An 87,277-nucleotide genomic window follows, 5' to 3' on the forward strand; every position below is an offset into this window, starting at 1 on the left:
CTGCCTGATAATCGCCAGTGGCAAGAAACAAAGGCTGGTTGATGAGGATATTGTTTACCAGGCTCAGCAGGAACTGGAAATTTAACTTGCGGGTGGTGTTTAATATGCCGGGAAAAAGCCTGGAAGATTATTTTGCCAGTACGGGATTTTATGATTTGCTACCGGTTGCAAAAAGCATAATGCGTGAATTGGGCTTTGGCCAGGAGGAAGCGCTGGAGGCAATTTGCAAGGTAGCTGATAAAGCCAGGGTGTATCCACCTACGAAAAACCGGGCAGCTTGGTTTGCTGTTGTTTTTAAAGAAAAGTTGTATGAAGCACGGGCTGATATTTTGGCTTGCAAAAAGTACAAGCGTTCATTGCTTTGATTTTATTATCCGGGTACTGTCTTACGCACGGTTACCCGGCATTTTTATCCTTTACGTTTTATACCTAAGGGAATTTGAGAATTTTATTTGGTGTTACCAATTTAGTTTAAGAATTTGCGTTATTTGGTTGCCTGATTGGCCTATTTTAAAACGATAATTTTTCATGAGTTAATTTGAGAATCTACAATATTTTATTCATCGATGCGTCTGGAGAAGGAAACTATGAAAAGGACAAAAATCAGAACAAGCTCAGGGAACAGGATATCCAAAGGATCGTTGAGACGTATGAGAAATACGAAACAGTTGACAAGTATTCCTATGTGGCAACCATAGACGAGATTAAGGAAAACGATTACAACCTGAACATCCCGCGCTATGTAGACACCTTCGAGGAAGAGGAACTGGTTGACATGGATGCGGTGAAAGAAAACATTGCCAATATTAAACGCGAGCTTCAGGAAGTGGAGCGGCAGATGGAAAGGTATTTGGAGAAGCTGGGATTGTAAGGGGAGAATGATTTTGGATACTGCACGATTAAATCCGAATAGAAAAAATATTGCAGATATAAATGAAAAACAGGGAATCCCTCGTGGTTGGAAGCAAGTTAGATTTAAAGAATGCATTGAGATAGCAAACGGGCAAGTGGATCCAAAGGTTGAACCTTACTGCAACATGAAGCACATCGGGCTTGAAAATATTGAAAAATTCACAGGACGTTTGTTATTTACAAAGTTAGCCAAGGACGAAAATTTAACCAGCGGAAAATATTTTTTTAACAAAGGCGATGTTCTATATGGTAAGATTCGCCCTGAGCTGAGTAAAGTGTATCTTGCTGAGTTTGAAGGTATTTGCAGTGCAGATATTTACCCAATAAGACCCAAAAAAGATATTGTTGGAAATTATTTGAAATTTTTATTGTTAGATCATAGGTTTTTTCGGTATGCCGTATCTGTTTCTACCAGGACAGGGTTGCCCAAAATAAACAGGGATGATTTAGGTGGGTTTAAAATACATGTACCCCCGATACGAGAACAACAAAAAATTGCAAGCATCCTCTCTACCTGGGACAAAGCCATCGAGCTAAAAGAGAAATTAATTGAGCAGAAAAAAAAACGGAAAAAGGGCTTGATGCAAAGGTTGTTAACGGGTAAAGTCAGGTTACCGGGGTTCAAGGAGGAATGGATCAAACTAAAAGTAAAAGATCTAATACGAGAAGTTAATCATAGAACAACTCAAAATAACCAGTATGAAATATTATCGGTAACGAAAAATGGTATTGTGCCACAAAGGGAGCAATTCAATAAGCAGATCGCGAGTGGAAATAATACGGGTTATAAAATAGTACGGAGATACAATTTAGTATTTAGTACAATGAATCTTTGGATGGGGAGTTTAGATGTTCTGACTACTCATGATATTGGCATAGTGTCACCTGCTTACAAGGTTTTTAAATTTATTGAGCAAAATATAACTCCGTTATATAGTAAATATTTCATGATTTCAGATCATATGATTCGTGTTTATAAGATGAATTCCGAACAAGGAGCAAGCATTGTTCGCAGAAATCTTGATATTGATGGATTACTCAGTACTATAGTAAGTATACCTCCTTTAGAAGAACAACTAGAAATATCCAAGGTATTGCAGATTTCGGATAAAGAGTTGGCACTTTTGAACTCTCAACTCGAAGCCCTCAAACAACAAAAGAAAGGCCTCATGCAAATTTTGCTCACAGGAAAAGTCCGAGTGAAGTGTTGATGCTTCACTTTGCCAATTGGGAGGTGAAAATATGCCCAGAGCAAAGGATTATGATGAACGGAATATCAGCCAGCAGCCGGCCATTGAGGTGCTGAAGGCGCTGGGCTATCATTACCTGACTTCTGATCAGGCGGAAGCTATGCGGGGCAACCAGTATAATGTCATCCTGAAAGATGTGTTGGAGGAAAAGCTTCGGGAGCTTAATGATTATGAGTACAAAGGTACTACATACCGTTTCAGTGAGCAGAATATCCAGCAGGCGATCCGGGATTTGGATGAACCTCTGACGGACGGGCTGGTGAAAACCAACGAGAAGATTTATGAATCTTTAATGTTGGGGAGAAGCTACACCGAGAATTTGCCTGACGGTTCCAAGAAATCATTCACGCTCCAGTACATCAATTGGGAAAAGGTCGAGAACAACATCTTTCACGTGACGGAAGAAGTCGTTGTCGAGAAGATGGACGGTCAAGGCAACGCCCGCCCTGACATTGTGCTTTACGTGAACGGGATTCCTTTTGCCATGATTGAGTGCAAAAAAGCCTCCATCTCAATTGAGCAGGGCATTAGCCAGATGATCCGCAACCAGGGTAAGGATTACATCCCGCAGCTGTTCAAGTTTGTTCAAATTGTGATGGCGACCAACAAGAACGAAACCCAGTATGCAACATGCAACACACCAAAGAAGTATTGGGCGGTATGGAAAGAGGAAAATGAATACTGGTTGCAGGAACAAATCAGCAAAACGGTGCATCACCGCCTACCTACGAATCAGGATAAAAACATTATTTCCCTGTTTCACCCTGAAAGATTGCTGGAGCTGGCCCGTTATTTTGTGATCTTTGACAAAAACGAAAAAAAGATTGCCCGTTACCAGCAATATTTTGCTATCAAAGAAATCCTCAAAACCGTGGAAAAGACCGACCAAAATGGCAATCGCCAGGGCGGGGTCATCTGGCATACCCAGGGTTCGGGAAAATCGCTCACCATGATGATGCTGGCGAAATACCTGCTCACGGAAATGCAAAACATCAACCCAAAAGTCATTGTGGTGACCGACAGAAAAGAGCTGGACAAACAAATTCACCGCACCTTCAACCATACCAGGCTCAAAGCAAGCCGAGCCACATCGGGCAAGCATTTGGTTGAACTAATCAACGACAACAGGGCCGACATTGTGATGACCCTTGTTCACAAGTTTGATACAGCGGCGGTGAAACAAAAGCCGGTCCTTTCAAGAGATATTTTCCTCTTGGTGGACGAATCCCACCGGACGCAGTACGGGGAACTGCACAACAAAATGAAACAGGTCTTCCCCAATGGCTGCTACCTTGGTTTTACGGGAACGCCACTAATGAAAAAAGAAAAAAATACGATGGTTAAATTCGGCAAACTGATCCATACCTATACGATTGCCGACGGGGTTTGTGACAAGGCGATTGTTCCGCTTCTATATGAAGGCAAAATGGTCGAACAAACGGTGAACCGCAAAGCCGTCGACCACCGTTTGGAGATGATCACCCGTCACCTGAACGAAAAGCAAAAAGAAGAAGTAATGCGAAAGTGGAGCCGATTTGAACGCATTGCCTCCTCTGATCAGCGGATTAAAATGGTTGCTTTTGATATCAACGAGCATTTTCTGTACAATTACAAGACCAAAGGCTCTCATTTCAAAGCTATGCTGGCAACGAACAGCAAGAAAGAAGCCATCGGTTATTTTGAGGCGTTCGAAGAACTGGGCGACCTTAACTGCGCCGTGGTTATTTCTTCCCCTGATCAGCGGGAAGGGCATCATGCGGTGGACGAAAGCAACGATGATAAAGTCCAGCGGTTCTGGAAACGAATGATGGACAAATACGGGAATGAGGAAGCCTACGAAGAAGGGATCAAGGATGAGTTTATCAACGGCGACGACATTGACCTGCTCATTGTCGTCGATAAATTGCTGACTGGTTTTGACGCCCCAAGGGCGACGGTTTTGTATGTGGATAAACCAATGAAAGAACACACCCTTTTGCAAGCCATTGCCAGGGTGAACCGCCTGTACGAAGGCAAAGACTATGGTCTTATCATCGACTACAGAGGCTTGCTCGAAAAACTGGATGAAGCGCTGGAGATGTATTCGGGGGCTGGGCTGGAGAATTTCGACCCGAAGGACTTAAAAGGTACATTGTATGATGTGATCAGCATCATCGGAACGCTCAGGCATTATCATACGGAGCTTGTGAACATTTTCATACCCGTGAAAAATAAAAGGGACACCGAAGAATACGAAGTTCTTCTGGAAAACGAGGAGCCCAGAGAACGCTTTTACAACATGCTCAGCCAGTTTGGGCGTCATTTGGGAATCGCCCTGGAGTCAGAAAATGTGTACAGGGCTTTAGGGCCAGAGGAACTGAATCGATATAAGAAGGATTTTAAGTTTTACCAGGAACTTCGTAAAAGCGTCAAGCTCAGGTATAGTGACACGATTGACCACAGGGAGTACGAAGCTAAAATGCAGATGCTGATGGACAACTACATTTCGGCGGAAGAGGTCATTCGCATTACAAATCCCGTGGATATCATGAATGAGAAAGAATTTGCGGCAGAGTTAGAGCGTTTACAGTCGCCACGGGCAAAGGCGGATGCGATTCGTACTCGATTGTCCAAAAGAATTGAAACGAAATGGGATGAAAACCCGGCTTACTACAAAAAGTTTTCCGAACGGATTGAGGAAACTATACAAGCCTACAAGGACAAGCGGATCAGTGAGGGGGAATATCTTGAGCGGATGAAGGATATTTTGCGAGATTTTCGCTCAGGGTCTTCGGTTTTCACTTATCCCGATAATATTCGAAAGAATCCCAATGCCCAGGCCTTTTATGGAGTGACTCATGAAGTGATTCGGGAAGAGAGTGCATGTTATATAGTAAATGATGATATCATGGGTGAACTGGCACTAAAGGTCACAAAAATTATTGAGGACAATAGCAAAGTGGACTGGCATGACAATGCAGAGGTTCATAATCGCATTGCTCAGGAACTGGATGATTTGCTGTATGACTTTGCCAGGGAACACGGTTTGGAACTGGATTTTGATCAGATTGATAGAATCATTGAAAGCGTCAAGACGGTTGCTTTGAGACGATATTAAACGGGTGTGATGAGATGGAGATTTATCAGGTCGAGTTTGGAGGAAAGGTAATTCCGTTTGTATTAAAACGGAAACCCGTAAAAAATGTCAATCTTCACATCAAACCAGATATGACTGTTGTGGTTTCGGCAAACGGAAAAGTTCCACTTGATTTTATCCTGGGCTTTGTGAAACAGAAAGCGGCCTGGATCCTGAGAAACATTCAGTTCTTTGAAGAAGTCCAGTCGGAGGTTCATAGCGAAAAGAAATATGTGAGTGGTGAATCGTTTAAGTATCTTGGCAAACAGTATAGATTAAGGGTTGAGGAAAGTGAAACAGAGGGTGTAAAGTATTATCGCGGATTTATTTACATGTATGTAAAAGACAAACGGGATTTCAAAAGGAAAAAAAAGCTTTTTGAGGTGTGTCTGCGGAACAGGGCAGAGATTATTTTCAACGAATCCCTAGAAAAAATGTATGCCCTGGTTCAAAAGTACAACGTCAAAAAGCCAAAGCTGATGATTCGTACTATGAAGGCAAGATGGGGATCGTGCTTAAGGGATTCCGGTACCATATTGCTTAATTTTGAGTTAATCAAGGCTCCAAAATACTGTATCGATTATGTGGTCTTACATGAATTGCTCCATTTTTTGTATAAAAACCATGACCATCAATTTTATGACTTCCTTACCGTGTTGATGCCCGATTGGAAACAACGAAAAGCGATTCTTGATGAGGAAGTGGTTCGGGAAATGTAAGGGAAGAGGCGTCTCCTTTGGATAAATTTGCATAACCAGAGGCAAAAAGCAAGAAACCCGCAATCCCTTGTGCGCCAGGGGTTTGCGGGCTTCTTGATAAATCTTCTTGCTTTGGATAACACCCTTTCCCGGTTAAATTAGAACTTGCTCCGGGGTGTATAGTGAGTGTGTAACAGGTGATGTGATTTTTCCCCCAGAGGTTCGCCCAAAAACTCCTCGTAAATTGTTTTAATGTACGGGTTTTCATGGGATTTGCGGACCTTGAGGTTTGAATCCTCCTCGTAAAGGGCCTTGGCCCTTAGCCTGCGAATTTCATTATTGACGGGTATGGGTTGCCCGCCACCGCTGACGCAGCCACCGGGGCAGCACATAATTTCTATAAAGTGATAATCGGCGCTGCCATCTTTTATTCTCTCCAGTATTTTGCGGGCGTTGCCCAGCCCGTGGGCTACGGCCACCTTGACTTCGGCGAGCCCGGGAATATCCACTGCAGCTTCCTTGACCCCTTCCAGGCCCCTCACTTCATCGAAATCAACTTTTTCCAGGGTTTTACCAGTGACCACCTCGTATACCGTGCGCAGTGCGGCCTCCATCACGCCACCGGTGGCGCCGAAGATGGTTGCGGCACCGGAATACTCCCCGAGGGGATGGTCATAATAACCATCTTCCAGGGCGGCGAAATCTATGCCGGCCTGCCGGATCATTTTGGCCAGTTCTCTGGTGGTAATTACGTAATCCACGTCTTTAATGCCGTTATTGCTCATTTCCGGCCTGTTGCACTCGAATTTCTTGGCCGTGCAGGGCATTACGGAAACAACCACAATATTGGCCGGATCAATGCCCTCTTTCTCTGCATAATAACTCTTCACCAGTGCCCCCAGCATCTGGTGGGGTGATTTGCAGGTGGAAATGTGAGGCAACAAATCGGGGTAGAAGTGCTCCGCGAATTTGATCCAGCCCGGGCTGCAGCTGGTTATCATGGGCAGCACGCCGCCGTTTTTCAACCGGTGTAATAATTCATTGCCCTCCTCGATGATGGTTAAATCCGCGGCAAAGTTAGTGTCGAAAACACGGTTGAAACCCAGTTTCCTTACTGCCGTCAACATCTTGCCGGTGACCAGGGTACCGGGGGGGAAGCCGAACTCTTCGCCCAGGGCCGCCCTGACGGCCGGTGCATTTTGTACCACCACGAATTTATAGGGGTCGAAGATGGCCTTCCATACATCCTGGATGGATTCCTTTTCGTATATTGCACCCACGGGGCACGCCGTTATGCACTGGCCGCACATGGCGCAGGCCACATCGTTGAGGCTTTGCCCGTAAGCCGGTTCCACCCTGGTATTGAAACTTCTGTTCTGGGGAAAAATGGCGGATACCGTTTGAATCTCCTTGCATACCGTTACACAGCGCCGGCAGAGAACGCATTTGTTCTGGTCCCTGACAATGGCAGGAGAAAGGCTGTCCACAATCCCTTTACTCTGGGCTCCGGTATATTTGATTTCAGTGATCCCCATTTCCATGGCCAGTGCTTGCAATTCACACTTCTGGTTTCTGGGGCAGGTAAGGCAGTCATCCATGGGATGGTCCGATATGATCATCTCCAGGGAAAATTTGCGGGCTCTTTTCACCCTTTCGGTGTTGGTACGCACCACCAGACCTTCACTGGCCTTGAAGGTACAGGCGGGCTGCAGATTGCGGTTGCCCTCTATTTCCACCAGGCATATCCTGCAGGCGCCTATGGCCTGTACCTCCGGAAGGTGGCACAGGGTAGGGATGCGCACGTTGACTTTTTTAGCCGCTTCCAGTAATGTGGTACCTTCTTCAACCTGGACCTTTTGGCCGTCTATGGTAAGGGTAATCATTTGCACTCACCTTCCATCAATTAGAAATTTTCACACCGGCTTTTTTCGTCAGCCTTTTACAAACGTTGGCCCGGCAACGCTTATCCCGGATATGCTCCAGGTATTCATCCTCAAAATATTTTAAAGTGGTAAGAACGGGGTTGGGCGCGGTTTGCCCCAGCCCGCAAAGGGCAGTGTCCTTGATGTTGTAACATAATTCACGCAGCCGGTCGAGGTCTTCCTCTTTGCCCCGGCCCTGGGTGATGCGAATAAGTATTTCCAGAATGCGTTTAGTACCAATGCGGCAGGGGGGGCATTTACCGCAGGATTCGTTCTGGGTAAACTCCATGAAAAACCTGGCGAAGTCAACGATGCAGGTATCCTCGTCGGTAATAATTAACCCGCCGGAACCCACAATGGCCCCGATTTGGGCCAGTGACTCGTAATCCACCGGTATATTTATATATTTTTCCGGAATGCACCCGCCGGAAGGGCCTCCGGTTTGGGCCGCTTTGAACTTTTTATCCTTTTTCAACCCTCCGCCTATTTTATAGACCAGGTCATACAACGGAGTTCCCATGGGCACTTCAACCAGCCCGGTATTTTCTATGCTGCCGGCCAGGGCGAAAACCTTGGTGCCCTTGCTTTTTTCCGTGCCAAACCGGGCGAACCAGTCGGCCCCGTTTAAAATTATGGCCGGAATATTGGCATAGGTTTCCACGTTGTTAATCAGGGTGGGGCAGCCGAAAAGTCCCTCCACGGCGGGGAAAGGCGGCCTCGGCCTGGGTTCGCCCCTCTTGCCCTCGATGGACGCCAGCAGTGCCGTTTCCTCACCACATACAAAGGCGCCGGCCCCGATTTTTATATTTATGTCAAAGTCAAAACCGGACCCGAATATGTTTTTGCCCAGGTAATTGCGTTCCCTGGCCTGGTCAATGGCCCAGGTTAAGCGCTCGATGGCCAGGGGGTATTCAGCCCGGATATAGACGTAACCCTGGTTGGCGCCAATGGTGTACCCGGCAATGGCCATGGCCTCCAGTACGCTGTGGGGGTCACCTTCAATAACGCTCCGGTCCATGAAAGCCCCGGGGTCGCCTTCATCCGCGTTACACACGACATATTTGGGTGTTTTTGCGGCCTGGTGGGTGAATTTCCACTTGAGACCGGTGGGGAACCCGGCCCCCCCGCGTCCCCGCAAGCCCGAGTTAATCAGTGTTTCAATTACTTCTTCCGGGGACATGTTCAGTAGCACTTTTTCCAGTGCTTTGTAGCCGTCGCGTTCCAGGTAATCGTCAATGTTTTTGGGATCAATGAGACCGCAGTTTCTGAGCACGATTTTTTGTTGCAGTTTGAAGAAATCAATATCCTCCATTTTGGCAATGGCTTTGCCGGTGGCCGGGTCTTTATACATGAGCCGCTCCACCGGTTGACCCTGAACAAGGTGCTGCAGCACTATATCACCGGCATCTGCGGGGGTAAGCTTCATGTAAAGAATTCCTTCCGGGTTGACCAGAGCCAGGGGCCCCATGTTGCATGATCCCAGGCAACCCGTTTCAATTACCCTTACTTCTTCGCTTAAACCATGTTCTTTAATTTTCTCCACGATGGCGTTATAAACACCGGCACACCCGGAGGAAACACAACCGGCTCCGGCGCAAACCAAAACTTGCGCGCGCCATGATTTCATCGTAAATCACTCCCTTTACTCGTACTTGCTAAGAATTTCCTCAACCTTGTCAGGCTCTACCTTGGCGTATACATCATCATTCACCAGTACCGCGGGTGCAAGGCCGCATGCTCCAATGCAACGCACTTCATCGAGGGAAAATCTTCTGTCTTGCGTGGTGCCTCCCACATGAACCGCCAGCTTTTTCTCCAGGTGTTCAACTATCTTTTGCCCGCCCTTTACATAGCAGGCGGTGCCCAGGCAAACTTTAATACTGTGCCTTCCCTTGGGCACCATGGAGAAAAAGGAATAAAAGGATGCCACTCCGTGAATTTCATTGAGGGACATGCCCAGTCCATCGGACACCTTCTCCAGCGCTTGTCTGGGCAGGTAATCAAATAGTTTTTGTATCCGGTGCAATACCGTGATTAATTCTTTGGGGTTGCCCCGGTACTTTTCAATAACCTGGTCAACCAGCGGGTAAAGTTCTTCTTCATTGGGAGAGCTGCACATACATGCATGACTCATCTTCCATTCCTCCTCGTTTAATAAAATTGCTCCCGGAATTTTCCGGTTTGGAGGGCCCAAGCTTGGGCTTGGACCATAAAAACTCAACACCTCCCGTAGTACGGGGGTAGTATTCTTCAAATACCTGCATGCACCGGTTACATAAAACCAGCATGACTTGCCGTCGCGTCAATGCCTGTAACCTTACCTTTCCCGCGATAGTGCCATCGTTTGCTAACAAATTAAATGTTTACCAATAAAATTGTGCAAATATTCACAAACTATGGTAATATAAACCTTAAAATTATAACAAATAAATTATAGCAAATAAATTAACAAATGGTACTGGTGATATTTGCTTGATTCAGTTCAAAATCAAAGAAAGAATAGATTTTATGTTGTGCGGAGATTGGTGACTTAAGTAGTGCGGCGTTTTATACAGCTATATTACGAAAATACTGCAGAATTATTTTGTTAATACTATTAGTTTTGCTAATACAAATCATTATATTTAATTATACTTTATAACTATAATAAAAAAAGAAAATAAAAAAAGCAATAGGTTTTTTATAAATTTAATAAAATATCTCACAAAATGGTTGATTGTATTTGCTTTATCATGGGAGTCAGGTATCTTGTTTGCAAAATTTTTTGATAAAGCAGGATTTTTAACCGGACCGTCAAATCTACTAACAATATAAAACTTAATCATGTGCTCCGAGTTTTTCTGCCTAAAGCGGATTGGCCATGGCAGTTAAGCCGTTGGGTAAAATCGGAAACGAGTTTGCCTCCCGTGGTTGGAAAGGGGCTTGTTAAATCAGGTAGAGAATCTTTTAGGTGCATACTTTGCGCCGTGTTTTAGTGCCTGATAAATAATTTTGAGATTAACGCAAAAAGTCTCCGGCCATGGCTGGAGATTTTTTGTGTTTCCGGGTCACTTTTGTTCCAGTAACGGCGGCAGGTTCACCGGTTGCTGTGGCAAGGCAACAGACTGCGGAGCCATTAGACTAATGAAAAGGAGTGGTTGGATGGCGGAAATGGTCAACTTGACTATAAACGGTCAGCAAATCGAAGTCCCGGCAGGTACTACGGTATTAAATGCCGCCGAGCAAACGGGCATTCACATTCCCAGGCTTTGCTATGAACCGGATCTCAGTCCCTTTGGCGCGTGCCGTTTATGCGTGGTGGAAATCGAAGGTATGCGCAACCTGCCGGCCTCTTGTGTAACCACGGTAACCCCGGGTATGGTTGTGCAAACCCATTCGCCGGCAGTAATTGAGGCCAGGCGTACCATATTGGAATTATTGATCGCCAATCACCCCCAGGATTGCCTTACCTGCGAGAAAATGGGGGACTGCAAGCTGGCTCAATACTGTTATGAATACGGCGTCAAGACAACTCCCTTTGACGGGGAAAAACATGATTATGCCATTGAGGAAAGCAACCCCTTTATTGTTCGCGACCTGAACAAGTGTATTTTGTGCGGCAAGTGTATCCGGGCCTGTGCCGAGATAACCGGCAAGAATAACCTGGACTTTGCCTACCGTGGTTTTAATACCAAGGCCACCACATTTTATGATGTACCCTTTGTGGAATCGGATTGTGTTTTCTGCGGCAACTGTGTTTCGGTATGCCCCACCGGGGCACTGGCCGAAAAACAGATCAAGGGCAAGGCCAGAAACTGGGAATTGCAAAAGGTGAGGACCACCTGCCCATTTTGCGGTACGGGCTGCAGTTTCGACCTGTGTGTTCATGACGGTCGCGTGGTGGGGGTTAAATCAAGCCCGGACGGTACGGTAAACAGCCGTGCCCTGTGCATTAAAGGAAGGTTCGGCTGGGACTTTATTTATAGCGATCGCCGGCTCACTACCCCTTTAATTAAACGCAACGGTAATTTCGAGCCCGCTTCCTGGGACGAGGCGTTGGATTTGATTGCCGCCAGGCTAAGCGAAATAAAAAACAGGTATGGTGCCGATTCCTTTGCCGCCCTCAGTTCGGCCAGGTGCACCAATGAAGAGAATTACCTGGTGCAGAAATTTACCCGGGGGGTGATGGGCACAAATAACGTGGACCATTGTGCCCGTACCTGACACGCTCCCACGGTGGCCGGTCTGGCCACTTCTTTCGGCAGCGGCGCAATGACCAACTCAATTTCGGAAATTGAGCAGGCTGAACTGTTATTATTGATAGGTACCAATACCACCGAAGCACACCCGGTTATTGGTTATAAAATGAGGCAGGCAGCCCGCCGGGGGGCAAAACTGATTGTTGTGGACCCGCGGCGGATAGAACTGGCGGAGGAAGCTGATTACTGGCTGCGTATCCGGCCCGGTAATGATATTCCCTTCCTGAACGGGTTAATGCACATCATCATTAAAGAAGGGCTTTATGACCGGGCCTTTGTGGAAGAGCGAACCGAGAATTTTGAGGCGCTGAAGGAAACCGTTGAGAAATATACCCCGGAATACGTGTCCGGTTTGACCGGTATACCGGTGCAGGATTTGTATGACGTGGCCCGTCTCTATGCCGGTACCGACAAGGCGATGATTTTTTATACCCTGGGTATTACCGAGCACGTATGCGGGACAAACAATGTCATGAGTATTGCCAACCTGGCCATGCTCACCGGCCACCTGGGACGCCCGGGCACCGGGGTGAACCCGATACGGGGTCAAAACAACGTGCAGGGTGCCTGCGACATGGGGGCGCTGCCCAATGTGTTTACAGGCTACCAGAAGGTGATTGACCCGGCAGCCCGGGAAAAGTTCGAGAAGGCCTGGGGCGTATCCCTGTCCGGTGACATTGGGCTGATGATTCCCGAAATGTTCGATAAAGCCAACTCCGGTGAGCTGAAAGCAATGTATATCCTGGGTGAAAATCCCGTGCTCACTGACCCCAACAGCAATCATATCCGCTCCGGCCTGGAGAAGTTGGAGTTTTTGGTGGTGCACGAGCTGTTTCTGACCGAAACCGCGGCATATGCCGACGTAGTATTGCCCGCCGCCAGTTTTGCCGAAACCGATGGCACCTTTACCAATACCGAGCGCCGGGTGCAGCGGGTCAGAAAGGCGATTGAGCCGCTGGCGGGCAAAACCAACTGGCAGGTAGTGGCCGAGCTTTGCACAAAGATGGGCTATCCCGCAAATTACAGCAGTGCGGAGGAAATTTTCAATGAAATGGCCTCCCTTACGCCCTCTTATGCCGGTATCAGTTATGCCCGGATAGAAGAAAAGGGCATCCAGTGGCCGTGTCCCACCGCCGATCACCCGGGTACGCCGTATTTGCACGCCAACACATTTGTCCGGGGCAAGGGCCTGTTCCAGTCCATCGAGCATATTCCGCCTGCGGAAATGCCGGACCAGGAGTATCCCTTGCTGTTGTCCACTGGCCGCATATTATACCACTACAACGTAACCACGCCTTATTCCGCCGCCATAAACAGCATGTGGTCGGAGGAATACGCCGAGGTTAACCCCGAGGATGCCGCCCGTTTGGGGCTGAATACCGGCGACACCGCCAGGGTCACTTCCCGGCGCGGGGAAGTGACCACCAAAGTACAGGTTACCGACCGGGTACCCCCGGGGATGGTGTGGATGTCCTTCCACTACGGGGATACTCCCACCAATGCCTTAACCAGCGATGCCCTTGATCCGGTGACCAAAACCGGTGAATATAAAGTATGTGCCATTAAAATGGAGAAAATGCAGGAGGCAGTATAAATGAGAAAAATCCCTGTTGCTGAAGCGGTGGGTACAACACTGTGCCATGACATCACCCGTATCGTCCCCGGTCAGGAAAAGGGGCGCGCCTTTAAAAGGGGGCACGTTATCACACCCGCGGATATTCCAAAGCTTCAGGATCTGGGGAAGGAGCATATTTTTGTCTGGGAAAAAGGTGACGACCTGGTGCATGAGGACGAGTCTGCTTTGCGCCTGGCCCGGCATGCCGCCGGGCCGGGCCTGGAGTGGGGCGAGCCCAACCAGGGCCGGGTCAATCTCCGGGCCACATGCGACGGGCTGCTCAAAGTGCAGGTGGACAGGCTAAATATGCTGAACAACCTGGACGGGGTGATCATGTCCACCCTGCACAATAACCGGTCGGTGGCGGCAGGCCAGAACGTAGCCGGGACCAGGGTTATTCCCCTGGCCATTGAACGGCATATTCTGGAACAGGCTGAGGCCATCAGCAGCCGGCCCGGGCCGTTAATCTCGGTTAAACCCTTCCGGTCCCTCTGGGTGGGTATTGTCACCACGGGCAGTGAGGTGTATACCGGGCGTATCCAGGACGGGTTTTGCAGTGTTTTGAAACAGAAAACAGCTCCTTACGGCGCCAGGGTGCTGGGACAGGTTATTGTGCCCGATGACCCCGGTATAATTTCCATGGAAATACGCCGGTTTGTTGGTGAAGGGGCGGAGCTGGTTCTGGTGACCGGCGGTATGTCGGTGGATCCCGATGATGTTACCCCCACCGGTATCAGGGGTACCGGTGCCGAGGTTGTTTTTTACGGCGCGCCGGTGCTGCCCGGGGCCATGTTTATGATGGCTTATCTCGGCCATGTGGCTGTTTGCGGGTTGCCCGGGTGTGTCATGTTTAACAAGGCCACGGTATTTGATATTGTGCTGCCCCGTATATTTGCCGGGGAGCGCTTGAGCCGCGGGGATATGGTCGCCCTGGGGCACGGTGGCTACTGCCAGGAATGCGCTGACTGCCGTTACCCGGATTGCTCCTTTGGCAAATCAGCCATGGTTTAAACGGGGGAAATTAAAATGCTGACAAATGTAACCCTTGAAGAGGCCTGTGAACTCATTACCGGCAACCTTATTCCCTTGCCCGGGCAATCCGTGGCACTGGCAGAGGCCGCCGGCCGCGTTTGTTACCAGGATATTTATGCCGCCCGTGATTTGCCTCCCTGCAGCCAGTCGGCGGTGGATGGTTATGCCGTGGCGATGGGAGATGAGGTTTGTAACCAATTTCAATTAAAAGGCAATCTTGGGCCGGGTGATTACCCGGATTTTTCCCTGGCACCGGGCCAGGCCGCCGGTGTGGTTACCGGCGGGCCGGTTCCCCCGGGCACCCGGGGTGTTATACCCTGGGAGTTTGCCGAAGTAAAGGGTGAGTATATTACCACCACCAAAGCTCTAAATCCCGGCGATAATATCAAGCCCCGGGGAGAGGACTTCCGCCGCGGTGATATTGTCGCCCGGCGCGGTAATATCGTTGGACCAGGGCTGGTGGGTGTCCTGGCTGCTTGCGGTAATGGTAAAGTAAAGGTCTTTGCCCGGCCCAAAGTGGCTGTTTTAGGCCTGGGGCGTGGAATTGTGCCCTATCACGCGGTGCCCGCTCCGGGCGAAACCAGGGACTGTAACGGCCCGGTTCTGGAGGTCCTTGCCAGGCGTGAAGGCGCCGAAGTGCTGGGGGTGGAGACAGCTGGCCATATGGAGTCGGCCGGGGGCAGGGAATGTCTAAAAAAGCTGCTGCGGAAGGCTGATGTGGTTATAACCACCGGCGGTGCGGCTTCGGGCGCTTACGACCAGGCCCTCGATTTAATCAGGCAAACCGGGGCACGGGTTTTGTTCTGGGGGGTCAGGATTAAACCGGGCAGCCACAGCGGGGCTGCAGTACTTGATTCCAGGCTGATTGTTTCGTTGTCGGGTAATCCGGCCGCCTGTGTGGTGGGTTATCACCTGCTGGTCGCCCCGGCGCTGCGCGCCCTGCAGGGGCTGGACCCGCAACCGGCGCGTTTTGACGCGGTATGTAAAAACCGGTGGCCTAAAAAAGGCGGGACCCGCAGGTTTGTAAGGGGCTATATTTCCAGGAATCAAAATCAATGGCAGGTTAACTTTCTACCGGGACAGAAGTCCAGCATGCTCCGCTCTTTAATCGACTATAACGCTTTAATTGATTTGCCCGCCGGGCACCCGCCCGTAGAAGAAGGACAAAGGGTATCGGTCATTCCCCTGTTTACCCTTTAAAAGCGTGCCTGTTCGGTTCCCTTGGGCACGCCATCTTTAGTACTTTAATCCCCTGGCGCTTAACATAAATATGGTAGCATAATTCCTTAAAGTACTAAAACAGATCCGGGCTGTGCTGGATAAGGCCACGGCCCGAATCTGTTGTTGCTATTTTGCCCATAGTGGTAGCTCCCTTTTCCGGCGTAGCAAGCTTAACTGCGGTTGTTTTGATATGTCTCTGCAAAAAATAACTTAACAGCTAAAACTGGAGGCCCGGGGTATCTGTGTCAAACCGGTGCCTGGTAATCCCTTGTTCAATGTTAATATCTCATCCCCCAAAAAGCCTGCATCATCTTCATCGTGAGATACAATAACAAAGGGAATTTGCCATAGTGTGTGGATGTCTTTGAGCTCCCGCCTGAGTTTTATCTTGGAGTTTTTATCCAGCGCGCTGAACGGCTCGTCCAATAGCAGTAATTCCGGCTGTATCGCCAGCGCCCTGGCCAGGGCCACCCGCTGTTTCTCGCCGCCGGACAGGTGTCGCGGGTAACGGTCCTTTAGGTGCCCCACTCCGAAGGAGTCCAGTAAATCCAAGGCGTTCACCGGGGCGCCGGCAAGGCGTTGTTTGCTGTTTTTTAAACCATACATGACGTTTTGCTTGACGGTCATGTGGGGAAACAGGGCATAATCCTGGAACAGGTAGCCCACGTTTCTCTTTCTGGTGGGGATATTGATTTTATCCGCCGAGGAATAAAGGGTTCTGCCATTTAGGCGGATAATACCCGACGTGGGTTTGCGCAGCCCGGCCAGGCAATGCAGGACCGTGGTCTTGCCGGCCCCGGAGGGTCCCCACAGCACCAGGATACGATTGTCCAGCTTTAGTTCCAGGTTTAATTCAAAGTGCCATAATTTTTTAACAATCCTGGCTTCAAGCATTGTTGTATCACCGTAAATTAAAATTTTTGTTTCTTGGCCCAGCGGTTGACCCAGTAAATAACCAGGAAGCTGAAAACCGTAATTATGGCCACCAGGGTCCGGGCTGTGCCGTCATCACCGGATTCCACGGCAAAGTAAATGGCCAGGGGAATGGTCTGGGTCTGGCCTGGGATGTTGCCCGCCACCATCAATGTAGCCCCGAATTCCCCCATGGCCCGGGCAAAGGAAAGCACCACTCCGGCCAGAATGCCGGGCCAGGCCAGGGGCAAGGTGATGGTGAAAAAAATTCTGATTTCACTGGCACCCAGTGTCCGGGCCGCCTTTTCATAATTAACATCCACGCTTAGAAAAGCTCCCTTGGCGCTCTGGTACATCAGGGGAAAGGCCACCACGGTGGAGGCCAACACCGCCGCCCACCAGGTAAAAATAAGGGTTAATCCCAGGCCGGCCAGGGTATGCCCCAGCAAGCCGTTTTTGCCGATGATCATCAAAAGACCATACCCGATGACCGAGGGGGGTAGCACCATGGGCAAGGTAATCAGGGCTTCCAGCACATCCTTGCCGGGAAACTCCAGGCGGGAGAGAAGTCTGGCCAGGGGCAGGCCGGTGATTAAAACCACCGTGACGGCAATCAGGGCCACCCTGATGGAAAGGAACACCGGAAACCAGTCATTTAATTGCACAAACATATTATGGTGCCTTTAATTCTCCGGGGTTTTTAAAACCGTACCGGGCAAATATTTCCCTTGCTTCCGGACCGTCAAGGAAATTCATAAATGCCTCTGTTGCCGCTTGCTGTTTGGTGTTCTTGATGATGGCCATGGGGTAGACGATGGGTTTATGTGTATCTGCCGGAGCCGCCGCCAACACTTTGATATTATCGCCCATCAGTGCATCTGAATGATAAACCAGCCCGGCATCCACGTTTCCGGTTTCCACATAGGTCAGCACCTGGCGCACATCTTTGGCCAACACCAGCTTGGGTTGGATGGCATCCCACAGGCCCATGCCGGTCAGCGCCTCCCGGGCATACTTGCCGGCGGGTACTGACTCCGGCGCACCGATGCTGATTTTGTTGACCTGATCCCCGGTGAGCTCATCAAAGCCGCTCAAGGGGCTGTCTTTGCCTGCAATGAGGACCAGTTCGTTGCCCAGTAAATCGCTCCTGGAATCCTCAATAATGAGCCCTTTCTCTTCCAGGGCATCCATTTGGGATTGGCCTGCGGAAATAAACAGGTCCACCGGAGCTCCTTCCTCAATCTGTTTTTGCAGGGCGCCCGACGATGCGAAGTTATAAGTGAGGGTAACATTTGGATTTTCCCTGGTATACACTTGCTCGATTTCCCTGGCTGCATCCTGCAGGCTTGCTGCCGCAGAAACGGTGAGATTGATTTTTTCGCTGCTATCGTTGTCGCCGCAGCCGGTGAGGACAAGTAGAAGGATAAACATCCCCAAAGGTAATAGCAGTAGTCTCTTCATCTTCATTGCATAACCCCCTTCGTAATTTTACAGCAATGTTATTGGTTGGTTGACAAGTATTTTTCCAGGCGCAACAAGACATAACAACTGACAAATTGACTTGTTTGTAGCATTGTTGGGCGCAGTCTTTGAATGCGTTCAAGGTGGTATTGCGAAACACAACGTAACAAAACATATCATAACGTAACTATGCTGGTAATAATAAGGCACTTGTGATTAGTTTGTCAAGATATTTTTGTAATGTTTTGAACAGTGACGATATCCGTCTAAGATTTGTAATAAATGGGTGTTCCGATTTGGTTAGCCAGGAGAAAGTGGCGTGTCGTTTCGATACAATAGTGCCAAAATGGATCTATTGGCCGGCCGGGTATAATGCGGAATTCAAACATGTTGAGAATTGTTTGTCGAGCAAGAAAATATATGGCGGGCAATAGGGGAACGTGTCCTGAGCCTGGTTGTATTGTTTATTTGGCATGGGTCTTGCATATTACTATACACAGACTAACAACCAACAACAATATGATAACTGCTCCGAGCCAGGTATGTCTAAAGCGATTGCTATGATGGCCTGGCCGGCAGGGTTCGCTGGGAAACCGGCGGGCCTCCCAGTGCGGAAAGGAGTACAGTAATATACTTTTGGTCTATCAAAGGCCGGGGTGCTGTATCTTTACCGCATTCCGGTCTTTTTGTTTGCGTTTGGGGAATATTTCATGGACAGCTTGTGAAATATATCCTATTCTGTTTGCGTTTTGGCGAAGGGGGAGAAAACTGTGAAAGCGGTTCCGGTACAGGAGGCAGTGGGGATGGTGCTTTGCCATGACCTTACCGAAATTGTGCCCGGCAAGGTTAAAAAGCCGTTATTTAAAAAGGGCCATGTGGTGAAGCCCGAGGATATTCCCAGGTTGCTGGACATTGGTAAAGAGCATCTTTATGTGTGGGAAATGCGCGAAGGGATACTGCACGAAAATGAGGCGGCGCAGCGCATGGCCGCGGCGGCCGCCGGTGAAGGAGTTTATTTAACGGAGCCCAGTGAGGGCAAAGTTAGCCTGGTGGCCGCCATGGATGGGCTGCTGAAGATTAATTCCAGTGCCCTTTCTTTGGTTAATGAACAGGAACAGGTCATGTTTGCCACCTTGCACTCCAACCAGCTTGTTAAAAAGGACCGGGTGGTGGCCGGTACACGCATTATCCCGCTGGTAATTGATGAAAAAATCATCACCGGCGTGGAGCACATATGCCGGGATTCCTTTCCCTTAGTGGAGGTAAAGCCGTTAAAAGCTATGCGGGTTGGTCTGGTTACCACCGGCAGCGAGGTGTACAGCGGGCGTATCCAGGATAAGTTTGGTCCCGTGGTGACAGCTAAACTGGCCCAGTGGGGCAGTGAAGTTACCAGGCAGATTCTGGTGTCCGACAGTATAGATATGATTGTGACTGCCATTAATGAGTTAATCCGAGAGGGGGTAGATATGATCCTGGTAACCGGCGGGATGTCGGTGGACCCCGATGATGTAACGCCCGCGGGGGTGGTTGCCGCCGGGGGGCGCATAATCAGTTACGGTGCACCCGCTCTACCGGGGGCCATGTTCATGATGGCTTATATCGGCGAATTACCGGTAATGGGCCTTCCCGGGTGTGTTATGTATCATAGAAGCAGTATTTTTGATTTAATAGCACCGCGGGTTCTGGCAGGGGAAAAAATCTCGCGCCGGGATATTGCCGTTCTGGGTTATGGCGGGCTGTGTTCCAACTGCAGCCAGTGCCGTTTCCCCGACTGCAGTTTTGGCAAAAGCATTTAATGCGACGCCGGCAATGTATTTGGCCGGTTTAGCGCAAGACTATTAAAATAGGAGGTTAAGTTAATGATTAAGAAAAAGCTTAACATCAACGGTGCCAGCATGTCGCTGGTTGTTGACCCGGAAGCCCTTCTGGTGGATGTTATCCGGGGACAGCTGCACCTTACCGGTACCAAGGTGGGCTGCGGCAAGGGCCAGTGCGGCGCCTGTTCGGTGATTATGAACGGCAAAGTTATCCGTTCCTGTATCACCAAAATGAAAAGGGTACCCGATGAGTCCATTATCACCACCATTGAGGGCATTGGCACCCCCACCAATCTCCATGCTCTCCAACTGGCCTGGGTCAAGCACGGTAGCGCCCAGTGCGGTTTTTGCGCCCCCGGCTTTATAGTTTCCGCCAAGGCGCTGCTGGACGAGAATAACAATCCCACCAGGGAAGAGGTGCGGGACTGGTTCCAGAAGCATAAGAACGTTTGCCGCTGCACGGGGTACAAGCCCCTGGTGGATGCCGTGATGGATGCCGCCCGCCTGGTGCGCGGTGAAATTACCGCAGCCGACCTGGAGTTTCAAATGCCGGAAGATGGTAAAATCCTGGGCACCGATTACCCGCGTCCCTCGGCGATTGGTAAAGTTACCGGTACCATTGATTACGGCGCTGACTTTGGCCTGAAAATGCCTCCGGGCACTTTACGGCTCAAGCTGGTTCAGGCCCAGGTTTCCCACGCCAAGATTTTATCCATAGACACCTCCGAAGCGGAAAAAATGCCCGGTGTTTATAAAGTGGTTACCTATAAAGATGTCAAGGGCAAAAACCGTATCAACGGCCTTAACCTCCCCGGCAATAAGGGGGACAGCTACGACCGTCCCATACTGTGCGATGAAAAGGTATTCCAGTTTGGCGACGCCATTGCCATTGTTTGTGCCGATACCGAAGCCCACGCCCAGGCCGCGGTGGAAAAGGTCCATGTGGAGCTGGAAGTGCTGCCGGCTTACATGAGTGCCCCTGCCGCCATGGAGCCCGATGCCATTGAAATTCACCCCGGTACTCCCAACGTTTATTTCAGGCAGTACAACATCAAGGGTGAGGATACCGCTCCCCTGATGGAAAAGGCGGACGTGGTGGTATCCATGGAAGACCTGTATGTTGGTCGCCAGCCCCACCTGCCCATTGAGCCCGACGTTGCCGCCGCTTATTATGACGAAAACGGCAACCTGCAAATCCTGTCCAAGAGTATCGGTCTGGACCTCCACGCCGCTATGATAGCTGAAGGCCTGGGCCTGGAGGCCGGTAAAAACCTGTTCCTGTCCCAGTTCCCCGGTGTGGGCGGCACCTTCGGTTACAAGTTCAGCCCCACCATTGAAGCGCTGGTGGGAGTGGCAACCATGGCCACCGGTAAACCCTGCTTCCTGAACTTTGATTATTACCAGCAAATTATTTACACCGGCAAGCGGTCGCCCTTCTTTGTGGACATTAAATTTGGCGCCAATAAGGATGGCAAGATTAATGCCATGGAATACAACTATGCTGTTGACCACGGCCCGTACTCCGAGTTTGGTGACCTGCTTACCGTGCGGGGAGTCCAGTTCATCGGCGCCGGTTACGGTATACCCAACATCAGGGGGGTTGGTTACACGGTTTGCACCAACCATGCCTGGGGCTCCGCCTTCAGGGCTTACGGTTCACCCCAAAGCCTGTTTGCCTCCGAGACCCTGATGGATGTGCTGGCTGAAAAACTGGGCATGGATCCGCTGGAGCTGCGTTATATTAACGCCTATCGTCCCGGCGATACCAACCCCTCCGGTCACGAGCCCGAGGTATATTCGATGGTTCCGTTGCTTGACGCCATCCGGCCCAAGTACCAGGAAGCCCTGAAGAGGGCCAAGGAAGAATCCACCCCCGAGAAAAAACGTGGTGTCGGTATATCCGTCGGTGTTTACGGCTGCGGCCTGGACGGCCCGGACAGTGCCGAAGTGTGGGTGGAACTGCTGCACGACGGCAGAGTCCAGGTGAGCACCAACTGGCAGGACCACGGCCAGGGGGCTGACATGGGATTGCTGGCCACTGCCCATGAAACACTGCGGCAAATGGGTATTACGCCCGATCAAATCAAGCTGGTCATGAACGATATGAACCTGGCTCCGGCCGGTGGCCCGGCTGGCGGCAGCCGTTCCCAGGTGGTTGTGGGCAACAGTGTGGTAAACGGCTGCGAGCAGCTGGTGAACGCCCTGCGCAAAGATGATGGCACCTTCATGACCTACGACGAAGCGGTAGCCAAAGGCATCCCCACCAAGTATGTGGGCAAGTGGAGTGCAGCCGCCGCCAACTGCACCGACTGCGATGATAAAGGACAGGGCAAACCCTTCTCGGTCTACATGTACGGTGTATTTTTGGCCGAAGTGGAAGTGGACACCACCACCGGCAAGACCCGGGTGGTGAAAATGACCATGGCCGCCGACGTGGGTGAAGTTATCAACAAGACAGTTCTGGACGGGCAAATTTACGGCGGTTTGGCCCAGGGTATCGGCCTGGCCCTGAGCGAGGACTTCGAAGACCTCAAGAAGCATACCACCATGGCCAACTGCGGTATTCCTTACATCAAGGATATCCCGGACGACATGGAAATTATCTATGTGAACTACAAGCGCGAGCACGGCCCGTACGGTGCTGCCGGGGTGGGTGAACTGCCCCTGACCTCCCCCCATGCCGCCATTTGCAATGCCATTTACAACGCTTGCGGCGTGCGGATCACCCAGTTACCGGCCCGGCCCGAGAAAGTGCTGGCCGGCTTGCAGGGTAAAGAAATTCCCGTGGTTAAGCGGCCCATTAAAGACCCGGCTTATTAATGGAGCGAACTGCGGTAAAAATGGCCAAGGCATTACTAAACCAACTTGTATCCTGGTGATGTTCCAAAATGCAGGCGGGCATAAGCCCGCCTGCACCAGGAATATTTTTCACAATCTATACCCCTTCACTTATAGATTCACCTAAGGCGAATTGGAAAATAATTGTTCCAGTTTGTTTTAGGCTTCTTATGTTTATACCGGAAATGGTGGGATAATAATGGATCAGAAACGAATAGTGGAATTTGAACAAAAATGTACCCAGGAACTTCCCCCGGCCTGTGTAACGGCCTGTCCCGTGCATATGGATGCCAGGGGGTTCGTGGCGGAAGTGAAGGCCGGTAATTTTGACCGGGCCTGGCAAATTTACAGAAAAAGCGTTAATTTTGCCGGAATTGTCGGACGAATTTGTGATCACCCCTGCCAGGCCGCCTGCAAGCGGCAGGAAGCAGGGGAAGCCATCGCCATAGGTGCCCTGGAAAGTGCATGCGCCCGGATGAACCTGGCGCCGGGGGGCAAGGTTATCCAGGCGGCTAAAAAGGATAAACGGGTGGCGGTGGTGGGCGCGGGGCTGAGCGGTTTGGGAGCAGCCTTTGATTTGGCCCGGAAGGGTTACGGTGTGACGGTTTTTGAGGCCACGGACCGTTTGGGCGGCCGGCTGTGGGAGTTTCCGGCGGAGGTTTTACCGCGGCGGGTCATAGAGGAAGAAACCGCCGTATTGCATGAAATGGGTGTTGATTTCAGGTTCAACACGGTGGTGGGACAGGCTGTTTCCCTGGCGGAATTATGCCGGCAGTTTGACGCTGTTTGCTTGGCTACGGGAAAGATACCCGAAAATATTCCGGGTCTGCCAGTGGAACAGGGAAAACTGGTGGTTGACCCGGTTTCCCTGGCCACCGGTCTGGATGGAGTCTTTGCCGGGGGCAGCATATTGCGCGGTACAGAGTATTCCCCCATTAATTCCCTTTCCGAGGGCGGGCGGGCCGCCACATCCATTGATCGCTACTTGCAGCAAGTTTCCCTCACTGCCGTCCGGGAAAACGAAGGACCTTACCAGACCCGGCTTTTTACCAGTACCAAGGGGGTTGAACCCCTTCCCGCCGTTGTGCCGGCCGATCCCGCGCAGGGCTATACCCGGGAGGAAGCTATCAGGGAAGCCGGGCGCTGTCTTTTGTGCCAGTGCCTGGAGTGTGTAAAGGTTTGTCCTTATCTGGAACACTTTAAAGGCTACCCCAAAAAATATGTCCGGCAGATCAGCCATAACCTGAAAATGAAACTGGGGAACCATGAAGCCAATATTTTAATTAATTCCTGCAGCCTGTGCGGCCTCTGCCAGGAAGTCTGTCCCCAGGGTTTCAATATGGCCGACCTGTGCCTGGAAGCCCGGACCGAGATGGTCCAAAAGGGGAAAATGCCGCCTTCCGCCCATGATTTTCCCCTCCGGGACATGGAATTCAGCAACAGCGAACTGTTTGCGCTGGCCCGCCACCAGCCGGGGTATGAAACCAGCAGCTATGTGTTTTTCCCGGGCTGCCAGCTGTGCGCCTCGGCCCCGGACCACGTGGAGAAAGCATATGATTATTTAATGGATAAACTGGCCGGTGGGGTAGGCCTGATGCTGCGCTGCTGCGGCGCCCCGGCCCAGTGGAGCGGGCGGGCCGAGCTGTTTAATGCGGAGCTTGAAGATATTAAAGGACAGTGGCAGCAAATGGGCAGCCCAAAGCTGATCCTGGCCTGCTCCACCTGCTACCAGATGTTTAAGCAGTACCTGCCCGGGGTGGATATTGTATCCCTTTGGGAATTGTTTGACCAGCTGGGTTTGCCCGAAATGGATGTACAGCGGCAGCCGGGAGTGGTGGCTGTACATGACCCCTGCACCACCAGGCACGAAAAACATATTCACACCAGTGTTCGCAATATATTGCAGAAACTGGGCATTAATATTGAGGAATTGCCCACCACCGGTGAAACCACCGAGTGCTGTGGTTATGGTGGTCTGATGTGGTTTGCCAACCGGAATGTGGCCAGGGATACGATAAAACGGCGCATTGGTGAAAGCCCTGCCGATTATGTGGCCTATTGTGCCATGTGCCGGGATAATTTTGCCGCCGGGGGCAAGAAAACCTATCACTTGCTTGATTTTATTTACGGTGAAGCGGACGCAGCTTCGCCCTTGACCCGCGGGCCCGGCTACTCACAGCGGCGGGAAAACAGGGCCAGGCTTAAAAGTAAATTGCTCAAAAATGTTTGGGGGGATAATGTGGCGAAACCGGAAAACTCGTATGAAGCAATCAAGCTGGTTATTCCCGGCCAGGTAAGCGAAATTATGGATGAACGTCTTATCTTGAAGGAAGATATACAAAAGGTGATTGAACATGCCGAGAAAACAGGCAAAAAGATATTTAACCGCAACAGCGGCCATATTTTAGCCTGTTTCAGGCCGGTAAGCGTTACCTACTGGGTGGAATACACCCGGCAGGGGGATGATTTTTACGTTCACAACGTTTATTCGCACCGGATGGAAGTGGCGGGTAACAGTTGATGAAGGGGAACTAATGATCAGGGGATATACCCCTTTACGGGAGCGCCCCAGTATATAAATATCCCGATAAGGATGTGAAATAGTGGCCGAAAAGGAAGTCCAGGCGGAATCTATATATGAATGTCTCAAATGTAACTTGCCCATGACGCCGGGCAAGGTTACCGTGTCCTATATGGGCAGTAGCTTTCCGGTGGAACTGTTGAAATGCCCCGGGTGCGGGCTGGTCTTGATTACCGAGGATTTGGCCCTGGGCAAGATGCTGGAAGTGGAAAAGACCCTGGAAGACAAGTAGGGAGTGAAGGTGATGGAATCCGCTGTATCATGTCCCATGTACGAAGGAAAGCCCATCCGGGATGTAACCGGGGATACCATCCGGCCGGGCGGGTTTACCTTGACGGACCGGGCACTTGCTTTATGCTCCTTTGCTGCCGGGGCCAGAGTGTTGGACGTTGGCTGCGGTGCCGGTGCCACGGTGGAATACTTGATAAACAACCACCAACTGGATGCTGTGGGGGTGGATCCCTCCCCGGCGCTGCTGGAGCAGGGGCGCCGGAGGTGCCCCGGCCTGCCCCTTATGGAGGGGGCCGGGGAAAACTTGCCCTTCAGGGACGGCGAAATGGATGGTGTACTGGCGGAATGTACCCTGAGTGTAATGGAAAACCCGGACCGGGCTTTGGCCGAGTGCTGCCGGGTGCTAAAAAGCGGCGGCTGGCTGGTGGTGACCGATGTCTATGCCCGTAACCCGGCGGGGGTGAGCACACTGCACGAATTACCCCTGGAGGGATGTCTTAAGGGTGCCATGTCCATTGATGAGCTACTACAAAAGATCAAAGCCCGGGGCTTTGAGGTGGTTTTGTGGGAAGACCATACCAGGCTGCTGGGTGAGCTGGTGGCCGGTCTGATCCTGGCCCATGGTTCCATGGCTGCATTCTGGGGCTGTGTGACAGGTGATTCCGTTGCCTGCGGGGATATTCAGAATGCGGTGCGTAAGGCCCGGCCGGGTTATGTTTTGGTCCTGGCCAAAAAGGTGGCAACCGGTAAGGAGTGAAATGGATATGAATGATGAGATGATGCGCATGCTGGAGCTGTACCAGCAGGGGTTTAACTGCAGCCAGATACTGCTGGCCCTGGGGTTGGAGCACCGGGGTGAAGATAATCCCGGTTTGATTCGGGCCATGACGGGCCTGGGCGGCGGGCTGGGGTTTTCCGGTAAGACCTGTGGTGCCCTCACCGGTGGTGTTTGCCTGCTGAGCCTGTACGCGGGCAGGGGTGCGCCGGAGGAGAAAGAGCATGATGAGCTATTATTGATGATTGACGAGCTGGTGCAGTGGTTTGAAGGGGAAATCGGTCAGCATTACGGTGGTATAAACTGCGGGGATATTCTGGGTGACGACCTGGCGGAAAAGGTGGTTTCCCCCCAGTGCAGCAGTATTGTTATTGAAACATACAACAAAATAAAAGAAATAATGCTTGACCACGGGATCGAACTGTCCGGTGAAAAAAATGACTGAGGCGGGGCGTGTCCTGGCGGTGACGGAAAGTCTTTGCCCCCATTGCCTGGCTAAAATTCCCGCCCGGCGGGTGGCCCGGGGAAACCACGTTTATTTGGAAAAGGAATGTCCCGAGCACGGCAGTTTCAAGGTGGTTATCTGGCGGGGAGAGCCCTCTTTCGAGTCCTGGTCCAGGCCGAAAATCCCTGCGGTGATTAATGTTCCCTTAACCCGGGTGGAGCGGGGATGTCCCTTTGACTGCGGTCTCTGTCCCGACCACCGCCAGCATACCTGTACTGCGGTGTTGGAGGTGACTGGCCGCTGCAACCTGCACTGTTCATTTTGTTTTGCCGGTTCCGGTGGTGGTGCTGCTCGGGATCCCGACCCCGGGGTGATCAGGGGCTGGTACCGTACCCTGCTGGACGCTGGTGGACCCTATAACATCCAGCTCTCCGGCGGTGAACCCACCATGCGTGACGACCTGCCCGGTTTGGTGTCCATGGGCCGGGATATGGGGTTTAGCTTTATCCAGCTGAACACCAACGGCCTGCGGCTCAGCCGGGAGCCGCGGTTTTTTGAAGAATTGCAGCGGGCTGGCCTGGCCTCTTTATTTCTGCAATTTGACGGAACGGAAAGCGAGATATACAGAAAGCTGAGGGGCCGTGATTTACTGGCGGACAAGCTGGAGACAATCCGGCTGTGCGGGGAACTGGGCATCGGTGTTATCCTGGTGCCCACCGTGGTGCCGGGGGTCAATGACCATAATATCGGGGATATTATTGACCTGGCCCTGGAACATTTACCGGTGGTGCGGGGGGTGCACTTCCAACCCGTGAGCTATTTTGGCCGCTATCCCCAGCCGCCCTCCGATGACATGCGCATTACCCTGCCCGAGGTTATCAGCAATATTGCCCGGCAGACCGGGGGACGGATCAAGGTGGAAAATTTCCGGCCGCCGGGCTGTGAAAACGCCCTGTGCTCCTTCCACGGAAATTTTATTTTAATGCCCGGCGGGACTTTGATGCCCACCACCCGGCATGAAACAAACCAGAACACAAGTTGCTGCTGTACGCCCGAATTGGCGGTGGAGGGGTCCAGGAAATCCAGGAAGTTTGTGGCGAACCACTGGTCGGCCAGCCGGCCCGTCCCTGTTCAAAAGTCATGCAGTTGCGGCGGCGGTGGCATGGAGGAGTTTATACGAACCGATAGCATGGATCTTTTCCTGGCCAGGGCCAAAACCCATACCCTTTGTATTTCGGGCATGGCCTTCCAGGATGTGTGGAACGTTGACCTGGAGCGGGTGAAGGACTGCTGCATCCACACGGTTTCCCCCGCCGGCAAGCTGATACCCTTTTGTGCCTATAATATTACCGATAGCCAGGGCAGATCAATTTACAGGGGGCGTGCCGATTGATTACCAAAACACCTTTGGAACAGTGGATTTTAAATAAAATAACCGCCTCCGCCGGGTTCAGGTCTCAAGGGCATGCGGGTGGGCTGACCCGCGGCCTCATTGAAAGTTACCAGCTGGCCAAATTGAAGGAAACCGTGGCCCTGGCCCGGGGAAAAAGCCTTTTTTACCGGGCCGCCCTGGCCGGCTTTACCCCGGATAAAATAAAATCGCTGCGGGACCTGTCCGGCCTCCCCTTTACCACGGCAGAGGATATCAGGCAAAACCCGTTGCGGTTTTTGTGCTGTTCCCAGGATGATATCAAGCGGGTAGTTACCCTGGAAAGCTCGGGTACCACGGGGATGCCCAAAAGGATTTTTTTCACCGCCGCCGACCAGGAACTGACCAGGGATTATTATCATCACGGCATGACCGTGGTTAGCCGGCCCGGTGATAGGGTGATAGTGCTGCTCCCCTGTGAGCGGCCGGGCAGTGTGGGCGATCTGTTTGCGGAAAGCGTGCGGCGCATGGATGTGGTGCCCGTGCGGCATGGTATTGTAAGGGATCCCGGGTATACCCTGGAGGTAATGGCCAGGGAGCGGGTTGATACGCTGCTGGGGATACCGACCCAGGTGCTGGCCCTGGCTTGTCATGAACCACCGGGCCAGGATAAATTCGGCCTGAAGATCAAAAATGTGATCCTTAATACCGACCATCTTTCCCGGGCCATCATCCACCGTATTACAGAAAGGTGGCACTGCAGGGTTTTCAACCAGTATGCCATGACTGAAATGGGATTGGGGGGCGGCCTGGAATGCGCGGCGCTGGCGGGTTACCACATGCGGGAGGCCGATCTGCTCTTTGAGATAATTGATCCTGTCACCGGCGCTGTGCTGCCCGACGGCCAGGAGGGGGAAATTGTCTTTACCACCTTGACCCGCAGGGGGATGCCATTAATCCGCTACCGCACGGGAGATATGGGCAGGTTTATCCCCGGGCCGTGCCCCTGTGGTACCGTGCTGAAGCGCATGGCCCCGGTGCGGGACCGGGTCAGGGGGCGGATTCCCCTGGCCGGAGGAGGATTCCTCAGTATGGCGGTGTTGGATGATGCTTTATTTGCCACTCCAGGGGTGCTGAACTTTAAGGCCGATATTTTGCCGGGCAGCGGCACGGATTGCCTGGCTGTCAAAGTCCATTTGGCGGGCTGGGCCGGAGAAGAACTGGCGGTATTGATTCAAAAAACACTGCTTGCCGTTCCCGTGATTGCTGAAAATGTCAAACAGGGAGCTTTAACCGTGGCCCCCGTTGAAATTGACAGGTCCGGGGAACTGTGGCCGCCGGCCAAACGATTAATCCGGGATTTGCGCAACAATGGTGACCGTCCGGCGTAATATTTTTGTTGGCTGCTGAATGGATAATTAACTCCGTGATAAAAAAGTACTGAATTTACGGGGGTGCGATTATATGGTTAAAATATTCAAGGATGTGCTGCAGCTACTGGAACAGGGTGAAAGTGTTGTATTGGCCACCATACTGGCCAGTTACGGCTCCACTCCGCGTACGGCGGGTTCTAAAATGATTATCCACCGGGATGGCTCAATTACCGGCACCATCGGCGGTGGTTTGGTGGAGGCAATGGTCATCAAGCAGGCCGCCCGGGTTTTGGAGGAAAGAAAGGCCCTAATCAGGGAGTTTAACTTGGACAGTAAAAGCGCCGGGCAAATGGACATGATCTGCGGTGGCCATTTAAAGGTATTGCTTGATTATTTGGACGCGGGTAATGGAAAGCTGGTGGACACATATCGTAAACTGGGAGAAGCTATGGCCGCCAGGCAAAAGGCTGTGCTGATCACCCCGGTGCCCGGGGGCGAGGCCGGGGAACCCGCCGGGCGCCAGTGCCTGGTGGTGGCGGGCTCCGCCCCTGTGGGCACATATCTTCCTCAACCGGGCGAAACAGAGCAATTGCTGAGCCTGGCTGATAGCCGTTATCCCCAGGTGGTGGCGGTGGGGGACCGCAGTTTTTTGGTGGAGCAAACGGGGGATTACGGCACCGTCTATATTTTTGGCGCCGGTCATGTGTCATTGCAGGTGGCCCGTTTGGCCAAAACGGTGGACTTTCGTACCGTTGTACTGGATGACAGGGAGGAGTTTGCCAACCGGGAGCGGTTCCCCGAGGCCGACCGGGTGGAGGTACTGCCCACTTATGATGTAGACATGGCGGAATTGGGTGTTGACGAGGATAGTTATGTGGTTATCGTAACCAGGGGCCATGCCCATGATAAAACAGTGCTGGCCCGGGCACTGCATTCTCCGGCCTGCTATATAGGTATGATCGGCAGCAAAAGCAAGCGGGATAACATCTACAGGAGGCTGGAAAGCGAGGGTTACGACAAGGCCAGGCTGGCCCAGGTATACAGTCCCATTGGTTTAGCCATCAAGGCCGAAACTCCCGAGGAAATTGCGGTGAGCATCGTGGCCGAATTGATCAAATGCAGAGCGGAGCGTATGGCATGAGTAATATAGCTGCGGTGGTGCTGGCGGCCGGTTATTCATCCCGCATGGGTGAATTCAAGCCCCTGCTGCCCCTGGGAGAAAACACCGCTTTAGCCAGAGCGGTGCATTTATTTCAAGCTGCCGGTATAACCCGGTTGCTGGTGGTGACAGGTCACCGGGCGGCAGATCTGCGGCCTGTGCTGGAGAAACTGGAGGTGCCCGGGGTGCATAACCCGGACTACCACCTGGGTATGTTTTCTTCGATCCGGGCCGGAGTGGCCGGCTTGCCGCCCCGAACGGAGGCTTTCTTTTTACTGCCCGTCGACCATGCCCTGGTGCGGGTGCAAACCGTTAAATCATTGCTGCGCAGGCGACGTAAAAGTGGGGCGGATATTATATACCCCTGCTTTGCCGGGGAGCGGGGCCACCCGCCATTGATATCTGCAAAATATACCGGAGAGATACTGAGTGCTCCTGCCGGTGGTAACCTGCGGCAAATCCTTGCCCGGCACGAAGCCGAATCCCTGGATGTGGAGGTGGCCGACCGGGGTGTGGTGCTGGATATGGATACCCCAAAAGATTATCAAAATCTTTTGCAGCGGGCCGAGAACATCGATATCCCCGACCCACGGGAATGTGAAGCCATCCTGCGTATTGCCGGGACCCCCGACCGGGCGGCCGCCCATGGCCGGGCGGTGGCGGAACTGGCCGTAGCCCTGGGGGCGGAACTTAATCGGCGCGGGTATCAATTGCGGCTGGACTTGATTGAAGCAGCAGGCCGGCTGCATGATATGTGCAAAGGAAGGCCCCGGCATGCCGCGGTGGGGGCGGAACTGCTGGCTGCCATGGGTTTCCCCCGGGTAGCTGAAATTGTGGCCTGCCACATGGGGGAAGGCTTGCCCGCCGGTACCCGGATCGGGGCCAAACACCTGGTTTATTTGGCGGACAAGCTCCTGTGCGGCGACAGGCCGGTTACCCTGGAAGAAAGATTTTGGGGTTCCATGGAACGTTTTGCCGCAGAACCTGATGTTAAGCAGGCGATACAGGAGCGCTGGCTCCGGGCGGAGTTGCTCAAGGGACAATTGGAACGGGTACTGGGTGTGCAACTTGATACATGGCTAAAGGGTTGGCGCAGGGGGGTATAGGTGGCAGATGAAACCGGTGGTGATTTATCTGGTACGGCACGGTGCCATTGATACCGGCCGGGAAAGGCGCTTCATCGGCCAGATTGACCTGCCGCTGTCCAGTGGCGGGGTCCGGCAGGCGGAAAAATTAAGGGACCGGCTGGCGGGTGCCAGTCTGGCCGGGATATACTGTAGTGATCTCACCCGGTCACTGGAGACAGCCCGGATAATTGCAGCGGAGCACCCGGTGCCCCTTGTGGCCGACGCGGATCTACGGGAAATATCCCTGGGGGCATGGGAAGGGCTCAGTTTTGCGGAAATAAACCGCCGTTATCCCGCGGAATTTGCCAGGCGCGGCGACGACATCGCCGGTTACGTTCCCCCGGGCGGTGAAAGTTTTGCAAGCTTTGGCCGGCGTATCATGACAGCCTTCAACCGGCTGGTGGAACAGGCCAATCGCGATATACTGATTGTGGGCCATGCCGGGGTAAACCGGGTTATTATCAGCCGGCTTTTGGGGGTGCCTTTGCATAATATTTTTTACATAGGTCAGGATTACGCCTGTTTAAACATTATTTGCCGGGAGAAGGGAAAATACAAAATAAAGTTATTAAATAGCACGGAGCATCTTCAGGCCGGTTGATAGATTACCGGCTTTTTTTGAGCAGAATCCGGGCAATCCAGTAAAATTGCTACCAGTTCTCTTTCAACCTTATATGCATGCCTTTCCGGGGCACAAAACGTCATGAAAGAATTTCTTTCAGAGTTTCAACACCCGGTACCAAAGTTTGCTCTTCGAACAAACTCTACAAATGTTCTCCCCGAGCTCGCTTGTGTTGATAAAATATGAATGATATGCTATTGATAGCTATGCATGTAAATGGCGGGGCGTTTATAGTTCGTTTAATAAATTTAAAATGATGGCTAGTGTTAAACCGGCCGGTAGCCGGTACAGGGTAGTATAATTTATAGTTTTTGGGGGTTGGCAGGGGGGATATTTTTGAAGGAAGACCGGTCTTTGACGCCTAAAGAAGTGGCCGGGATTTTGAAAATTGCCAAGAACACAGTTTACGAACTGGTTAAAAGGGGCGAGCTTCCGGCATACAGGGTGGGCCGGAAAATAAGGATTGAACTAAATGATGTGCTGGCGTATAAACAGCAAGGTAAAAGGAGCGGTTTTTTCCCCGCACCGGGTCCGTCCCGGGAATTACCGCCTGTGGAAAGAATGGCCGGTCACGTGGTTGTCTGCGGGCAGGATGTTTTGCTGGATATACTGGCCCGGCATCTGGAGAAATACCCCGGGGGAAAGCGTGTTTTCAGGTATCACGTGGGTAGTTTCGCGGGTCTGACGGCCCTTTATCATGGTCAAGCCCATATGGCGGCCATTCATCTTTGGGACGGTGATTCGGGGAAATATAATGTTCCTTTTGTGCGCCATATGCTACCCGGTGTCCCTGCGGTGATTATACACCTGGCCTGCCGGATGCAGGGCTTTTACGTGGCCGAAGGCAATCCGCATCATATCAACCACTGGAGGGATTTGACCAAACCAGGGGTCCGCTTTATAAACCGGGAAAAGGGCTGCGGCACCCGGGTTTTACTTGACGAGCAGTTGAGGTTGCAGGGCATCGACCACAAAGCCATCAACGGTTATGAGAATGAAGAGACATCACATTTGGCCGTGGCCAGCACCGTGGCCAGGGGTGAAGCCGATGCCGGGCTGGGTAACGAAAAGGCCTCGCTGCAGGTGCGGGGGATAGATTTTGTTCCCATGCAGAAAGAACGTTATGAGCTGGTTATCAAAAAAGAGGATTTGGAAAAACCCGAGTACCGGGCGGTATTGGATATTGTTTGTTCACCTTTATTTAAGTCGGAACTGCAGGGGCTTGGGGATTATGATTTAACCGAAACCGGTACCATAGTAGCAGAAACTTGATTAAAAGGGGCATTTAAACACGAAACGCGGATCAGTAAATTTAGATAAAACTGATTTTTTTTATTATAAAGTTGTTCGAAAGGCAGGCTTTGGTGCCAGGTGCTCCCAGGGTTGAAAGATAAAAATCTTTCCATACCGGCCCCTTTTAAGTGCCTTTTTTTTCTGTTCATATTTTTGAAGGTAGTAGAGATACTATTTTTAACAATAAAAAAGGAGGTTTGTTTATGCCCAGAATCAAATGTTCTGTAAAGGGCTGTTTATACCAGGAGGGTTCCGAGTGCAGAGCTTCCAGCATCCAGGTCAAGCCCACCAACCCGGATCTGATGACCAGTGTTACCGATGATACCGCTTGCCAGACCTTTAAGCCCCGCACATCCATGATTGAAGACATCTAGGACAAGCTATTTTATGATAACGGCACTCTTCATGGGTGCCGTTTGTTATAGTAATAGTAAACATGATGGAAGCACGGGGGCACGGGGACGGTTCTCCTGCGGCCCTGCCCCTATACGGGTTGAAAAACATACTCAATGTTGCGCAGGTTATTGATGTCTCCCAGGGGGTCCCCGGAGACGGCAATCATGGCGGCGGGGTTGCCCGGGGCGATGCGGCCCCAGTTAAGGCCCAGTACGCGGGCGCTGTTAATTGTGGCGCAGCGTATTATTTCTTCCGGTGTAAGCCCCGCCTGCCGGTACAGAGCCAGCTCTTGCCGGTAACTGTAACCGTGCCGTACACCCGAGGCGCCGGAGTCGGTGCCCACACCGAGGGTAACACCCAAATTGCGGGCTTCATTGATCATAGCTAACTGCCGGTCCACCGTTTTGGCGATTACATAATTGTCCTGGTTGGGGGCCGGGTGGAGACTGGTTAACTGGGCGGCCACCGGTACCACGGTGGGAATCCAGGCCACCTGTTTTTCGGCCATTAGCTTCAGGGTGTCCCGGCTTAAAAAGTAACCGTGCTCGACCGTGTTTACTCCGGCTTTTACGGCCAGGGCCACGGCTTCATCCGAGCTGGCATGGGCCATTACGCCCAGTCCCAGGTTGCGGGCACCTTGCACAATGGCGGACAGTTCTTCATACGTATATTGCACCGGTCCCACCCGGGAGTATTCCTTAAAGCTGACCACGCCCGAAACAAGTACTTTGATCTGGTCCACCCCATGCCGGGCCAGTTGTCCAAGGGCGCTGTCCAGCATTTCGGCCGGTACGCCCCGGCCAAGAAAGGAGCCATATTTTCGGGGCTTGCGCAGCGCCCAGCCCGAAGCCCGGATTACAGGCCCGGTTAATTCACCGCTGGCCACAAGTTCCCGGTAACGCAAGGCAATTCCCGGCCTGTCTCCCCCGTCCCGCACTGCCAGTATACCGTGCCGGACAGTATCCCACAGTTGGGTGCTGATCTGAGTGTGTAATTCGCCGGGTTGTTCCCAGCGGCGGCGGGCGGTCGCAAAATCCAGCCCGTCCAGGGCCAGGTGCACATGGCAATCCGCCAGGGGTGGTAAGATCGTTAAACTGCCCAGGTCCAGGAAGGTGGTTTGGCGGTTTGGTTGTTTAAACCTGTAGGGGTCGTCCTTTGTCCCGGTAATTGCTGCTATCCGTCCCTCCTCCAGGTAGATGCTTAAAGGGCCGGGGTTGGTTGGCCCGCCGCTGGTTCCTTCCATATCACCGGCTATGGTGCCGGTGTTGATGATGTAATTTTGTGTTTTATCAATTTTTATTAGTTGCATACCTTTAATCTAACACTGCTAATTTATTTAATCAATCCCGGGTGCCAAAGGGTTACTCTGAACATGCCGGTACAGGTAATGAAGCCTGCAAGAAATTCTTTCACAAAGCTTTGTGCCCTGGAAAGGCATGCATATAAGGTAGACCAACAAAATTTAACTAAAGTGAAAATTATAAAAATATTGCCACAACACCATTGGTATGTTAAAATTAATGACGTATTGGGCGGTATCCCTTGGAACCGCACCGCTTGTTTGGGGTTACCGGGTTTTTAAAATCCTGGTTAACCAGAACAATTTCGGTATTTTTATCATTCTATTATATGTTTATAGTAAACGAAACGGTTAAAGCTGCCCGTTTCATGGAATAATTTATTTCAATCTCCGCTTGGAGCCGCCAGGACCGAGACGGGTTACAATAGGGTTGTTCATGCCCTTCGGACTTGTCCGGAGGGTTTTTATATTCTTCGTAGACAATGATCATAAGGAGTTGTGCCCAGTCATGCAGGTTTGCCGTACTATCAATGAAATCAGAGAGTTTACAGACAGAGCAAGGACTGTGAGAAAAACCGTGGGTTTGGTGCCCACCATGGGCTATTTTCATGAAGGACACCTTAATTTAATGCGGGAAGCAAAGAAAATTTGTGACTGTGTGGTGGTTTCCCTTTATGTAAACCCGCTCCAGTTCGGACCCAGGGAGGATTTGGCGGAATACCCCCGGGACTTTGAACGGGATTGCGCCCTGGCCGAGTCGGTGGGTGTGGATGCCATTTTTGCCCCGGATGATGATGAAATGTACCCGGCAGGATACAACTCCTATGTGGAGGTAAGTGGAATAACGGATAAACTCTGTGGTCTATCCCGGCCCGGCCATTTTCGCGGGGTAACCACCGTGGTAACCAAACTTTTTAATATTGTTCGGCCCGACCAAGCCTTTTTTGGGCAAAAGGACGCCCAGCAGGCCATGGTTATAGAAAAAATGGTCCGGGATTTAAACATGAACCTGGAAATCATTACCCTGCCTATTGTGCGGGAGGCGGACGGTCTGGCTATGAGTTCGCGTAATGTTTACTTGAGCGAGGAGCAGCGCCGGGCGGCGCCGGTGCTTTACCGCAGCCTTTGTGCGTTTAAGGCTGCCGTGGACAGCGGTGAGAGAGATGTTGCCAAACTGCGCCGTGGTATCGAGGAAATGATTTTATCCGCTCCCGGTGCCCAAATAGATTATATTGAAATATTATCGGTGCCGGATCTGGAAACAGTTAATACATTGACCGGTAAATGCATTGCCGCTCTGGCAGTACGTTTTGGCAAAACCCGGCTTATTGATAATATGGTTGTGGAGGTGTGACCAATGTTATTAACCATGTTTAAATCCAAAATTCACCGTGCGGTGGTTACCGAGGCCAATTTGAATTATGTGGGCAGTATTACCATAGACGAGGCTTTGATGGAAGCGGCCGATATATTGCCTAACGAAAAGGTTCAGGTGGTAAACAATAACAACGGTGCCCGGCTGGAAACCTATGTCATACCAGGCCCCCGGAACTCGGGAGTAATCTGCCTGAACGGGGCCGCGGCCAGGCTGGTGCAGCCAGGTGACACCGTGATCATAATTACTTATGCTGTTATGGACCGTAATGAAGCACGCAATTTTACACCGACGGCGGTTTTGGTGGATGAGCATAATAAAGTAATCCGCGTGATGGATGAAAAACATGGCGAAACGGCTTAGACGCCTTTTTGACCTGGTTTTCGGTATTCCTTGCTTTCACACCGGGCCGGTAAATTCCCTATCTGATAAAAAACATTTTGTTGAGATAAAGCGAAATGTGAGTGTATAATTGAGAGAGTGTATTATTGAGTATATAATTATGAAGTAATAATTCACGCTGGCTAAAACTCGCTGTTACCAAGGAGTGATTATGTGCCTGATGCTGCCGATTTAAAACAATTGACGGACGAAATAACGCGGCTTAAACAGCAGCGCAATGCGATTATTTTAAGTCACGTATACCAACCGCCCGAAATACAGGAAATTGCCGATCTGGTGGGTGATTCCCTGGAGTTGTCCCGCCGGGCCGCTGCCACCGAAGCCAGTGTAATTGTTTTTTGCGGGGTGCATTTTATGGCCGAGAGCGCAGCCATATTGTCGCCCCAAAAGACGGTATTACTGCCCGAAGTGCAAGCGGGTTGCCCCATGGCGGACACTATCACGGCAGAGGCGCTGCGGGCCAAAAAAGCTGAGTTGCCCGGTGCGCAGGTGGTTTGTTATGTAAATACATCCGCGGAAGTAAAGGCGGAATGCGATATTGCCTGTACCTCAGCCAACGCCGTGCAAGTGGTGGCCTCTTTACCTGCTGACCGGCCGGTTTTGTTTGTGCCCGACAAAAACCTGGGCCGGTATGTGGCCAAGCAATCCGGGCGCAAGATGCATATTTGGGACGGTTGTTGCCATATCCATGACCGGCTCACTGCAGGTGATGTGCTAAAAGTCAAGTCCTTGCACCCGCAGGCGCTGGTACTGGTGCACCCCGAGTGCCGCCCCGAGGTGGTGGAACTGGCTGATCACGTGGCCAGCACCACCGGTATGCTGCGGTTTGCCGGGGAAAAACCGGCCGGGGAATATATTGTGTGCACCGAAAAGGGTATATTGCACCAGTTTAACAAACAATACCCCGGTAAAAAGTTTTACCCCGCTTCCGACAAGCTTGTTTGCCGGGATATGCAGTCCACTACCCTGGAAAAGGTGCTCAAGGCACTACAAACCCTGGAGCCGCAGGTAACCGTTGCGGGGGAAATCAGGGAACGTGCCCTGCAGTGTCTGGAAAGGATGCTGGCGGTATAATGATTTAATTTCATCAAAAGGATTTTTTATTGGTATTGCTTTGTGGACATTGCCGGGCAACATGCGGGTATGTCCCCTTTCTTTATTGCCGCGGCTCTCAACTCTGGAGCCTGTGGATAAAATGGAGGGTTTGCCAGTGGCCAACCACTATATTATGAATTTCAACACCCGGGACCTGCCCAGATATAACACCGACTATGTTATCCTGGGCAGTGGTATCGCCGGGTTTTTCACCGCCCTTTTGGCCGGCCGGCTGGGGGCCGGGGTTACCGTACTTACCAAACAAAGTATTTTGGACAGCAACACTGACAAGGCCCAGGGTGGTATAGCCGCTGTTATGGACAACGATGACTCGCCGGAACTGCATTACCATGACACGCTCCGGGCGGGCGCCGGGCTGTGTGACAGGGGGGCGGTGCGCATCCTGGTTAACGAAGGGCCGCGCCGGGTTTTGCAGCTCATCGATATGGGCGCCCGCTTTGATGTGGAGGGCGGGCGCCTGGCCCTTACCCGGGAGGGGGCGCACAGCTGCCGGCGCATATTGCATGCCTGCGGCGACGCCACGGGTGCCGAGATACAGCGGGTGCTGAACAACCAGGCCCTGGCGGAGCAGAATATCGAGGTGTTGGAACGTCATATTGCCATTGATCTTTTGGTTAAGGATAATGTTTGCCACGGGGTGCTGGCCTATGATTGTGAAACCTGCAGTCTGGAGGTTTTCCAAAGCCGGGCCGTGGTTTTGGCCACCGGTGGTTTGGGACAGCTTTACGAGCACAGCACCAACCCCGAGGTGGCCACCGGGGACGGCATTGCCATGGCTTACCGGGCCGGTGCCGAAGTGATGGATATGGAGTTTTTGCAATTTCACCCCACCGTGCTGAACCTGCCCGGTGCACCGCGTTTTCTGATTTCCGAGGCCGTGCGGGGCGAGGGGGCTTACCTGCGCAATGACCGGGGTGAGCGTTTCATGCCCGGATACCATGAGTTGGCTGAGCTGGCACCCCGGGATATTGTGGTGCGGGCCATTTTGCAGGAAATACATAAGGGCTCCCGGGGCGTATTTCTCGATTTAAGCCACCTGGACAGTGAGATGGTATTGCGCCGGTTTCCCAATATCAACCGTACTTGCTTGAGATACGGGCTTGATATTACCCGGGATATGTTGCCGGTGGCCCCGGCCGCCCATTATATGATGGGTGGTGTAAAAACCAATTATTTTGGAGAAACCAGTGTGGAGCGGCTTTATGCCTGCGGCGAGGTGGCCTGCCAGGGGGTGCACGGGGCCAATCGCCTGGCCAGTAATTCGCTATTGGACGGGCTGGTGTTCGGCGGTCGCATCGTGGAGCGTACCGCCGGGCTTTGGCGGGAAAAGGCGGGCTCCTGGCCCGGTTTTGCCTCGGAATTGCCCGAGCCTGCGGAGCCCGTTGATTACCACGGGCTGCGGGATGAACTAAAGGCCCTGATGAGCCGGTACGTTGGCCCGCTGCGCAGCCGGGAAGGTTTGGAAAAGGTGCTTGGCTTTATGGATGGATATGCCGGGCTGGAAAATAGCGCCGCTCCCACCATGCTGGCCGCCGAAACACGTAATCGTTTACTGGTTTCCCGCCTGGTGGCGGAATCAGCGTTAATGCGCACCGAGAGCAGGGGCGGTCATTTTCGCCAGGATTACCCCGTATCCCGCAATAGCTGGCAAAAGCATATTATTATGCGCAAATGACAGGTATCCTGGGCTAGAGTTTAATATTACCATACATCCATGCCGTGAGCGACACCGGCAGAAGGATGAAAATTACCTAACGTTATTTTCAGAACAGGAAGGCGGGTTTAATGTATATTAACGAAGGTTATATAAACGATCTTGTCAGTCGCGCTTTGGTTGAGGACATCGGTTCTGGTGATTTGACCACGGACAGCATTGTACCAGGCGATCTAGAGGTGACCGGTTTTATTAAAGCGAAGCAGGATGGTGTGGTGGCCGGTTTACCCGTGGCCCGGGCGGTGTTCCGCTGCCTGGATGCCGACCTGCATTTTGCACCCCGGGTGGCGGAAGGGGCCAGGGTCAAGGCCGGTGATGTGCTGGTGCAGCTAAGCGGGCGGGCCCGAACCATACTTACCGGGGAACGGTTGGCCCTTAATTTTCTGCAGCGCCTGTCGGGGATAGCCACCGCCACGGCAGAACTGGTGGAAAAGGTGCGGGATTACCCGGTGCGCATCGTGGATACCCGTAAAACCACCCCGGGCCTGCGTTTACTAGAAAAATACGCTGTCCGGGTGGGGGGCGGGCATAACCACCGCTTGGGCTTGTTTGATGCCGTGCTGATTAAAGATAACCATATCCGGGTAGCCGGTGGTATTAAACAAGCTGTGGAAAGGGCCCGGGCCCGGGTGCCCCATACCGCTAAAATAGAGGTGGAAACCGAGGATCTGGACGGCGTCAAGGAAGCCCTGGAGGCGGGAGCCGATATCATTATGCTGGATAACATGGACACCGGTACCATGACCCGGGCCGTGCGACTGGCCAATGGCCGGGCGCTGGTGGAGGCTTCCGGGTGTATCAACGCCCAAACCGTTGAGGCGGTGGCGGCCACCGGGGTGGATATCATTTCGGTGGGGGCACTGACCCATTCCGCCACTGCGCTGGATATCAGTTTGGATGTAGGGGAGCTTAAACCCATGCCCGTAAAAGCTTAAACGTAAACCTTTGCAAATGTTGTGGTTGACAATGATTCTGGTGAGAATTACAATTAATTTGATCGCTGCATGGCTTAATATAACATGTTGCGGGTGCGGCAAAATGGAGTGGGCAAATTATGAAGGGCACTATAGTGCAAATTTTAAAGCAGAGCGGTGATTGGGTTTCCGGGGAATACCTGTGCCGGGAGCTTGGTGTATCCCGCACGGCGGTGTGGAAACATATCCGAAATCTGCGGGAGGAAGGTTACGACATCGAGGCCCGGGCCAACCTGGGGTATCGCCTGCGCAGTGTGCCCGATGTTCCTTATCCCGGGGAGGTTGCCGAGGGGCTGGGCACCGCAGTGATGGGCAGCCGGATTGAATACTTTGTTGATTTACCAACCACCAACGACGAGGCCAAAAAGCTGGCCCGGGCGGGCTACCCCGAAGGTACGGTGGTGGTGGCCGAAACCCAGAGCGGCGGTAAAGGCAGGATGGGGCGGTTTTGGTTTTCACCCCGGGCCAGGGGGTTGTGGTTTTCTGTGATATTGCGCCCGCCGGTCAATTTAGTGGAAACCCCCCAGATGACCATGGTGGCCGCCGTGGCGGTGGCGCTGGCGGTTCGGGAGCACACCGGGGTTGCGGCGGGCATTAAATGGCCCAATGATTTGCTGGTAGAAGGCAAGAAGCTGTGTGGTATACTGGTGGAACTAAACGCTGAAATCGACCGGGTCAATTTTATGGTGGCGGGCATTGGTTTAAATATAAATATTGACAGCAAACAATTCCCCCCCGAGCTGGTGGGTATAGCCACATCTTTAAAAATTGAGACCGGGCGTCATATACCCCGGGTGCCTGTGCTGCGGGTGCTGCTGCAATCTTTGGAAATCTGGTACCAGCGCTGGTTGCAGGAGGGGTTTGCACCTGTACTGGAGAAGTGGCGGGAATTATGTGTTACTCTGGATTGCCCGGTTACCGTACATACTATTAAAGGCAGCTATGCCGGCCACGCCCTGGATGTGGACGAAACCGGGGCGCTGCTGGTGCAAAGGACTGACGGTACAGTGGAGCGCCTGGTGGCGGGGGAGGTGTCGCTGCGAAAAAGATAAGCATAAGGTTCCATGTCATTGTTAAAAAGACTGTAAGCCAGCGCGGACTTGTATAAAATTACCGCTTTGTTAGGCGGTAGTTTTTAATAGTTGAATAGTTAACCTGTTCGGCTTGCCGGGTTAACTATTCAAATGCGCTATATTGCTGTCGCGTTCAGTTGTTGCCCTTCTCAGTTGGTGCTACCCAATTGGGTAGCACCACCAGGTGCCGGGTGCCTACCGGTTGCAGGTCAAAGGCTTTCAACCTTGTATGCATGCCCTTTCCAGGGCACAAAACGTCATGAAAGAAATTCTTTCTGACTTTCAACACCTGACACCAAAAACTGGTTTTATCAACCATGATAGTTCGAAAAAAGGGAGTGTATGCAAATTGAGCAAGTTAACACCGCGGGACATGGCCCTGGTGGCCATGTTTGCTTCACTGGCTGTGGTGGCCGCGCTTTTGTTTCGTTTTTTTGGCGGTATGATTGTGCCCTTTAGCCTGATGCCCTTTGTAGCGCTGCTGGCCGGGGGGCTATTGGGGGCCAGGCTGGGGGCGCTGAGTATGGGTATTTATGTGCTGATGGGGGTGCTGGGCTTACCGGTATTTGAAAAACCGCCCTATGGAGGACCGGCCTATATTCTATCCCCCACCTTCGGTTTTTTGCTGGGATTTATTTTAGCCGCCCTGGTGACGGGTTTGGTCTTGCATGGCCGGACCGATGCCGGCCCGGTGCGCCTTTCCCTGGCCATGCTGGCGGGCCTGGCCATGATTTGGGTTGTGGGACTACCGTATCTATATGTAATATTGAATTTCTATATGGGTCAATCCTATGATCTGGCAAAAATTATAACGCTCTTTTTTGTTCCTTTTATAGGTTTTGATTTGCTTAAAGTACTGGCGGCCGGGGTGCTTATACGTGCAGTGGGGGCGCGCTTGCCGGTGCTTAGGGCACAGGGGAACTGATGGATATAATGTGATCATATAACCCCGGAACACCGGGGCTTTTTCATGTCCGGTATTTCGGGATCAGGTTGATGGTTTTTGGTTTTTTATGGTTAACAGCAACGAAACAGTAAAGGTGAATTGGCATTACCGGGCGCAGGATTATGTAACCCATGGTCCCGTTGCGCCGCTGAAAAAACAATGCTATCATAATTCCGGCGGCTTTTGCGATTGTCAATTGCCGGTTCACAATTTCACCGGGGCAGCCCGGCGGAGGATAAAAATGGCACACAGAGTACTGGTTGTTGACGATGAAAAATCGATAGTCAGGCTTGTAACCTTTAATCTTGAAAAGGAAGGTTTTATACCCCTGGAGGCTTACAACGGCAGGGAAGCACTGCGCCTGGTGGAAGAGCAAAACCCGGATCTGGTGGTACTGGATTTAATGCTGCCGGGATTGGACGGGCTGGAAGTTTGCCGCCGCATTCGCCAGGCGGGTCACGGGATGGGGGTAATTATGCTTACCGCCAAAGACCAGGAAATAGACAGGGTACTGGGTTTGGAACTGGGAGCCGATGACTATATCACCAAACCCTTTAGCCCGCGGGAACTGGTGGCCAGGGTCAAGGCGGTGCTCCGGCGGACAGCGGCCCGCCAGGAATACACACGGTCCGGAGAGATAATTAAAACCGGTGCTCTGGTTATTGACGCCGGCAAATATGAAGTGAAAGTCGACGGTAAACCGGTGGAACTTACCCCGAAGGAATTTGAACTGCTGAACTTTTTAGCCAGGAACCCCGGCAAGGTTATGAGCAGGGACGTGCTTTTGGACAACATCTGGGATTATGCCTTCAGCGGTGATACCAGGATTGTTGATGTGCACATAAGTAATATACGGGAAAAAATTGAGCCCAGTCCCAAAAACCCGGTGTATATAAAGACGGTAAGGGGAGTGGGCTACAAATTCAGGGGAGATTAAATATAACCGGTGTTAAAATTCAAGCATTTAAGATGGAAGTTTACCGTCACCTGTGTCGGTCTGGTGATACTCTCCATGCTGGTCCTGGGGGTTTACCTGCTGCATTCCCTGGAGAAATACTATTATCATAATTTGGAGAACAAATTAACAACCCAGGGTAAATTAATATCCCGCCATGTTGAGGGTATGACCGGAGGCTTGAATCTGCCCGTAATGGAAAGAATGGTGGAACAGTTCAGCAGCGATGTTAACGCCCGGGTAACCATCATTGATGCAAAGGGCGTTGTGCTGGGGGATTCCGAAGAAGATGCCGGGCAGATGGAGAACCACCTGACCAGGCCGGAGGTGCAGCAGGCCCTGGCCGGGGGAACCGGTATGGCAATTCGTTACAGCAGCACCTTGAACAGTGATATGATGTACGTGGCCGTGCCCGTTATGGCCGGTGGTGAAACAACCGGCTTTGTGCGCCTTGCGGTTTCCCTGGCGGCAACCAGGCAGGCCTTGTTTAACCTGTGGTCGGCGGTGCTGCTGGCTATTTTGCTGGCTGTATTGATAACGTTGCCGGTAACCCTGACCCTGGGTAAAAAGGTAACCCAACCGCTGGAATCCCTCATTGTCTTTGCCAGGCGTATTTCCGGCGGTGATTACGACCACCGGGTCAGCATCAAGAGCAGTGACGAAATCGGGGAGCTGGCCGGCACTCTGGATGATATGGCCGCAACCATTAAGGAGCAGGTGCGCCAGGTTACCGAGGGTAAAAATAAACTGGAAGCGGTACTGGCCAGCATGACCAGCGGTGTCATTTTTGTCGACAATAAAGGCCAAATAAACCTTGTCAACCCGGCTGCGGAGAATTTTCTTGCTTTCATGACACCCGGGGGAGCGGGTATACCCCATACCGCTTCTGTTCGACACCCGGAGCTATCCGCGGCAATAGACGAGGCCCTAAAGACAGGCAGGATTGTGGAACGACAAATTAAAATACTTGTTCCCCGGGAAACTGTCCTTGAGGTGATCATATCTCCCTTTTTAGGTGAAGAAGGACAATTAAACGGGGTTGTGGCTGTGCTACACGATATTACCCGTATCAGGAAGCTGGAAAAAATACGCACGGAATTTGTCGATAACGTTTCCCACGAGTTGAAAACACCGGTTACGGCCATCAAAGGGTTCACCGAGACGCTCCTGGACGGGGCCATGCACCAGGAAGAGACCTGCCGGGAGTTTATAGAAATTATTGACCATGAAGCCGGGCGATTGAGCCGGCTGATTCAAGATTTACTGGACCTGTCCAGAATTGAGTATAACCGGGTGCAGGCCCGGTTTGAAATAATTAACCTTGTGCCGGTTATTCACCAGACCGTACTTAAACTGCGGGGATACGCGGAGAATAAGGGATTGGAGTTAATCCTGGATCTGCCCGGAAAGGACGTGCCGGTTCGGGTGGACAGGGATATGATTGAACAAGTATTATTAAACCTTGTTGACAACGCCGTGAAGTATACACCGCCCCGGGGCCGGGTCAAAATAGAGCTTGCTGAAGCAGCAAACCAGGTTACCGTGTGGGTGCGGGATACCGGTGCCGGTATACCCCAGGAGGATTTGGACCGGGTTTTTGAAAGGTTTTACCGGGTGGACAAAACCAGGAGCCGCGCTCTGGGGGGAACCGGTTTGGGGCTCAGTATCGTTAAACATATTATCGATTTGCACGGGGGTACCGTGGGGGTTTATAGCACACCGGGCATTGGTTCCAACTTTTATTTTACGCTGCCCAGGGGGGCAGATAAAAAGTAGACAGGTAGCTGGATTGAATAAGTAAGAGGCGGCTTGGGAAAGAAAAGCCTGCCTCTTATTGTATTTATTCTGACCTTGCCGGTGCGGCATGTTGCCCGGGACAAAAGCTGTAGATTTCTTACAGGTCATTTGTACCGGTAACCTGCCTGTATTATTTATTTTACGGGAATGTAGCCGGCTTCCTCAACTATGGCCTGCCCTTCGGCACTGAACCCGTAATCCAGGTAAGCTTTGGCAACGCCCCGGGCTTCACCGGCGGTATACATGTTCAGGTTCCGTACGATGGGATACTCCTTGCTCTTGGCGGTTTCCAGGGTAGGTTCTACGGGGCTGCCGTCTTCAGCACTTACAGGCACTGCTTTAACGGAGCTGTTTACAAAGGCCAAACCGCAGTAACCGATGGCTGTTTCCTCCTGGGCAATAGAATTGACCATGGCGGCGTTGGAAGCAGTTTTCCGGGCGCCGGCAGCAAATTCTTCATTTTCAAGGACATGCTCCTTGAAAAATTCGTATGTGCCGGAGCTGCTGTCCCTGGTATAAACCAAAATTTCCGCGTCGTCACCGCCCACGTCCTTCCAGTTGGTGATCTTGCCGGTAAAGATATCCTTTAACTGGGCCAGGCTGAGGGTTTTTACGGGGTTGTCCGGGTGAATGATCACAGCCAGGGCATCATAGCCCACCACATATTCCTTAACTTCACCGTCAATTTGTTCCCTTTCCGAGTCTTTGATTTCCCGGGAGGCCATGGCAATTTCCGTGGTGCCGTTTATTAGCGCTGCAATTCCGTTACCCGAGCCCGTGCCCGAGATAATCACTTCAGCTTCCGGGTGAATTTCATGAAATGCTTCTGCCCAACCCTGAGCAATGGGGGTTACTGTGGTGGAGCCGTTTATCTGTAAAGAACCGCTTAAGGCCGCATCGTTTTGCTGTACATTTCCTGCATTGCTTCCGCCGCCGCAGCCGGATGCCATAGCCGCCGCCAGTATCAAAACCACCAGTAACCAGGACGCGCGTAACAGTTTTTTAAACATGCTGATCTCTCCCCTTTTCTTTTTTACTAAACTTTCTTTTAATCAATATAGCAGACAGTTTTTTAGCGGGATTAAAGTATTTGTAAATTAAGTAAATCTAAGGTTAAAGTTTATGGGGCAACGTTTTAGGATTCATTTAGTTCAAGTCGTTCCCCGGTAATCATATAGATAATCCATTCGCTTAAATTGGTGGCATGGTCGCCGATACGTTCCAGGTACCTGGCAATGAACAAAAGGTAGGTGGCCTGTTTAACATTCCCTGGGTCCCTGGTCATCAGTTCAACCAGTTCATTGAATACTTTATGATACAGAATATTGATCTCATGATCGTGCATGGCGGCCTTAAGGGCCAGGTTGCGGTCCTGGTTCACGTAGGCGGTTAAATTCTCCCTTACCATTTGCATGGCCAGCTCCGCCATGCGCGGCACATCCACCAGCGGCTTGATAAATGGTTCGCTGCCCAGCTGCAGAACAACCTTGCCGATGTTGCAGGCGTAATCGCCCATTCTTTCCAGGTCGGTGTTGATTTTCAGTGCGGTGCCGATAAACCTGAGGTCCCGGGCCATGGGCTGCTGCAGTGCCAGCAGTGATAGGCACCTGCTCTCAATGGCCAGTTCCAGGCGATCAATTTTTTCGTCGTCCATAACCACTTTTTCCGCCAGGTCCAAATCCTGGTGTTTTAAAGCCACCACCGCCATATCAATGGCGTTTTCAACCAGTTTGCCCATTTGCAGTATATCGTTTCTTAAATTGCTTAACTGTTCTTGAAAAGATTCCCTTGCCATGCCGAAAGTCTCCTTTTAGCCGAACCTGCCGGTAATATAGTCTTCGGTGTGCTTTACCCGCGGGGCGGTAAATATGGTATTGGTCATGCCATATTCAATTAGCTCGCCGTTAAGGAAAAAACCTGTAAAATCAGAGACCCGCGCCGCCTGCTGCATATTATGGGTAACAATGACTATGGTATAATTCTCTTTTAACTGGTGGATCAGATCTTCCAGTTTAGCGGTGGAAATAGGGTCCAGGGCCGAGGCGGGCTCATCCATCAGTATTACCTGCGGGTCCACTGCCAGAACCCTGGCGATCACCAGCCTTTGCTGCTGTCCTCCGGATAACCCCAGGGCTGGTTTGTGCAGCCGGTCCTTTACCTCATCCCAGAGGGCGGCTGCCCGCAAGCTGTTTTCCACGATTTCATTTAAGGTGTTTTTGTTTTTATGGCCGTGAATACGCGGGCCGTAGGCTATGTTATCGTAAACGGACATGGGGAAAGGATTGGGTTTTTGAAAAACCATACCGATTTTTTTGCGTAATTCCACCGGGTCTACCCCGGCGGCATAAATGCTATTACCGTCCAGCAACACTTCTCCCTCTATTCTGGTGCCGTCAATGACATCATTCATCCGGTTCAAGGTGCGTAAAAAGGTGGATTTGCCGCAACCCGAGGGGCCGATTAAAGCTGTGACCTTGTTTTCCTTAATTGGCAGGCTGACATTAATTAAAGCTTGAAATTCTTTGTAATACAGGTTAAGGTTTCTGGTTTCCATTTTATTGCCCATGTAATTTAATCACCCTTTAACATTTTCATTACCGCATTCGTTTCAGCCTCATTCTTGTGCGGATGGCCACCGCCACCAGATTCATGGCACCCACCATGGCCAGAAGAACCAGTGCGGCCCCGAAGGCCATATGCTGGGATACATTGGGCACTTCCGTGGATATGGCATAAAGGTGGTACGGCAGCGCCATCACCTGGTCATATATTGAACCGGGCAATCCGGGGGTGTAAATCACCGCCGCGGTAAACATAATGGGCGCTGTTTCCCCCGCCGCACGGCCGATACCTAAAATGGTGCCGGTGAGTATGGAGGGTAAGGCTGTGGGCAGCACCACCCGGCGCACCGTCTGCCACCGGGTGGCCCCCAGGGCCAGGCTGGCATGCCGGTAATCGTCCGGAACCGCCCGCAGTGCTTCCTCGGCGGTGGAAATAATTACGGGCAGGGTTAAAATGCCCAGGGTGAGGGCACCGGCAGCCAGGGATTGCCCCAGGCCCAGCGCCAGCACGAACATGCCCATACCGAACAGCCCGTACACCACCGAGGGTACCCCGGCCAGGTTGATAATGGCTATCCTGACCAGCCGGGTGAAAAGGTTTTCCCGGGCATATTCCACAAGGTAAATCGCGGTACCGATGCCCAGGGGCAGTGCCACCAGCACGGTTCCTGTAGTAAGGGCCAAAGTGCCGGCAATGGCCGGAAAAATCCCGCCCTCGGTGAGAAATTTGCGCGGTGGCTGGGTTAAAAATTCCCAGGTCAGGGCGGGCCAGCCTTTCCAAACCAAATACCCATTAATGGCCACCACCGGAATTATGGCCAGAAAAGTCAACGCCGCCAGTGCCCCGAAACCTGCCTTTTCCTTTAACCGTTTGCTCATCATGATGAAGCGCCCCTTTTATGCATTGAAGTTTTGGCAAAGATTAAATCAGTTATTAAATTGATTACAAAGGTAATGGTGAATAATATTATGCCCAGCCCGAACAAAGCCTGGTAGTGCAGGCCCCCCCGGACCGTTTCGCCCATTTCCGCGGCTATGTCCGCAGTTATGGTGCGCACCGGGTCAAATATGGAATGGGGGATAATCATGGCGTTACCGGCCACCATCAATACCGCCATGGTTTCACCGATGGCCCGGCCCAGGCCCAGCATGGAGGCGGCCAGTAATCCCGAGCGGGCGCCGGGCAGCACGATTTTGACCGTGGTTTCCCACCGGGTGGCCCCCAGGGCCAGGGAAGCCTCCCGGTATTCACGGGGCACCGCATCCAGTGCATCCTCTGATATGCTTACCACCGTGGGCAGTGCCATGATGGCCAGCACCAGTGATGCGGTAAAGGCCGAAAGGGCGCTGGGCAGGTTAAAAAGGTCCTTGATCAAGGGGGCCAGCACCGTTAATCCCAAAAAACCGTAAACCACCGAGGGGATGCCGGCAAGCAGCTCGATGATGGCCTTGGAAATCTCCCGGACGTTGCGGGGTGCCACTTCGGCCAGGTATACCGCTATGCCGATACCGGCCGGTATGGCTATCATGCCGGCCCCCAGTGTCACCACGATGGAGCCGGCAATCATGGGCAGCGCCCCGAAGGAAGGCGGGTCCGAAGCGGGCAGCCATGTGGTGCCAAAGACAAAATCCAGCACCCCGGTGTGGGTAAAAACACCGATACCCTCCCGGAACAGCAAGAAAAAGATGAGCAGGAGTATCAATATGGATGTTCCTGCGGTTAAGCCCAGTAGATATTTAATGCCCTTTTCGTAGTACTGGAGTAAACTTGTCCTCATCGGGGAACCTCCAAACCAGATGTGTATTCCTCCCGGCCCTGGCCGCCTGTGCCTGTTGCCGGTTCTTTATTACTTTAGCAAACCATTATTAAGGGCACATGGACGGTTTGTAAGTTTTGTAAACCTGTCATTTAATTTTCATTAAACCTGCTTTAGCCGGTATAACCAGTGGCGGTTTTCTTTATTGGGGTGCGATTATATATTGGTCTAGATATGCAATGCATTTAACTGTGATATTGGAGATATCATGGAAGTCGTTTATGAGACGGACAGACAGTTCAAAGAGGGTAATTAAATTGAAAGAGAGTGGGGGGCTTGGGTACGTTAATAAATGGAATGTGCACTCATAACACCAAAACCCCTGTACCAAGTTTTACATGGCTTCGGGGGTTCTGGTAGTAAAGCTAGACTGCTCTCAAATCTGTTACTTTTAAGTCTATTTGGTAACCGAGGCGATTCAAGTAGCTTCGACAATCTTCCCAGGTGATGCCGAATGCTTTTACGTCGGCAAGGCCCAAACGACTGGTAATATCTTTTAGGTTTTCGTAATCTTTTTCGTCAAAATCAGCCTCCATCATGGAATTTTCGGCCCAATCTATAAGTTCGGCCTGAGTGATACGATGATTAAGATAATCAATGATTTTTTGGGCTATATGCTTGCGTGTAATAATCATTTCGTTTCTCCTTTTACTTCGTAAAAATATCGGCGGCCACCATTGGGAGGATTGATCCGGGAACCAAACTTCTTCTCATTTTCTTTACGTTTTTGGGACATGCTAAAAACCTCTTGTTTTTAGTGATTATATCTAGTGCGGTGATCTCTGTCAATAATAACCATTTATGCAAATATCTATGGCTGTACCACCAATTAATTCAACTGTCTTTTTGGTTGCCAAGTCAGCGGTATAAATGGATGCTGCTGTTTCTTTTTAAGTGGGGGTGGGGCGCTCCAAAAGAGCGGGAGTTGCCTTTAACCGGCTCGGTTTAATGCCGGGTTTTTTATATTGCAGTTCCTGTACCAATTCTTCTTTATTGCGCAAGGGCACTGGTTTTTGATAAAATTGGCATAGTTCTTGGTAGCGATATAATGGAAAAGAGGGGAACTGCCGGTGATACTGGTATTTGATGTGGGTAACACTAATATTGTGCTGGGTGTTTTTAAAGGACGGGAACTGGTGGAAAACTGGCGGCTGTCATCTGCCCGGCACCGTACTGCTGATGAGTACGGGATGTTGTTGAAAGATCTGTTTGAAACGTCCGAGGTTTCCATGGGTGATATCAGGGCTGGCGTTTTATCTTCGGTGGTGCCGACTATAAATCCGGTGCTGGAGCAAACCTGCCAGAGATACTTCGGAATTGTCCCCCATACGGTGGGGCCCGGTACTAAAACCGGAATGCCCATCAAATATGAGAACCCCCGGGAGGTGGGGGCGGACCGCATTGTCAATGCCGTGGCAGGTTATGACAAGTACGGTGGCCCATTGATCATCGTGGATTTTGGTACTGCCACCACCTTTTGTGTCATATCGGCCAAAGGAGAGTACCTGGGCGGAGCCATTGCCCCCGGTATTGGCATATCCACCGAAGCCTTGTTTGCCCGGGCCGCCAAACTGCCCCGGGTGGAACTGGTCAAACCTCCTTCAGTAATAGGCAAGAACACGGTGAACAGCATGCAGTCCGGCATATTATACGGTTTCGTGGGACAAGTTAACGAGATTGTGCGCCGGATTAAAGATGAAACCGGCGGCAACCCCCTGGTGATAGCCACCGGTGGCCTGGCCGAGTTGATTGCCAGCGAAACGCCCGCCATTGACCGGGTGGACAGGGATTTAACCTTATACGGGCTGCGCATTATATACGAGCGCAACTGTTTGCGCTAAGCCGCATTTTACTTTTGCCTTGGTGCCGCAGCTTTGGCGCCGGGTGTTGAAAGCCTGAAAGAAATTCTTTCACGACGTTTGGTACCCCGGAAAGGCACGCATATAATGTTGAAAGTCTTCGACTTTCAACATTGCAACGCCCGGCAGACACCACCTGAGGCCGGTACCAGGTGGGTATGCAAAATCACGCTGGATGGTTTACGAGTGCTTAGCTGGTGAGTATTAAATGTTATTATCATGAGGATGAAGAACTTGGGTGAAAAGTTGACTTTATCAAACACTCAGCAACCAGTCCATTTTAAAATAGGCCATGTTCCCATCGCCAATCCCGTGGTGGCGGCGCCCATGGCGGGGGTGACCGACCGGCCTTTTAGAATACTGGCTGCCGAACATGGCTGCGGCCTGGTTTATACTGAGATGATCAGTGACCAGGCCCTTATTTACGGTAACCCCAAAACCAATATTTTGCTGGATTGCAGCGGTGAAAAGGGGCCCATATCCGTGCAGATATTCGGCAGCCAGGTGGAATACATGGTCCGGGCGGCGGAGATTGTGGCGGGCCGGGGGGCGGATATTATTGATATTAACATGGGCTGTCCCACCCCCAAAATAGTGAAAAACGGTGAAGGTGCGGCGCTGATGCGCAATCCCGAACTGGCGGCCCGTATTGTGGCGGCGGTGGTGGACCGGGTGGACTGCCCGGTGACAGTGAAAATGCGCAAGGGCTGGGATGCCTCATCGGTAAACGCGGTGGAATTTGCCCGGCTGGTGGTGCGGGCCGGGGCATCCGCGGTGGCGGTGCACGGCCGCACCCGGGAGCAGTTTTACAGCGGTGAGGCCGACTGGGATATTATCCGGCAGGTGCGGGAGGCTGTGGATGTGCCGGTAATCGGCAACGGGGACGTGCGCACCCCCCGGGATGCGGAGCGCATGCTGCGGCAAACGGGCTGCCAGGCCGTGATGATCGGCCGGGCGGCTGCAGGCAATCCCTGGATCTTCAGCCGTACCTTGCATTATTTGGCCACCGGCCAGCTACTGCCCGAGCCCACCCCCCAAATGCGGCGGGAAACTGCCATCCGGCATTATAAGCTGCTGGTGGAGACCAAGGGGGAGGACATGGCCAACCGGCAGATGCGCAAGCACCTGGCCTGGTATACCAGGGGACTGCGCGGAGCGGCCGCCCTGCGGGCGCGGATTAACCAGGGCTGCAGTTATAAGTTTTACACCGAGGAGTTTTGGGAACTATTACAACTGGAGCAATGTATGAAGTCCCACCCAAAATAGCGGTGGGACTTGAAAGGGTAAAAGCACCAAATATTTGATACTATCTAACACAGGATTTTTTTGTCTTTTAATTTTTCTCATCTACTATAATATCATCTGCTGTAATCACAGTAGCATCCCCGTCGTTCTTGATTATAAATTCGCCAATAACAGTCTTGCCGTCAACGTCATACAGATTGATTTTGCGGTTTTTACCAGCCCTGCTACGATGCTGTTCCAAAGCTTCTTCTGGCGTTTTAGGCATCGGCAAGTTCAGGTCCACAGATCGAACGTACCCAAAAGTACCGTCCTCGCCAATTGCCTCAATTAGATCCGGCTCCGTGTCTGGAGAAGTGGCATATAGTGAAGAGCCATACGTTTGACCATTCTCGTTCGTCTGATAGTAAGGAGTGGGAGCGAGGTCTTGTTTGGTAAATGTGTTAGCTATTGCAGGTCCAAAACCAACCGATCCCGTTACTATGCCAACAACAAGGGCAGCACCGGTGATTACTGTTCGTATCCCAAGTGGCTTAAGAAACATTTTATTCACCCCTAATGATTAATAGCTAATGCTTGGATTCTTACCTGGCGTTTTTAATGTAAAGCCGCTGCCATTACTTTCACTGGTAAAGCTTTTTTTTAAACATCCTTAAGACAAATTTATATAGATAAATTAGGGAGCTTGTTAAAATTAAAATAACAAAAATTAATTGTGTGCCGCTTGTAATTACGCCAGTTTTAAATATAACTATATTTGGCGCTTCGCTTGGTGCTAGATTTGAATACAACATTAAAAGTGGTGCGAATACATAGCTAATTGAAATTAATATTGATTCAGGAGATAGAATTAAAGAACCAATAATTATGAGTAGCCATATTGTGCATATATGGTTTAATATTCTCCTTATCAATTTTGGCATTCCCCTTTGTTCTTCTTTGTTAAATAATTGGTTGCAAAAACGATAAAGCTACACCCGCATTAAATACACTTATGTTAAAGACGCATGAACCCTGGTTTTTGTTCCCATTTTTCAAAAATATTTAAAAGTACACTTGGTAGATGATTAACCTTCTAACTATGCAAATACATGGCGGTTAAAATCACCTTTATTGTTAACCATAATTATTTTTTAGGTTTACATCTTCTATTGACATCAAAGCAAAAACCGTAGTATAGTACATTACATAGGTAATGTACTATACTACTAGCAGGGACCGGGAGGTAATCGTTTGCTGCTGGATACAGACAGTCTGAAGCCGATTTATGTCCAGATTGCAGAATGGCTGGAAATGGAGATTTTAAACGGCAACATTGCGAGCGATGAAAAAATATATTCCCAGAACCAATTGGCGGACATATTTAACGTCAACCCGGCCACCGCAGCCAAAGGGTTGAACATTTTGGCCAACGAAAAACTCTTGTACAAGAAAAGAGGGCTTGGCATGTTTGTATCTTCCCACGCCAGAGAGGCCATACGCAGCAAACGAATAAAACGCAATTTAAAGCAACTGGTGTTGGAGCTGGTCGCCGAAGCAAAGCGCCTGGACGTCAGTAAGGAAGACCTAATTGACATGCTGATAGAGGCTGAACTTCAAGCAACGGAGGAGGGGGGTTCACAATGAACGTTGTTGATTGCAGCGGGCTGACAAAAACATTCGGGCGAATCACGGCGGTCAATAACCTGTCTTTCACACTGGCACCCAATAAAATCACCGGACTAATCGGACGAAACGGCGCCGGAAAGTCCACACTTTTGAAGATGATTGCCGGATACCTGCTCCCTAATTCAGGCATTATTCAGGTTTTCTCGGAAAACCCATTCAACAATATCAAGGTTTCCGCCAACATGATTTTTGTGGATGAAAACATGGTCTTGCCGGCAACAATGAATCTCGGCGAAATTCTGGAATCCGCAGGTCACTTCTATGCCCATTGGGATCATAAATTGGCCGTGGGACTGTTTACATACTTCAATCTGCATCCCGGGCAATATCACAGCAAGCTTTCCAAAGGTATGCGCAGCGCCTTTAATGCGATTCTCGGCCTCGCCGCCCGCTGTCCGCTGACCATTTTTGATGAGCCCACCACCGGCATGGACGCGGCGGTGCGAAAAGATTTTTACCGTGCACTGTTAAAAGACTTTATACAGTATCCGCGCACCGTAATTCTATCCAGTCACTTATTGAGTGAAATCATCGACATTTTAGATGATCTTCTACTGATCAAGGACGGCGAAAAATGCCTGCATATGCCTATCGATGAGTTGAAAGAATACGCCGTTGGACTGCAGGGCAAAGAGGAAACTATTGCGGAGATGGCTGATAAAGCCGAGGTCTTGTACCGGAAAAAGCTGGGGAAGGACAGCGTGTATATGGCCGTCCGCAATCAATTTACAGAAGAGGAACTGCAAAAGGCCCGCCTCGAAGGCGTGGCGATTTCACCGGTGGCCGCCGACGATCTTTGTATGTACCTGACAGCGCGAAACAAAGGAGGGATAGATGATGTCTTTGACCGAAACTAGCATACTTGCCGTGGCGAAAACGCAGTATCACTACAAAACAAAAGCCCACGCAGGCCTGTTTTTCACCCTGGTTGCAGTGCAGTTGCTGGCGTTTCTCTTATCCCTTAATGGCGTGGGCGGCTCCTCGGGGGGGAGCAGTCAGGGCATATCTTACACCATAAAATATGTCACCGGCGATGTAATCATCATCTTTACTTTAATCTGGGCTTTCAGTATCGGAATCAGTATGGCCAACAACGGTTTTAAAACGGATTTTACCTTTGTTTCAAACCGGCTGAGCAGCCACCTTTCCAGCCTGGCCTTACTGCTCACCGCCGCCGTCATCGCCGGGGTTACCGCTACATTGTGCGGCTTGCTGTTGCGTGTGGTCATGTTCTTTTCCCATGGCGGTGTGGATGCCGGCCCCGCTTTTTGGATTGCGCCGCCGGCTTTGCTAAGCGGTATCTTCGCCGCCACCCTTTATGCAGCGCTTCTCAGCATCACCGGGTATCTCACCGGCATGCTGACGCAACGGCACCCTGCTTTTGTCGTGCTGCTACCGGGGCTGTTTTTGGGCACATTGTTTGTGGAGGCTCGAAGTACCGGCCAGGCCCGGACACTAATCAGCGCTATTGAGTTTTTTTCCAAAGAAGGTTCCCATGCGCTCTTCGCCCTAAAAGTTGTTCTTGTATCGGCCATCGTTTTTGGATGTGTTATTCTGTTTTTCAATAGAATGGAGGTCCGGAAATGATATTGGTGGCTTTGTTGATAAACCTGCTGGTTCTATTGTTAATTATCATTTCGCTTGTTGCCTTCAGCAAAGTCCGCATTTCCCTGGGTAAGACCCGCCTGGTGGTCGGCTTCTATATGGTCATTTTATTTGTATCCGTTCCTGTGTATTATGCGATTGCGGAACCCGGTACGCCGGAGCCGGTCGAAATCGTTGAGATCGGGCCGGGACAGTATTCTTATCAAGACTCCCGGATCAATGCGTTTTACGATGCGTTCTATGAAGGCCGGTTGAACGATTACGAAGGCGCGGAGATCATTGCCCGGTGGAGTTTTGATTATCAGGGAGAACGCCTGAAAATAACAGCACCGGATTATGAACGGTATTCTATTCCGATTAACGTGGAGAGAAAGGATGTCTGCGACAGCAAGCTGGAGGTATTCAGCTACGTACCAAAATTACCAAACCGTTTAACGCTGGCTAATCCGCCTGATATCCGGCTGCAAGACAATCAGTTGGAAATACTTCAGCCGGAAAAAATTCATCACGAAGCGGCCCGGTTTTATCATGACTTCACCATGGCTCAGTTTACCGGCAGGGGTTATTCTATGGATAGAATGGGAATGGACTACTCCTCTAGTGATATGGTTATCTATCTGCAAATACCGGAAGACCTCCTGATTGATACGGACGATAGCACGGAACACAAAATTCATTTTTTAAATGAGTAGTCCAGATTTCGGAACACCAAAGAAAATGATGGGGCAACTTTATATCTGGCATTGGGCGTAAGGATAAGATTTTAAATGTGCCACTGTAAAAAGCTTATCTGCGCTGAAATTTTTTTAGCCTATTTAGGGAGGTGGGCAAATGGGCTTTTATTGGGCAGGATTCATCTTCTGGCTACTAATTGGTGTTGCTCTATTTTTATTTGTTTACGGACTATGGAAAAAATCCTGGAAGGCGCTATTTATAAGTGGTATGGCTTTTTTACTACCAATGCTTTATTTTAGCGGTTTTGAGAGCTGGTTTAGGTTACTAGCACTTGTTCCTTTGATTCCTTTTGTTCTTGCATATTATACAAAAGAAAAAGCCTGAATCATAATATTTAAAGGTATTCGGAACAGGGAAATTTAAAGCTAATTGTGCAAGGAAAAGGCCAAATGAGCTTAAAGGGGGGAATTTGAAAAATATGCTTAGAGGTTGTGGCAAAATATCGCATTTGCCAATAATTATTCTGATGGTTTTATCTTTATTGATTATAGCTACGCTAACTTCTTGTTCAAGTGCGGCCTGGAAAGTAAAAAGCCAGCTGGATAATCCCACTCAAATAGAATCATATGATCATTACCTATATTTTTTAGACAATTATTCAACAATAAAAATGTATGACCAGGGGGAAATTTATGACCTTACAGCCTGGATACCTGAGGAACAGGAAATTATACAGGAAGCCATAGAAGATTTTTCTGTGGTAAGTCCTCTAAAATTAGCGGTTTTAAATTGCCAATATGAACAGGGTGTCGTACAAGAATCTACTCTCAACTTAATTGATGTTGAAAAGAAAGAGATAAAAAAAATCTTCTCTGCGCAAGAGTACTTTAATTCATTAGATGTGGATCAAAAAGGTAATTTTTATTTATCTTCCGCAAAGCAGGTGTTAAGAATAACACCCGAGGGTAAAGAAAATGTAATTTTCAATTTTGAAAATCTGCCATCAAACCAACGTCAACAAGATGCATATTTCAGTAAACTTTTTGTGGGTAAAAATGATCATCTTTTTGTTGTTTTAGAAAAAAGAGCACATGATGATTCCAGCATAAATGTTTTAGAGATAAATAGCAGCGGGGATATAATGAATTCATATAACCCTCAAGATATTCTTAAAAACCGGTACTCTCCTTGGACTTTGGCATTAAAGTATGAAGATAATTCGTTGTTTTTCCGTTCCGGAGGAAAATTATACAAGTGGGGTATACCTGGCCTTCCTAACGACTTACAAATGCTTTTTAATATAGATATAAATGATATTCATTATTGGGAAGTAATAGATTTGATTAAAACGAATGATGGGGAATATGTTTTACTGGTTACAGATTCAGATACGGGAATTTCCACAGAGGTATGGAAACTAGTGAAAATGGGCAGGCCGATAGTCAATTTTGTTAGCACTGAAGTCACCAGGGATTGGAATAAAAACTAAAAAGAGGAGAAAGGAGTTGCGTGAGATTGCTACCGAGGCTAGCTTGACCGAAACAGGTTCGGGCAGGCCTTTTTGCATCTGGCCGAAAGGAAAAAAAGGGGTAATGAAGCAGAGCTATTGGTAATAAACGGTGCAAAAATACAAGCATTGCAGCATGAATATCACATGACCATGGGCGGTGTAGTGCAGCATATCAAAGGAAACGCGTATAACAAAGCCATTTATGATGTGTTTTTAGCACATAAAGGCAGCAAGGTGGAAGCTCCCGCTAGTTACTCCTGGCAGGTTAACATGGACCTACCCGGAGCCTATTATAAATTGGGACAATATGACTTTTTGGATTTGGATGGTAACAGTATACAACGATTTGATATTTATGGTTTGATTAATGCTCATCCCGCCGAAATTTTGGTCGGGTTCCCCGAGATTTTGCTTTACGATGCTTCTGCCAACCAATGGTTTTTGTTTAGCGACACTGCAAAGCAGTCCATTGACCAGTTAATATTTACAGCCACAAAAAACGGTTTTCAAACAGTTATAAGCAATACGGTTGTGTGATGCCACTTGGGCAGCCTGGATGCCACTCTTGCAGCCGGCTGCCGTGTCCGTTAAATAACTTTATTGTCAACCATAATAATTTTATAGGTTTACATCTCCTATGCACTTTGGTAATATCTAATAAGGGTTTTTGCCTGGCAATCGTTAACCCCATTTTGCAAACCAGTTAACATTATGCATGGGTAATAGATGTTTTATATTGATCCACTGGAAAACAGTTGAAAATATTACTAATGCGGCTATCAAAATAGTAACCGAGGAGGAGTCCATTTGCTGGAACAGCTAAAAGTAAAAATTACAGATGCCTTGCCAATAAGTAAAGAAACGGCAATGGAACTTAATCAATTGACCGGTTTAGAAATCTATGATTTGGTGAGCCTGTCCGGCAGGGTTACCCGTGAGCATTTTCCGGAAAACAGGGTGGATTTGTGTTCCATTATTAACGCCCGGTCAGGCCATTGCAGTGAAAATTGCACATTTTGTGCCCAATCATCCCACTATCATACCAATGTGCAAACTTACCCCATGTTGAGTCCTGAAAAGATTTTGAGTTACGCAATTAAAGTAGAGTCTTCGGGGGTGCAGCGGTTTTCCATGGTTACCAGCGGCCGGGGTATTTCCGACCGTGACCTGGAAACAGTGCTGGAAACCCTTGTGCTCTTACGCCGGGAAACTAATCTTGACCTGTGCGCTTCCCTGGGTATTATTAACGAAAAACAGGCGTCCATGCTTGCGGAAGCGGGATTATCCACCTACCACCATAACCTGGAGGCGTCGCCCGGCTATTTTAATCAAATTTGTACCACCCATACATACCAGGAAAGGGTGGAGACCATACTGGCCGCCCAAAAAGCCGGTTTGCGGGTGTGTGTCGGTGGCATACTGGGCCTTGGGGAATCCCCGGTACACCAGGTTGAATTGGCCTTGGAATTGCAAAAACTGCACATTGATTCTGTGCCCCTGAACTTTTTAAACCCTATACCGGGGACGCCGCTCCAAAACCAAAGGATCTTATCTCCCCTGGAAATATTACGGGCCATAGCTGTTTTCCGGCTGGTGCTGCCCCGGGCGGTGTTGCGCCTTTGCGGCGGTAGAAAAGAAGGTTTACGCCGCCTTCAACCCCTGGCTTTTTTAGCCGGGGCAAATGGGCTTATGGTGGGTGATTATTTAACTACCAGCGGGGAAACAATTCAAGAAGATTTACGCATGCTCCAGGATCTTGGTTTTTTAAATGTGCAAACAATATAAATTTTTGATACACAGTAAAACGGTCTACTTGCTGTTGGTGAGTAGACCGTTTCTTTTGTTTTCTAAGGTTCTACTGTAATATGCCACGAGAATATGCCACGAGCCCCTGGCTCCGGTGGTTATAACTAAGAACGGCGAAGCCGGCTGCAGGAGTTAATTCACTAAATAACCGCTTCCCTTAAAACGCTTTAGAGCTGTGAATGAAATTTAATACCCCTATGGGGTATTGTTATAATGAATTAACATCCAGCAAGCCCATGCCCAAAAAGCTGCACAAATTTCTTTCATAAATACATCAAATAAGGGCTTAAAAACATTTTGACAAATATGCCTGTCTAGCTGTATAATTAAATCAAAAATTATACCCCCAGGGGTATATAATGAAAGGTGGTTTGAGACATGGCTTCTTTTTACATTAAGACCAATCGGGTATTCAACTCAGTCAGGAAATACAGCTGGATGTTTGTCCCGCTGGTGGCTTTTGGCGGGTTATGGTTCCCCAAACTGGGCTTGCTGATTATACCGCTTATGCTGACCCTGGCTGTAATGGCTTTTTTGAAGGGCAAATACTGGTGTGGCAATATCTGTCCCCACGGCAGTTTGTTTGATTTTATCATTATGCCCCGCGGGGCAAATAGAAAAATACCTGCTTTTATGAAACACAAATTAATGGCTGCGGCAGTGTTTACCTGGTTCATGTACATGATGATTAGCCGTTTGATTAAAGTATTTGCCATTTATGGCAGCGCCAGTTTTCTCGATAAGCTGGGATACATTTTTGTCATGAACTATCTGGTGGTAACCATTGTGGGAACAATCCTGGCCTTTAGTATCAGTCCTCGGGCATGGTGTAATTTTTGCCCTATGGGAACGCTGGAAATACTCACTTACAAGCTTGGAAAGCTACTGCGCCTCAACAGGAAGACCGACGCAAAAGTAACTATAGCCAGCAAAGAAATGTGTCACACTTGCGGTAAATGTTCCCGGGTTTGCCCCATGCAGCTAACTCCCTACCTGGAATTTTCGGAGAAGAACCAGTTTGATAACGAAGCATGCATACGGTGTTCCACTTGCGTTCATAATTGTCCAGCGGGCATCCTGTCGCTGAGCAATGAATCAGAGGCTCTCCGGCTTAAAGAGGAAACTGATATTGACGGTTACAGGGAAAGAAGAAAAATTGCCGCGAGTATCAGTCAAATTAGAAAACTTACCGGTGATGTAAATGAGTATACTTTTAAGATGATTAAACCCAAGAAGTTGGATTATAAACCGGGGCAGTTCATACTGGTTAAAATCAGTGAGCAGCCCAAAATGTTCAGGGCCTATTCAATTTCATCCTGCAAAAAAGACGGGACGGAAGTTAAGGTTTCGGTAAAATATACGCCCGGTGGCTTTGGCTCACAAATACTCTTTGATACTTTTAAAGAGGGAGATCTGGTTGAGCTGGAAGGGCCTATGGGGAAAGAACTGGTGGTCAATAAAAATTCAGATAATTTCCTTTTGGTGGCCGGCGGAATAGGCATAACGCCGTTTGTGCCGGTAGCAGGGGATATCGTTAAAAATTCAAATAACGAAAAGAATGTCAAGCTGGTTTATGGCGTTAATAGAGCAAAAGAGCTGATTTACGATGACCACTTCAGTACACTGCAGTCCCAGAGCAGTAAATTTGAATATATCAAGGTGGTGGCGAACGATAAGGACTGGTCCGGTAAACGGGGATTTGTTACCGATGTTATTAAAGAGTTGAATTTAAAAGGTTATAAAGTTTATATGTGCGGTCCTAAACCGATGATTAACGCCTCCTTGAAGGTCCTGCACGGTGCAGGCGTTGAACCGGAGAATATCTACTATGAAAGTGCTTAAAAATCTAGCACAAAACCCCACACGTAACATTAAATGTTATCTGTGGGGTTTTTTGCTATAATAATGGCTTACACATTAGCGATAAGCAGAAAATTTTCAAAATAATATCGAATTTAACTTGCATAGCAGCGCTGTCATGAGCACCATGTCCTTTGCATAATAATTAGCTTGTCATAAGACGAAAAGTTTCCGGTTGGATGCGAGAAAGTTATCGATTTGAAGACCCCACCCGCCCTGTATGCGGCGAAACTCATTTTTTCTCCGAACTTCTGACGTTTACGTTAATCAACACGGTATCAACCGCTAATAGTAAAATATTCAGGCCGGCAATAAGCTTGAAGTTCTTCTTTGACTTGCCGGGCCTGTGCTGTTAAAATGTAACTGTACACAATATTGTGCACAGGTTATCCTGGTGATATGGTTAAACTTTTAATCGTCGCAATCACTGGCGGGGTAGAGGACATGGATTTAATACGTATCGGCGATAAAGTGATAAGCAGGCACAAAATAGATAATTTTATTACGGAGATTTTAGAGCTGCGGTCCATGGGGTTATCTCAGACCGATGTGGCGGCCCGGCTGGGCATAGACCGTACCCTGGTATCACGCCTGGAAAACTTGGGCGAGGTGCGCAAGGGCAAAAGTGTGGCCGTGATCGGTTTTCCCATTGCCAATCGTGACGAGTTATATGCTTTAATGCGGGACGAGGGTGTTGATTATGCACTGTTAATGAGTGAAGCGGAGCGCTGGGATTTTGTCAAGCAAAAAAGCGGCATAGAACTTTTTAATTCCATTATGGAACTGATTGCTTTGGTGCATTCCTATGATCAGGTGGTGGTTATAGGATCGGGCAAGAGGATTAAAATTTTGCGGGCTACGTTGGATAAGGAAGTGATAGGGCTGGAAATAGGCGATTCGCCCATCCAGGAAGATAAGTACGTTGATCCGGCGGAATTGGCGGCGGTGATCAGGGCCATTAAAGGAGGAAAGGTTTGATGAATACATTTGCGTTCATGATTCACCCTTTGGATATAAGTGATTTTGCCCGTAAGTTCGGACTGCTGGGTAAATTGCCGCCCCGTCTGCTGGAGGGTTTGTTTAAATATGCACCGCCCATTAAGGTATCCAAAATCACCGGTGTCTATTCGGAGCATGCCCGGGCGGAAGGGTGGTTTGTAGCTTGTCCCATTACCGCCCGCTTGATGATGGAATTACCTGAGGAATTTGTTATAAACAAAATTATAAAAACCGGTAAACTGGCCCAGAAGATGGGAGCTAAAATACTGGGACTGGGCGCCTTTACCTCGGTGGTGGGGGATGCCGGTATTACCGTGGCCAAAAACCTGGATATTGCTGTCACCACCGGTAACAGCTACACAGTGGCCACGGCGTTGGAAGGTACCAGAGAGGCAGCCCGCTTGATGGGCCATGACCTGAAAAAATGCCACGCTGTGGTGGTGGGAGCCACGGGTTCCATCGGACAGGTTTGCGCACGGGTGCTGGCCCGGGACGTGCGCTATTTGACGCTGGTGGCAAGGCAGAAAAACCGGTTGGAGGAACTAGCCCGCAAGATCATGTATGAAACCGGGGTGGCGGCCAGAATTACCTCGGATATCAAACATGCTCTGAAGAACGCCCAGATTGTGATCACCGTGACCAGCGCGGTGGATACCATCATTGGTCCCGAGGATTTAATGCCCGGAGCCGTGGTATGTGATGTTAGCCGTCCACGCAACGTGTCCAAACAGGTGGCTGAAAAACGCCGGGATGTGCTGGTAATTGAGGGCGGTGTGGTTAATGTGCCGGGTGAAGTTGATTTTCACTTTAATTTTGGATTTCCCGAGGGCACGTCCTATGCATGCATGGCGGAAACCATGATGCTGGCCATGGAGGGCCGCTACGAGAATTTTACTTTGGGCCGGGATTTAAGTATTGAGCAGGTGGAACAGATATCGGCGCTGGCCCGTAAACACGGGTTTCGCCTGGCCGGTTTTCGCAGTTTTGAAAGGGCGGTTAGTCCCGGGGAAATAGCCCTGATTAAAGAGCGGGCCAGGGCGAGTCTAGCCCTGCCCGAGGCCCGGTAATGCAATATTGTACGCTAGTACGCTTGCAGCAACCCTTGACAAAAAATAGTGGTCTACATATAATGTTATGGATGAAAGGCAAGAACACCAGGCACTGCAATTTTTTTTTGCAGTGCTTTAATACTAAGCGGAGGTACTAAGCGGAGGTTTTGGCAACTTTTACTTGTATGTGCCTGTTTTTTCGAATAATTAAGTGGGAATAACATATATTGTTTTGTAAACTTAAGATTAAGATTAAGATTAAGGAGAAGGTATTAAAATGAGCGATAAGGAAGTTATTCTTACCATAGAGGGCCTTAAAAAACTGGAATCGGAATTGGAGGAACTAAAATCGGTGCGCCGCCGGGAGGTAGCCCAGCGAATTAAGCAGGCCATAGAATTCGGTGATATAAGCGAAAATTCCGAGTACGAGGATGCCAAAAACGAGCAGGCCTTTAATGAAGGGCGAATACTTACGCTGGAAAAAATGCTGCGCAATGCCAAAATTATTGATGACGAAAATTTGGGCACCGAGGTGGTATCCATTGGCTCCACGGTGCTTTTGCGTGATATGGAATTTGACGAGGAGTTCAAGTGCACCATTGTCGGCTCTGCAGAGGCCGACCCCGCGGAAGATAAAATATCAAACGAATCCCCGGTGGGTAAAGCCATACTGGGTAAGTCCAAAGGTGAAACAGTGGAGGTTACCGTGCCTGCGGGCATTTTGAAGTACCAAATTGTGGATATAATTAAATAGTTTGTTTAGTGCATCGGAGGTAATCACATTAAATGTCCAGCGATAAAACAAATCAGAATCGTGTATCACCATCTCAAACCGAGGATATCAATGAATTGATACGGGTACGGCTCGCCAAACTGGCCGAGTTCAAGGAACAGGGTCTGGAGCCTTATGGTGGTAAATATGAGCGCAGCCATACCGCCCGGCAAATACTGGATGATTTCGAGGGTTTTGAAAACCGGCAGGTTTCCCTGGCGGGCCGGGTTATGGCCAAACGGGGTCATGGCAAGGCGGGTTTTGCCAATATCCAGGACAGTACGGGCCAAATTCAAATCTATGCCCGGCTCAACGACGTTGGCGAGCAGGCGTATGATTTATTTACCAAACTGGATATCGGTGATATTGTAGGTGTAACCGGCAAGGTATTTAAAACCCGCATGGGTGAAATAACATTGGCGGTTCAAACCCTGCGTTTGTTAAGCAAATCTTTGCGCCCCCTGCCGGAAAAGTGGCACGGCCTGCGTGATGTGGAACTGCGCTACCGGCAGCGATACGTCGATTTAATAGTCAACCCCGAGGTCAGGGAGTCCTTTGTCAAACGCAGCAAGATTATCAAGGCTATCCGTGGTTATTTGGACCGGCTGGGTTTTTTGGAAGTGGAAACGCCCATGATGCATGCCATTGCCGGTGGAGCGGCAGCCCGCCCGTTTATTACCCACCACAATACACTGGATATGGATCTATTTTTGCGGATTGCTCCTGAGCTCTACCTGAAACGGCTGCTGGTAGGCGGGTTTGAACGGGTATATGAAATTAACCGCAATTTCCGTAATGAGGGCATCAGCACCAAGCACAACCCCGAATTTACCATGTTGGAGCTCTACCAGGCCTATGCCGATTACAACGACATGATGGATCTGGCTGAGGACCTGATTTGCACCGTGGCGGAACAGGTACTGGGTACCAATGTGGTGCGCTATGGCGATGTGGATATCAACCTGGCTAAACCCTGGGCCAGGGTGCCTATGCTGGAGGCGGTTAAGAAGTACAGTGGTGTGGATTTTGAATCGCTGCGCACAGGTGATGAGGCGTATGCCGCCGTGCAGCATCTGCCCGTTGCAGTGGAACGGGGTGAGTCCTGGGGTTCCATATTAAACAAAGTGTTTGAAGAAACAGTGGAGCCTAACTTAATCCAGCCCACCTTTATCTATGATTACCCCCTGGATATATCGCCTCTGGCCAAGAAAAAAGAGGACAGGCCCGACCTTACCTACCGGTTTGAGCTGTTTATTTATGGACGGGAAATGGCCAACGCCTTTTCCGAGCTTAATGATCCGCTGGACCAAAAGGAAAGATTCCTGAGCCAGCTCGAAAAAAGGCGGGCCGGTGACGATGAGGCGCATATGATGGATGAGGATTATATCAATGCGCTGGAATACGGTATGCCGCCGGCGGGCGGGCTTGGTATCGGTATTGATCGTTTGGTGATGATCTTAACCAACGCGGCATCCATTAGAGATGTCATATTATTCCCGTTAATGAAGCCGCGGGAGAACCAGGGGTAGACGTTAAATCGTTAAAATTTGTTTATTGACACTTTTCGAGTGTTATGATAACATTAAAAACCGAGGCGGTAACCAAAAACAGATTTTGCACGCCGGCAAAATCCTGTTAGCAACCAATTGGGGCTTGTAGCTCAGCCGGTTAGAGCGCACGCCTGATAAGCGTGAGGTCGGTGGTTCGAGTCCACCCAGGCCCACCAATTAAGTTGCCGTTATTGGTGTCAAGTCAACTGGTAATGCAGGCAGTCGACGGTGTTTCGGTTAATTAATAACGCTTGCCATATTACCGCAGATATGATAATATCTAATACCGGAGGGCGATATCAAGAAGCCCTGTACAGGTTCCAAGTTTAATATGGATTATGCTGCCCAAGCGGGGGTGTAGCTCAGTTGGGAGAGCACCTGCCTTGCAAGCAGGGGGTCACCGGTTCGAGTCCGGTCATCTCCACCAGCTATTCCTCGATAGCTCAACGGTAGAGCATCCGGCTGTTAACCGGAGGGTTGCTGGTTCGAATCCAGCTCGGGGAGCCAAAAAAGAGACATTGCAGAGTATATACTCTGCAATGTCTCTTTTTATTTTGTTTTTGACGGGCGGGTACTTCACCGGGCCAGGTAGCAAGGCAACGGTATTTTATTTTAATTTATGAAAAATTAATTAAGGCTAAGATAAAAGGCGATATCTTAATGCTAATTAATTTTTTTCACCTTTAACGATTGTTGAAATATAATCAGCAAAACGTGTTATACTATAGTTAAAGTAAGTTAAAGTCAAAATCAACACCGGACCCGCAAAGAGCTACGCCGGGTAAAGCAACTTTCTGTTGTAGGGGGGCAGTTGGCATAATGTCCAGTCTATCTAACATAATCGAGCAGTACTTAAACAAACTGATTCAGCAGAGCGGCCAAAAAAAGGTGGAGATACAGCGCAATGAGTTGGCCGAAAAATTTGATTGCGCTCCCTCGCAAATTAATTATGTTTTGGCCACCAGGTTCACCATTGAAAGGGGTTACGTGGTGGAAAGCCGCCGGGGTGGCGGGGGGTTTGTACGGATAGTGAAAGTGCCTTTAAATACCGGTGAGATGGATCTGCTCAGTGAAGTGATCAGCCTGGTGGGGGACCGTATCTCCGAACGCAGGGCCACTGCAATTTTAGCCCGGTTGCTGGAGGAGGAGCTGGTAACCCCGCGGGAGGTTGCTATTATTAAGGCCTGTCTGGGTCGTAATGTATTGCGTATCGGCCTGCCGGCCCGGGACCAGTTGCGAGCCAACATTCTTAAATCCATATTAATGGTTATATTTAAACACTCCAAATAATATTCCAGGGGGAATAATCATGCTTTGCGAAAAATGTCATGAAAGGCCTGCTACGGTGCACTATACACAAATAGTAAACGGTCACCAAACCAAAATGCATTTGTGCGAAATCTGTGCCGGCCAGGGGCAGGCCGGAGGGTTTGGCTTTATGCCTCAAATCAACCTGCATAATATATTGGCCAGTTTTTTGAGCCAGGCACCGCCGGCCCATCCCTTTGCCGCTGCAGTCCAGCAGCAAACCAGCTGTCCCACGTGCGGCACCACGGAAAACTCATTCGCCCAAAAGGGATTACTGGGTTGCGGTGACTGCTACAGGCATTTTGGGGATCGCCTGGAGCCCCTTATGCGCAGAGTTCACGGTTCCAGCAACCATGCGGGTAAGGTTCCCGAGCGAACCGGCGGGCAGGCCAAACTGGCGAGGAAGATTAAAGATATGAAAGAACAAATGCAGCAAGCCGTGGCCCGGGAGGAATTTGAAAGGGCAGCTCAATTGCGGGATGAGATCCGGCAGTTGGAGCAGCAGTTGGCCGGGGGGGACAATAATGGGTATTAAAGAGACGGTGAATAATGCCAGAAGCGGTTGGATGTTGGGCGGCGGCCCGGATGGGGATATATTGATCAGCAGCCGTATCAGGGTGGCCCGCAACCTGAAAGGATATGCCTTCCCCCATTTGCTGGATAACGAAAAGGCGGGGCAAGTTATCCACGCGGTGCAGTTGGCCATGGAAAACCAGGCTGTTAAGAGCCGGGCGGGTAATTTGGAGATGATCCGCATGTCTGAATTGACCCCTGTGGAGAGGCAAATACTAGTGGAAAAACACTTGATCAGCCCGAATCTTTTGGAGGGGCATGAAAAAAAAGCCGTAGCCCTGCGGGATGATGAAGTGATCAGTATCATGATTAATGAAGAGGATCACTTGCGGGTGCAGTGCTTGCTGCCCGGGCTGCAGTTGGAGAAGGCTTGGGAACTGGTAAACCAGGTGGATGACGGTCTGGAGCATACGCTGGATTACGCTTTTTCCGAAAAGTTCGGTTACCTTACCGCATGTCCCACCAACACCGGCACGGGTATGCGGGCCTCGGTGATGATGCACCTGCCCGGCCTGGTGCTGGTGGATCAGGTGGGGGCGGTACTGACCACCGTCTCCAAGCTGGGGTTTACGGTGCGGGGATTATATGGTGAAGGAACCGAGGCACTGGGTAATTTATTCCAACTCAGCAACCAGGTTACCATGGGGCATGCGGAAGAAGATATTATCACCAGTTTAAACTCGGTTACCGGTCAGGTACTGGCCCAGGAGCGGGAAGCCCGCAAGGCGCTGTTGCAGCAGCGCAGGGATCAGTTGGAGGACAAAGTGGGCCGTTCCTATGGCATACTGAAACATGCCCATATGATCTCCTCCGAGGAGGCCATGCGCCGGTTATCCGATGTGCGGTTGGGGGTGGATTTGCAGCTGATTACCGGTCCTGCGCCCGCGCAATTAACGGAATTGATGGTGATGACCCGCCCCGCGTATCTGGCCAAACAGCGGAACAGTGATTTAAATCCCCTGGAGCGGGATATTTTAAGAGCTCAGACTATTCGTAACAAGCTTAACCAGGGAGGTTGAGAATATGTTATTCGGTAGATTTACCCAGAGGGCACATAAAGTGCTGATGCTGGCCCAGGAAGAGGCCAAACGGTACGGGCACCCCTATGTGGGCACCGAGCATATATTATTAGGGCTGATCAGTGAAGGTGAAGGGGTAGCGGCCAAAGCCCTGGCCAGTTTGGGGGTGCAGGCCGGTAAAGTGCGGGCCATGGTGGAGCAGGCCGCCGGCAAGGGCGATGGAGTACCCCGGGAAGTGTCCCTGACCCCCAGGGTGAAAAGGGTGCTGGAACTTTCCGTCGATGAAGCCCGGCGTATGGGCATCAGCTACGTAGGTACCGAGCATTTGCTGCTGGGTTTGATACGGGAGGGAGAAGGCGTTGCTGCCCAGGTGCTGGGTGCCATGGGGGCCAGTCAAGAAAGGGTGCGCCAGGTGGTTATGGAACTGCTGGGCGGTGCCGGGGGCATGCCCCAGGGACAGCAGCCCCAGCCGGGTTGCGCCGGGGGAACCTGCGGCAACAAAACCATTACCCTGGAACAGTTCGGCCGTGATTTAACGGCCCTGGCCAAAGAAGATAAACTGGATCCCGTGGTGGGCCGGGATAAGGAAATTGAGCGGGTGGTGCAGATTTTAAGCCGCCGTACCAAAAACAATCCTGTGCTCATCGGTGATCCGGGGGTGGGCAAAACAGCTATTGCCGAGGGCCTGGCCCAGCGTATTGTGGCCGGCAACGTACCCGAGACATTGAACCAAAAGCGCCTGGTTACCCTGGACCTGGCCTCGCTGGTGGCAGGGACCAAGTACCGGGGCGAGTTTGAGGAACGGCTGAAAAAAGTGGTGGAGGAAATAATCCAGGAAAAGAACATTATTATATTTATTGATGAATTACACACTATCATCGGCGCCGGGGCGGCGGAAGGGGCCATAGATGCCGCCAATATATTAAAACCGGCCCTGGCCAGGGGAGAGTTGCAGTGCATTGGGGCCACCACCCTGGATGAATATCGCAAGCATATTGAGAAGGATTCGGCCCTGGAACGTCGTTTCCAACCCATTACGGTGGAGGAGCCCAGTGTGGAGGAAACGGTGCAAATTTTGGAAGGGCTGCGGGATAAATACGAGGCCCACCACCGGGTGCGTATCACCGACGAGGCTTTAAAGGCTGCGGCCCAGCTCAGTGACCGTTATATTACCGATCGATTCCTGCCGGACAAGGCCATTGATTTAATGGATGAGGCGGGTTCCCGGGTGCGGTTGCAGGCATTTACCGCGCCCCCCGATCTAAAGGAACTGGAGCAGCGTATTGAAGAGCTGCGCAAGGAAAAGGAAGCGGCCGTAAATAGCCAGGAATTTGAGAAAGCAGCCCAGTTGCGGGATGAGGAAAGCAAGCTCAGGCAGGAACTGGACGAAAAACGCAGCAGCTGGCAGCAGCAAAAGGGCGGTAAAAAGCTGGAGGTTACAGCTGAAGATATTGCCCAGGTGGTGGCCAGCTGGACCGGTATACCGGTGGATAAGCTGGCGGAGGAAGAGTCCCAGCGGTTGCTGCGTATGGAGGAAATATTGCACCGGCGGGTAATTGGCCAGGAGGAAGCGGTTACAGCCGTGTCCCGGGCCATTCGCCGGGCCCGGGCCGGGCTGAAGGATCCCAAGCGGCCCATCGGCTCCTTTATCTTCCTGGGTCCCACCGGGGTGGGTAAAACCGAATTGGCCCGGGCGCTGGCCGAGGCCATGTTCGGCGATGAGGAGGCCATGGTGCGCATAGACATGAGCGAGTACATGGAAAAATTTGCAGTGAGCCGGCTGGTGGGTGCGCCCCCGGGCTATGTGGGATATGATGAAGGGGGCCAGTTGACCGAGGCGGTGCGCCGCAAGCCTTACTCCGTGGTGCTGCTGGATGAAATTGAAAAGGCCCACCCGGATGTGTTTAATATATTGCTGCAGGTGCTGGAGGATGGCCGGCTTACCGACGCCAAGGGGCGTACGGTGGATTTCCGTAATACCGTAATTATCATGACCTCCAACATAGGCATGAATTTAATCAAGCGGGAAACCACCCTGGGATTTAAAACCGAAGAGAGTGCCGGTACCGGCTATGAGAATATGAAGAAAAAGGTCATGGATGAGCTGCGCCGGGCGTTCAGGCCTGAATTTTTAAACCGTATTGATGACATCATTGTCTTCCATGCCTTAAGCCAGGCTCATATTGCGGAAATTGTAAGCCTGATGGTGCAGGAAGTGGCCAAACGGCTGGCTGAGAACGAGATATCCATTGAAGTTACCCCGGCAGCCGCCCAATACCTGGCCCGGGAGGGATTCGACGAGAATTACGGTGCCAGGCCGCTGCGCCGGGCCATCCAAAAGGAAATAGAAGACCGTTTGTCCGAGGAATTGCTGCAGGGCACCTTTAAACGGGGTGACCGGGTGCTGATAGACAAAGGGGATGAAAACGGTTTGAAGGTGACCAAAATTTAGCTGATTCAAAAAAGGTCCGAAAATTGAATTAAAGGGGGTAAGGGGTAGGTGTTTGCTGCCCTTTACCCCCTGTGTTTGCAGGAGCAGGAATTAAGTAGGTTGAAGAACGGGACCAATGGTGGTTACAACAATAGCCGTATTATGGTATAATAACCAGATAACTTTAACGGGAGAATTGGTATGACTGCTAAAAAAACCGGTTATTATTGCCAGAAATGCGGTCATTTTACTTCCCGCTGGATGGGCCGTTGTGCCGGTTGCGGGGAATGGAATACCTACGTTGAAGAGGTTGTTATATCTTCGCCCAAGCGCGGGGTGATGGAGCGCCGGGAGGAACCCCGGCCCCTGGACATGGTTGAGCCGGTGGACGGCCAGCGCAGGTCCACGGGTATGGCCGAGCTAAACCGTGTGCTGGGTGGGGGTGTGGTGCCGGGGTCGCTGATTTTACTGGGGGGTGACCCGGGCATCGGTAAATCCACTTTGCTTTTGCAGGTAGCCGGTGCAGTGGCTTTTGCCGGACACCGGGTACTTTATGTGTCCGGGGAGGAGTCGCCTCAACAGATCAGGCTGCGGGCAGACCGGCTTGGGGTAAACAGTGCCGGGCTTTATGTCTACTCCCAAACCAACCTGGAGGCTGTGGAGGAACAGTTGGCCAAAGTTAATCCCGCACTGGTGGTGGTGGATTCCATTCAGACCATGTATTTGTCCGGTATAACATCCGCTCCCGGCAGTGTGAGCCAGGTGCGGGAATGTACCGCCCGGCTGATGCGGATGGCCAAGGAACAATCGATTTCTGTTTTTGTTGTGGGGCATGTCACCAAGGAAGGTATGATCGCCGGTCCCCGGGTAATGGAGCATATGGTGGATGTGGTGTTATATTTCGAAGGGGAGCGCCATCAAACATTTAGAATACTGCGCGGGGTAAAGAACCGCTTCGGGTCCACCAATGAAATCGGAGTTTTTGAGATGTCCGGCACTGGCCTTTCGGAGGTGACCAACCCATCATCATTTTTTTTAATGGATCATGGCAGCCGTGATGTAGCCGGAACAGTGGTGGTGCCGACCCTGGAGGGCACCCGGCCGCTACTGGTGGAAATTCAGGCCCTGGTATGTCCCACCTCCTTCGGGTTGCCCAGGCGTATGACCACCGGGGTGGATCATAACCGGGTAGCTTTAATCATGGCGGTGCTGGAAAAACGTATGGGACTCATGCTGGGTAACTGCGATGCTTATGTAAACGTAGTGGGTGGTGTGCGCATTGATGAACCGGCGGCCGACCTGGGGATTGCCCTGGCCCTGGCTTCAAGTTTCCGGGAACGGGCCATTGACAGGCGCACGGTGGTCATGGGAGAACTGGGGTTAACCGGTGAAATAAGGCCGGTTACCGCTTTGGATAAAAGAATTCGCGAGGCTGCGCAATTGGGTTTCGGGTGCTGCATAGTGCCCCGGCAAAAGGGTCTGCCCGGACAAGGAACATTTCGCATACAGCAAGCGGCCACGCTGGCCGAAGCATTTGACATGGTGTTTTGATATTGGATAAAATTTTACCAATAGCGGTGCTATAAAGGGGGAGAAAATTGGAAGATAAGTTACTCGATGTGCTGCGGGTGGTCGCGCCGGGTACGCCGCTTCGGGAAGGCATGGAGAACATTTTGCGGGCCAAGACCGGGGGGCTTCTGGTGATCAGTGACAGGCCCGAGGTTATGGAGCTGGCGGAGGGTGGGTTTGCCATTAACGCCGATTTTACCCCGGCTAATCTTTATGAATTGGCTAAAATGGACGGGGCCATCATTATCAGCGAAGATGTGAAAAAGATAATTGCAGCCAATACTCAATTAATCCCCAATTTAAGCATCCCGTCCAGTGAGACGGGTATCCGGCACCGTACTGCGGAAAGGGTGGCCAAACAAACAGGCGCTCTGGTCATTTCCATCTCCCAGCGACGCAGTGTTATCACCATATACAAAGGTAATTTAAAGTATGCGCTCCGGGAATCGGGGGTTGTGATAAACAAAGCCAACCAGGCGTTGCAAACCCTGGAGAAATACCGCCACGTGTTGAAACGGGTGGTGGCTAATTTAAGTACGCTGGAGTTTGAAGAGGCCGTAACGCTGTATGATGTGGCCAAGGCCATTCAAAGGACGGAAATGGTCCTGCGGGTGGTTAAGGAGATAAAACGCTATATCAGCGAGCTGGGCACCGAGGGTCGCCTGATCACTATGCAGTTGGAAGAGCTGGTAGCCAACGTGGAGGATGAAGGGCGATTAATTATTCAGGATTACGCCACTTTGGGTGGTGAAAAGCCGCCGGAAAGTGTTATGGCCATGATCGGTAGCTGGCCTTCCGAGGATTTGCTGGATCTTACTTTGATAGCCCGGGCTTTAGGCCATCCGGGCAGCGCCGGTGCATTGGATCAGCATGTGGTGCCCCGCGGTTACCGGATCCTGGAGAAAATTCCCCGCTTGCCTTTACAGGTGGTGGAAAACCTGGTGCGGGAATTTGGCTCGCTGCGGAAGGTGCTGGGAGCCACCATTGAGGAATTGGACGCCGTGGAAGGTATCGGCGAAGTAAGGGCCCGCTCAATCAAGGAGGGGCTGCAACGTTACCGTGATCAGCTCACCCAGGAGCGTTATGTATGACAAATTTAAAGGCGTGGCTATGATCCACGCCTTTGGTGGTTTAGGCAACAAAAGCTAAAATAACATAGCAGGGAAAATTACTATTTGTGTAGAATATACTTTTTATTTGGAGTTACTTGTAATGCCTGCCGCACTGGGAAGAATCGTTTTAGCGGTGCTTGGTTAAGACGGGTTAGGCCAGGTTATACAGTCCCAGTGCCTTTAACTTTTTTTGCTCTTTGATTAAAACGTCATACATGTTCAGGTCAAGCAGATTGCACAGGGCAGCCAGGTAGAAAAGATTGCGTCCCATTTCTAGTTCAACAATTTCCCGGCAGTTATCGCACAACTCGCCTTCCAGATGTGATTCCAATAACTTTTTTAATCCTTCCAAAGAAGTTTCGGGTGGAATTTTCTTTTTGGCCGCGTTTATTCTAATACACCCGCAGCCGGTTACTGATTTAATGATAGCCCGGTTCATTCTGGCATTTGTTTCCTGGGACTTTGCCAGCAGGTCCAGGATGCTCCGGTTGCAAAGCAATATTTCAGAAACCGTATGTTGAAATTCGTCATAAATTATATCTTTGAGCAAACGGTTTCACTCCTTTTTGTTTTAAAGCTTGCAGTAATTATAACGGTGAGCGGCTTGTCCTGTCAAACCGTAGAGCAGTAAAAAATATTATTGACACAATGTTTGTGCTGTGCTAAAATATTAGATTTCCTTGACAATATCCTGTATTTGTGCTATTATATTTTATGAATATGGTAAGGAGGTCCGGGAATTTGTTTAAAATTGGAGATAAAGTAGTTTATCCAATGCACGGCGCCGGGATTATCGAAGCCATCGAGGAAAAGGAAGTTCTCGGGGAGACCAGGCAGTACTATATCCTCAGGTTGCCGGTTGGTGATATGAAGGTAATGATACCTATTTCCAACTGTGAGGAAGTGGGGTTGCGCCAGGTTATTGATAATGATGGTGTGCAGCGGGTTTTTCGCATTTTGCGTGATCAATCCAGCAGCATGTCTGATAACTGGAATAGGCGCTATCGGGCCAACCTGGAAAAAATAAAGAGCGGTAACATCTATGAAGTCGCCGAAGTTGTTCGGAACCTGATAAAAAGGGATCAGGAAAAGGGGCTTTCTTCAGGTGAACGAAAGATGCTGGAAAACGCCCGGCAAATTCTGATCAGTGAACTGGTACTGGCCACCGAGATGGGTGAGGATAAGACAAAGTCCATGATTGAAGGGGTTTTTGCATAATGCGCCAGAATATCTGGCGTATTTTTATTTACCGTAAAAAACTCTTACCGGAAAAAATCACCAAAAAGGTTGAAACAAACTTTCAAATCATCCATAATAGAATATAATGCCGGTGTCAATAATAATTAACAATGAGGGAGGTGATAACAGGTTGGTTAAAAAACTGGTATTTATAATTATGGTGGTATTATTTACCGCCAGCGGCGTATATTCAGGGTTGTATGTTTCAAATTTGGGTTTATGGCCCCTAACCGATACCATGAAGTTCGGCATTATCGGTCTTGGCGCGCTGGTTGGCCTGGTGCTGGGCATTTTATTAACACCCTGGCTAATCCGGTTCTCCCTGTGGCTGACGGCATTGCTGGAACAGATGCTCAGCAAAACGCCGGTGCAGGATCTGGTCATGGGTTCGGTGGGCCTCATCATCGGACTTATTATAGCTAATTTATTAGGTTCTGTTTTTGCATTTATAGGTTTTCCCGGTAAGATAATTTGGATAGCAGTAACGTTACTACTTGGTTACCTGGGGATGGCGATAAGTGTTAAAAAACGGGAAGAAATTATGAGTTTTATGGGTAATATACCCCGGTTGGGGGTTGGTAAGGATAAAGCCGCTCCGGATGCGAAACAAGCCAGCATGCAAAAAATTTTAGACACCAGCGTGATTATTGATGGCAGGATTGCTGATTTGTCCGCCAGCGGTTTTATTGAAGGGACGCTGGTGGTGCCGGGTTTTGTACTGGAAGAGCTGCGGCATATAGCGGATTCATCGGATTTACTCAAACGTAACCGGGGACGCCGGGGGTTGGATATTTTAAATAACTTGCGTAAAGACCCCTCGGTTAAAGTGGTGATTAATGATAACACCAAAGGTATTGACGATGCCCTGGAGGTGGATACCAAACTGGTTAAGCTGGCCCAGAAGCTGGGGGCCAAAATAATGACCAATGATTTTAACCTGAATAAGGTTGCAGAGCTGCATGGTGTAAAGGTGCTCAACATAAACGAACTGGCCAATGCTGTTAAACCCGTTGTGCTACCCGGCGAGGAAATGCAGGTGCAGGTGGTTAAAGAGGGCAAGGAAGCCGGGCAGGGTGTTGCGTACCTGGATGACGGCACCATGATTGTGGTGGACGGAGGCAAGCGTTATTTGCAGCAAACCATTACCGTGCTGGTGACCAGTGTACTGCAAACAGCAGCCGGTCGAATGATATTTGCCAAGCCCAAATCGGAGCGGCGCGGTGAGATCCAGCAGGAAGCGCAAAACTACAGAGAGGTGAAGCTGCTTGGGTAGCGTGTACGCCCTGGTGGCTGCGGCGGGCCGGAGTACTCGTATGGGCGATGGGGTTAATAAACAACTTCTTGATCTGGCGGGCCGGCCGGTGGTGGTACATGCACTGCAGGCCGTGCAAGCGGTGCCGGTGGACGGCATTGTACTTGTGGTGACGCCGGGCTGGGAGGCGGGTTTCCGGTCAGTTCTGGATAAATACGGATGGGGCAGGCAGGTTGCAATAGTGCCCGGCGGGGCCAGTCGTGGTGACTCGGTAAGGTGCGGCCTGGCGGCACTGCCCGCCGGTGTCGAACTGGTGGTGGTGCACGATGGCGCGCGCCCGCTGGCCAGGCCGGAAAGAATCCGGGAAGCGATCCGCCAGGCCCGGCAGTGGGGGGCGGCCACCCTGGCGGTACCCGTTAAGGATACCATCAAAATGGCAGGGGAGGAGGATCTGGTGTGGGAAACCCTGCCCAGGGACAAACTGTGGCAGGTGCAAACGCCCCAGGTGTTCAACTTTGAGCTTTTAATGGAGGCGCACCGGGCAGCCGCCCGGGACGGTTTTAGCGGCACCGATGATGCTTCGCTGGTGGAGCGGTTGGGGCATCCCGTCAAGCTGGTGCCCGGGGATTATGCAAATATCAAAATAACCACCCCCGAGGATATTGCCCTGGCCGAGGCCTTGTTGTAGAATTTTGCCGGTAAGTTAATAAACTTTAAGCCTGACCCCTTTGGAGGTTTTGTTATGCGGGTGGGTATAGGATATGACGTGCACAGGCTGGTGGCCGGGCGGCTACTAGTTTTAGGCGGGGTAGAGGTGCCCTATCACCTGGGTTTGCTGGGTCATTCGGATGCCGATGTGCTGGTTCATGCTGTGATGGATGCCTTGCTGGGGGCCGCCGGTTGTGGTGATATCGGCAAGCTTTTTCCGGATACGGATCAAAAATACCGGGGTATTTCCAGCCTGGTATTGCTCTCCCGGGTGGCGGGTTATCTTGGCGAACGGCTCTGGACGGTAAGTAATGTGGATGCCGTGGTTATTGCCCAGGCCCCTAAAATATCTCCGTATATAGAGCAGATGCGGGTGAATATGGCCCGGGAAATGGGTGTGGCACCGGAGCAGGTCAGTGTTAAAGCCACGACCACCGAGGGTTTGGGGTTTGCCGGGCGGGGCGAGGGTATCGCCGCCCAGGCGGTGGCTTGTATCCGCAGGATAAAATGATTTTAGGTTTACGGGTTGGAGCAGTTGGGTCAAGTACTATTAAGCCGTATCCTTCGGCTATCCGCGGGGTGCGGCTTTTATCTTTTATACGCTTTTGCCCTTTGGCGGGCAAGGGTAAAATAGTGTAAAAAGTTGCTAGTAATTACTGTGCAGTGATATAATTAAGTGTCGAAAAACAGACATTAAAAGGGAGTGGAACCGGCATTGAACAAAGTCAGAGTTAGATTTGCACCCAGCCCGACGGGGCCTTTACATATAGGAGGGGCGCGTTCTGCCCTGTTCAACTGGCTTTTTGCCCGCCGCTACGGCGGTAAATTTATTGTGCGCATAGAGGATACCGATTTGGAGCGCTCGTCCAGGGAGTCGGAAGAAAACATATTGAATTCATTGCGCTGGCTGGGCCTGGATTGGGATGAAGGCATTGGTGTCGGGGGCGATAATGGCCCGTATCGCCAGACCGAACGACTGGCCATATATTCGGGCTACGCTGCTCAATTGCTGGAAAGCGGGCTGGCCTACCGCTGTTATTGCAGTGAAGAGGAGTTGGCCGCCCAGCGGGAGGCTCAGCTGGCCGCGGGGGAAATGGTTCGCTATACCGGTAAATGTTATGGTCTCGGGGATGAGGACTGTGCCCGCCTGGAAGCCGAAGGGCGCAAACCGGTATTGCGTTTCAGGGTGCCCCGGGATAAAACAATTACCATTCAGGACGTGGTGCGGGGTACCGTTAATTTTGACTGTGCCGGTATCGGTGATTTCATTATTGTCAAATCGGACGGTATACCTACGTACAATTTTGCGGTAGTGGTGGATGATCACCTGATGGGTATCAACCATGTCATCCGGGCTGAGGAGCACCTTTCCAATACGCCCCTGCAGGTCTTGTTGTATGAAGCCCTGGGCTGGGAGGTGCCAGAGTTTGCCCACGTTTCATTGATACTGGGCAAAGACCGGTCCAAGATGAGTAAGCGTCACGGGGCCACATCCATTGAGCAGTACCGGGAATTGGGTTATTTGCCCGAGGCTCTGGTGAATTTCCTGGCACTGTTGGGCTGGTCCCCGGGCACCGAGGAAGAGGTTTTCACCCTGGAACAAATCAAGGAACAGTTTTCGCTGGAACGGGTGTCCAAAAGCCCGGCGGTGTTTGATTTGGATAAATTAAACTGGTTGAACGGCAATTATATCCGGCATTGCTCAGTGGAGCGGCTTACCGAACTGGCGCTGCCCTTTTTGCAAAAAGAGGGATATTTGCCGGAGAACGTGGACGAACCGGTAAAAGAAAAGGTGCGGCTAATTGTTGTGGCGGTGCGGGAACGTTTGGAATACATGGCACAAATTAATGACTTTGCGGATGTTTTTTTCAATGATCCCGGCTACGGGGATGCCGAGGCCAGGGATATCTTAACTCAGGATCACGTACCCGTGGTGCTTGAAGCCCTTAAGGCAAAGCTGGCGGCCTGGCAAGGTGATTTGGATGAGGCTGCGGCCCGGACAATGCTGAAAAAGCTGCCCAAGGAATTGGGTCTCGGCGGCAAGAAAGTCTACCAGCCGCTGCGGGTAGCTTTAACCGGCAAAATCAGCGGCCCGGATCTTCACTACTTGCTTCCCGTGCTTGGCGCGCCGGGGGTTGCGGCTCGTTTGGAAAAAGCAATGGCCGTAAGCCGGTCGTTATAAAACATTTTATTATAGTCTGAAAGGCAGGGATTGGTTTGCTGTTCGGTCGGCTCCGCAAGGACATACAGGTGGTTTTTGACAGGGACCCGGCCGCCAAATCGGTGCTTGAGGTGCTGCTTTGCTATCCCGGGCTGCATGCCATCATGCTGCACCGGGTGGCTCATTTCTTTTACCGGCACCGTCTTTTCCTCATCGCCCGGCTGGTTTCGCAGTTTAGCCGGGCGTTGACCCAGATTGAAATCCACCCCGGAGCAAAGATAGGAGAAGGGTTATTTATTGACCACGGTGCCGGGGTGGTCATCGGGGAAACCGCTGAAGTGGGTAACAATGTTACCATTTACCAGGGAGTGACCCTGGGGGGTACCGGTAAAGAAAAGGGTAAGCGTCATCCCACCATCGGGGATAATGTAGTTATCAGTACCGGAGCCAAAATCCTTGGTTCATTTACTGTGGGGGAGAACAGTAAAATCGGTGCCGGTTCAGTGGTTTTAAAACCCGTGCCGCCCAACAGCACGGTAGTTGGGGTGCCCGGCAAAGTGGTGGTGCGGGACGGTGAAAAGGTTGCCAGCGTATCCGGAATCGATTTGCGCCATGATCTACTGCCTGATCCCGTGACAGAGGCGATGTTCGCCATGCAAAGCAATGTGGAGAAACTGGAAAAGAGGGTCGAAGAGCTGGAGGCGGCCCTGGCGGCTGTAAACCGTAAAGAGCACTAAGAATGAGAAAGGAACGGGGATTATTGGCTTATGCGCATATATAATACCTTAACCAGAAAAAAGGAAGAATTTATACCCCGGGAACCGGGCAAAGTGGCCATATATGTTTGCGGACCCACCACTTATAATTATATCCACCTGGGTAATGCCCGGCCCATCGTGGTTTTTGATACTATACGCAGGTACCTTAAATATAAGGAATTTAATGTATTATATGTCCAAAACTTTACCGATATCGACGACAAAATCATCAACCGGGCCCGGGAAGAGGGGGATGATCCCCTGGCCCTGGCCGAACGCTATGTCAATGAATATTTTAAGGACGCCGATGCGTTAAATGTATTGCGGGCGGACATACATCCCAAAGTGTCCGGTCATATTCCGGAAATTATTGCCCTGGTTGAAGCGCTGGTGGACAAAGGTTTTGCCTACCTGGTGGACGGCGATGTATATTACAACGTGCGCAAGTTTGCCGGTTACGGCAAATTATCCGGCCGGACACTGGAGGATATGCAGGCCGGTGCCCGGGTGGAGGTTGATCATCGCAAAAATGATCCCATGGACTTTGCCCTGTGGAAATCCGCCAAGCCCGGTGAGCCCGCCTGGGACAGTCCCTGGGGCAAGGGCAGGCCGGGCTGGCATATTGAGTGTTCCGCCATGGCCCTTAAATACCTGGGTATTAACTTCGATATCCACGGCGGGGGTTTTGACCTGATATTTCCCCATCATGAAAACGAGATCGCCCAGACCGAGGCGGTCACGGGGCAACCCTTTGCCCGCTACTGGGTCCATAACGGGTTTATTACGGTAAACCAGGAAAAAATGAGCAAGTCACTGGGTAACTTTTTCCTGGTGCGGGACATTTTAAGCAAGTTTCCCCCTGAAGTGGTGCGCTTTTACCTGCTCAGTACCCATTACCGCAGTCCCCTGGATTTTGATGACGAGAAATTAACTGCAAGCCTAAAAGGATTGGAGCGGATCAAAACCTGTTTGCGTTTGCTGGATGAAGCCCTGGCGGGACGGGAATCCACCGGCGCGGCACCACCTGATCCCGCACTGGCCGTGCGCCTGGGAGAAATACGGGGTGAATTTGAAAGGGCCATGGATGATGACTTTAATACCGCACTGGCCATAGGCACGCTGTTTGACCTGGCCCGGGAAGTGAACAGTTACCTGTCAGCTGGCGATTTTCCCAATCCCGCGGAAAGATTGGCCGCCTTGCAAAAAGCCCGGCAAACCTTCATTGATTTCAACGGCGTGCTGGGTATATTTAAAACCGGTGCCCGGGGTGAGATTTTGCTGGACGGTGATGGCGCAGGCAATGAAAGCTTGGTTGGGGATTTGATTGATTTGATTATCGAGATCAGGCAGACCGCCCGTAAAAATAAAGACTGGCCCACCGCCGACCGTATCCGTGACCGGCTCAAAACGCTCGGTATTGTGCTTGAGGATACTCCCGGCGGGGTGCGCTGGAAAAAGCAATAGGTAACATGTTTGGAGAAAGGGATGCAAATATTGATCCCCGGGAGGTTTCATCGCTGGTTTTGGCCTATATCGGGGACGCGGTATATGAGCTTGCGATACGGGAATACCTGGTTAACCAGGGTATTACCAGTGTCAATAAACTACACCGGGAGGCTGTGCGGTATGTACGGGCCTCTACCCAGGCCAAAGTTTTCCGGGCCCTTGCCGGGCATCTTAATAAAACCGAAGAAGCGGTGGCCCGTCGCGGCCGCAATGCCAAGCCCGGCCATGCGCCGAGGGGTGACAGTGTTATCGAGTACCGGCACAGTACGGGTTTTGAATGCCTGGTGGGGTACCTGTACCTGCAGCGTGACTGGTCCAGGCTGGAAGAAATATTAACCCTGGCCAGGGATGTGATCAGCCAGGAACTTGGTGCCGGGTGCTAGCAGGTTGAGAGTTTGGAATTGGATTTGTGGCTTAATAATATGCCAAGCATATGCGAAGCCGGATGGTGAAACAGTTGATAGTTGAGTTGACGGTCAGTATGATATAAATAAACTACGGGGGAACAATGTTATGGGGAGAAGACAACTGCGGGTGGAGTTGCTGCAGTACACTGAAAATCCTGAGCAGTTGGTTGCCTTGGCAGCCAAGTTATGCTATTCGCCCTCCGGTATGGAAGAGTTGCAAAGGGGGGTGAGCCAGCGGGACCAGGCTCACTTTATAAGCAAGTTGTCCGGTATGGGGCACCTGACTCCTGTGGAGCATGCCAGCTTTACCTTTGGCATAGAGGGGGTATCCCGGAGCCTTTTGGCGCAAATAACCAGGCACCGGATTGCCAGTTTCAGTGTGAAATCCCAGCGTTACGTCAGTGAGGACAGTGCGTCCAATGCAGATGGTGTTTTTAACTATGTCATACCGCCACGCATTGTTGCCCTGGGTCCCGGTGAGGTGCAGGAGTTTGAGCGGCAAATGGCTCAGATTCAGCAGTGGTACGACCAGTGGTTGAAAAAACTGGCCGGTTACGGTGACGGGGCCAAGGAGGACGCCCGTTTTGTCTTGCCCAACGCTGCCGAAACCAAGCTGGTGGTGACCATGAACGCCCGGGAATTGCTGCACTTTTTTTCGTTGCGCTGCTGCAACAGGGCCCAGTGGGAAATACGGGCACTGGCCACCGAAATGTTGCGCCAGGTACGACAAGTGGCCCCTGTATTGTTTCGGGACGCCGGTCCCCGATGTCTTAAAGGGCCTTGTCCCGAGGGTGAGATGTGTTGTGGCCGGCAGGCCCAGGTGCGGGAAGAGTTCGAAAAACTATAGGTACTGGGTGGAGATTTTTTAATGGATCAGATTGTTATGGGGCGAAATCCGGTATGTGAAGCGCTGCGGGCAGGTCGAACCGTAAATAAGATATACCTGGCCCGGGGCGTAAAACCCGCCGTTACATCAGATATAATCAAATTAGCCCGGGAAAAACATGTGCCCGTGCAAAATGTGGAGAGGCAATTCCTGGACCGGATGGCGCCCGGTGCGGCGCACCAGGGTGTAATTGCCCAGGTGGCCCCTTATGCCTACGCAGAGTTGGAGGATATACTGGATGGTATAAAAAATACCGACCCCTTGCTGGTGCTTTTGGATGAGGTTACGGACCCCCATAATTTAGGGGCGGTTATTCGCTGTGCCGATGCGGCGGGGGCCCACGGGGTGGTTATACCCCGGCGCCGGGCTGCCGCGGTCACTCCGGCGGTGGTAAAGTCTTCAGCCGGAGCGGTGGAGTTTGTGCCCGTGGCCCGGGTGGGTAATATGGTGCAAACAATTGAGCTGTTGAAAAAACAGGGCATTTGGGTGGTAGGCGCGCACCACGAGGCCAGTCAATCGGTCTGGGATGCCCCTTTGTCAGGCCCTCTGGCCATAGTGGTCGGTGGTGAAGATAAGGGACTTGGAAGACTGGTACGGGAGAAGTGTGATATGTTGGTAAAGCTCCCCATGGCGGGCCGGGTCAATTCCCTGAACGCCTCAGTGGCGGCGGCGCTGGTATTATTTGAGGCGGTGCGCCAGAGAAGCAGGGGATAAAATGAATGAATATATAGTGGTGGACGGATATAATGTTGTATATGCCTGGCCTGAATTGGCCGTACTGGCGGAGGAGAGCTTGGAGCATGCCCGGGACAAGCTGGTGGATATGCTGGCCAATTATGCCGGATTCAGCGGTGACAGGGTGGTGGTGGTTTTTGATGCCCACCGGGTCAGGGGCAACGTGGAAAGGCATGAGATAGTAAACGATGTGCATGTTTTTTACACCAGGGAGGATGAAACCGCCGACTCTTTGATTGAAAAGCTGGTTGGCGATATGCCAAAGGACGGCAACATTCGGGTGGTGACCTTTGACTGGGACGAGCAGAGGATAGTTTTCGGACGGGGCGCTTACCGCATGACGCCCAAGGAGCTCTTGGCCCGGGTGCTGAAAACGGGCCGGAATACCCAGGAAAAACTGGCCCGCAAAGATTATACCGAAAGTTACCTGGAAAACCGTTTAGCGGGTAATATTCGCCAGGTATTTGAACAATGGAGGAGAAAAAGGGATTAGCCCTTGACGCGCCCTCCGGGGGCGGTTATAATAGTGCATGTAAATATAGGACTGGCTAGTTGATTAAAAAATTAATATTTTTTTGCCCCATATGCTATCTGGGACTGATTATTTGAGCCCGGATTTATTTACTTATTAAGCGGTGCGGGTTATTTTTTTCTTTGTGGGTTTCGTTGGGGAGATTACGGCAGGAGGGATATTTTTGAACTTACACGCCCAAATGGATGCTTCCGGCGATTTTCAGTTGATGCTTGACGAAGATGTGGTTGAATTTGCCCGTGAGGGTGACGATGCGGCTCTTGAATACCTGATTAATAAGTATAAAAACTTTGTGCGAGCCAAAGCCCGTTCTTACTTTTTAATCGGTGCGGACCGGGAAGATATTATCCAGGAGGGTATGATCGGTCTATATAAGGCGATTCGTGATTTTAGAATGGACAAGTTGTCGTCTTTTCGCGCTTTTGCTGAACTATGTATTACCCGCCAAATAATAACAGCTATTAAAACCGCCACCAGGCAAAAGCATATCCCGCTAAATTCCTATATTTCGCTGAACAAACCTATTTACGATGAGGACTCTGACCGTACATTGCTGGATGTCATATCAGGTTCCAAAATATCCGATCCTGAAGAGTTGATTATCAGCCGCGAAGAATTTGATGATATCGAAGAAAAGATGGGTGAGATACTAAGTTCATTGGAGTGGAAAGTGCTGATGTCCTACCTGGAGGGAAAATCCTACCAGGAAATTGCCGAAGATCTCAAAAGACATGTTAAATCCATTGATAACGCTCTGCAAAGGGTGAAACGCAAGCTGGAGCGCTATCTGGAAAAACGCGAGGCCTGATCTTTTAATTATTGATTAGTTAAGCCGGATTGCCAATCAAGGCAACCGGCTTTCTTAATTATTTACGGGCTCGTACTAAAAGAATAAGCTTTGGTAGTTTTTAGTTATTATTTTTATTGTGTTAGCCTATTGACAAAGTGCTGTACCTGGCTTATAATAACTTTTGTCGTCGATGCCGGCGTAGCTCAATTGGCAGAGCAGCTGACTTGTAATCAGCAGGTTGCGGGTTCGAGTCCCATCGCCGGCTCCAGCATTAAACCGGGTGGCCGGATAAACTTAAAATTTTTGTGGAGAGGTTCCCGAGTGGCCAAAGGGAGCAGACTGTAAATCTGCCGGCGACGCCTTCGCAGGTTCGAATCCTGCCCTCTCCACCAAATTCAAGCAAATTAGTAGCAAATAACATTGAAAATTTTTTTAATATGTGTTATAGTATTAAATGTTGACGCGGGGTGGAGCAGCCGGCAGCTCGTCGGGCTCATAACCCGAAGGTCGGGGGTTCAAATCCCCCCCCCGCAACCAAATGCCGCTATAGCTCAGGAGGTAGAGCGCATCCTTGGTAAGGATGAGGTCACCGGTTCAAACCCGGTTAGCGGCTCCACTTAAATACATGGCGGCGTAGCTCAGATGGTCAGAGCATGCGGTTCATACCCGCAGTGTCCGGGGTTCAAATCCCTGCGCCGCTACCAACAAACCAGCATAAAGCTGGTTTTTTTTCATTTTAATTTTCTTAAGAAGGATTTAATTAATAACTATCGAATAAAAATGTTGGTGTTGGGTTGCGGTTTATAAAACTGGTAAAAATGGAAATAATAAAGAAATGCTGTAGTATATGAACCTTTTGGTAATTGGCAGGTGCAATAAAGCCCCAATGAAAAACTTAAGGATAAAGCAAGGAGGAATTAAAACCAACCATGGCAAAGGCGAAATTTGAGCGGACCAAACCGCACGTAAACATTGGTACCATCGGCCACGTGGACCACGGCAAGACCACCCTTACCGCAGCTATCACCACCATACTGTCCACAGTGGGTGGCGCCACAGTAAGGAAATACGACGAAATTGACAACGCCCCGGAAGAAAAAGAACGCGGGATTACCATTAATACCTCTCACGTGGAATACGAAACCGAGAAACGGCACTACGCGCACGTGGACTGCCCCGGTCACGCCGACTACGTCAAGAACATGATCACCGGCGCAGCCCAGATGGACGGTTCCATCCTGGTGGTATCGGCAGCCGACGGCCC

At 50.8% G+C, this 87,277-nt stretch carries 78 protein-coding genes, 8 tRNA genes, 1 pseudogene and 2 riboswitches; of the genes and pseudogenes, 72 read left to right on the forward strand and 15 right to left on the reverse strand.

What is annotated here, in order from left to right; genetic code table 11:
- Nucleotides 1–104 precede the first annotated feature (104 nt).
- From LX24_RS11070 to LX24_RS11090, 5 genes are all read left to right on the forward strand, one after another.
- A complete protein-coding gene (locus tag LX24_RS11070; protein ID WP_166512226.1) occupies nucleotides 105–365 on the forward strand; it encodes a hypothetical protein in 261 nt (86 codons plus the stop codon).
- Nucleotides 366–538: 173 nt separating this feature from the next.
- Nucleotides 539–871 (forward strand): N-6 DNA methylase, encoded by a 333-nt coding sequence (locus LX24_RS11075; protein ID WP_207706596.1) that lies wholly within the window; start codon nucleotides 539–541, stop codon nucleotides 869–871.
- 13 nt (nucleotides 872–884) lie between these two features.
- Complete coding sequence (locus tag LX24_RS11080; RefSeq protein WP_166512227.1) at nucleotides 885–2,123, forward strand: restriction endonuclease subunit S; 1,239 nt, start codon at nucleotides 885–887, stop codon at nucleotides 2,121–2,123.
- Nucleotides 2,124–2,154: 31 nt separating this feature from the next.
- The gene (locus LX24_RS11085; protein ID WP_166512228.1) at nucleotides 2,155–5,259 is read left to right on the forward strand and encodes a type I restriction endonuclease subunit R; all 3,105 of its coding nucleotides are present in this window, start codon (nucleotides 2,155–2,157) and stop codon (nucleotides 5,257–5,259) included.
- 14 nt (nucleotides 5,260–5,273) lie between these two features.
- Nucleotides 5,274–5,996: a M48 family metallopeptidase gene (locus tag LX24_RS11090; protein WP_166512229.1), complete on the forward strand. Its 723-nt coding sequence runs from the start codon at nucleotides 5,274–5,276 to the stop codon at nucleotides 5,994–5,996.
- Nucleotides 5,997–6,133: 137 nt separating this feature from the next.
- Here LX24_RS11090 and LX24_RS11095 read toward each other — a convergent pair whose 3' ends face one another.
- The 3 genes from LX24_RS11095 to nuoE are packed head-to-tail and all read right to left on the reverse strand — an operon-like array spanning nucleotide 6,134 to nucleotide 10,031.
- Nucleotides 6,134–7,858: an NADH-dependent [FeFe] hydrogenase, group A6 gene (locus LX24_RS11095; protein WP_479723366.1), complete on the reverse strand. Its 1,725-nt coding sequence runs from the start codon at nucleotides 7,856–7,858 to the stop codon at nucleotides 6,134–6,136.
- Between the two features lie 16 nt (nucleotides 7,859–7,874).
- Nucleotides 7,875–9,524, reverse strand: a complete 1,650-nt coding sequence (gene nuoF / locus LX24_RS11100) for an NADH-quinone oxidoreductase subunit NuoF (protein ID WP_207706597.1) — start codon at nucleotides 9,522–9,524, stop codon at nucleotides 7,875–7,877.
- A 15-nt stretch (nucleotides 9,525–9,539) separates the two neighbouring features.
- A complete protein-coding gene (nuoE, locus tag LX24_RS14825; RefSeq protein ID WP_243131714.1) occupies nucleotides 9,540–10,031 on the reverse strand; it encodes an NADH-quinone oxidoreductase subunit NuoE in 492 nt (163 codons plus the stop codon).
- Between the two features lie 682 nt (nucleotides 10,032–10,713).
- Nucleotides 10,714–10,834: riboswitch (molybdenum cofactor riboswitch) on the forward strand.
- Between the two features lie 204 nt (nucleotides 10,835–11,038).
- Between nuoE and fdhF the strand changes: the two genes are divergently transcribed.
- From fdhF to LX24_RS11115, 3 genes are read left to right on the forward strand one after another with little or no spacing between them, the layout of a single operon-like run.
- On the forward strand, nucleotides 11,039–13,729 hold the full coding sequence (gene fdhF / locus LX24_RS11105; RefSeq protein ID WP_166512231.1) for a formate dehydrogenase subunit alpha: 2,691 nt from the start codon (nucleotides 11,039–11,041) through the stop codon (nucleotides 13,727–13,729).
- Nucleotides 13,730–14,761 (forward strand): molybdopterin-binding protein, encoded by a 1,032-nt coding sequence (locus LX24_RS11110; RefSeq protein WP_166512232.1) that lies wholly within the window; start codon nucleotides 13,730–13,732, stop codon nucleotides 14,759–14,761.
- A gap of 15 nt (nucleotides 14,762–14,776) precedes the next feature.
- Complete coding sequence (locus LX24_RS11115; protein ID WP_166512233.1) at nucleotides 14,777–15,982, forward strand: molybdopterin molybdotransferase MoeA; 1,206 nt, start codon at nucleotides 14,777–14,779, stop codon at nucleotides 15,980–15,982.
- A gap of 420 nt (nucleotides 15,983–16,402) precedes the next feature.
- Here the strand turns inward: LX24_RS11115 and LX24_RS11120 are convergent.
- The 3 genes and pseudogenes from LX24_RS11120 to modA all read right to left on the reverse strand — a co-directional run.
- Nucleotides 16,403–16,897: pseudogene (locus LX24_RS11120) on the reverse strand (ATP-binding cassette domain-containing protein); the annotation flags it as partial.
- Between the two features lie 17 nt (nucleotides 16,898–16,914).
- Nucleotides 16,915–17,586 (reverse strand): molybdate ABC transporter permease subunit, encoded by a 672-nt coding sequence (gene modB / locus LX24_RS11125; protein ID WP_166512235.1) that lies wholly within the window; start codon nucleotides 17,584–17,586, stop codon nucleotides 16,915–16,917.
- Nucleotide 17,587: 1 nt separating this feature from the next.
- Complete coding sequence (gene modA, locus LX24_RS11130; RefSeq protein WP_166512294.1) at nucleotides 17,588–18,376, reverse strand: molybdate ABC transporter substrate-binding protein; 789 nt, start codon at nucleotides 18,374–18,376, stop codon at nucleotides 17,588–17,590.
- Nucleotides 18,377–18,893: 517 nt separating this feature from the next.
- Nucleotides 18,894–19,013: riboswitch (molybdenum cofactor riboswitch) on the forward strand.
- Nucleotides 19,014–19,146: 133 nt separating this feature from the next.
- On the opposite strand from modA, the gene LX24_RS11135 reads away from it, so the two are divergent.
- The 13 genes from LX24_RS11135 (at nucleotide 19,147) to LX24_RS11195 (ending at nucleotide 34,380) form a co-directional block, all read left to right on the forward strand.
- The gene (locus tag LX24_RS11135) at nucleotides 19,147–20,172 is read left to right on the forward strand and encodes a molybdopterin-binding protein (protein ID WP_166512236.1); all 1,026 of its coding nucleotides are present in this window, start codon (nucleotides 19,147–19,149) and stop codon (nucleotides 20,170–20,172) included.
- Nucleotides 20,173–20,235: 63 nt separating this feature from the next.
- Nucleotides 20,236–23,013 carry a molybdopterin-dependent aldehyde oxidoreductase gene (locus LX24_RS11140; RefSeq protein ID WP_166512237.1) on the forward strand — a complete coding sequence of 926 codons (2,778 nt, stop codon included), beginning with the start codon at nucleotides 20,236–20,238 and terminating at the stop codon, nucleotides 23,011–23,013.
- A gap of 217 nt (nucleotides 23,014–23,230) precedes the next feature.
- Complete coding sequence (locus tag LX24_RS11145; protein WP_166512238.1) at nucleotides 23,231–25,552, forward strand: pyridine nucleotide-disulfide oxidoreductase/dicluster-binding protein; 2,322 nt, start codon at nucleotides 23,231–23,233, stop codon at nucleotides 25,550–25,552.
- A gap of 82 nt (nucleotides 25,553–25,634) precedes the next feature.
- On the forward strand, nucleotides 25,635–25,844 hold the full coding sequence (locus LX24_RS11150; RefSeq protein WP_166512239.1) for a DVU_1557 family redox protein: 210 nt from the start codon (nucleotides 25,635–25,637) through the stop codon (nucleotides 25,842–25,844).
- A 12-nt stretch (nucleotides 25,845–25,856) separates the two neighbouring features.
- On the forward strand, nucleotides 25,857–26,600 hold the full coding sequence (gene trsM / locus LX24_RS11155) for a DVU_1556 family methyltransferase (RefSeq protein ID WP_166512240.1): 744 nt from the start codon (nucleotides 25,857–25,859) through the stop codon (nucleotides 26,598–26,600).
- A 7-nt stretch (nucleotides 26,601–26,607) separates the two neighbouring features.
- Entirely contained in the window at nucleotides 26,608–27,063 is a 456-nt protein-coding gene (locus tag LX24_RS11160; protein WP_166512241.1) for a DVU_1555 family C-GCAxxG-C-C protein, read from the forward strand.
- Nucleotides 27,056–28,456 carry a radical SAM (seleno)protein TrsS gene (gene trsS, locus LX24_RS11165; RefSeq protein ID WP_166512295.1) on the forward strand — a complete coding sequence of 467 codons (1,401 nt, stop codon included), beginning with the start codon at nucleotides 27,056–27,058 and terminating at the stop codon, nucleotides 28,454–28,456. Before LX24_RS11160 ends, trsS begins: the two co-directional genes overlap by 8 nt.
- The gene (locus LX24_RS11170; protein WP_166512242.1) at nucleotides 28,453–29,823 is read left to right on the forward strand and encodes a DVU_1553 family AMP-dependent CoA ligase; all 1,371 of its coding nucleotides are present in this window, start codon (nucleotides 28,453–28,455) and stop codon (nucleotides 29,821–29,823) included. The genes trsS and LX24_RS11170 overlap by 4 nt, the downstream gene beginning before the upstream one ends.
- A 73-nt stretch (nucleotides 29,824–29,896) precedes the next feature.
- On the forward strand, nucleotides 29,897–30,946 hold the full coding sequence (locus LX24_RS11175) for an XdhC family aldehyde oxidoreductase maturation factor (RefSeq protein ID WP_166512243.1): 1,050 nt from the start codon (nucleotides 29,897–29,899) through the stop codon (nucleotides 30,944–30,946).
- Nucleotides 30,943–32,070 (forward strand): DVU_1551 family NTP transferase, encoded by a 1,128-nt coding sequence (locus LX24_RS11180; RefSeq protein ID WP_166512244.1) that lies wholly within the window; start codon nucleotides 30,943–30,945, stop codon nucleotides 32,068–32,070. The genes LX24_RS11175 and LX24_RS11180 overlap by 4 nt, the downstream gene beginning before the upstream one ends.
- Before the next feature lie 7 nt (nucleotides 32,071–32,077).
- Nucleotides 32,078–32,692 carry an alpha-ribazole phosphatase gene (gene cobC / locus LX24_RS11185; RefSeq protein WP_243131715.1) on the forward strand — a complete coding sequence of 205 codons (615 nt, stop codon included), beginning with the start codon at nucleotides 32,078–32,080 and terminating at the stop codon, nucleotides 32,690–32,692.
- Between the two features lie 357 nt (nucleotides 32,693–33,049).
- Nucleotides 33,050–33,985, forward strand: coding sequence for a helix-turn-helix transcriptional regulator (locus tag LX24_RS11190; protein ID WP_166512245.1), 936 nt, complete (start codon nucleotides 33,050–33,052; stop codon nucleotides 33,983–33,985).
- A gap of 224 nt (nucleotides 33,986–34,209) precedes the next feature.
- Nucleotides 34,210–34,380 carry a DUF1540 domain-containing protein gene (locus tag LX24_RS11195; RefSeq protein WP_166512246.1) on the forward strand — a complete coding sequence of 57 codons (171 nt, stop codon included), beginning with the start codon at nucleotides 34,210–34,212 and terminating at the stop codon, nucleotides 34,378–34,380.
- Nucleotides 34,381–34,490: 110 nt separating this feature from the next.
- Here LX24_RS11195 and LX24_RS11200 read toward each other — a convergent pair whose 3' ends face one another.
- A complete protein-coding gene (locus LX24_RS11200) occupies nucleotides 34,491–35,711 on the reverse strand; it encodes an amidohydrolase family protein (protein WP_166512247.1) in 1,221 nt (406 codons plus the stop codon).
- Between the two features lie 499 nt (nucleotides 35,712–36,210).
- On the opposite strand from LX24_RS11200, the gene panC reads away from it, so the two are divergent.
- From panC to pnpS, 9 genes are all read left to right on the forward strand, one after another.
- A complete protein-coding gene (gene panC, locus LX24_RS11205; protein ID WP_166512248.1) occupies nucleotides 36,211–37,056 on the forward strand; it encodes a pantoate--beta-alanine ligase in 846 nt (281 codons plus the stop codon).
- Between the two features lie 3 nt (nucleotides 37,057–37,059).
- On the forward strand, nucleotides 37,060–37,440 hold the full coding sequence (gene panD / locus LX24_RS11210) for an aspartate 1-decarboxylase (RefSeq protein WP_166512249.1): 381 nt from the start codon (nucleotides 37,060–37,062) through the stop codon (nucleotides 37,438–37,440).
- A gap of 192 nt (nucleotides 37,441–37,632) precedes the next feature.
- A complete protein-coding gene (nadA, locus tag LX24_RS11215; RefSeq protein ID WP_166512250.1) occupies nucleotides 37,633–38,553 on the forward strand; it encodes a quinolinate synthase NadA in 921 nt (306 codons plus the stop codon).
- A 136-nt stretch (nucleotides 38,554–38,689) separates the two neighbouring features.
- Nucleotides 38,690–40,270 (forward strand): L-aspartate oxidase, encoded by a 1,581-nt coding sequence (gene nadB / locus LX24_RS11220; RefSeq protein ID WP_166512251.1) that lies wholly within the window; start codon nucleotides 38,690–38,692, stop codon nucleotides 40,268–40,270.
- A gap of 110 nt (nucleotides 40,271–40,380) precedes the next feature.
- A complete protein-coding gene (gene nadC, locus LX24_RS11225) occupies nucleotides 40,381–41,244 on the forward strand; it encodes a carboxylating nicotinate-nucleotide diphosphorylase (RefSeq protein WP_166512252.1) in 864 nt (287 codons plus the stop codon).
- 119 nt (nucleotides 41,245–41,363) lie between these two features.
- Nucleotides 41,364–42,335, forward strand: a complete 972-nt coding sequence (locus LX24_RS11230; protein WP_166512253.1) for a biotin--[acetyl-CoA-carboxylase] ligase — start codon at nucleotides 41,364–41,366, stop codon at nucleotides 42,333–42,335.
- Between the two features lie 370 nt (nucleotides 42,336–42,705).
- On the forward strand, nucleotides 42,706–43,281 hold the full coding sequence (locus LX24_RS11235) for a biotin transporter BioY (protein ID WP_166512254.1): 576 nt from the start codon (nucleotides 42,706–42,708) through the stop codon (nucleotides 43,279–43,281).
- A gap of 262 nt (nucleotides 43,282–43,543) precedes the next feature.
- A complete protein-coding gene (locus LX24_RS11240; RefSeq protein ID WP_166512255.1) occupies nucleotides 43,544–44,239 on the forward strand; it encodes a response regulator transcription factor in 696 nt (231 codons plus the stop codon).
- Nucleotides 44,240–44,248: 9 nt separating this feature from the next.
- A complete protein-coding gene (pnpS, locus tag LX24_RS11245; protein WP_166512256.1) occupies nucleotides 44,249–46,033 on the forward strand; it encodes a two-component system histidine kinase PnpS in 1,785 nt (594 codons plus the stop codon).
- Nucleotides 46,034–46,188: 155 nt separating this feature from the next.
- Here pnpS and LX24_RS11250 read toward each other — a convergent pair whose 3' ends face one another.
- The 6 genes from LX24_RS11250 to LX24_RS11275 form a co-directional block, all read right to left on the reverse strand.
- The gene (locus tag LX24_RS11250) at nucleotides 46,189–47,064 is read right to left on the reverse strand and encodes a phosphate ABC transporter substrate-binding protein (RefSeq protein ID WP_166512257.1); all 876 of its coding nucleotides are present in this window, start codon (nucleotides 47,062–47,064) and stop codon (nucleotides 46,189–46,191) included.
- Between the two features lie 125 nt (nucleotides 47,065–47,189).
- On the reverse strand, nucleotides 47,190–47,849 hold the full coding sequence (gene phoU, locus LX24_RS11255) for a phosphate signaling complex protein PhoU (RefSeq protein WP_166512258.1): 660 nt from the start codon (nucleotides 47,847–47,849) through the stop codon (nucleotides 47,190–47,192).
- Nucleotides 47,850–47,864: 15 nt separating this feature from the next.
- Complete coding sequence (gene pstB / locus LX24_RS11260) at nucleotides 47,865–48,620, reverse strand: phosphate ABC transporter ATP-binding protein PstB (RefSeq protein WP_166512259.1); 756 nt, start codon at nucleotides 48,618–48,620, stop codon at nucleotides 47,865–47,867.
- Nucleotides 48,621–48,648: 28 nt separating this feature from the next.
- The gene (pstA, locus tag LX24_RS11265; protein WP_243131716.1) at nucleotides 48,649–49,497 is read right to left on the reverse strand and encodes a phosphate ABC transporter permease PstA; all 849 of its coding nucleotides are present in this window, start codon (nucleotides 49,495–49,497) and stop codon (nucleotides 48,649–48,651) included.
- Nucleotides 49,494–50,393 (reverse strand): phosphate ABC transporter permease subunit PstC, encoded by a 900-nt coding sequence (pstC, locus tag LX24_RS11270; RefSeq protein WP_166512260.1) that lies wholly within the window; start codon nucleotides 50,391–50,393, stop codon nucleotides 49,494–49,496. Before pstC ends, pstA begins: the two co-directional genes overlap by 4 nt.
- 404 nt (nucleotides 50,394–50,797) lie before the next feature.
- Nucleotides 50,798–51,067 carry a hypothetical protein gene (locus tag LX24_RS11275; protein WP_166512261.1) on the reverse strand — a complete coding sequence of 90 codons (270 nt, stop codon included), beginning with the start codon at nucleotides 51,065–51,067 and terminating at the stop codon, nucleotides 50,798–50,800.
- Nucleotides 51,068–51,502: 435 nt separating this feature from the next.
- Here LX24_RS11275 and LX24_RS11280 point away from each other — a divergent pair, with 435 nt between their 5' ends.
- Both LX24_RS11280 and dusB read left to right on the forward strand, forming a co-directional pair.
- On the forward strand, nucleotides 51,503–52,273 hold the full coding sequence (locus LX24_RS11280; RefSeq protein WP_166512262.1) for a type III pantothenate kinase: 771 nt from the start codon (nucleotides 51,503–51,505) through the stop codon (nucleotides 52,271–52,273).
- A 252-nt stretch (nucleotides 52,274–52,525) separates the two neighbouring features.
- The gene (gene dusB / locus LX24_RS11285; protein WP_279233214.1) at nucleotides 52,526–53,557 is read left to right on the forward strand and encodes a tRNA dihydrouridine synthase DusB; all 1,032 of its coding nucleotides are present in this window, start codon (nucleotides 52,526–52,528) and stop codon (nucleotides 53,555–53,557) included.
- A gap of 67 nt (nucleotides 53,558–53,624) precedes the next feature.
- On the opposite strand, the gene LX24_RS11290 is transcribed toward dusB, so the two are convergent.
- The gene (locus tag LX24_RS11290; RefSeq protein ID WP_166512264.1) at nucleotides 53,625–54,077 is read right to left on the reverse strand and encodes a peptidase M56 BlaR1; all 453 of its coding nucleotides are present in this window, start codon (nucleotides 54,075–54,077) and stop codon (nucleotides 53,625–53,627) included.
- 689 nt (nucleotides 54,078–54,766) lie between these two features.
- Between LX24_RS11290 and LX24_RS11295 the strand changes: the two genes are divergently transcribed.
- The 22 genes from LX24_RS11295 to disA all read left to right on the forward strand — a co-directional run bounded on the left by LX24_RS11295 (nucleotide 54,767) and on the right by disA (nucleotide 75,018).
- A complete protein-coding gene (locus LX24_RS11295) occupies nucleotides 54,767–55,159 on the forward strand; it encodes a GntR family transcriptional regulator (protein WP_166512265.1) in 393 nt (130 codons plus the stop codon).
- Entirely contained in the window at nucleotides 55,156–56,058 is a 903-nt protein-coding gene (locus tag LX24_RS11300; protein WP_166512266.1) for an ATP-binding cassette domain-containing protein, read from the forward strand. Before LX24_RS11295 ends, LX24_RS11300 begins: the two co-directional genes overlap by 4 nt.
- Nucleotides 56,036–56,788, forward strand: coding sequence for a hypothetical protein (locus tag LX24_RS11305; RefSeq protein WP_207706598.1), 753 nt, complete (start codon nucleotides 56,036–56,038; stop codon nucleotides 56,786–56,788). The genes LX24_RS11300 and LX24_RS11305 overlap by 23 nt, the downstream gene beginning before the upstream one ends.
- Nucleotides 56,785–57,498, forward strand: coding sequence for a hypothetical protein (locus tag LX24_RS11310; RefSeq protein WP_166512268.1), 714 nt, complete (start codon nucleotides 56,785–56,787; stop codon nucleotides 57,496–57,498). The genes LX24_RS11305 and LX24_RS11310 overlap by 4 nt, the downstream gene beginning before the upstream one ends.
- 139 nt (nucleotides 57,499–57,637) lie before the next feature.
- The gene (locus tag LX24_RS11315) at nucleotides 57,638–57,865 is read left to right on the forward strand and encodes a hypothetical protein (RefSeq protein ID WP_166512269.1); all 228 of its coding nucleotides are present in this window, start codon (nucleotides 57,638–57,640) and stop codon (nucleotides 57,863–57,865) included.
- Between the two features lie 85 nt (nucleotides 57,866–57,950).
- Complete coding sequence (locus LX24_RS11320) at nucleotides 57,951–58,970, forward strand: hypothetical protein (protein ID WP_166512270.1); 1,020 nt, start codon at nucleotides 57,951–57,953, stop codon at nucleotides 58,968–58,970.
- A gap of 72 nt (nucleotides 58,971–59,042) precedes the next feature.
- Complete coding sequence (locus LX24_RS11325) at nucleotides 59,043–59,528, forward strand: hypothetical protein (RefSeq protein WP_207706599.1); 486 nt, start codon at nucleotides 59,043–59,045, stop codon at nucleotides 59,526–59,528.
- 270 nt (nucleotides 59,529–59,798) lie between these two features.
- Complete coding sequence (bioB, locus tag LX24_RS11330; RefSeq protein WP_243131717.1) at nucleotides 59,799–60,776, forward strand: biotin synthase BioB; 978 nt, start codon at nucleotides 59,799–59,801, stop codon at nucleotides 60,774–60,776.
- A 399-nt stretch (nucleotides 60,777–61,175) separates the two neighbouring features.
- Nucleotides 61,176–62,639 carry an FAD-binding oxidoreductase gene (locus LX24_RS11335; protein ID WP_166512271.1) on the forward strand — a complete coding sequence of 488 codons (1,464 nt, stop codon included), beginning with the start codon at nucleotides 61,176–61,178 and terminating at the stop codon, nucleotides 62,637–62,639.
- 462 nt (nucleotides 62,640–63,101) lie between these two features.
- The gene (locus tag LX24_RS11340; RefSeq protein ID WP_166512272.1) at nucleotides 63,102–63,635 is read left to right on the forward strand and encodes a helix-turn-helix domain-containing protein; all 534 of its coding nucleotides are present in this window, start codon (nucleotides 63,102–63,104) and stop codon (nucleotides 63,633–63,635) included.
- Nucleotides 63,635–64,723, forward strand: a complete 1,089-nt coding sequence (locus LX24_RS11345) for a shikimate dehydrogenase (protein ID WP_166512273.1) — start codon at nucleotides 63,635–63,637, stop codon at nucleotides 64,721–64,723. Before LX24_RS11340 ends, LX24_RS11345 begins: the two co-directional genes overlap by 1 nt.
- A 259-nt stretch (nucleotides 64,724–64,982) precedes the next feature.
- Nucleotides 64,983–65,459 (forward strand): transcription elongation factor GreA, encoded by a 477-nt coding sequence (greA, locus tag LX24_RS11350; protein WP_166512274.1) that lies wholly within the window; start codon nucleotides 64,983–64,985, stop codon nucleotides 65,457–65,459.
- A gap of 32 nt (nucleotides 65,460–65,491) precedes the next feature.
- Nucleotides 65,492–67,006: a lysine--tRNA ligase gene (gene lysS, locus LX24_RS11355; protein WP_166512275.1), complete on the forward strand. Its 1,515-nt coding sequence runs from the start codon at nucleotides 65,492–65,494 to the stop codon at nucleotides 67,004–67,006.
- Between the two features lie 120 nt (nucleotides 67,007–67,126).
- Nucleotides 67,127–67,203 (forward strand) — tRNA-Ile (locus tag LX24_RS11360).
- A gap of 175 nt (nucleotides 67,204–67,378) precedes the next feature.
- Nucleotides 67,379–67,454, forward strand: a tRNA-Ala gene (locus LX24_RS11365).
- A gap of 5 nt (nucleotides 67,455–67,459) precedes the next feature.
- Nucleotides 67,460–67,534 (forward strand) — tRNA-Asn (locus LX24_RS11370).
- Nucleotides 67,535–67,846: 312 nt separating this feature from the next.
- The gene (locus LX24_RS11375) at nucleotides 67,847–68,317 is read left to right on the forward strand and encodes a CtsR family transcriptional regulator (RefSeq protein WP_166512276.1); all 471 of its coding nucleotides are present in this window, start codon (nucleotides 67,847–67,849) and stop codon (nucleotides 68,315–68,317) included.
- Between the two features lie 19 nt (nucleotides 68,318–68,336).
- On the forward strand, nucleotides 68,337–68,870 hold the full coding sequence (locus LX24_RS11380) for a UvrB/UvrC motif-containing protein (RefSeq protein WP_166512277.1): 534 nt from the start codon (nucleotides 68,337–68,339) through the stop codon (nucleotides 68,868–68,870).
- Entirely contained in the window at nucleotides 68,860–69,927 is a 1,068-nt protein-coding gene (locus tag LX24_RS11385; RefSeq protein WP_166512278.1) for a protein arginine kinase, read from the forward strand. Before LX24_RS11380 ends, LX24_RS11385 begins: the two co-directional genes overlap by 11 nt.
- 4 nt (nucleotides 69,928–69,931) lie before the next feature.
- Entirely contained in the window at nucleotides 69,932–72,379 is a 2,448-nt protein-coding gene (locus LX24_RS11390) for an ATP-dependent Clp protease ATP-binding subunit (protein ID WP_166512279.1), read from the forward strand.
- Between the two features lie 180 nt (nucleotides 72,380–72,559).
- Complete coding sequence (gene radA, locus LX24_RS11395) at nucleotides 72,560–73,909, forward strand: DNA repair protein RadA (RefSeq protein WP_166512280.1); 1,350 nt, start codon at nucleotides 72,560–72,562, stop codon at nucleotides 73,907–73,909.
- A gap of 47 nt (nucleotides 73,910–73,956) precedes the next feature.
- Nucleotides 73,957–75,018: a DNA integrity scanning diadenylate cyclase DisA gene (disA, locus tag LX24_RS11400; RefSeq protein WP_166512281.1), complete on the forward strand. Its 1,062-nt coding sequence runs from the start codon at nucleotides 73,957–73,959 to the stop codon at nucleotides 75,016–75,018.
- Between the two features lie 172 nt (nucleotides 75,019–75,190).
- Here the strand turns inward: disA and LX24_RS11405 are convergent, their stop codons facing one another.
- The gene (locus tag LX24_RS11405) at nucleotides 75,191–75,589 is read right to left on the reverse strand and encodes a nucleoside triphosphate pyrophosphohydrolase family protein (RefSeq protein ID WP_166512282.1); all 399 of its coding nucleotides are present in this window, start codon (nucleotides 75,587–75,589) and stop codon (nucleotides 75,191–75,193) included.
- A gap of 191 nt (nucleotides 75,590–75,780) precedes the next feature.
- Here LX24_RS11405 and LX24_RS11410 point away from each other — a divergent pair, with 191 nt between their 5' ends.
- The 18 genes from LX24_RS11410 to LX24_RS11495 all read left to right on the forward strand — a co-directional run.
- Nucleotides 75,781–76,257, forward strand: coding sequence for a CarD family transcriptional regulator (locus tag LX24_RS11410; protein ID WP_166512283.1), 477 nt, complete (start codon nucleotides 75,781–75,783; stop codon nucleotides 76,255–76,257).
- Between the two features lie 151 nt (nucleotides 76,258–76,408).
- Nucleotides 76,409–77,551, forward strand: a complete 1,143-nt coding sequence (locus LX24_RS11415) for a PIN/TRAM domain-containing protein (protein WP_166512284.1) — start codon at nucleotides 76,409–76,411, stop codon at nucleotides 77,549–77,551.
- Nucleotide 77,552: 1 nt separating this feature from the next.
- Nucleotides 77,553–78,218, forward strand: coding sequence for a 2-C-methyl-D-erythritol 4-phosphate cytidylyltransferase (gene ispD, locus LX24_RS11420; RefSeq protein ID WP_341473572.1), 666 nt, complete (start codon nucleotides 77,553–77,555; stop codon nucleotides 78,216–78,218).
- Nucleotides 78,219–78,272: 54 nt separating this feature from the next.
- The gene (ispF, locus tag LX24_RS11425; RefSeq protein ID WP_166512286.1) at nucleotides 78,273–78,749 is read left to right on the forward strand and encodes a 2-C-methyl-D-erythritol 2,4-cyclodiphosphate synthase; all 477 of its coding nucleotides are present in this window, start codon (nucleotides 78,273–78,275) and stop codon (nucleotides 78,747–78,749) included.
- A 204-nt stretch (nucleotides 78,750–78,953) separates the two neighbouring features.
- Complete coding sequence (gltX, locus tag LX24_RS11430; protein ID WP_166512287.1) at nucleotides 78,954–80,420, forward strand: glutamate--tRNA ligase; 1,467 nt, start codon at nucleotides 78,954–78,956, stop codon at nucleotides 80,418–80,420.
- Nucleotides 80,421–80,458: 38 nt separating this feature from the next.
- Nucleotides 80,459–81,136 (forward strand): serine O-acetyltransferase, encoded by a 678-nt coding sequence (gene cysE / locus LX24_RS11435; RefSeq protein WP_166512299.1) that lies wholly within the window; start codon nucleotides 80,459–80,461, stop codon nucleotides 81,134–81,136.
- Between the two features lie 30 nt (nucleotides 81,137–81,166).
- Nucleotides 81,167–82,621: a cysteine--tRNA ligase gene (cysS, locus tag LX24_RS11440; RefSeq protein WP_166512288.1), complete on the forward strand. Its 1,455-nt coding sequence runs from the start codon at nucleotides 81,167–81,169 to the stop codon at nucleotides 82,619–82,621.
- 5 nt (nucleotides 82,622–82,626) lie between these two features.
- Nucleotides 82,627–83,046, forward strand: a complete 420-nt coding sequence (locus LX24_RS11445) for a Mini-ribonuclease 3 (protein WP_166512289.1) — start codon at nucleotides 82,627–82,629, stop codon at nucleotides 83,044–83,046.
- Nucleotides 83,047–83,176: 130 nt separating this feature from the next.
- Entirely contained in the window at nucleotides 83,177–83,917 is a 741-nt protein-coding gene (gene thyX / locus LX24_RS11450) for an FAD-dependent thymidylate synthase (RefSeq protein WP_166512290.1), read from the forward strand.
- Nucleotides 83,918–83,938: 21 nt separating this feature from the next.
- The gene (gene rlmB, locus LX24_RS11455; RefSeq protein ID WP_166512291.1) at nucleotides 83,939–84,670 is read left to right on the forward strand and encodes a 23S rRNA (guanosine(2251)-2'-O)-methyltransferase RlmB; all 732 of its coding nucleotides are present in this window, start codon (nucleotides 83,939–83,941) and stop codon (nucleotides 84,668–84,670) included.
- Between the two features lies 1 nt (nucleotide 84,671).
- Nucleotides 84,672–85,184, forward strand: a complete 513-nt coding sequence (locus LX24_RS11460) for an NYN domain-containing protein (RefSeq protein WP_166512292.1) — start codon at nucleotides 84,672–84,674, stop codon at nucleotides 85,182–85,184.
- A 220-nt stretch (nucleotides 85,185–85,404) separates the two neighbouring features.
- Nucleotides 85,405–86,031, forward strand: coding sequence for an RNA polymerase sporulation sigma factor SigH (gene sigH / locus LX24_RS11465; RefSeq protein WP_423244338.1), 627 nt, complete (start codon nucleotides 85,405–85,407; stop codon nucleotides 86,029–86,031).
- A 174-nt stretch (nucleotides 86,032–86,205) separates the two neighbouring features.
- Nucleotides 86,206–86,281 (forward strand) — tRNA-Thr (locus tag LX24_RS11470).
- Between the two features lie 39 nt (nucleotides 86,282–86,320).
- Nucleotides 86,321–86,405 (forward strand) — tRNA-Tyr (locus LX24_RS11475).
- Between the two features lie 69 nt (nucleotides 86,406–86,474).
- Nucleotides 86,475–86,550 (forward strand) — tRNA-Met (locus LX24_RS11480).
- A gap of 3 nt (nucleotides 86,551–86,553) precedes the next feature.
- Nucleotides 86,554–86,629 (forward strand) — tRNA-Thr (locus LX24_RS11485).
- Between the two features lie 11 nt (nucleotides 86,630–86,640).
- Nucleotides 86,641–86,717, forward strand: a tRNA-Met gene (locus LX24_RS11490).
- Between the two features lie 225 nt (nucleotides 86,718–86,942).
- Nucleotides 86,943–87,277: GTP-binding protein (locus LX24_RS11495; protein WP_207706600.1), on the forward strand; the 335-nt coding region annotated here is incomplete at its 3' end.

The sequence above is a fragment of the Desulfallas thermosapovorans DSM 6562 genome, from assembly GCF_008124625.1.
GTDB lineage: Bacteria > Bacillota > Desulfotomaculia > Desulfotomaculales > Desulfallaceae > Sporotomaculum > Sporotomaculum thermosapovorans.

Excerpts from the sequence above, each read along its gene's own strand:
- LX24_RS11070 (WP_166512226.1), top strand. The coding sequence starts at position 105 with ATGCCGGGAAAAAGCCTGGAAGATTATTTTGCCAGTACGGGATTTTAT.
- LX24_RS11085 (WP_166512228.1), top strand. The coding sequence starts at position 2,155 with ATGCCCAGAGCAAAGGATTATGATGAACGGAATATCAGCCAGCAGCCG.
- LX24_RS11090 (WP_166512229.1), top strand. The coding sequence starts at position 5,274 with ATGGAGATTTATCAGGTCGAGTTTGGAGGAAAGGTAATTCCGTTTGTA.
- LX24_RS11095 (WP_479723366.1), bottom strand. The coding sequence starts at position 7,858 with ATGATTACCCTTACCATAGACGGCCAAAAGGTCCAGGTTGAAGAAGGT.
- nuoF (WP_207706597.1), bottom strand. The coding sequence starts at position 9,524 with ATGAAATCATGGCGCGCGCAAGTTTTGGTTTGCGCCGGAGCCGGTTGT.
- nuoE (WP_243131714.1), bottom strand. The coding sequence starts at position 10,031 with ATGAGTCATGCATGTATGTGCAGCTCTCCCAATGAAGAAGAACTTTAC.
- LX24_RS11110 (WP_166512232.1), top strand. The coding sequence starts at position 13,730 with ATGAGAAAAATCCCTGTTGCTGAAGCGGTGGGTACAACACTGTGCCAT.
- LX24_RS11115 (WP_166512233.1), top strand. The coding sequence starts at position 14,777 with ATGCTGACAAATGTAACCCTTGAAGAGGCCTGTGAACTCATTACCGGC.
- modB (WP_166512235.1), bottom strand. The coding sequence starts at position 17,586 with ATGTTTGTGCAATTAAATGACTGGTTTCCGGTGTTCCTTTCCATCAGG.
- modA (WP_166512294.1), bottom strand. The coding sequence starts at position 18,376 with ATGAAGAGACTACTGCTATTACCTTTGGGGATGTTTATCCTTCTACTT.
- LX24_RS11140 (WP_166512237.1), top strand. The coding sequence starts at position 20,236 with ATGATTAAGAAAAAGCTTAACATCAACGGTGCCAGCATGTCGCTGGTT.
- LX24_RS11145 (WP_166512238.1), top strand. The coding sequence starts at position 23,231 with ATGGATCAGAAACGAATAGTGGAATTTGAACAAAAATGTACCCAGGAA.
- trsM (WP_166512240.1), top strand. The coding sequence starts at position 25,857 with ATGGAATCCGCTGTATCATGTCCCATGTACGAAGGAAAGCCCATCCGG.
- LX24_RS11160 (WP_166512241.1), top strand. The coding sequence starts at position 26,608 with ATGAATGATGAGATGATGCGCATGCTGGAGCTGTACCAGCAGGGGTTT.
- trsS (WP_166512295.1), top strand. The coding sequence starts at position 27,056 with ATGACTGAGGCGGGGCGTGTCCTGGCGGTGACGGAAAGTCTTTGCCCC.
- LX24_RS11175 (WP_166512243.1), top strand. The coding sequence starts at position 29,897 with ATGGTTAAAATATTCAAGGATGTGCTGCAGCTACTGGAACAGGGTGAA.
- LX24_RS11180 (WP_166512244.1), top strand. The coding sequence starts at position 30,943 with ATGAGTAATATAGCTGCGGTGGTGCTGGCGGCCGGTTATTCATCCCGC.
- cobC (WP_243131715.1), top strand. The coding sequence starts at position 32,078 with ATGAAACCGGTGGTGATTTATCTGGTACGGCACGGTGCCATTGATACC.
- LX24_RS11195 (WP_166512246.1), top strand. The coding sequence starts at position 34,210 with ATGCCCAGAATCAAATGTTCTGTAAAGGGCTGTTTATACCAGGAGGGT.
- LX24_RS11200 (WP_166512247.1), bottom strand. The coding sequence starts at position 35,711 with ATGCAACTAATAAAAATTGATAAAACACAAAATTACATCATCAACACC.
- panC (WP_166512248.1), top strand. The coding sequence starts at position 36,211 with ATGCAGGTTTGCCGTACTATCAATGAAATCAGAGAGTTTACAGACAGA.
- panD (WP_166512249.1), top strand. The coding sequence starts at position 37,060 with ATGTTATTAACCATGTTTAAATCCAAAATTCACCGTGCGGTGGTTACC.
- nadC (WP_166512252.1), top strand. The coding sequence starts at position 40,381 with ATGTATATTAACGAAGGTTATATAAACGATCTTGTCAGTCGCGCTTTG.
- LX24_RS11230 (WP_166512253.1), top strand. The coding sequence starts at position 41,364 with ATGAAGGGCACTATAGTGCAAATTTTAAAGCAGAGCGGTGATTGGGTT.
- LX24_RS11240 (WP_166512255.1), top strand. The coding sequence starts at position 43,544 with ATGGCACACAGAGTACTGGTTGTTGACGATGAAAAATCGATAGTCAGG.
- LX24_RS11250 (WP_166512257.1), bottom strand. The coding sequence starts at position 47,064 with ATGTTTAAAAAACTGTTACGCGCGTCCTGGTTACTGGTGGTTTTGATA.
- phoU (WP_166512258.1), bottom strand. The coding sequence starts at position 47,849 with ATGGCAAGGGAATCTTTTCAAGAACAGTTAAGCAATTTAAGAAACGAT.
- pstB (WP_166512259.1), bottom strand. The coding sequence starts at position 48,620 with ATGGGCAATAAAATGGAAACCAGAAACCTTAACCTGTATTACAAAGAA.
- pstA (WP_243131716.1), bottom strand. The coding sequence starts at position 49,497 with ATGATGAGCAAACGGTTAAAGGAAAAGGCAGGTTTCGGGGCACTGGCG.
- pstC (WP_166512260.1), bottom strand. The coding sequence starts at position 50,393 with ATGAGGACAAGTTTACTCCAGTACTACGAAAAGGGCATTAAATATCTA.
- LX24_RS11275 (WP_166512261.1), bottom strand. The coding sequence starts at position 51,067 with ATGATTATTACACGCAAGCATATAGCCCAAAAAATCATTGATTATCTT.
- LX24_RS11290 (WP_166512264.1), bottom strand. The coding sequence starts at position 54,077 with ATGTTTCTTAAGCCACTTGGGATACGAACAGTAATCACCGGTGCTGCC.
- LX24_RS11300 (WP_166512266.1), top strand. The coding sequence starts at position 55,156 with ATGAACGTTGTTGATTGCAGCGGGCTGACAAAAACATTCGGGCGAATC.
- LX24_RS11305 (WP_207706598.1), top strand. The coding sequence starts at position 56,036 with ATGATGTCTTTGACCGAAACTAGCATACTTGCCGTGGCGAAAACGCAG.
- LX24_RS11310 (WP_166512268.1), top strand. The coding sequence starts at position 56,785 with ATGATATTGGTGGCTTTGTTGATAAACCTGCTGGTTCTATTGTTAATT.
- LX24_RS11315 (WP_166512269.1), top strand. The coding sequence starts at position 57,638 with ATGGGCTTTTATTGGGCAGGATTCATCTTCTGGCTACTAATTGGTGTT.
- LX24_RS11335 (WP_166512271.1), top strand. The coding sequence starts at position 61,176 with ATGGCTTCTTTTTACATTAAGACCAATCGGGTATTCAACTCAGTCAGG.
- LX24_RS11340 (WP_166512272.1), top strand. The coding sequence starts at position 63,102 with ATGGATTTAATACGTATCGGCGATAAAGTGATAAGCAGGCACAAAATA.
- LX24_RS11345 (WP_166512273.1), top strand. The coding sequence starts at position 63,635 with ATGAATACATTTGCGTTCATGATTCACCCTTTGGATATAAGTGATTTT.
- greA (WP_166512274.1), top strand. The coding sequence starts at position 64,983 with ATGAGCGATAAGGAAGTTATTCTTACCATAGAGGGCCTTAAAAAACTG.
- lysS (WP_166512275.1), top strand. The coding sequence starts at position 65,492 with ATGTCCAGCGATAAAACAAATCAGAATCGTGTATCACCATCTCAAACC.
- LX24_RS11375 (WP_166512276.1), top strand. The coding sequence starts at position 67,847 with ATGTCCAGTCTATCTAACATAATCGAGCAGTACTTAAACAAACTGATT.
- LX24_RS11380 (WP_166512277.1), top strand. The coding sequence starts at position 68,337 with ATGCTTTGCGAAAAATGTCATGAAAGGCCTGCTACGGTGCACTATACA.
- LX24_RS11385 (WP_166512278.1), top strand. The coding sequence starts at position 68,860 with ATGGGTATTAAAGAGACGGTGAATAATGCCAGAAGCGGTTGGATGTTG.
- LX24_RS11390 (WP_166512279.1), top strand. The coding sequence starts at position 69,932 with ATGTTATTCGGTAGATTTACCCAGAGGGCACATAAAGTGCTGATGCTG.
- radA (WP_166512280.1), top strand. The coding sequence starts at position 72,560 with ATGACTGCTAAAAAAACCGGTTATTATTGCCAGAAATGCGGTCATTTT.
- ispF (WP_166512286.1), top strand. The coding sequence starts at position 78,273 with ATGCGGGTGGGTATAGGATATGACGTGCACAGGCTGGTGGCCGGGCGG.
- cysS (WP_166512288.1), top strand. The coding sequence starts at position 81,167 with ATGCGCATATATAATACCTTAACCAGAAAAAAGGAAGAATTTATACCC.
- LX24_RS11445 (WP_166512289.1), top strand. The coding sequence starts at position 82,627 with ATGTTTGGAGAAAGGGATGCAAATATTGATCCCCGGGAGGTTTCATCG.
- thyX (WP_166512290.1), top strand. The coding sequence starts at position 83,177 with ATGGGGAGAAGACAACTGCGGGTGGAGTTGCTGCAGTACACTGAAAAT.
- rlmB (WP_166512291.1), top strand. The coding sequence starts at position 83,939 with ATGGATCAGATTGTTATGGGGCGAAATCCGGTATGTGAAGCGCTGCGG.
- LX24_RS11460 (WP_166512292.1), top strand. The coding sequence starts at position 84,672 with ATGAATGAATATATAGTGGTGGACGGATATAATGTTGTATATGCCTGG.
- sigH (WP_423244338.1), top strand. The coding sequence starts at position 85,405 with ATGGATGCTTCCGGCGATTTTCAGTTGATGCTTGACGAAGATGTGGTT.